The organism is Rhizobium quercicola, from assembly GCF_021168455.1.
GTDB classification, from domain to species: domain Bacteria; phylum Pseudomonadota; class Alphaproteobacteria; order Rhizobiales; family Rhizobiaceae; genus Ferranicluibacter; species Ferranicluibacter quercicola.
In genome coordinates, this window is sequence record NZ_JAJOZR010000004.1 from 1 (window position 1) to 114,886 (window position 114,886).

At 63.9% G+C, this 114,886-nt stretch carries 103 protein-coding genes, 2 tRNA genes and 1 pseudogene (1 of these 106 cut by a window edge); 35 read left to right on the forward strand and 71 right to left on the reverse strand.

Annotated elements, in window-relative coordinates:
• Nucleotides 1-89: 89 nt before the first annotated feature.
• Genes LRX75_RS06860 through LRX75_RS06880 form a run of 5 tightly spaced genes read right to left on the reverse strand, consistent with a single transcriptional unit; the run spans nt 90 to nt 4,532 of the window.
• Entirely contained in the window at nt 90-872 is a 783-nt protein-coding gene (locus tag LRX75_RS06860; RefSeq protein ID WP_231813017.1) for a hypothetical protein, read from the reverse strand.
• 6 nt (nt 873-878) lie between these two features.
• On the reverse strand, nt 879-1,229 hold the full coding sequence (locus tag LRX75_RS06865) for a phage tail assembly chaperone (RefSeq protein ID WP_231813019.1): 351 nt from the start codon (nt 1,227-1,229) through the stop codon (nt 879-881).
• Nucleotides 1,226-3,949, reverse strand: a complete 2,724-nt coding sequence (locus LRX75_RS06870) for a glycoside hydrolase family protein (protein WP_231813020.1) — start codon at nt 3,947-3,949, stop codon at nt 1,226-1,228. The genes LRX75_RS06865 and LRX75_RS06870 overlap by 4 nt, the downstream gene beginning before the upstream one ends.
• Nucleotides 3,946-4,197, reverse strand: a complete 252-nt coding sequence (locus tag LRX75_RS06875) for a hypothetical protein (RefSeq protein WP_231813022.1) — start codon at nt 4,195-4,197, stop codon at nt 3,946-3,948. Before LRX75_RS06875 ends, LRX75_RS06870 begins: the two co-directional genes overlap by 4 nt.
• A complete protein-coding gene (locus LRX75_RS06880) occupies nt 4,194-4,532 on the reverse strand; it encodes an HK97-gp10 family putative phage morphogenesis protein (protein ID WP_231813024.1) in 339 nt (112 codons plus the stop codon). Before LRX75_RS06880 ends, LRX75_RS06875 begins: the two co-directional genes overlap by 4 nt.
• Between LRX75_RS06880 and LRX75_RS06885 the strand changes: the two genes are divergently transcribed.
• The gene (locus LRX75_RS06885) at nt 4,516-5,001 is read left to right on the forward strand and encodes a hypothetical protein (RefSeq protein WP_231813026.1); all 486 of its coding nucleotides are present in this window, start codon (nt 4,516-4,518) and stop codon (nt 4,999-5,001) included. The genes LRX75_RS06880 and LRX75_RS06885 overlap by 17 nt on opposite strands.
• Before the next feature lie 54 nt (nt 5,002-5,055).
• On the opposite strand, the gene LRX75_RS06890 is transcribed toward LRX75_RS06885, so the two are convergent.
• Nucleotides 5,056-5,523, reverse strand: a complete 468-nt coding sequence (locus LRX75_RS06890; protein ID WP_231813028.1) for a hypothetical protein — start codon at nt 5,521-5,523, stop codon at nt 5,056-5,058.
• Nucleotides 5,524-6,096: 573 nt separating this feature from the next.
• On the opposite strand from LRX75_RS06890, the gene LRX75_RS06895 reads away from it, so the two are divergent.
• The 3 genes from LRX75_RS06895 (at nt 6,097) to LRX75_RS06905 (ending at nt 8,593) form a co-directional block, all read left to right on the forward strand.
• The gene (locus LRX75_RS06895) at nt 6,097-6,960 is read left to right on the forward strand and encodes an SDR family oxidoreductase (RefSeq protein ID WP_231813030.1); all 864 of its coding nucleotides are present in this window, start codon (nt 6,097-6,099) and stop codon (nt 6,958-6,960) included.
• Nucleotides 6,961-7,244: 284 nt separating this feature from the next.
• On the forward strand, nt 7,245-8,018 hold the full coding sequence (locus tag LRX75_RS06900) for an NAD kinase (RefSeq protein ID WP_231813032.1): 774 nt from the start codon (nt 7,245-7,247) through the stop codon (nt 8,016-8,018).
• Between the two features lie 71 nt (nt 8,019-8,089).
• A complete protein-coding gene (locus LRX75_RS06905; RefSeq protein WP_420851162.1) occupies nt 8,090-8,593 on the forward strand; it encodes a hypothetical protein in 504 nt (167 codons plus the stop codon).
• A 53-nt stretch (nt 8,594-8,646) separates the two neighbouring features.
• On the opposite strand, the gene prfB is transcribed toward LRX75_RS06905, so the two are convergent.
• The 3 genes from prfB to LRX75_RS06920 form a co-directional block, all read right to left on the reverse strand.
• Nucleotides 8,647-9,778 (reverse strand): peptide chain release factor 2 gene (prfB, locus tag LRX75_RS06910; protein WP_162742958.1). Its coding sequence is split into 2 segments (ribosomal slippage): nt 8,647-9,708 and nt 9,710-9,778, totalling 1,131 coding nucleotides; the frame shifts between segments, so codons are not numbered across the junction.
• A 97-nt stretch (nt 9,779-9,875) separates the two neighbouring features.
• Nucleotides 9,876-12,329, reverse strand: coding sequence for a penicillin-binding protein 1A (locus tag LRX75_RS06915; protein ID WP_231813034.1), 2,454 nt, complete (start codon nt 12,327-12,329; stop codon nt 9,876-9,878).
• 451 nt (nt 12,330-12,780) lie between these two features.
• Nucleotides 12,781-14,034: an N-acetylmuramoyl-L-alanine amidase gene (locus LRX75_RS06920; protein WP_420851170.1), complete on the reverse strand. Its 1,254-nt coding sequence runs from the start codon at nt 14,032-14,034 to the stop codon at nt 12,781-12,783.
• A 768-nt stretch (nt 14,035-14,802) separates the two neighbouring features.
• Between LRX75_RS06920 and LRX75_RS06925 the strand changes: the two genes are divergently transcribed.
• Nucleotides 14,803-17,946 (forward strand): Rne/Rng family ribonuclease, encoded by a 3,144-nt coding sequence (locus LRX75_RS06925; protein WP_231813037.1) that lies wholly within the window; start codon nt 14,803-14,805, stop codon nt 17,944-17,946.
• Between the two features lie 225 nt (nt 17,947-18,171).
• Here the strand turns inward: LRX75_RS06925 and LRX75_RS06930 are convergent, their stop codons facing one another.
• Nucleotides 18,172-19,332 carry a pyridoxal phosphate-dependent aminotransferase gene (locus LRX75_RS06930; RefSeq protein ID WP_231813039.1) on the reverse strand — a complete coding sequence of 387 codons (1,161 nt, stop codon included), beginning with the start codon at nt 19,330-19,332 and terminating at the stop codon, nt 18,172-18,174.
• 218 nt (nt 19,333-19,550) lie between these two features.
• Between LRX75_RS06930 and LRX75_RS06935 the strand changes: the two genes are divergently transcribed.
• The 5 genes from LRX75_RS06935 (at nt 19,551) to aat (ending at nt 23,455) form a co-directional block, all read left to right on the forward strand.
• Entirely contained in the window at nt 19,551-20,318 is a 768-nt protein-coding gene (locus LRX75_RS06935; protein ID WP_231813041.1) for a DsbA family protein, read from the forward strand.
• A 129-nt stretch (nt 20,319-20,447) separates the two neighbouring features.
• Complete coding sequence (gene aroQ, locus LRX75_RS06940) at nt 20,448-20,891, forward strand: type II 3-dehydroquinate dehydratase (protein WP_113150438.1); 444 nt, start codon at nt 20,448-20,450, stop codon at nt 20,889-20,891.
• A gap of 18 nt (nt 20,892-20,909) precedes the next feature.
• Complete coding sequence (accB, locus tag LRX75_RS06945) at nt 20,910-21,365, forward strand: acetyl-CoA carboxylase biotin carboxyl carrier protein (RefSeq protein ID WP_113150437.1); 456 nt, start codon at nt 20,910-20,912, stop codon at nt 21,363-21,365.
• A 4-nt stretch (nt 21,366-21,369) separates the two neighbouring features.
• Nucleotides 21,370-22,719, forward strand: a complete 1,350-nt coding sequence (gene accC / locus LRX75_RS06950; RefSeq protein ID WP_231813043.1) for an acetyl-CoA carboxylase biotin carboxylase subunit — start codon at nt 21,370-21,372, stop codon at nt 22,717-22,719.
• A gap of 121 nt (nt 22,720-22,840) precedes the next feature.
• A complete protein-coding gene (aat, locus tag LRX75_RS06955) occupies nt 22,841-23,455 on the forward strand; it encodes a leucyl/phenylalanyl-tRNA--protein transferase (protein ID WP_231813045.1) in 615 nt (204 codons plus the stop codon).
• A 73-nt stretch (nt 23,456-23,528) separates the two neighbouring features.
• On the opposite strand, the gene LRX75_RS06960 is transcribed toward aat, so the two are convergent.
• From LRX75_RS06960 to LRX75_RS06995, 8 genes are all read right to left on the reverse strand, one after another.
• Nucleotides 23,529-23,981 (reverse strand): DUF2155 domain-containing protein, encoded by a 453-nt coding sequence (locus LRX75_RS06960; protein WP_231813047.1) that lies wholly within the window; start codon nt 23,979-23,981, stop codon nt 23,529-23,531.
• A gap of 273 nt (nt 23,982-24,254) precedes the next feature.
• The gene (locus LRX75_RS06965) at nt 24,255-24,650 is read right to left on the reverse strand and encodes an NADH:ubiquinone oxidoreductase subunit NDUFA12 (protein ID WP_113150433.1); all 396 of its coding nucleotides are present in this window, start codon (nt 24,648-24,650) and stop codon (nt 24,255-24,257) included.
• A gap of 136 nt (nt 24,651-24,786) precedes the next feature.
• Entirely contained in the window at nt 24,787-25,281 is a 495-nt protein-coding gene (locus LRX75_RS06970; protein WP_231813049.1) for a GNAT family N-acetyltransferase, read from the reverse strand.
• Between the two features lie 2 nt (nt 25,282-25,283).
• Nucleotides 25,284-26,786: an Asp-tRNA(Asn)/Glu-tRNA(Gln) amidotransferase subunit GatB gene (gatB, locus tag LRX75_RS06975; RefSeq protein WP_231813051.1), complete on the reverse strand. Its 1,503-nt coding sequence runs from the start codon at nt 26,784-26,786 to the stop codon at nt 25,284-25,286.
• A gap of 119 nt (nt 26,787-26,905) precedes the next feature.
• On the reverse strand, nt 26,906-27,406 hold the full coding sequence (locus tag LRX75_RS06980) for a GNAT family N-acetyltransferase (RefSeq protein ID WP_231813053.1): 501 nt from the start codon (nt 27,404-27,406) through the stop codon (nt 26,906-26,908).
• A gap of 39 nt (nt 27,407-27,445) precedes the next feature.
• Complete coding sequence (gene gatA, locus LRX75_RS06985) at nt 27,446-28,927, reverse strand: Asp-tRNA(Asn)/Glu-tRNA(Gln) amidotransferase subunit GatA (RefSeq protein ID WP_231813054.1); 1,482 nt, start codon at nt 28,925-28,927, stop codon at nt 27,446-27,448.
• Between the two features lie 67 nt (nt 28,928-28,994).
• Entirely contained in the window at nt 28,995-29,282 is a 288-nt protein-coding gene (gene gatC / locus LRX75_RS06990) for an Asp-tRNA(Asn)/Glu-tRNA(Gln) amidotransferase subunit GatC (RefSeq protein WP_231813056.1), read from the reverse strand.
• Between the two features lie 98 nt (nt 29,283-29,380).
• Nucleotides 29,381-30,085: a metal-dependent hydrolase gene (locus LRX75_RS06995; RefSeq protein WP_231813058.1), complete on the reverse strand. Its 705-nt coding sequence runs from the start codon at nt 30,083-30,085 to the stop codon at nt 29,381-29,383.
• A gap of 132 nt (nt 30,086-30,217) precedes the next feature.
• Here LRX75_RS06995 and ruvX point away from each other — a divergent pair, with 132 nt between their 5' ends.
• On the forward strand, nt 30,218-30,709 hold the full coding sequence (gene ruvX, locus LRX75_RS07000; RefSeq protein ID WP_231813059.1) for a Holliday junction resolvase RuvX: 492 nt from the start codon (nt 30,218-30,220) through the stop codon (nt 30,707-30,709).
• On the opposite strand, the gene LRX75_RS07005 is transcribed toward ruvX, so the two are convergent.
• The 3 genes from LRX75_RS07005 to LRX75_RS07015 all read right to left on the reverse strand — a co-directional run bounded on the left by LRX75_RS07005 (nt 30,649) and on the right by LRX75_RS07015 (nt 32,927).
• On the reverse strand, nt 30,649-30,984 hold the full coding sequence (locus LRX75_RS07005; protein WP_231813061.1) for a DUF6105 family protein: 336 nt from the start codon (nt 30,982-30,984) through the stop codon (nt 30,649-30,651). The two genes, ruvX and LRX75_RS07005, sit on opposite strands and share 61 nt — an antisense overlap.
• Entirely contained in the window at nt 30,981-31,154 is a 174-nt protein-coding gene (locus tag LRX75_RS07010) for a hypothetical protein (protein WP_231813063.1), read from the reverse strand. The genes LRX75_RS07005 and LRX75_RS07010 overlap by 4 nt, the downstream gene beginning before the upstream one ends.
• Nucleotides 31,155-31,277: 123 nt before the next feature.
• Entirely contained in the window at nt 31,278-32,927 is a 1,650-nt protein-coding gene (locus LRX75_RS07015; protein ID WP_231813065.1) for an acyl-CoA dehydrogenase family protein, read from the reverse strand.
• Between the two features lie 208 nt (nt 32,928-33,135).
• Here LRX75_RS07015 and LRX75_RS07020 point away from each other — a divergent pair, with 208 nt between their 5' ends.
• Genes LRX75_RS07020 through dprA form a run of 4 tightly spaced genes read left to right on the forward strand, consistent with a single transcriptional unit; the run spans nt 33,136 to nt 37,195 of the window.
• Nucleotides 33,136-34,095 carry an aspartate carbamoyltransferase catalytic subunit gene (locus LRX75_RS07020; protein WP_113150423.1) on the forward strand — a complete coding sequence of 320 codons (960 nt, stop codon included), beginning with the start codon at nt 33,136-33,138 and terminating at the stop codon, nt 34,093-34,095.
• Complete coding sequence (locus LRX75_RS07025; RefSeq protein ID WP_231813067.1) at nt 34,092-35,378, forward strand: dihydroorotase; 1,287 nt, start codon at nt 34,092-34,094, stop codon at nt 35,376-35,378. The genes LRX75_RS07020 and LRX75_RS07025 overlap by 4 nt, the downstream gene beginning before the upstream one ends.
• Nucleotides 35,379-35,401: 23 nt before the next feature.
• A complete protein-coding gene (gene plsY / locus LRX75_RS07030; RefSeq protein WP_231813069.1) occupies nt 35,402-36,016 on the forward strand; it encodes a glycerol-3-phosphate 1-O-acyltransferase PlsY in 615 nt (204 codons plus the stop codon).
• Nucleotides 36,017-36,022: 6 nt separating this feature from the next.
• Nucleotides 36,023-37,195 carry a DNA-processing protein DprA gene (gene dprA, locus LRX75_RS07035; protein WP_231813070.1) on the forward strand — a complete coding sequence of 391 codons (1,173 nt, stop codon included), beginning with the start codon at nt 36,023-36,025 and terminating at the stop codon, nt 37,193-37,195.
• Here dprA and LRX75_RS07040 read toward each other — a convergent pair.
• Complete coding sequence (locus LRX75_RS07040; RefSeq protein WP_231813072.1) at nt 37,124-37,381, reverse strand: hypothetical protein; 258 nt, start codon at nt 37,379-37,381, stop codon at nt 37,124-37,126. The genes dprA and LRX75_RS07040 overlap by 72 nt on opposite strands.
• 410 nt (nt 37,382-37,791) lie before the next feature.
• Between LRX75_RS07040 and topA the strand changes: the two genes are divergently transcribed.
• The 6 genes from topA to rpmG all read left to right on the forward strand — a co-directional run bounded on the left by topA (nt 37,792) and on the right by rpmG (nt 45,512).
• The gene (gene topA, locus LRX75_RS07045; protein WP_231813446.1) at nt 37,792-40,497 is read left to right on the forward strand and encodes a type I DNA topoisomerase; all 2,706 of its coding nucleotides are present in this window, start codon (nt 37,792-37,794) and stop codon (nt 40,495-40,497) included.
• Between the two features lie 3 nt (nt 40,498-40,500).
• Nucleotides 40,501-42,873: a ribonuclease R gene (gene rnr / locus LRX75_RS07050; RefSeq protein ID WP_420851163.1), complete on the forward strand. Its 2,373-nt coding sequence runs from the start codon at nt 40,501-40,503 to the stop codon at nt 42,871-42,873.
• A gap of 20 nt (nt 42,874-42,893) precedes the next feature.
• Nucleotides 42,894-43,358: a DUF983 domain-containing protein gene (locus tag LRX75_RS07055; RefSeq protein ID WP_231813074.1), complete on the forward strand. Its 465-nt coding sequence runs from the start codon at nt 42,894-42,896 to the stop codon at nt 43,356-43,358.
• Entirely contained in the window at nt 43,358-44,062 is a 705-nt protein-coding gene (locus LRX75_RS07060; RefSeq protein ID WP_231813076.1) for an NUDIX hydrolase, read from the forward strand. Before LRX75_RS07055 ends, LRX75_RS07060 begins: the two co-directional genes overlap by 1 nt.
• A gap of 9 nt (nt 44,063-44,071) precedes the next feature.
• A complete protein-coding gene (locus LRX75_RS07065) occupies nt 44,072-45,256 on the forward strand; it encodes an MFS transporter (protein ID WP_231813078.1) in 1,185 nt (394 codons plus the stop codon).
• Between the two features lie 88 nt (nt 45,257-45,344).
• Entirely contained in the window at nt 45,345-45,512 is a 168-nt protein-coding gene (gene rpmG, locus LRX75_RS07070) for a 50S ribosomal protein L33 (RefSeq protein WP_062468365.1), read from the forward strand.
• 543 nt (nt 45,513-46,055) lie between these two features.
• Here rpmG and LRX75_RS07075 read toward each other — a convergent pair.
• On the reverse strand, nt 46,056-47,423 hold the full coding sequence (locus LRX75_RS07075; RefSeq protein ID WP_231813080.1) for a PleD family two-component system response regulator: 1,368 nt from the start codon (nt 47,421-47,423) through the stop codon (nt 46,056-46,058).
• A 121-nt stretch (nt 47,424-47,544) separates the two neighbouring features.
• Complete coding sequence (locus LRX75_RS07080; RefSeq protein ID WP_062468369.1) at nt 47,545-47,916, reverse strand: response regulator; 372 nt, start codon at nt 47,914-47,916, stop codon at nt 47,545-47,547.
• Between the two features lie 159 nt (nt 47,917-48,075).
• On the opposite strand from LRX75_RS07080, the gene LRX75_RS07085 reads away from it, so the two are divergent.
• From LRX75_RS07085 to LRX75_RS07095, 3 genes are all read left to right on the forward strand, one after another.
• Nucleotides 48,076-48,351, forward strand: coding sequence for a DUF3572 family protein (locus LRX75_RS07085; protein ID WP_113150414.1), 276 nt, complete (start codon nt 48,076-48,078; stop codon nt 48,349-48,351).
• A complete protein-coding gene (locus LRX75_RS07090; RefSeq protein ID WP_231813082.1) occupies nt 48,348-49,013 on the forward strand; it encodes a hypothetical protein in 666 nt (221 codons plus the stop codon). The genes LRX75_RS07085 and LRX75_RS07090 overlap by 4 nt, the downstream gene beginning before the upstream one ends.
• A 181-nt stretch (nt 49,014-49,194) precedes the next feature.
• A complete protein-coding gene (locus LRX75_RS07095; protein ID WP_420851171.1) occupies nt 49,195-50,430 on the forward strand; it encodes a L,D-transpeptidase family protein in 1,236 nt (411 codons plus the stop codon).
• Between the two features lie 79 nt (nt 50,431-50,509).
• Here LRX75_RS07095 and dnaE read toward each other — a convergent pair whose 3' ends face one another.
• Nucleotides 50,510-54,019, reverse strand: coding sequence for a DNA polymerase III subunit alpha (dnaE, locus tag LRX75_RS07100; RefSeq protein WP_231813086.1), 3,510 nt, complete (start codon nt 54,017-54,019; stop codon nt 50,510-50,512).
• A gap of 328 nt (nt 54,020-54,347) precedes the next feature.
• Between dnaE and LRX75_RS07105 the strand changes: the two genes are divergently transcribed.
• Entirely contained in the window at nt 54,348-54,734 is a 387-nt protein-coding gene (locus tag LRX75_RS07105; RefSeq protein ID WP_231813088.1) for a VOC family protein, read from the forward strand.
• 16 nt (nt 54,735-54,750) lie between these two features.
• Here the strand turns inward: LRX75_RS07105 and LRX75_RS07110 are convergent, their stop codons facing one another.
• The 24 genes and pseudogenes from LRX75_RS07110 to LRX75_RS07225 all read right to left on the reverse strand — a co-directional run bounded on the left by LRX75_RS07110 (nt 54,751) and on the right by LRX75_RS07225 (nt 78,871).
• Nucleotides 54,751-55,437: an ABC transporter ATP-binding protein gene (locus tag LRX75_RS07110; RefSeq protein ID WP_113150488.1), complete on the reverse strand. Its 687-nt coding sequence runs from the start codon at nt 55,435-55,437 to the stop codon at nt 54,751-54,753.
• 138 nt (nt 55,438-55,575) lie between these two features.
• The gene (locus tag LRX75_RS07115) at nt 55,576-56,964 is read right to left on the reverse strand and encodes a lipoprotein-releasing ABC transporter permease subunit (protein WP_231813090.1); all 1,389 of its coding nucleotides are present in this window, start codon (nt 56,962-56,964) and stop codon (nt 55,576-55,578) included.
• Between the two features lie 9 nt (nt 56,965-56,973).
• A complete protein-coding gene (proS, locus tag LRX75_RS07120; protein WP_231813092.1) occupies nt 56,974-58,302 on the reverse strand; it encodes a proline--tRNA ligase in 1,329 nt (442 codons plus the stop codon).
• A 701-nt stretch (nt 58,303-59,003) separates the two neighbouring features.
• Nucleotides 59,004-59,273: a DUF1467 family protein gene (locus tag LRX75_RS07125; protein WP_231813094.1), complete on the reverse strand. Its 270-nt coding sequence runs from the start codon at nt 59,271-59,273 to the stop codon at nt 59,004-59,006.
• A 134-nt stretch (nt 59,274-59,407) separates the two neighbouring features.
• Nucleotides 59,408-61,078, reverse strand: coding sequence for a ribonuclease J (locus LRX75_RS07130; RefSeq protein ID WP_231813096.1), 1,671 nt, complete (start codon nt 61,076-61,078; stop codon nt 59,408-59,410).
• A gap of 19 nt (nt 61,079-61,097) precedes the next feature.
• Nucleotides 61,098-61,865 (reverse strand): biotin--[acetyl-CoA-carboxylase] ligase, encoded by a 768-nt coding sequence (locus LRX75_RS07135; protein ID WP_231813098.1) that lies wholly within the window; start codon nt 61,863-61,865, stop codon nt 61,098-61,100.
• Nucleotides 61,862-63,301, reverse strand: coding sequence for an NADH-quinone oxidoreductase subunit NuoN (gene nuoN, locus LRX75_RS07140; protein WP_113150407.1), 1,440 nt, complete (start codon nt 63,299-63,301; stop codon nt 61,862-61,864). The genes LRX75_RS07135 and nuoN overlap by 4 nt, the downstream gene beginning before the upstream one ends.
• 18 nt (nt 63,302-63,319) lie before the next feature.
• Nucleotides 63,320-64,831: an NADH-quinone oxidoreductase subunit M gene (locus tag LRX75_RS07145; RefSeq protein WP_113150406.1), complete on the reverse strand. Its 1,512-nt coding sequence runs from the start codon at nt 64,829-64,831 to the stop codon at nt 63,320-63,322.
• The gene (gene nuoL, locus LRX75_RS07150; protein ID WP_231813100.1) at nt 64,831-66,828 is read right to left on the reverse strand and encodes an NADH-quinone oxidoreductase subunit L; all 1,998 of its coding nucleotides are present in this window, start codon (nt 66,826-66,828) and stop codon (nt 64,831-64,833) included. Before nuoL ends, LRX75_RS07145 begins: the two co-directional genes overlap by 1 nt.
• A gap of 6 nt (nt 66,829-66,834) precedes the next feature.
• A complete protein-coding gene (nuoK, locus tag LRX75_RS07155) occupies nt 66,835-67,143 on the reverse strand; it encodes an NADH-quinone oxidoreductase subunit NuoK (RefSeq protein ID WP_062468393.1) in 309 nt (102 codons plus the stop codon).
• A gap of 30 nt (nt 67,144-67,173) precedes the next feature.
• The gene (locus tag LRX75_RS07160; RefSeq protein ID WP_062596635.1) at nt 67,174-67,788 is read right to left on the reverse strand and encodes an NADH-quinone oxidoreductase subunit J; all 615 of its coding nucleotides are present in this window, start codon (nt 67,786-67,788) and stop codon (nt 67,174-67,176) included.
• A 144-nt stretch (nt 67,789-67,932) separates the two neighbouring features.
• A complete protein-coding gene (nuoI, locus tag LRX75_RS07165) occupies nt 67,933-68,424 on the reverse strand; it encodes an NADH-quinone oxidoreductase subunit NuoI (protein ID WP_092933287.1) in 492 nt (163 codons plus the stop codon).
• 64 nt (nt 68,425-68,488) lie between these two features.
• Nucleotides 68,489-69,532, reverse strand: a complete 1,044-nt coding sequence (gene nuoH, locus LRX75_RS07170; RefSeq protein ID WP_062596636.1) for an NADH-quinone oxidoreductase subunit NuoH — start codon at nt 69,530-69,532, stop codon at nt 68,489-68,491.
• Nucleotides 69,533-69,552: 20 nt separating this feature from the next.
• Nucleotides 69,553-71,634 carry an NADH-quinone oxidoreductase subunit NuoG gene (nuoG, locus tag LRX75_RS07175; protein ID WP_231813102.1) on the reverse strand — a complete coding sequence of 694 codons (2,082 nt, stop codon included), beginning with the start codon at nt 71,632-71,634 and terminating at the stop codon, nt 69,553-69,555.
• A gap of 194 nt (nt 71,635-71,828) precedes the next feature.
• Complete coding sequence (locus tag LRX75_RS07180) at nt 71,829-72,605, reverse strand: NADH:ubiquinone oxidoreductase (protein ID WP_231813104.1); 777 nt, start codon at nt 72,603-72,605, stop codon at nt 71,829-71,831.
• Nucleotides 72,550-73,854 (reverse strand): NADH-quinone oxidoreductase subunit NuoF, encoded by a 1,305-nt coding sequence (gene nuoF / locus LRX75_RS07185; RefSeq protein ID WP_231813106.1) that lies wholly within the window; start codon nt 73,852-73,854, stop codon nt 72,550-72,552. Before nuoF ends, LRX75_RS07180 begins: the two co-directional genes overlap by 56 nt.
• Nucleotides 73,855-74,092: 238 nt before the next feature.
• Nucleotides 74,093-74,942: pseudogene (gene nuoE, locus LRX75_RS07190) on the reverse strand (NADH-quinone oxidoreductase subunit NuoE).
• A 17-nt stretch (nt 74,943-74,959) separates the two neighbouring features.
• Nucleotides 74,960-75,130, reverse strand: coding sequence for a hypothetical protein (locus tag LRX75_RS07195; RefSeq protein ID WP_162742955.1), 171 nt, complete (start codon nt 75,128-75,130; stop codon nt 74,960-74,962).
• Nucleotides 75,130-76,320: an NADH-quinone oxidoreductase subunit D gene (locus LRX75_RS07200; RefSeq protein WP_231813107.1), complete on the reverse strand. Its 1,191-nt coding sequence runs from the start codon at nt 76,318-76,320 to the stop codon at nt 75,130-75,132. The genes LRX75_RS07195 and LRX75_RS07200 overlap by 1 nt, the downstream gene beginning before the upstream one ends.
• A 64-nt stretch (nt 76,321-76,384) precedes the next feature.
• Nucleotides 76,385-76,768: a four helix bundle protein gene (locus LRX75_RS07205; RefSeq protein ID WP_420851164.1), complete on the reverse strand. Its 384-nt coding sequence runs from the start codon at nt 76,766-76,768 to the stop codon at nt 76,385-76,387.
• 72 nt (nt 76,769-76,840) lie between these two features.
• Entirely contained in the window at nt 76,841-77,440 is a 600-nt protein-coding gene (locus LRX75_RS07210; protein WP_231813108.1) for an NADH-quinone oxidoreductase subunit C, read from the reverse strand.
• Nucleotides 77,441-77,516: 76 nt separating this feature from the next.
• Complete coding sequence (locus LRX75_RS07215; RefSeq protein WP_113150397.1) at nt 77,517-78,095, reverse strand: NuoB/complex I 20 kDa subunit family protein; 579 nt, start codon at nt 78,093-78,095, stop codon at nt 77,517-77,519.
• Nucleotides 78,086-78,451, reverse strand: a complete 366-nt coding sequence (locus LRX75_RS07220; protein WP_062468417.1) for an NADH-quinone oxidoreductase subunit A — start codon at nt 78,449-78,451, stop codon at nt 78,086-78,088. The genes LRX75_RS07215 and LRX75_RS07220 overlap by 10 nt, the downstream gene beginning before the upstream one ends.
• Before the next feature lie 343 nt (nt 78,452-78,794).
• Nucleotides 78,795-78,871, reverse strand: a tRNA-Asp gene (locus tag LRX75_RS07225).
• Between the two features lie 444 nt (nt 78,872-79,315).
• Here LRX75_RS07225 and LRX75_RS07230 point away from each other — a divergent pair.
• Nucleotides 79,316-79,391 (forward strand) — tRNA-Val (locus LRX75_RS07230).
• Between the two features lie 145 nt (nt 79,392-79,536).
• Here the strand turns inward: LRX75_RS07230 and LRX75_RS07235 are convergent.
• The 7 genes from LRX75_RS07235 to LRX75_RS07265 all read right to left on the reverse strand — a co-directional run bounded on the left by LRX75_RS07235 (nt 79,537) and on the right by LRX75_RS07265 (nt 86,361).
• Entirely contained in the window at nt 79,537-81,141 is a 1,605-nt protein-coding gene (locus tag LRX75_RS07235; RefSeq protein ID WP_231813110.1) for an ABC transporter ATP-binding protein, read from the reverse strand.
• Nucleotide 81,142: 1 nt separating this feature from the next.
• Nucleotides 81,143-82,273, reverse strand: a complete 1,131-nt coding sequence (locus LRX75_RS07240; protein ID WP_231813112.1) for an ABC transporter permease — start codon at nt 82,271-82,273, stop codon at nt 81,143-81,145.
• Entirely contained in the window at nt 82,266-83,189 is a 924-nt protein-coding gene (gene oppB / locus LRX75_RS07245) for an oligopeptide ABC transporter permease OppB (RefSeq protein WP_231813114.1), read from the reverse strand. Before oppB ends, LRX75_RS07240 begins: the two co-directional genes overlap by 8 nt.
• Before the next feature lie 209 nt (nt 83,190-83,398).
• Complete coding sequence (locus LRX75_RS07250) at nt 83,399-85,009, reverse strand: peptide ABC transporter substrate-binding protein (protein ID WP_420851165.1); 1,611 nt, start codon at nt 85,007-85,009, stop codon at nt 83,399-83,401.
• A gap of 428 nt (nt 85,010-85,437) precedes the next feature.
• Entirely contained in the window at nt 85,438-85,596 is a 159-nt protein-coding gene (locus LRX75_RS07255; RefSeq protein WP_231813116.1) for a hypothetical protein, read from the reverse strand.
• Nucleotides 85,597-85,638: 42 nt separating this feature from the next.
• On the reverse strand, nt 85,639-86,058 hold the full coding sequence (locus tag LRX75_RS07260; RefSeq protein ID WP_231813118.1) for a DUF4174 domain-containing protein: 420 nt from the start codon (nt 86,056-86,058) through the stop codon (nt 85,639-85,641).
• A 24-nt stretch (nt 86,059-86,082) separates the two neighbouring features.
• Nucleotides 86,083-86,361, reverse strand: a complete 279-nt coding sequence (locus LRX75_RS07265; protein WP_231813120.1) for a hypothetical protein — start codon at nt 86,359-86,361, stop codon at nt 86,083-86,085.
• Nucleotides 86,362-86,800: 439 nt separating this feature from the next.
• On the opposite strand from LRX75_RS07265, the gene LRX75_RS07270 reads away from it, so the two are divergent.
• Nucleotides 86,801-87,031, forward strand: coding sequence for a hypothetical protein (locus LRX75_RS07270; RefSeq protein WP_231813122.1), 231 nt, complete (start codon nt 86,801-86,803; stop codon nt 87,029-87,031).
• A 92-nt stretch (nt 87,032-87,123) separates the two neighbouring features.
• Here LRX75_RS07270 and LRX75_RS07275 read toward each other — a convergent pair whose 3' ends face one another.
• The 3 genes from LRX75_RS07275 to LRX75_RS07285 form a co-directional block, all read right to left on the reverse strand.
• Complete coding sequence (locus LRX75_RS07275; RefSeq protein ID WP_113150390.1) at nt 87,124-87,504, reverse strand: CAP-Gly domain protein; 381 nt, start codon at nt 87,502-87,504, stop codon at nt 87,124-87,126.
• Nucleotides 87,505-87,731: 227 nt separating this feature from the next.
• Nucleotides 87,732-91,205, reverse strand: coding sequence for an AAA family ATPase (locus LRX75_RS07280; RefSeq protein WP_231813124.1), 3,474 nt, complete (start codon nt 91,203-91,205; stop codon nt 87,732-87,734).
• The gene (locus tag LRX75_RS07285; protein WP_231813126.1) at nt 91,205-92,479 is read right to left on the reverse strand and encodes a metallophosphoesterase family protein; all 1,275 of its coding nucleotides are present in this window, start codon (nt 92,477-92,479) and stop codon (nt 91,205-91,207) included. Before LRX75_RS07285 ends, LRX75_RS07280 begins: the two co-directional genes overlap by 1 nt.
• Before the next feature lie 237 nt (nt 92,480-92,716).
• Between LRX75_RS07285 and LRX75_RS07290 the strand changes: the two genes are divergently transcribed.
• Entirely contained in the window at nt 92,717-93,196 is a 480-nt protein-coding gene (locus tag LRX75_RS07290) for a MarR family winged helix-turn-helix transcriptional regulator (RefSeq protein ID WP_231813450.1), read from the forward strand.
• 120 nt (nt 93,197-93,316) lie between these two features.
• Here the strand turns inward: LRX75_RS07290 and LRX75_RS07295 are convergent, their stop codons facing one another.
• From LRX75_RS07295 to lon, 3 genes are all read right to left on the reverse strand, one after another.
• Nucleotides 93,317-95,509 carry an esterase-like activity of phytase family protein gene (locus LRX75_RS07295; protein ID WP_231813128.1) on the reverse strand — a complete coding sequence of 731 codons (2,193 nt, stop codon included), beginning with the start codon at nt 95,507-95,509 and terminating at the stop codon, nt 93,317-93,319.
• Nucleotides 95,510-95,817: 308 nt separating this feature from the next.
• On the reverse strand, nt 95,818-96,093 hold the full coding sequence (gene hupB, locus LRX75_RS07300; RefSeq protein ID WP_062468444.1) for a DNA-binding protein HupB: 276 nt from the start codon (nt 96,091-96,093) through the stop codon (nt 95,818-95,820).
• A 276-nt stretch (nt 96,094-96,369) separates the two neighbouring features.
• A complete protein-coding gene (gene lon, locus LRX75_RS07305; protein WP_231813130.1) occupies nt 96,370-98,790 on the reverse strand; it encodes an endopeptidase La in 2,421 nt (806 codons plus the stop codon).
• 441 nt (nt 98,791-99,231) lie between these two features.
• Here lon and LRX75_RS07310 point away from each other — a divergent pair, with 441 nt between their 5' ends.
• Nucleotides 99,232-100,050 (forward strand): helix-turn-helix transcriptional regulator, encoded by an 819-nt coding sequence (locus LRX75_RS07310; RefSeq protein ID WP_231813132.1) that lies wholly within the window; start codon nt 99,232-99,234, stop codon nt 100,048-100,050.
• 99 nt (nt 100,051-100,149) lie between these two features.
• On the forward strand, nt 100,150-100,713 hold the full coding sequence (locus tag LRX75_RS07315; protein ID WP_231813134.1) for a YbhB/YbcL family Raf kinase inhibitor-like protein: 564 nt from the start codon (nt 100,150-100,152) through the stop codon (nt 100,711-100,713).
• A 78-nt stretch (nt 100,714-100,791) separates the two neighbouring features.
• Here LRX75_RS07315 and clpX read toward each other — a convergent pair whose 3' ends face one another.
• From clpX to LRX75_RS07335, 4 genes are all read right to left on the reverse strand, one after another.
• Nucleotides 100,792-102,069 (reverse strand): ATP-dependent Clp protease ATP-binding subunit ClpX, encoded by a 1,278-nt coding sequence (gene clpX / locus LRX75_RS07320; RefSeq protein ID WP_110726354.1) that lies wholly within the window; start codon nt 102,067-102,069, stop codon nt 100,792-100,794.
• A gap of 294 nt (nt 102,070-102,363) precedes the next feature.
• Nucleotides 102,364-102,996, reverse strand: coding sequence for an ATP-dependent Clp protease proteolytic subunit (locus LRX75_RS07325; RefSeq protein ID WP_113150385.1), 633 nt, complete (start codon nt 102,994-102,996; stop codon nt 102,364-102,366).
• Nucleotides 102,997-103,145: 149 nt separating this feature from the next.
• Nucleotides 103,146-104,702 carry a phospholipase D family protein gene (locus LRX75_RS07330; protein WP_231813136.1) on the reverse strand — a complete coding sequence of 519 codons (1,557 nt, stop codon included), beginning with the start codon at nt 104,700-104,702 and terminating at the stop codon, nt 103,146-103,148.
• Between the two features lie 52 nt (nt 104,703-104,754).
• Entirely contained in the window at nt 104,755-105,669 is a 915-nt protein-coding gene (locus LRX75_RS07335) for an endonuclease/exonuclease/phosphatase family protein (protein ID WP_231813138.1), read from the reverse strand.
• 364 nt (nt 105,670-106,033) lie between these two features.
• Between LRX75_RS07335 and LRX75_RS07340 the strand changes: the two genes are divergently transcribed.
• Complete coding sequence (locus tag LRX75_RS07340) at nt 106,034-107,299, forward strand: cytochrome P450 (protein ID WP_420851166.1); 1,266 nt, start codon at nt 106,034-106,036, stop codon at nt 107,297-107,299.
• Nucleotides 107,300-107,305: 6 nt separating this feature from the next.
• On the opposite strand, the gene LRX75_RS07345 is transcribed toward LRX75_RS07340, so the two are convergent.
• From LRX75_RS07345 to LRX75_RS07360, 4 genes are all read right to left on the reverse strand, one after another.
• Nucleotides 107,306-107,650: a cupin domain-containing protein gene (locus LRX75_RS07345; protein WP_231813140.1), complete on the reverse strand. Its 345-nt coding sequence runs from the start codon at nt 107,648-107,650 to the stop codon at nt 107,306-107,308.
• Between the two features lie 5 nt (nt 107,651-107,655).
• Nucleotides 107,656-108,936: an O-acetylhomoserine aminocarboxypropyltransferase gene (locus LRX75_RS07350; RefSeq protein ID WP_231813142.1), complete on the reverse strand. Its 1,281-nt coding sequence runs from the start codon at nt 108,934-108,936 to the stop codon at nt 107,656-107,658.
• A gap of 283 nt (nt 108,937-109,219) precedes the next feature.
• Nucleotides 109,220-110,107 carry a sensor domain-containing diguanylate cyclase gene (locus LRX75_RS07355; protein ID WP_231813452.1) on the reverse strand — a complete coding sequence of 296 codons (888 nt, stop codon included), beginning with the start codon at nt 110,105-110,107 and terminating at the stop codon, nt 109,220-109,222.
• A 269-nt stretch (nt 110,108-110,376) separates the two neighbouring features.
• The gene (locus LRX75_RS07360) at nt 110,377-110,805 is read right to left on the reverse strand and encodes a CoA-binding protein (RefSeq protein ID WP_231813144.1); all 429 of its coding nucleotides are present in this window, start codon (nt 110,803-110,805) and stop codon (nt 110,377-110,379) included.
• 240 nt (nt 110,806-111,045) lie between these two features.
• On the opposite strand from LRX75_RS07360, the gene LRX75_RS07365 reads away from it, so the two are divergent.
• Nucleotides 111,046-111,882: an EamA family transporter gene (locus LRX75_RS07365; RefSeq protein WP_231813145.1), complete on the forward strand. Its 837-nt coding sequence runs from the start codon at nt 111,046-111,048 to the stop codon at nt 111,880-111,882.
• A gap of 6 nt (nt 111,883-111,888) precedes the next feature.
• On the opposite strand, the gene LRX75_RS07370 is transcribed toward LRX75_RS07365, so the two are convergent.
• Nucleotides 111,889-112,710 (reverse strand): enoyl-CoA hydratase-related protein, encoded by an 822-nt coding sequence (locus tag LRX75_RS07370; protein WP_231813146.1) that lies wholly within the window; start codon nt 112,708-112,710, stop codon nt 111,889-111,891.
• Nucleotides 112,711-113,073: 363 nt separating this feature from the next.
• On the opposite strand from LRX75_RS07370, the gene rplM reads away from it, so the two are divergent.
• The 3 genes from rplM to speB all read left to right on the forward strand — a co-directional run.
• Nucleotides 113,074-113,538: a 50S ribosomal protein L13 gene (gene rplM / locus LRX75_RS07375; protein ID WP_062596672.1), complete on the forward strand. Its 465-nt coding sequence runs from the start codon at nt 113,074-113,076 to the stop codon at nt 113,536-113,538.
• A 2-nt stretch (nt 113,539-113,540) separates the two neighbouring features.
• A complete protein-coding gene (rpsI, locus tag LRX75_RS07380) occupies nt 113,541-114,014 on the forward strand; it encodes a 30S ribosomal protein S9 (protein WP_113150377.1) in 474 nt (157 codons plus the stop codon).
• Nucleotides 114,015-114,166: 152 nt separating this feature from the next.
• Nucleotides 114,167-114,886, forward strand: partial view of an agmatinase gene (speB, locus tag LRX75_RS07385; RefSeq protein ID WP_231813147.1) — the 5' portion only. The gene runs 234 nt beyond the window's last position; only the first 720 of its 954 coding nucleotides appear in the window; its start codon is at nt 114,167-114,169; its stop codon lies off the right edge, out of view.

Here is a 114,886-nt window from a genome sequence, read left to right on the forward strand (position 1 = left end):
GCGAACGCAGGTTCATCATATCGTCGGTCATCGGTGGTGTCCTTCAGGTTGGTTCTAAGCAACCCGACCCTACCGGAAATTACCGATGGCTACGAAATCCAGCTACACCACTCGCTGGGACACGATCTTTTTGTCTTTTTGTGTTTGGCGAGGAACGATGTCGAGCAGATGCAGCAGGAGTATTCCTCCGCCTTCCAGTCGGCCTTTCGGCACTCCACGCTGCAATAGCGCTGCGGGCGGCTCCCCAACTGCTTCTGCCTGAAACCCGTGCCGCAATGCTGGCACTCCCGATGTCTGGCAGGATCCCGTTGGGCCGCGTGCGAGCAATCGTATGAGCAATATTTCTGCTCTGCAAACGAGCTATGGTATTCCGTCGAGCAAAACGAGCACGATCGCGCCGGCGCCTTCTTCTGGAGGGCGACGTACCATGACCGCGCGTAGACCTTGCGGTTGATGGCGCCTTCGAGGCCTTCGCGGTAGAGCCTTGCCGAGTCCCGGCATAGGTCCGAGCAAAACCGGTCCCGTGCGGTGATCGTGTCCTGATCGAGCAGTATGCCGCAACGAATGCAGTTCTCCGTCGCCTCCGTGAACTCGCGCTGGCCTTCGAGCCAAGACGACCGCTTGGCCCCCATCTTCGTGAAGGCGGCCGACAGCAGCGCGGCCGCCTCGCTGTCCGACGGTTGCCAGCCGTTGCCTGAGAGGCAAAGAGCCGACCGCACGCCGGCGCGAATGGCACCTTCGTTCTCGAACTTCGACAATCTGAAATCGTCCAGGATATCGATGATCTTGGAAATGACGGACTTGCGCCTCTCGCCGCGTAAGATCTGCTTCGACTGGGGCTTGGTGTGCGAGAATTGAGCGAGGTAGACCATCTTTCATCACCCGAACACTGCGTCGAAGGCATCGGCCGACAGGGCGCCCGATGGCTTCTTTGGTTTCGTCTTCCCGTCCCCGCGGCTCGCGTACGCTACATCGAGCCACGCCGCGTCCAGAGCGCGCAGGAGGCGGATGTGGTGTGCCTGAAGCGTCCAACCGGACAACCGCGCCCATGCCTCGATTTCGGCAAAGCTGACGGCATTCGGTCCGGCAGGATGGTACGTGCGGGTCGAGGATAATTCGATGAACCACGACCAGACCAGTCGGCCCGGCTCCGGCACCACCGTGGGCCGGCCGGCCATGCTGGAGCGCAGCGCAGCGACCAAGAGCTTTTCGAGTTGGTCTAGCCTCATGGCCGGTTCCTCGGGTTGCGGTTGATGTGCGCGACGGACTCCGGCAGCTGCTTGTGAATCTTCTTGGCCATCTGCGCGGAGGACTTCTGGGCCGACTTCTCGGAGATTTCCGTGACGAACGGCAGTAGATTGCCGCTCGAGTCGACATCGACGCCAACCTTAAGACTCGTCTCGACATCGACTTTTGTGGACTGGACGGACGAGACATCGCGGGCTTGCGGCATCGGGGCGGCCGGCGCTGGCATTGCAGCGGATCGCGGTGCGGCTCCGATCTGATCATTCGGCGTGATCGTGCCAGATTGCCCCGGGTTGAAGATCTCCGGACCTCGTTCGCCGACGACGTAGCTCTTGCCGCTGGAAACCGGGCCGCCTTCGGCACGGAAGCCGCCGAAGAATGCGCCGATAAGCTGACCGAAGATACCCCCGCCGCCGCCCGCGCCGCCGCCGAACAAGCCGTCGAGCGCCATGGACAGAAGCTTGTCCGCAATCTGGCCCAAGGCATTTTTGAATGCGTCGGCCGCGGATTTGCCGTTGATCAGGTCGGTCACAAAGCCCTTTGCGACCGTCGATCCTAGCTGTCCAAACTCGGACATGGTGCGCTGGAGATCCTCTTGGCTCTGCACCAGGCCTCGAGTCTTTTCCTCGGCAGCTGCCATTTGTTCGGCGAGAGCTTGCAGGTGAGTGAGTTCGTCCGGATTAAGATCGATGCCGGCCTGTTTGGCCTGGTTCAATAGTTCCTGCTCGTAACGCAGGGCGGCGGCCGCCTCCTTTGTCATGCCGACGGCCGTGGCCTCTGTTCCCTGCGTGGCGATGAAGGCCTGCGCCTGCGTCACGAGATCGGCATATTCCTTTGCCCGATCCTCAAGATCGGCCACACGGTCCTGCACGCCCTGAGGCGCATCCGACAGATAGAGCTCGGACTCTTGCTTGCGCCGGCCACTGTTCACGCCGCCATTGTCGGAACCAAGCCCGCCGATGGCTTGGCTGACGGTGCCGGCGTCACCGGACTTGATGGCCGCAACGATCCGGTCCGGCAGGCTGCCGTAGTTGTAGGCGATCGAGGTCAGGGCGGCCTGCTGGTTTTCGGTCATAGCCCGGAAGGTATCGGCGCCGATCTGCCCCTCGATACCTTTCTGAAACTCACCGATGCGGCGCGTGAGGTCGCGGTTCGCGTCGGCAACGGAAACCGAGATGCCAGCGGTTACGCGCTGGACAGAGTTGTCCGACAGCGTGACGGTATCCGACCCGTAGCCGGCACGTAGCGCGTTGACGTCCCAATAGGGCTTGGCGCTGAAACCTTCGAACTGCTTGATCAGCGCCGTGGCGGAATCAACGGATGCTGTCGTAGCCGCTGTCGCGTTCTCTGCCGCGACCTCGCTCGATGCCTGGATGGTGGCTGCCGCCTTCGTCAGCGACACACCCACCTTCTCCGCCGCCGCGAGGATCACCTCCGCACGCGCTTCGATGTCCTTTTGCAGTTCGCTTCGGGCCGCTTCGGCCGTCCGTTGCGTGAGGAAGTTCTGTGTCATCGCCGCGTCGCGCTGTGCGATGCGATCAACCTGGTCCGCCGCCGGCGTGATTGTGCGCGACGTCGTAGCAAGCCCCTTGGGGCGCACGACAGCCGGCACAGCTTTGACCCGCTTGTTTAGCTCCTCGACGATCATCCTCTCTTCGGCGGCGATCTCTGCCAGCTGCACCTCCAGCTTCCGACGCGTCATCGGCTCGGCATCACCAATGGTGAGGATCTGCGTCTCAAGATCGAGACGCTTCATGCCCAGATCGGCCTGCCGGTTCTCCAGCGTCTTGGACTTCTGGTTTTCGAATTCCTTATAGCTGTCCAGGAATTCGAACCACGCCGAACACGCCTCGACGATGGCTGACTTCAAATGCGTGCCAATGGTGTTGGCGATGATATTGAACTGCTGGTCGACCTCTTCGGCCTTCGCAATCAGCTGATCATCCATGACAATGCCGAGATCGTTCGCCGCCTTGATCTGCGCGCGAATGCCGGCCTCGCCCTTCGTGAGCAGCTGCACGAACTGCTCGCCACCGGTGCCGCCGAAGAGCTCGTCCGAAATGCGGATCTGCGCGGCCTTGTCGAGGCGCTGAAGCTTGCCGATGATTTCGAGGAAAAGCTGGTCGGGATCCTGAAGCTTGCGCGCCAGTTCGGAAGCGTTGTAGCCGAGCCGCTTGAACGACTCTGCAGCCGAGCCGGCGCCGGTTTTGATGAACTCATCGGCGCGAAGGGACATTTCCTTCAGGCCATCGGTCAGGCTGTCGATACCGATGCGGTTCTGTTCCGCGACGAACTTCAGTTCCTGGAATGCCTTGAAGGAAACGCCGGCGCGCTTCGCTTGGTCGGACATTTCCAGCACAGACTTCGTGCTGTCGATCACTGCCTGCCGGATGCCCTCCAGGGCGCCGATCGCAGCGCCGGCCGCCAGACCGGTGACGAAGGCCTTCCCGCACGTGCCGATGCGCGTCGAGGTCTGAGCAAGCGCCTGATTGACGCGCGTCGTGGTGCGGACCATGCGCATCCGGACTCGAGCGAGCGTGTCCCCCTCGTCGACGCTCTGCCCTTCGCCCAGGATGATGCTGGGTTTTGGGTTCGGTCGGTCGTTGCGCTCGCGGATGTTGTCAGCCGGGACCAGCGCGACGACGCCGGGAGTGGCAACGAGGCGGGCTCGGATGGCTTCTTGTAGGGCGATTTCCGGTGTCATGCCGCGGCGCGCTTCGTGACGACGACGGCGCCATAGGCCGTGTTGACGTAGGCATGCTCCTCGGCTGTAAGGTAGATTTCGCCCGCCTCGTTTAGCCGGCAGAATTCAACGGTGCCTTCTTCCTCGTCGGCCATGACGGCCGCCGCGACCGGTGCGCCATTCAAAGTGACGTCGAAAGTGAAACCCGTCTGCCGTGCTGCCTCGACAGCGGCATATCCGCGGTCATATTCAAAGCTCGAAATCCTCATTTTTTCGTCTCCTTTATGGCCTTGCTGATTGACCGCTTGATGCGGGTGAGTGCGCGCTTGCGCTCCAAGCGAAACCCGGGCCAGAAGAACGCCTGAGCCGGCGCCTTCGTGGTGCCGTGTTCGACTAAATGGGCATATCTGACGGCGCTGTTTCCAGCGGTCACGATCGCCTCGAGTTCTCCCGCGACGCGTGCGCCTCCGGGCTGGGAGTACGGCGGCGTACTCTGTCGCGGCCGCGTGACCTCGATGCTGTCGCGGAGATCGCCGTCATCGACTGGCGCCAGACGGCGCTGCGTGTCCGCGATTTCGTCCGCGCCCTTGACCAATGCAGGCACGACTGCTTTGCGCGACAAAACTGTACCGGGTGTGGCGGAAAAAGTGATCGAAGCAGTAAAGCGGCGAAATCCTGCTGCGATCAATCTTATGATACAGACTGTGCAGTCAAATTTTCTAGGTGGCGAGCTTTACACCGTCGCCTTCGATATGCCCGATGGAGAGATCGGTCCTATTCCAGCGTACAACAATCGTGTTTACGTCACGAAGAAAACCATTGAGGTTTACGGGAACGATATCTTTCTTCTTGAGGTTCTCGGCGCAAAACATAGCAAGAGTCTTTTCGAATTTCTAGCAAACGGCGATATTGTTTCCGGCATCATTGCTCTGGCTGTTACAGTTCTTATCGTTCCCAGCTTTTTATTATCACATATAACCAGCAGTCAGATCTCTGTCCCAGATTGGATCACCAGCGGGTGGCTTCTCATACTTGGTTTCTATTTTGGCAAAGCATCGGGAAGAGGTGAGTAAGGAGCGGCGTAGGGGGGCCTTGCCATTCTCATCAAAGCTGCGGACACCGACAGCTCACGCTCCCGAAATATCCGGCCGCTGATCCCGTTCGTGGTAGCGCATCTTCCAGTGGATGATGTCGCTGTTCTGGTGGAGGGCGACGAGAAACCAGGAGATGGAGACCGCGCCGACGGTGACGGAAACCACGGTGGCGGCGATATCGTTGAACTCCTTGACCAGGCATTTGGCCTCGGCCTCATAGTCCGCGCTGCCATCCACCTCGTAGGCGAAGAATTCGTGTTCCGGCGTGGCGATGGCGAGAAGGGCGCGGCTGAGCTGATCGCCACCCACGAGACGGGTCGCGCGCTTTTCGGACTGGCCATAGGCCTGGACCTGTTGAAAGCTCCAGCCATAGGTGTCGATCGCACCGCCCGCCTTCGGCTCCCTGCGCGAATAGGTGCGGAGCGTCACGGCTGCTGTTCCCTTCGCGATATCGCCGACCACGGCAACGGCTTTCGCCCATTCCACTGTGCGCAGGAACATGCCTTCTCCATCTTTGAACGGTGCACCGAAAGACGTCTTGCGGCATCGATGGTCAAGGTAACGCACGCACGGTGAAATCATAGGTGTTTTCCCGTTGTCCTTTCGCACGCGTCACGACCGAGTGTGTTTGAACATCCCATCTCCGCGTCCACACACAAGCTTCGCTTCAGCGTGAGCGGGTAAGCTCCTACTGACAATCAGGAGAGACCTGTGGTTTCAGACGATATCTTGCGGACGGCATGGGCCATTGTCGCCGAGCACATGACGCGGGGCGAAAGCGACCCGACGAAGATGGTCGCCGAAGGCATTCGCCGCGAACGCGACAGCTGGCATCGCGACAGACAAAATACGGTCGCAATTTGCGTCGAGGACACGCGGCATGAAGAATGCCTCGTTGATCGCAACCGCCTTGGTGGCAACTGCCGCAATTAGTTATGTCGTCTTTCGCTTCGCGTCGGCGCTCGCCTAGAGCATTTTCAGCCGATGCGTCGCGCCGCGTCGGCAGCGGGCCATATCGTCGGGAACGTTGTAAGGATGATCTCGTTAGCGTCGGAACGCTAGAAGGAGACATCCATGTCCGACGCCCGCAGACCGACGCCGCCCCATCCCGAACAGCAGCAGACCCCGCCCGGGCTGACCCGGCTGATGGATCCTCTACCGGATCATGGCGAGACGACCTACAAGGGCAATCACCTTCTGGACGGCAAGGTCGCCCTGATCACCGGCGGCGATTCGGGCATCGGTCGGGCCGTGGCCATCGCCTATGCGCGCGAAGGTGCCGACATCGTCATATCGTATCTGAGCGAAGACGAGGATGCGGAAGAGACGGCAAAGTGGGTTCGTGACGCCGGCCGGACCTGCATTCTGGTGTCCGGCGACATCCAGTCCGAAGATCACTGCATTTCGCTGGTCGAAAAGACCGTCGGCGAACTCGGGCACATCGATATTCTGGTCAACAATGCCGCCTTCCAGCGGACCTATGAGGATATCGCCGACATCACCGCGGCCGAGTGGGACACCACCTTCCGGACCAACATCTATGCGTCGTTCTTCCTCTCGAAGGCCGCCGCGCCGCACATGAAGCCGGGCAGCGCGATCGTCAACACGACGTCGATCCAGTCGCGGCAGCCCTCGCCGCAGCTTCTGGCCTATGCGTCCACCAAAGGTGCGATCTCCAATTTTACGGCGGGTCTCGCCGAGATGCTGGCCGAGAAGGGCATTCGCGTGAACGCAGTGGCGCCCGGGCCGATCTGGACGCCGCTCATCCCCTCGACCATGCCTGCGGAAAAAGCGGCACAGTTCGGCAAGCAGACGCTACTCGGCCGCGCCGGCCAGCCGGCCGAACTGGCGGGCGCCTATGTGCTGCTCGCCTCCGATCTGGGCAGCTACATGACCGGTGCCGTGGTGCCGGTCACCGGCGGCGAGATCATGATCTAGGACGCAGCCGGCACGTGGACTGCTCCGGACGACAAGACCGGACAGACGGCGGCGCCGGCGGGCCGATCGGAAAACACCGCATGCCCGGAAAGCCTGCGGCGTTTTCGTTTATCGACGCCGGAAGAGAGCGATTCGCCCTGCATCGGCCTTGCGGACATGCTTCGGATACCGTCCTTTCTTTTCGCTATCCCTTTCATACTGCGGGATTTTATGCATGATGGCGCTCGGCCGGCATCGGCCCCTGCCGCCCTCGGCGGCGTGTCCAGGCAATGGCAAGGCACCTCATGCTACGCACCTTCGAGACGATCGCCTTTGCTCCATCGCAGGCGGAGGAAGCGCAGAAAGCGGCAGCGGAACTGACGGCCATTTACGGCAATGCCGATCCCGACGCGGCCGACGTCATCGTCGCGCTCGGCGGCGACGGCTTCATGCTGCAGACGCTCCACAAGACGATGAACACCGGCAAGCTGGTCTACGGCATGAACCGCGGCTCGGTCGGGTTCCTGATGAACCGCTACAGCACCGAGAACCTGCGGGAACGGCTGGAAAATGCCGTGGAGAACGCCTTCCGTCCGTTGGAGATGCAGACGCGCGACAGCGAGGGGCAGACCTTCAGCGCGCTCGCCATCAACGAGGTCTACCTCTTCCGGCAATCCTATCAGGCGGCAAAGCTGAAGATCACGGTCGACGGGCGTGTGCGGCTGGAAGAGCTGATCTGCGACGGCATCCTCCTCTCCACCCCCGCCGGATCGACCGCCTACAATCTCTCCGCCCACGGCCCCATCCTGCCGCTCGAAGCGCCGCTTCTCGCCCTGACGCCCGTCAGCCCCTTCCGCCCTCGCCGCTGGCGCGGCGCGCTCCTTCCCAACAAGGTGACAGTGGAAATCGAGATTCTCGAGACGGACAAGCGGCCGGTCAATGCGGTGGCCGACCATGTCGAGGTAAAATCCGTCGTCTCCGTGCGCATCGCAGAATCCGAGGAGATGACGGCGCGAATCCTGTCCGATCCCGATTATTCCTGGTCGGATCGCATTCTGGCGGAGCAGTTTTCCAACTGATTCGATTCGAGATGAATTCTATGGCAGGCTTACCCAACCGAGTGGAATCGCCTGCGGGACGGGGTTGCCTGATGATGCGTATGATGTGGATCGCCATGCTTGCCGGGACGGCCGCGGTCTGTCCGGCCGCCGTCCAGGCGGAGGACGTGCTGCCCGCCAACGTCACCTTCGTGACGAGCTCCGGCTTCTGGGAGGATAGCGGCGACCCCTCGGCCGTTCTCGATCCCCGGGGCAAGGCTCCCTCTGCCGCCCCGCCTGCGAGCGCCGCGCAGAAGGGCTATTACAAGCTGATTGCCCTGCGCCAGCAAGACGGTACGGCGCATATCGTGCTGCAACAGATTGCGCTCGACCCGGCCGGGCCGAAGATCGTATCGTCCGCCGAGCTGGACGAGTTCTCGAAGATGAAGGCGTTCGTGACCGACATCCGGCCGGAGACGTCCGACGGGGTGACGCAGCAGCCGGGATTGTTTGCAACCGTCTATCTGCGCACGGACCCTGCCGCGACGGATGTGGAGACCTGGACGGTGCTGATCGACGAGCTGGGCGACATCCGCATCGAGCGCGAATCGAACTAGGTCGCGTTAGAGTCGGCAGACGAGCGGCCGCGCTGTCACGCGGCCGCCGGGTGTCAGTTCAGATCGTCGACCGCGGCGTCGGCGCCGCCATTGACGCGGTGCGCGAGCGCCGCTTCCATGAAGTCGTTCAGCGCACCATCGAGAACGTCCGAGGGAGCCGTGCTTTCGACGCCGGTGCGAAGATCCTTCACCAGCTGATAGGGCTGCAGGACGTAGGAGCGGATCTGGTGGCCCCAGCCGATCTCGGTCTTGGAGGCAGCCTCCGCATTGGCGGCTTCCTCGCGCTTCTTCAGTTCGGACTCGTAGAGACGGGCGCGCAGCATGTCCCAGGCCTTGGCCTTGTTCTTATGCTGCGAGCGCTCCTGCTGGCACTGAACCACAATGCCCGACGGCATGTGGGTGATGCGGACGGCCGAGTCGGTGGTGTTGACGTGCTGTCCGCCAGCGCCGGACGACCGGTAGGTGTCGATACGGCAGTCGCTTTCGTTGATGTCGATCTGGATCGAATCATCCACCACCGGATAGACCCAGACGGAGGAGAACGAGGTGTGGCGGCGGGCATTGCTGTCATAGGGCGAGATGCGCACCAGGCGGTGAACGCCCGATTCGGTCTTCATCCAGCCATAGGCATTGTGACCCTTGACGAGAAGCGTCGCGGACTTGATGCCGGCTTCTTCCCCATCATGGATTTCCATGAGTTCGACCTTGTAGCCCTGACGCTCCGCCCAGCGCGTGTACATGCGCAAAAGCATGTTCGCCCAGTCCTGGCTCTCGGTGCCGCCCGCGCCGGAGTGGACTTCGAGATAGGTGTCGTTGCTGTCGGCTTCGCCGGAAAGCATCGCTTCGACCTGGCGTCGGGCGGCCTCGGTGCGCAGAACCTTCAGCGTGTCCTCGGCATCGCGGATGATGTCGGCATCACCCTCTTCCTCGCCAAGCTCGATGAGTTCGATGCAGTCCTTGAGTTGCTGCTCGAAAGCACGCACGCTGTTGATGCCCTCGTCCAGGCTCTGGCGTTCGCGCATCAGCTTCTGTGCTTCTGCGGCATCGTTCCACAAGGCCGGGTCTTCCGCCTTGTTGTTCAGCCAGTCCAGTCGTCTTACCGCCTGATCCCAGTCAAAGATGCCTCCTCAGCAGGCTTACGGCCTGCTTGATCTCGTCGACGATATTCTCGATTTCGTTGCGCATTGTCTCTTTTTCTTGATCGTGCCGGATACGGTGCCCGTGAGATAGCGACGCCCGCCGCCGATGTAAAGGCAGCGGGCGCATCGCGATCGGGTGATGGCTAGAACAGGCCGTTGGAGCCCGAGGTGACCGCCTGATTGGCCTGGGGCGACGTGCGCAGGATCTCCTCCGGCGGTACATAGGCATCGGCGCCGCCGATGACCGAGAAGGTGTCCGCAGGTCCGGTACCCGGCTTGAACGCCTCGATGATCGTATCCGGATCGCCTTCGGCGGCCGCCATGCCGGTCTTGCGGTTGACGGGCACGAGGCTCATGCCTTCCGGCGAAACGAACTTGGTCGGGCGGGTTCCGGCAAGGGCTGCCTGCATGAACTCGTTGAAGACAGGGGCTGCGAGACTGCCGCCGGTGCCGCCACGCCCCAGGGGGGCCGGGTTGTCGAAGCCGAGATAGAGGCCAGCCACGAGATCCGGGGTATAGCCGACGAACCAGGCGTCCTTCTCGTCGTTGGTCGTTCCGGTCTTGCCGGCCACCGGGCGATCGAGCGTGACCTTGCCGGCCGCGGTGCCCCGCTGCACGACGCCTTCCATCATGGACGTGATCTGGTAGGCCGTCATCGGGTCGAGCACCTGCTCGCGATTGTCGGTCAATGTCGGCTCGTCCTGTTCCTGCCAGTCGGGGGCGTTGCAGGTCTCGCAGGTCCGCTCCTCATGGCGGAAGATGGTCTTGCCGTACCGGTCCTGAATACGGTCGATCAGAGAGGGCTTGATCTGCTTGCCGCCATTGGCAATAACCGAATAGGCCGAAACCATGCGCATGACGGTGGTCTCGCCGGAGCCGAGCGACATGGCGAGAACCGGCAGCATCTTGTCGTAGATGCCGAACCGCTCGGCATATTCGGCGACAAGGTTCATGCCCATGTCATTCGCCAGCCGCACCGTCATCAGATTGCGCGACTTTTCGATGCCGAGACGCAGCGTGGAGGGGCCGGCCGAACCGCCGCCGTAGTTTTCCGGGCGCCAGACCTGACCACCGGTCACGAGTTCGAACGGCGCATCGAGAATGACGGATGCCGGGGTGTAGCCGTTGTCGAGCGCGGCCGCATAGATGAAGGGCTTGAAGGAGGAGCCCGGCTGGCGCATGGCCTGCGTCGCACGGTTGAACTCGGACTGCCCGTAGGAGAAGCCGCCGACCATGGCGAGCACACGGCCCGTCTGCGGGTCCATGGCCACGAGACCGCCCTGAACCTTCGGCGGCTGGCGCAGGCGATAGTCGCCATCCGACTCCAGCGGCTCGACATAGATGACGTCGCCGGGACCGACCACGCCTTCCGGCGAGCGCGCCGTGCGGCGATTGCCTTCGGACGAGCGGTACGCCCACTGCATGTTCTTTGCCGAGATCCGGCCGGTCACGCGGTCGGGGCCGACCTTGCCGGCACCATCCTTGGACGGCTGGACACCGATCTCGGCACCCTTTTCATCCACCGCAAGCACGACGGCGAGCTTCCATTCCGGCACGTCGGAGAGCGCGTCGAGCTTGCCGAGGGCGACACCCCAATCGCCGCCGATCTCGATGCTCTTCAGCGGACCATGGAAACCGCGGCGCTCGTCGTAGTTGACGAGCCCGTCCTGCAGGGCCCTGCGGGCTTCGACCTGGATCTTCGGATCGAGCGAGGTGCGAACGGAGAGACCGCCTTCGTAGAGCGCATTGTCGCCGTAACGCTGGATGATCTGGCGACGGACCTCTTCGGCGAAATAATCGGACGCAAAGAGGTGCGAACCACCGCGGCGCACGGACACGCCGAGCGGCTGGGTCTTCGCCTCGTCGCCGTCGGCCCGCGTCACATAACCGTTCTCCACCATGCGGTCGATGACCCAGTTGCGGCGCTCGAGCGCTGCAGCCTCGTGCCGGAAGGGGTGATAGTTGGACGGGCCCTTCGGCAGGGCTGCGAGATAGGCCGTTTCGGCGATGGTGAGCTCGGTCACCGACTTGTCGAAATAGGTCAGCGCCGCGCCGGCAATGCCGTAGGAGTTCAGGCCGAAGAAGATCTCGTTGAGATACAGCTCGAGAATGCGGTCCTTCGAATAGGCCTGCTCGATGCGGAAGGAAAGGATCGCTTCCTTGATCTTGCGGTCGATCGTCTGGTCGGCGGAGAGAAGGAAGTTCTTGGCAACCTGCTGCGTGATGGTCGAGGCGCCGACCGGGCGGCGGCCGGAGCCCATGTTCTGCACGTTGACGAGGATCGCGCGGCCGAGACCCATGAGATCGACGCCGGGATGCTGGTAGAAGTTCTTGTCTTCCGCGGAGATGAAGGCCGCCTTGACGCGGTCGGGAATGGCCTGGATCGGCAGGTAGAGGCGACGCTCGCGGGCGTACTCGGCCATGAGCTCGCCATTGCCGGCGTGGACGCGCGTGGTGACCGGAGGCGCATAGCTGGCCAGCACCTCGTAATCCGGCAGGTCCTTGTTGAGGTTGCCGAGATAGAGTGCCGCCGCCGCCGCCGCGATGAGGACGAGGAAGGCGCCGGCGCCGAAGAAGTATCCAATCAGTCTGATCATCGGTTGGCTACCGGTCCCTTCGTCGTCGCTATCAAAGGAAAGGCAGCGATCCCGCCGCATCTTTCCGCATGTCGTCACTCACGGCGTCGCGCCCCACGGGCCGCGATGTCATCGCCGAAGACGTCGAGGTCGCCCCATCCTTCCGGACGAGAGGTACCTGAACGCTCGATCCGGATCGACATCCTGTCGATGCCGCCCGTTCCGGTCCGCCGGCCATCGCCCCGAGCCATTGATACCCGTATGGCGATTCCCGGGCCGTCGATTTCGGCTTGAGGGATAGCGACGGGAATGTGAGGAAAATAGGGCTCTTGGCCCAGTTTAGCCCGTTCAGCCCGCGGAAGCCACAGCGGCTGTGGCCCGGGCGACACGAAATAACGTAAGTCGTCGTGAATTTTTACGTCCACTCCCGGTCGTATCTCCGGCTCCCGAGGACGGCTGCCGCTCTCAGCGATCAGCCACCGTCGGCCAGGGCGCCGCCCCGGTAGCGGCGGACAGCGGCTGCGATGCGCTCGGACACCTTCTTGCGCCACGCCGGATCGACCAGAAGCTTCTCGTCCTCCTTGTTGGACATGAAGCCGAGTTCGAGCAGAATGGAGGGGACGTCCGCTGCCCGCAGCACCTGAAACCCGGCAAAGCGGTGGGGATTGTTGATCAGGTTGATCTGCCCCTCGAAGGACGCGATGATCGAGCGCGCGAGATTGACCGAGAAGGCCTGCGTCTCGCGCCGCGTGAGATCGATCAGGATGTCGGCGACCTCGGCCGGCTCGTCGGCCAGCGGCACACCGGCCAGCTGATCGGACAGGTTTTCGCGCTCCGCCAGGCTCGCCGCCAGATGGTCGGACGCCTTGTCCGAGATCGTGTAGACGGTGGCGCCGCGAATATCGTGCTGCTTCAGCGTGTCGGCATGCAGCGAGATGAAGAGTTTCGCCTGCTTCTGCCGGGCGATGAGCACGCGCTCGGACAGAGACAGGAATTCGTCGTCGTCGCGCGTCAGAACGGCCTTGATGCCCGGCTCGCGGTTCAGCGTCTCCGCCAGTTCCTTGGCAAACGCCAGCGTGACGGCCTTCTCTTCCATCTTGGTATCGACGCCGATCGCACCGGTATCGATGCCGCCGTGACCGGCATCGACGGCGATGATGAAGTCGCTGGACGCGGGCGCCGGCTCATCGACGCGCGGCGCCTTCGTCAGCGCGACGCTGCCGGTCCAGGTCTGTTCGGTCAGAAGTTCGGCAAAACGTTTCTTCTCGACCCGCTCGGCATCCAGCACGAGGCGGTAGCTCTTGCCGCCATCGTCGGTCTTCACGTCCGCCACCGTGATCTCGACCGGCTTCGTCGCCGTGAGCACGAGGCGGGCGCTGCTTGCGCCCATGGCGCCGAAGCGGATGTCCTTGAAGAGCCCCCTCGCCTGCGCGTCCTCCGGTTTCACGCCGAAGGACGTTTCGGGAAGATCGACGATGACGCGGGGTGGATTATCGACATAGTGGACGAAGATGTCGGGCTTCCGGTCGAAATCGACCACGACGCGCGTGCGGGCATCGTCGCCGGCGATGCGCATGCCGTAAGCGAGCAGCGGCCCCTGCCCGGAGACCGGTTCCGCCTGCAGCGCACCGGCCGTTCCCAGCGCGATGACCACGCCCGCAAGACATGCCGACAGGGATGGGAAGCGCCAACGCGGCCCGCAATGCGGCGAGGCCTGCATCGCCATCCGCTGTCCATCCGTGTCCTGCCCCGTCTTCCGCTGCAACAGTCTCTCCTCGCAAGGGCTTCGGCCGACCTGGCGGAACGATACACATCGTCCGACGCGCAGCCCTGCCAGCCGTCGGATCCGCATCCTTGCCGCATCGAGGTTAATCGAGTCTTACCGCCAGGTTTCGGCCGGTCCGGCATCCCCCTCGGGGCACGATGCCGCTGCGCCAAAACGAGACAAGCAATTCCATCAATATTAAGGCGCAAAGGCTTTTCTCTTGCCATTGTGACATGAAAACCATAAACGTAGCAGAGGTAAAAAGTGTTGACGGGATAGATTCCACGACCGGGCAGCCAAGGGGCAAAACCCTGGCGCCAGAGCATGATCGGGAAGCGGACTACGCGCTTCCGGCCGTCATGTCCTCGCAGCAAGCGTGTTTCATCCGCCGTCGCTTCACTTTTCATCGCATTCCGAATCGAGAACAATCCGGCGGTGGCCGGAAGATACGGTGTCTGACACCACGCCCCGCAAAGGGCACACTCATCGGGCCACAAGGCCTATGACTTTGGCATTCCTTGTTTGGTATCTCATGTTGACGCAGCAGGATCGGTCAGAAGCGGAAAGCGCCGGAAACGGAACGCTTGCCTCTGCCGTCCGGCTGTTTGCCCATGACCGGTATCCTTCGGGAATTTATCTATCCGGCGAACGCCGTGACCTGCGTGGGGAACCGCCTCCGGGACGTCCTTTTCCTGCCCTGTCACGCTCACGCCGAGGAGCACAACCTACATGGCAGAGAAAATGCTTATCGATGCGTCTCACGCTGAGGAGACGCGGGTCGTTGTCGTACGTGGCAACCGCATAGAAGAATTCGACTTCGAGTCGGAACACAAGAAACAGATTCGCGGCAATATCTACCTGGCGAAGGTAACGCGCGTCGAACCTTCGCTTCAGGCCGCGTTCGTCGATTACGGCGGCAACCGTCACGGCTTCCTCGCCTTCGCCGAAATCCACCCCGACTATTACCAGATCCCGCTGGCCGACCGTCAGGCACTGCTGCGCGCCGAGGCTGAAGAGGCCCGTCGCGACGACGACATCGAGCATGTCGAGACCGGCACGGATCTCGACTCCGATGACGATGCCTCGGAAGACGACGCCGAAGAGGTTTCGCCCGCCGCTGCCGTCGAGGCTTCGCCCGTCGAAGCTGCCGCGCAGGACGAAGCGGAAGCACCGGCTGAAACAGCGGCTGCCGACCTTGCCGTTTCCGACGTCGCCGATGGCGCTGCCGCCGATGCCGTCGAAGGTGTCGTCAAGCACGAAGCCCCGGCCGAAGCGATCGCAGTCGAGCCCGCCGCCGTCGAGGACGCGCCGAAGGCTAAGCCGAAGCGCGCCCGCCGCTCCAAGAAGGCCATCGCTGCGGAAGCCGCCGAGGCCGAAGCGGCTGCCGAAGGCGTTTCGACGGCCGATGCTACGGATGGCGACGAGACCGACGAAGGCCGTGGCCCGAACGGCGAAATGGCCGCGATGGTCGATGCCGATACGATTTCCGAAGCGCCGAGCCGCCGTCGCGGCCATGACGACGATGATGACGATGGTCATCACGAGGAAAAGGAAGTCATCGAATCGGTTGGCGCCGAAGATGCGATGGAAGAAGTGCCGGACCGGAAGGAACGACGCCCGCGCAAGCAGTACCGCATCCAGGAAGTCATCAAGCGTCGCCAGATCCTGCTCGTTCAGGTCGCCAAGGAAGAACGCGGCAACAAGGGCGCGGCCCTCACCACCTATCTGTCGCTCGCCGGCCGATATTCCGTTCTGATGCCGAACACGGCGCGTGGCGGCGGTATTTCCCGCAAGATCACCAACCTGCCGGACCGCAAGCGCCTGAAGGAAATCGCCCGCGCGCTCGACGTTCCCCAGGGCATGGGCGTCATCCTGCGCACCGCCGGTGCCAACCGCACCAAGGTCGAGGTCAAGCGCGACTTCGAATATCTGATGCGCCTCTGGGAAAACGTCCGCACGCTGACGCTCGCCTCCACGGCGCCGTGCCTCGTGTATGAAGAGGGATCGCTGATCAAGCGCTCGATCCGCGACCTCTACAACAAGGATATCAGCGAGATCGTCGTGTCCGGCGAGGAAGGCTATCGCGAAGCGAAGGCCTTCATGAAGATGCTGATGCCGAGCCACGCCAAGGTGGTTCAGCCGTATCGCGACGTGCATCCGATCTTCTCGCGCTCCGGCATCGAGGCGCAGCTCGACCGCATGCTGCAGCCGCAGGTGACGCTGAAGTCCGGTGGCTACATCATCATCAACCAGACCGAGGCCCTGGTCGCGATCGACGTCAACTCCGGCCGTTCGACCCGCGAACATTCGATCGAGGACACGGCGCTCCAGACCAATCTGGAAGCGGCCGAAGAGGTCGCCCGCCAGCTTCGCTTGCGCGACCTTGCCGGCCTCGTCGTCGTCGACTTCATCGACATGGAAGAGAAGCGCAACAACCGTTCGGTCGAAAAGCGCCTCAAGGACCATCTGAAGAACGATCGCGCCCGCATTCAGGTCGGCCGCATCTCGCACTTCGGCCTTCTGGAAATGTCGCGCCAGCGCATCCGCGCCTCGGTTCTCGAATCGACCACGCAGGTCTGCGCGCATTGTGCGGGTACCGGTGTCGTGCGGTCGCAGTCCTCCGTTGCCCTGCATGTCCTGCGCGGCGTCGAGGAATATCTCCTCAAGAACACGACGCATGACATCACCGTGCGTGCCACGCCGGAGATCGCGCTCTACCTGCTGAACTACAAGCGCTCCACGATCACCGATTACGAGGCCCGTTTCGGCGTCGCCATCGTGGTCGAGGCGGATGCGCATGTCGGCGCGCTGCACTTCGCGATCGATCGCGGCGAAGCCGTCGAGAACCCGGTCAAGATCGAGCAGCTGCTCCAGTTCGAAGCGCCTGTCGAGGACGAGGATGACGATATCGTCATCGAGGACGAGATCGAGGACGACGAAGAGCTGCTGATCGAGGCGAAGCCCGAAAAGGCCGAGCGTCCGGATCGGGCCGAGCGCGAGAATGGCGACGACCAGAACGGTCGCAAGCGCAAGCGCCGTCGTCGCCGTCGTGGCGGCCGTGATGGCGAAGCCGAAACGTCTGCCGACGCAACCGGCTCCGACGTCGCGTCCGACGAAGACGCCGACGAGGGTGACGACGAGGACGAGGCAGATGATGCCGTGGCCGCGGAACAGACCGAAGGCGGCAACGGCGAAGATCGCCAGAAGCGCAAGCGTCGCCGTCGCGGCAAGCGTGGCGGTCGCCGCAACAAGGATGGCGAGATCGAAGCCGGTTCGGACGAAGCGGCAACGGCGGATGCCGGTGACGCCGGCGCCCGCACCGACGCCCTGTCGCTTGCCGATGTCGTCGATGACGCTGGAGACTCGGAAGAGGATGCGGTCGAGGATCAGGCGACCGCTGCGGAAGCAGACGGCCTGGCCGACGATGCGGTTGCCGAAACCGACGACAGCGGTGAAGCACCCGTTGCGCGCAAGCGGAGCCGCCGCCGTCGTTCGCCGCAGGATCTGGTAACGGATGTCGTTGCCCAGCCGGCAGCAGACGCCGACGCGGGTTCGACGGACGAGGCCGCCCAGGCTGCCGTCGAAGCCACGCCGGACGCCGTTGCAAGCGAAACGGCACCCGCCTCCGAGGAAGCCCGCACCGAAGAGGCATCCGCCTCTCTGGGCGAAAGCGACGAGGCCCATGTGGCGGTCGAGACGCCGGTCGAAAGCCCTGCCGACGCTTCGGACGACAAGCCGGTACGCAACAACCGGAACATCGAGACGATCGCCAGCGAACCACTGGTCCGCTCCTCGGCGGCAACCGGCGATGACGCGGCCGAAGAGGTCAAGCCCAAGAAGGGCGGCTGGTGGCAGAAGCGCGGCTTCCTGTAGGCCGCTCATGTCGACCGAATGAACACAAATGCCAGCCGGAGCGATCCGGCTGGCCTTTTTCGGTCTACATTCTCGGACTGCGTGAGACGGTTGAGAGGGACATGCGCCTGTTGCTCAACGGTTCCCGTCGAGCAAGACCGTCCCGGACGCCTGCCGCGAACCTCAGGCTTTGAATCAAGTGGCTCGCGATCTGAGTCCGCCGTTCCGTCGAACCCTTTGGCGCCGCTATGGTTTCAGCCAGGCCGCCATGCGCTCGATGGCGATTTCGATCTCCGCCGGCGCGCCGGCATAGGAGAACCGCATGGCGCGGTGGCCTTCGACCGGATCGAAGTCGCGTCCGGGTGTGGCCGCCACATTGATCTCGGCGAGCATGCGATGGGCGAAGGCCATGCTGTCGTTCGTGAAGCGGCCGGCATCGACATAGGCGTAGAACGCGCCGTCCATCGGCGAGGCGATGGTGAAGCCGAGTTCCGGCAAACGCTTGAGAAGTCGTGCGCGGTTGACGGCGTAGCTTTCCTTGTAGACTTCGAGCTCGGCCGATGCGCCCAATGCCGCTTCGGCCGCGATCTGCGACAGTTCCGGCGGCGAGATGTAGAGGCTCTGCGCGATCCGCTCGAAGCCGCGCACCTTGTCCTCCGGCAGCACCATCCAGCCGATCCGCCAGCCGGTCATGCAATAGTATTTGGAGAAGGAATTGATGACCACGGCGGCGTCCGTCACGGCGAGTGCCGTCGTCTCCTCGCCGACGAAGGTGAGCCCGTGATAGATTTCATCCGAGATGAAGGTGATATTCCGTGCGGCGCAATAGTCCGCCAGCGCCTGCAATTGCGCCCGTCCGGTCACGGTTCCCGTCGGGTTCGCCGGACTTGCCAGGAGCACACCGCGGATCGGTCCGCCCTCACGCGCTTCCGCGTCCGCCAGTCCCTGAGGCGTCAGCGTGAAGCCGTTCGAGGCATCGGCATCGACCTCCACGACCTTCAGTCCTAACGCCGCGAGGATGTTGCGATAGGCGGGATAGCCCGGCCGCGCGATCGCGACGCGGTCGCCGGGATCAAACAGCGCGAGGAAGGCAAGGTTGAAACCGGCCGAAGAGCCGGTCGTCACCGCGATGCGCCGGGGATCGACCGAAATGCCATAGTGCTGCTGGTAGTGAAGCGATATCGCCGTGCGCAGCGACAGCGTGCCGAGCGCATCCGTATAGCCGAGCCGTCCATGCTCCAGCGCCGCCCGGGCCGCATCGAGTGCGGCCCTGGGCGCGGGATGGCTCGGCTGCCCCACGGCCATGGAGATCACCGGGAAGCCGGCATCGCGGCGGCGCGTCGCCTCCGCCAGCACATCCATGGCGTGGAAGGGCTCCACGGCGCTGCGGTGGGAAAGCGTGGTCATGGCGGCATCCTCGTTTCGTTGGCCGGACAGGACGCGTGACGTCCCTTCCGGCAGGCCGCCATGGATTGCCCCAAGCACGCGGGCTTCACAAGAGCCGCGCGCGACAAGGCGCCTGCTCTCGACGTTTTGTTGTCCCGGTGCGTTTGCATGTGCTATCGCACGGAGACCGCGCGCCGGCATTCTCTCCGCGTCGGCAGCGCCATATCAGCGAGGACCGCATGACCTTCCCCGTACGCCGACTGATCGCCGCATCGCTGCTGCTCGTCTCCACCACCTGCGTCTTCATCACGCCCGCACGGGCCCTGGACGACAGCCAGAAGGCCGAGTTCGGCGCCTTCATCCGCGAATATCTGATTGCCAATCCCGAGGTCATGCTCGATGTGCAGGAGGCGCTGAAGGCAAAGCAGGCCGCGGCGCAGCAGCAGGTCGCCGAATCGGCGATCAGCGCCAACAAGGACGCGATCTTCAACTCGAAATACGACGTCTCGCTCGGCAATCTCAAAGGCGACGTGACGGTCGTCGAGTTCTACGACTACAATTGCGGCTACTGCAAACGTGCGCTTCCGGACATGGAGGCCATTCTCGAAGCCGACAAGAACGTTCGCTTCGTCCTGAAGGAGCTGCCGATTCTCGGCCAGGAATCGCTCGATGCCCACCGGGTCAGCTCCGCCTTCCGCAAGCTCGCGCCCGAAAAATACGGCGATTTCCACCGCGCGCTTCTCGGCGGCGAGGATCGTGCGACGGAGGAAACGGCGATGGCCGTCGCGACACGTCTCGGCGTGAAGGAAGCGGATATCCGCGCCAGGATGGTCGATCCGAGCCACGACGACGAGGTTCGCGAATCCTACACGCTTGCCAATGCGCTTGGTGTGACCGGCACGCCGTCCTACATCATCGGCAACGAGGCCGTTTTCGGCGCCGTCGGTGCGGACGAACTGGTGGAAAAGATCGCCAACATGCGCCGCTGCGGCAAGACGGCCTGCTGACATCACGGCTACCTGCCTTGTGGACAAGGCCTGCGCCGGGCGCTTGCAGCCATGCGACGGGCCCAAAAGGCTTTTTTTCAACGGGCCAACCGTCTATAGCTGGCGGTACGACGAGAGGATGCTTCCGAAATGCCAACGATTTTCGTCCTGAACGGTCCGAACCTCAACATGCTGGGCAAGCGCGAGCCCGGCATCTATGGCGGCCAGACCCTCGCCGACATCGAGGCGATGTGCGTTGCGGAGGGCGAAAAGCTCGGCCTGACGATCGACTTCCGCCAGACCAACCATGAAGGCGTGCTGGTCGACTGGTTTCACGAAGCCAGCGAACGTGCCGCCGGCATTGCCGTCAACGCCGGCGCCTACACCCATACATCGGTCGCCCTGCATGACGCGACCCGCGCCATCGGCATCCCCGTGGTCGAACTTCATCTGTCGAATGTTCACGCGCGCGAGGAATTTCGCCACAAATCCATGCTTGCCCCAGCGGCGAAAGGCGTCATCTGCGGCTTTGGCGCGCAGAGTTACATTCTCGCGCTCAATGCGCTAAACACACTCCTTCAAACACAGAAATAAAAAGAACAAGAGGCTCTCATGGCTGACAAGAAGACCGGCATCGATCAGGCACTGATCCGCGATCTCGCCAATATCCTGAACGAGACCGATCTGACCGAGATCGAGATCGAGCAGGAAGACCTGCGTATTCGCGTCTCGCGCGCCGGCACGCCGCAATACGTCTCCGCACCGGTTCCGGCGGCTGCCCCCGTGGCCGTCGCGGCGGCTGCCGCCGCACCGGAGGCTGCGGCCCGCACGTCGAAGAACGCGCTGACGGCCCCCATGGTCGGCACGGCCTATCTGTCGCCCGCTCCCGGCTCGCGTCCGTTCGTCGAAGTCGGCGCCACGGTGAAGGAAGGCCAGACCGTTCTCATCATCGAAGCCATGAAGACGATGAACCAGATTCCGGCGCCGCGCTCCGGCAAGGTCGTCGAGATCCTCGTGGAAGACGGCGCACCGGTCGAGTACGGCGAAGCGCTCGTGGTCATCGAGTAAGCCCATGCCCCTCATCTCAAAGGTTCTCATTGCCAATCGCGGCGAAATCGCGCTTCGTGTCCTTCGCGCCTGCAAGGAACTCGGCATCGCCACCGTTGCCGTGCACTCCACGGCCGACGCCGACGCCATGCATGTGCGCCTGGCGGATGAAAGCGTCTGCATCGGCCCGCCACCCTCGCGCGACAGCTACCTGAACATTCACCAGATTGTCGCGGCCTGCGAGATCACCGGTGCCGATGCCGTGCATCCCGGTTACGGCTTCCTGTCGGAGAACGCGAAGTTCGCCGATATCCTCGACGCGCACGGCATCACCTTCATCGGACCGACCGCCGACCATATCCGCATCATGGGCGACAAGATCACCGCGAAGGAAACGGCCAAGGCGCTCGGCATTCCCGTCGTGCCCGGTTCGACCGGCGAGGTACGCCCCGAGAACGCGCTCGAAATCGCCCGCGAGATCGGCTTTCCCGTGCTGATCAAGGCAACGGCCGGCGGCGGCGGTCGCGGCATGAAGGTTGCGCGCAACGAGGACGAGGTCGAGGAAGCCGTTTCCACGGCCCGCTCGGAGGCTGCAGCCGCATTCGGCAACGATGCCGTCTACATGGAAAAATACCTCGGCAAACCGCGCCACATAGAGATCCAGGTGGTCGGCGACGGCGAAGGCAATGCCATCCATCTCGGCGAGCGCGACTGCTCGCTGCAGCGGCGCCACCAGAAGGTCTGGGAAGAAGCCAACTCCCCGGCGCTCAACGTCGAGCAGCGGATGAAGATCGGCGAGATCTGCGCCGATGCCATGCGCAAGCTGAAATATCGCGGCGCCGGCACGGTCGAGTTTCTCTACGAGAACGGCGAGTTCTACTTCATCGAGATGAACACGCGCCTGCAGGTGGAGCATCCGATCACCGAGGCGATCACCGGTATCGACCTCGTCCACGAGCAGATCCGCGTCGCCTCCGGCGCGGGCCTGTCGGTCACACAGGACGAGATCGTGTTTCAGGGTCATGCGATCGAGTGCCGGATCAACGCCGAGGACCCGCGCACCTTCGTGCCCTCGCCCGGCACGATCACGCATTTCCACGCTCCGGGCGGTCTCGGCGTTCGCGTCGATTCGGGTGCCTATCAGGGCTACAAGATCCCGCCCTACTACGACAGCCTGATCGGCAAGCTGATCGTGCACGGCCGCACCCGCGTCGAGTGCATGATGCGGCTGCGCCGGGTTCTCGACGAATTCGTCATCGACGGGATCAAGACCACCTTGCCGCTGTTCCAGGACCTGATCAACAATCAGGACATCGCGAACGGCGACTATGACATTCACTGGCTGGAAAACTACCTCGCCCAGCCGGCGGACTAAGGCTCCGCCGGAGCGCTGCCAGCCTCCTTCGGGCGGCAGCGCTCCGGCTTTCCAAACGCGCCGCTCGACCCCTTTCGCCCTTGACCGGCGCACGGCCCGAGCGAGCAACCAGAGGCCCAGCATGAGAGGCAGCCGCCGCAAGCAACCGGACATCACACCCGACCTGCTGCTGCGCGCCTATTCGATCGGTCTCTTTCCCATGGCGGACTCGGCCGACGATCCGGAAATCTTCTGGGTCGAGCCCGAGATCCGCGGCGTCATTCCATTGAATGACTTCCATATCTCCCGCAGCCTTGCCAAGACGATCCGGCGTTCGCCTTTCACCCTCCGGCGCAACACGGCGTTCGAAGCCGTCATGGACGGATGCGCCGCTCCCGCGCCGGACCGGCCGACCACCTGGATCAACGGGACCATCCGCGGCCTTTATACGGCCCTGCACATGATGGGTCACGCCCACTCGGTCGAGGCCTGGGACGGCGACGATCTGGTCGGCGGGCTTTATGGCGTCTCGCTGGGCGCCGCCTTCTTCGGCGAAAGCATGTTTTCCCGCCGCACCGATGCTTCCAAGATGTGTCTTGTTCACCTCGTCGAACATCTGCGCGACCGCGGCTTCGTTCTGCTCGATACGCAGTTCACCACGGATCATCTGAAGACGTTCGGCGCGATCGATGTGCCCAAGGCCGCCTATGCCGGCATGCTCGCGGATGCCATTGCCCGGCCGCACGCGCTGTTCTGACGCACATACGGATTTCCACGATGGAACGGGTTCGGCGCGAAACGCGGGCGCGGTCCGACGACAGGCCTGCGTCTTACTGGCTGTTGGAAGCACTGTCCGGGGGCGGAAGATCGGACTTGGCTTTGCAGCTCTGCAGCCAGACGTCGTAGACCGGATGCTCGACGGCGTTGAGACCCGGGCTGTCGGCAAACATCCAGCCGGTGAAGATCCGGCGGATCTTGCGATCCAGGGTGATTTCCTCGACCTCCACGAACGACGTGGTCTTCTGGGCTTCCGTATCGTCACGGCTGTAGCAGACGCGGGGCGTGACCTGAAGCGCGCCGAACTGGACGGTTTCACCGATATAGACGTCGAAGGTGGTGATGCGGCCGGTGATCTTGTCGATGCCGGAGAAGACGGCGACGGGATTGGCCAGGCGCGCAGCCTGCGTCGTCGGCGCGGTCACCGACAGCGTGGAGACGGCAGCAAGCAACAACAGGGCGGCATGGCGGGCGGACTTGCGGCAGATCGCGACTTTGCGGTTCATCGACACGTTCCGGATCTTCCTGTTCACTGCCATTGCCATCCCCTGCCCGCCTCGGAATCCCGTGGCGACAGCCGACGAGACGGGTGCAATCCCTGCCTCCGTCAGCCAATCCGAAAACCTCGGTCTCCGGTTGCATCGAACAGGCGTGTTCCGACAGCGTCGGGCCGTCTGGGTCGAGCCTGTCCGGGGCTCGGTCTCGCGGATGGATGTAGATGCCAATCATGGCCGCGAGATGATGGTTCCGGCCGATCGGCCGGAAACCCACGATGCCGCTTAAGAGCGGGGGGTCCACGCATCGTAGTCGCCGGTGACCCGCGGGCGTTCGCCGGGCTTCGCCAGCGAGCCCGGCGGACGGTAGGCCTGTGCCGTGCCGGTCATGTTGAGGCGGTGCGCCTTCTGCCAGTCGCGGGCGGCATAAGTCTCGTCGGCCGGCGAAACGTCCGTGCGGTGATGCATCCAGCCGTGCCAGCCCGGCGGGATCGCCGATGCCTCGGCATAGCCGTTATACATGACCCAGCGGCGCGTGCGGCCTTCAGAGTCCTTGCCACCTTCGTAGTAGGTATTGCCGAGCTCGTCCTGCCCGACCTTCTTGCCGAAGCGCCAGGTGTGGAACCGCGTCCCGATCGTCGAGCCGTTCCACCAGGTGAAAATCTGCAGAAAAGTCTTCATCGAACCGTCCTTGGACCGGCGCACGAAAGCCGCGCGCGGATGCCTTATGATTGCTTCTGCTTATGGCCTGCCGGACCGGTCTTGTCCAGCCTGCCGCGTTTGTCGCAGCGCGTTTGCACCGGCTTGGAAGGCGCTCTCAGCGGGCGTCGTCCAGAACCTTCTCCATCTCCACCGTCGGCATGCCCCAGGCCTCCGAGCCCGGGCCGATCTCGGCGAAACCATGTGCCGCGTAGAAGGCGATGGCCGGCGCGTTGTCGCTCACGACCTCGACCCGCATGTGTCCCGCATAGGGAAAGCAGGTTTCGAGTTCGGCGAAGAGATCGCGGGCGATCCCCTGCCGCTGGAGCGCGGGCAGGACGTAGAGCTGGTGCAGAACGGCCGTCTCGTGCAGCGTCTGCGACATGGACGCGTAAGCCATGCCACCGAGGCGCTTGCCATCGTCGGCCACCACGAACTCGCTGTTCTTGCGCTGCAGGTTCGCCTTGAGCGCCGCCACCGAGTGCCACTTGGCCGTCATCTCCGCGACCTTGTCGGCACCATAGGTGGCGTCGTAGGTCGCGTGTGCCGTCTCGCCCAGAAGCGCGCTGATGGCGGCGAGATCGCGTTCCGTGGCGGTGCGGACGAAGAACATGGCTAGTCCTCGAGCCCAAGCTTCGCCTTGACCAGCGCCTGTACGGCCTGCGGGTTGGCCTTGCCGCCCGTGGACTTCATCACCTGTCCGACGAACCAGCCGGCGAGCGACGGCTTGGCCTTGACCTTCTCGACCTGATCCGGATTGGCGGCGATGATCTCGTCCACGGCCTTTTCGATGGCGCCCGTATCCGTCACCTGCTTCATGCCGCGGGCTTCCACGATGTCGGCCGGGTCGCCGCCCTCGTTGAAGACGATCTCGAACAGGTCCTTGGCGAGCTTGCCGGAGATGACCTCCGACTTGATGAGGTCGAGGATGCCGCCGAGCTGAGCGGGGGAAACCGGAGTCTCTTCAATCCCTTTGCCGGCTTTGTTCAAGGCGCCCAGCAGATCGTTGATGACCCAGTTCGCTGCCGCCTTGCCATCGCGGCCGGCAGCGACGGCCTCGAAATAATCGGCGATCGCCTTTTCCGAGACCAGCACGGAGGCGTCATAGGTGGACAGGCCGAGGTCGCGCACGAAGCGCTCCTTCTTGTCGTCCGGCAGTTCCGGCAGATCGACCCTCAGCGCCTCGACGAAGGCCTCGTCGAATTCGAGCGGCAGGAGATCCGGATCGGGGAAGTAGCGATAATCATGCGCATCTTCCTTGGAGCGCATGGAGCGCGTCTCGCCCTTGTTCGGGTCGAAAAGGCGCGTCTCCTGATCGATCTTTCCGCCGTCCTCCAGGATCGCGATCTGGCGGCGGGCTTCATACTCGATGGCCTGGCCGATGAAGCGGATGGAGTTGACGTTCTTGATCTCGCAACGTGTGCCGAAGTCCGCGCCGGGGCGGCGGACGGACACGTTGACGTCGGCGCGCATGGAGCCCTCGTCCATGTTCCCGTCGCAGGTGCCGAGATAGCGCACGATGGAACGCAGCTTCGTCATATAGGCCTTGGCCTCGTCGGACGAGCGCATGTCGGGCTTCGACACGATTTCCATCAGGGCGACGCCCGATCGGTTGAGATCGACATAGGACATGGTCGGATGCTGGTCGTGCATCGACTTGCCGGCGTCCTGCTCGAGGTGCAGCCGCTCGATGCCGATTTCGATATCCTCGAAATGACCCTGGCGATCGGGGCCGAGCGAGATGACGATCTTGCCTTCGCCGACGATCGGGTCCTTGAACTGCGAGATCTGGTAGCCCTGCGGCAGGTCCGGATAGAAGTAGTTCTTCCGGTCGAAGATCGAACGATGGTTGATCTGCGCCTTGAGGCCGAGCCCGGTGCGCACCGCCTGGCGAACGCATTCCTCGTTGATGACGGGCAGCATGCCGGGCATGGCGGCATCGACCAGCGAGACGTTGGCGTTGGCCGCATTGCCGAAGGTGGTGGATGCGCCCGAAAACAGCTTCGATTGGCTCGTGACCTGCGCGTGCACCTCCATGCCGACGATCACTTCCCAGTCGCCGGTGGCGCCGGGGATGAAGCGTTTCGGATCGGGCGTGCGAACGTCGACAAGGGTCATGGAAGGCTCTTCCTGCAGGCTTCTTTTGGGTAGGTCCGGGTTAGAACAAATGCTGAAGGGGTGCAAGACGCGCGCGAATGTCCGGCACCGGTTTCCGGCTGGTCAGGCGCTCGGCCGCATCAGATCTCGCCGTCGCTTTCGACGTCGCGGAGCGTCCGGGCGAGCCCGACCTGTTCCACATCCCGATCCAGCCGGGCAAGGTAGGCGGTCGAGAACCAGGCGATGCGAAAGCCGTGATGGCGGAAGAACGCGATGGCCGGCGCGTTGCCCGCATGGGTCCGCGCCGTCATTTCCGGCAGGCCGGTTCCCTCCATGTCGCCGCGCAGCGCCTCGATCAGCGCGCTGCCCAGTCCGTGACGCTGGTGGTCGGGCATCACCCAGAGGTCGCTGACCTCGACATCGCCGTTCTCCCGCGCGGCCCAGCCGACGCTCGCACCACCCGCTTCCACCACGAGGGTGCGGGGCCAGCCTTCGCGCAGGAACGAGCCGAAAGAGTATTCGGCCGTGGCGCGCATCTTGGCGACATCGGCAAAGCCGACCACCGCCTGCTCCCAGGCGGCAAGGCCGATCTTTACCAGCCGGGGCACCTCATCCTCGCGTGCACCGCGTACCAGAACCATGGCCTCTCCAAGCCCCCATCGGCGCGAAGACCGCTCGGCCTACCACCACTTGGGCGGCGTGAAGCGTCCGGCAGCCTGCTCGATGACATGGGCGGTCTTGAACAGCGTCTCCTCCTCGAACGGCCTGCCGATCAGCTGCAGGCCGAGGGGAAGGCCCTTGGCGTCGAGGCCGGCGGGAACGGCGATGCCCGGCAGGCCGGCCATGTTCACCGTTACCGTGAAAATGTCGTTCAGATACATCTTCACCGGATCGGCCGCGAGCTCCTGATCGGCGATGCCGAAGGCGGAGGACGGCGTGGCGGGCGTGAGGATCGCGTCGACGCCAGCGTGGAAAGCCGTTTCGAAGTCGCGCTTGATCAGCGTGCGGACCTTCTGGGCGCGCAGGTAATAGGCATCGTAATAGCCGGCCGACAGCACATAGGTGCCGATCATGATGCGGCGCTTGACCTCCTGGCCGAAGCCGGCGGCGCGCGTCTGCTCGTACATGTCGGCAATGTCCTTGCCATCCACACGCAGGCCATAGCGCACGCCGTCATAGCGCGCGAGGTTCGAGGACGCCTCGGCCGGTGCGACGATGTAGTAGGCCGGCAGGGCGTATTTCGTGTGCGGCAGGGAGATATCGACGATTTCGGCACCGGCGTCCTTCAGCCAGGCGATGCCCTGGCGCCAGAGCGCCTCGATCTCTTCCGGCATGCCTTCGACGCGGTATTCCGCGGGAATGCCAATCTTCATGCCCTTCAGCGAGCCACCCAGAGCCGTTTCGTAATCCGGCACCGGCAGGTCGACCGAGGTCGTGTCCTTCGCGTCGACGCTCGCCATGGACTTCAGGAGGATCGCCGCATCGCGCACGTCGCGGGCGATCGGACCTGCCTGATCGAGCGACGAGGCAAACGCGACGATGCCCCAGCGCGAGCAGCGGCCATAGGTCGGCTTGATGCCGACCGTACCCGTGAAGGCCGCGGGCTGGCGGATGGAGCCGCCCGTGTCGGTCGCGGTGGCGCCGGCGCAGAGAAAGGCCGCGACGGCCGCCGCCGATCCGCCCGACGAGCCGCCGGGCACCAGATCGGCATTGGAGCCCGTGGCGCGCCAGGGGTTCTTCACCGGGCCGAAGTAGGAGCTTTCGTTGGAGGAGCCCATGGCGAACTCGTCCATGTTCAGCTTGCCGAGCATGACGGCACCGTCGTTCCAAAGATTCTGCGTCACGGTCGATTCGTACCGCGGCGCGAAGCCGTCGAGGATGTGGCTGCAGGCCTGCGTGTGCACGCCTTCGGTGCCGAACAGATCCTTGATCCCGAGCGGGATGCCTTCCAGCGCACCGGCCTTGCCGTCCGTCAGACGCGCGTCGGAGGCCTTGGCCATGTCGCGCGCCTTCTCCGGCGTCACGGTGACGTAGGCGTTCAGGGCACCGTTCGCCGCGTCGATGGCGGAGATATAGGCGTCCGTCAGTTCGACGGCTGTGATGTCGCGGGCGGCCAGCCGGTCGCGGGCTTCGGCGATGGTAAGGTGGGTGAGCTCGGTCATGGCGAACGGGACTTTCGTAAACGGCAGGCGGGCGAAACGGTCTTCGAGGCGTGAGCGGTCGGTCTCTTTATTCGACGACCTTCGGCACGAGGAAGAAGTTCCGGTCGGAATTCGGCGCATTGGCGACGATATCGTCCGCCTTGCCGCCGTCGGTCACGAGATCCTCGCGCTTCTTCATGGCCATCGGCGTCACCGACGTCATGGGCTCGACACCGGTGACATCGACTTCGCCGAGCTGTTCGACGAAGCCGAGGATCGCGTTCAACTCGCCCGTCATGCGGTTGGCGTCGTCTTCGCTGACGGCGATGCGGGCGAGATGCGCGACGCGCTTGACGGTGGCGAGATCGACGGACATGGCGGACTCCGGGCCTAACGGGAAATGATCCCCCGCTATACTGACCACGACGGGAGCGCGCAACGGGGGATTCAGGCGAGACCGCGTTCGCGCGGTGATCAGACCGTCACGACGCCGCCCACGGCGGGGACTTCCACCTTGGTGCTCGCCGGCTCCATGGCGGCGAGGAAGAGATCCGGGGTCTGGTCCACGATCGGGAAGGAACCGTAGTGGCAGGGCAGCACGGTGGTGAACCTGAAGTAGCGCTGGCAGGCGAGCGCGGCCACGGCACCGCCCATGGTGAAGCGGTCGCCGATCGGAACGAGGCCGATATCGGGCTGGTGAAGCTCCTGGATCAGCGCCATGTCCGAGAAGATGTCGGTGTCGCCCATATGGTAGAGCGTCGGCGCGTCGTCGAAATGCAGGACGAGGCCGTTGGCGCTGCCGAGCGAGTGCGAAACGCCGTCCTCGGTGATCTGCGCGGAGGAATGCAGGGCGTTGACGAAGGTCGAGGAAAAGCCCTTGAGGTGGATCGTGCCGCCGGTATTGCCCATTTCGAGCGCGGAGACGCCCCGCGACGCGAGCCATGCCGCGAGATCGGCATTGGCGACGACGGTCGCGCCGGTTTCTTTCGCCAGTGCGACGGTATCGCCCACATGGTCGCCATGGCCGTGGGTGAGCAGGATATAGTCGAGGCCGGCGGCCGCGTCCTTGCGGGTCGATTCGTCGAAGGACGGGTTGCCCGAGAAGAACGGGTCGATCAGGATCTTCGCTTTGGCTGTCTCGATGTGAAAGGCGGAATGGCCGAGCCATTTGATCTTCATGACATATCTCCTGTCATCTGTAGCGGGCGCGCCTTAAACCCGACCGGGCGAAACGCGCGCTGGTGAAATCGGTGCCCGCGGAGCATATGGAACATCGACAGGCAAAGACAAAGGCCGACGGAGAGGTTTAGCATGAGCGTGATGACCATCGAGGATCTGGCGGGCACCCTGCTGCCGCGTCAGGCGATTGCCGGGCTCGACCTGGGCACCAAGACGATCGGTCTGTCCGTATCCGACCTCGGCCGTGGGCTCGCCACGCCGCGAACGGTGATCAAGCGCATGAAATTCACAGTCGACGCGCAGGCACTGCTGGCCTTTGCCGAGAAGGAACGGATCGCGGCCTTCGTGATCGGCCTGCCGGTGAACATGGACGGGTCGCACGGGCCGCGGGCGCAGGCGACCCGGGCCTTCGTGCGCAACATGGAACAGAAGACCGCCCTGCCCTTCGTCTACTGGGACGAGCGGCTCTCGACGGTGGCGGCTGAGCGGACCCTGATCGAGATGGACGTGTCCCGCGCCAAGCGCGCGGAGCGCATCGATTCGGCCGCGGCCTCCTTCATTCTTCAGGGCGCGCTGGACAGGCTGGCCTCGCTGGCACGCGCTGCGGCCTCCACCGACGATTGATCGCTCCGGCGACGGTACCAGGCGACGATCGCCTCGCGTTTGCGCAGCGCGATGAGGCCGAAGACGATGAAGCTGTCGAAGATCATCGCGCGCGCGACGAGCGGCGGAATCGTTTCGGGCGCGATGCCGAGCACATTGCCGTACATCTGGAACACGAGATCGTTCGCCTCGCGCGACAGCATGAAGATGCCGAAGCTGATGTCGTTGTAGGACAGCGTGTACCAGCTCGTCAGAAACAGGACCGGCCCGCCCCACAGGATCAGAAGCCACTTCATGCCCGGTCTCCTCTCATGGTCGCCATGCCGCGCGCTCCCCAGGCTGCGACCGAAGCCGCCACGCCGGTGGAAACGACGCAGACCAGAAGAACGAGGGCCGGCACCGCCACGTCCAGCGCGACGACCGCGAAGATCGACATGGGAATGAACGTCAGGACTGCGCGCATCATGCGGGCTCCGTGCGGTTGCGATCCACAACACATGGAACGTTAACCTTGACGAGGCAACGTCAACCTTTCGTTAAGGTTAACGGCCGTCCCGAGCCGCGTGCGGATATCGCGAACGAGACGCGCTCAGCTGGATGCGGGATACAGGAGATCGACGATCATTGCGCTGTCGAAGCGCGAATCGAGCATGCCGTAGGTGGAGCGCCAGCCAGCGGCAAGGCGAGATTCCATGAAGGCATCGGCGATGCGTCCGGCACCGAGCCGGTAAAGTTCGGCGGCGGCGGCGGCCAACGCGAGCTGCTCGACCAGCAGGCGTGCCGCCCCCTCGTCGCGCTCGCAAAGCGAAATGGCGGCGCGCAGCACGTCGATGGTCTTGCGCGCGGCGGGACCGAGATCCCGACCGATGATGTCGAACAGAGCCTCGAACAGCTCCCGGCCGCGCTTCAGCACCCTGAGCACGTCGAGCGCCATCACATTGCCGGACCCTTCCCAGATCGCATTCACCGGCGCCTCGCGGTAGTGCCGGGCGATCGGCCGCTCCTCGACATATCCATTGCCGCCCAGGCACTCCATCGCCTCGGCGATGAGCGTGGGTGCGGTCTTGCAGACCCAGTATTTGACGACCGGCGTCATGATGCGGGCATAGGCCGCCTCCTCCGCACTGTCGCGGGCGCGGTCGAAGGCATCGGCGAGCCGCAGGGAGAGCGCGCTCGCGGCGGCGACGTCCAGCGCCATATCGGCCAGCACGCGCGTCATCATCGGCTGCGCGACCAGCGGGCGTCCGAGAACGGCGCGTCCGCGGGTGTAGTGGACCGCTTCGGCAAGGCTCGCGCGCATCATGCCGGCCGAGGACAGGGCACAATCGAGCCGCGTCAGGGTGACCATGTCGAGAATCGTGGTGATGCCGGCATCCGGGGCGCCGAGGATGAAGCCGAAGGTTTCGGAAAACTCGACTTCGGAGGAGGCATTCGAGCGGTTGCCGAGCTTGTCCTTCAGCCGCTGGAACCGCAGGCCGTTCGCCGATCCGTCCTCCAGCAGCCGGGGAACGAGGAAGCAGCCGAGCCCCTCGCGCGTCTGCGCCAGCATGACGAAGGCGTCGCTCATCGGCGCGGACATGAACCATTTATGGCCGGAAAGCCGGTAGATCCCCTCGCCCACCCGCTCGGCGGTGGAGACGTTCGCGCGAACATCCGTGCCGCCCTGCTTCTCCGTCATACCCATGCCGATGGTCACGGCGGATTTCTGCAGGAAGGGGCGGTTCGAGGCGTCGTATTTCCGCGACAGAACCTTCGGCGCCCATTCCTTCTGCACCATCGGCGTCGCGGCCATGGCGGCCAGCGAGGCGCTGGTCATCGTCAGCGGGCAGAGATGGCCGCTTTCAAGCTGCGCGGTGAGATAGAAGCGGATGGCCCGGCTCTTATGGGCATAGCCGCGCTCGTCGGCCACGTTTTCCCAGACGGAGGAATGCAGGCCCGCCGTCATGGAGCGGCGCATCAGCGCATGCCAGGCCGGATGGAAATCGACCACGTCGAGCCGCTCTCCGCGCGGCCCGTGCGTGCGCAGCTGCGGCACGCCCTGGTTGGCCATGCGCGCGAGGTCCTGCGCCTCCGGGGAGGTGACATAGCGGCCGAGCCCGTCGAAATCGTCGCGCAACACCTTGGGCAACCCGCTTGCGACGTCGGTCAGCAGCGGATCGGAACGATAGGCGTTGATGCCCGACCAGGGTTTCGGCTGGTTGAGGTCGTCAAGGGTCTGGTCGGGTCGAGTCACGGTCATGAACCGGTTCTAGCCGAAGTGCGGAACGTTAGGAACAGCACTGGCTGCGCCCTCCCGCAAAATCGATACGGCCATCGGCCAAGCCTCTGCAGCCCGATGCGTCGGCGCCCGCGGGCTTTGTCCTCAGCTGTTCGCACGCCCTGCCTTGCCGCCCACCCGCACAGGCTCTATAGAGCGCGGCAACGCGACCATTTGAGGCGGGCTTCCCATGGATTTCTTTCCGCATCGCCATCTTCTCGGCATCAAGGGCCTGAACGAGCGCGATATCACCGGACTTCTCGATCTTGCCGACGAGGCGGTCAAAATTTCCCGTCAGCGCGAGAAGAAAACCTCGACGCTGCGAGGCCTCACCCAGATCAACCTCTTCTTCGAAGCCTCCACCCGGACCCAGTCCTCCTTCGAGCTTGCCGGAAAGCGGCTCGGGGCCGACGTCATGAACATGTCGGTCGGCAACTCCTCGGTGAAGAAGGGCGAAACGCTGATCGACACCGCGATGACGCTCAACGCCATGCACCCCGACGTGCTGGTCGTGCGCCACTCCTCTGCCGGTGCTGCCGCCCTTCTCGCGCAGAAGGTTTCCTGCTCGGTCATCAATGCCGGCGACGGTCAGCACGAGCACCCGACACAGGCGCTGCTCGATGCGCTGACGATCCGGCGGGCCAAGGGCAAGCTGTCGCGCATCATCGTGGCCATCTGCGGCGACGTGCTGCATTCGCGCGTGGCGCGTTCTAATATCCTGCTTCTCAACCAGATGGGCGCCCGCGTGCGCGTCGTCGCCCCGGCAACACTGCTGCCGTCCGGCATCGCCGACATGGGTGCCGAGGTCTACCACTCGATGGAAGAAGGCCTGAAGGATGCGGACGTCGTGATGATGCTGCGGCTGCAGCGCGAGCGCATGGCCGGCGCCTTCGTGCCATCGGTGCGCGAATATTTCCGCTATTACGGCCTCGACGCGGAGAAACTGAAGGCGGCGAAGGAGGATGCGCTTGTCATGCATCCCGGCCCCATGAACCGCGGCGTCGAAATCGCCTCGGAGATTGCCGACGGACCGCAGAGCGTCATCGAGCAGCAGGTCGAAATGGGCGTTGCAGTGCGCATGGCCGTGATGGAAGCGCTGCTCGTCTCGCAACATCAGGGCGGTCTCAACAATCAGGGTACGCGCGCATGACCGATCTCGTCCTCACCAATCTGCGCATCCTCGACCCGTCGCGCAACCTCGACGAAACGGGTACGATCCTCATTCGGGACGGCGTGATCCTGGCGGCCGGCAGCGACGCGGCCCATCAGGGCGTGCCCGAAGGCGCAACCGTTCAGGATTGCCGCGGCCTGATCGCCGTTCCCGGCCTCGTCGATGCCCGCGTGTTCGTCGGCGAACCCGGTGCCGAGCACCGCGAAACGATCGCGTCCGCCGCTCAGGCGGCCGCCGTCGGCGGCATCACGTCGTTCATCGCCATGCCGGATACGGATCCCGTCATCGACGATATCGCGCTGGTCGAGTTCGTGATGAAGACGGCGCGCGACAAGGCGGTCGTCAACGTCTACCCGGCCGCAGCGCTCACCAAGGGGCTGCGCGGCACGGAGATGACCGAGTTCGGCCTTCTCAGCGAGGCCGGCGCCGTCTGCTTCACGAACGGGCGCGAGGCCCTGCACGATACGCTCGTGCTCCGCCGGGCCATGACCTACGCCCGCGAGTTCGGCATGGTGATCGCGCTGGAATCGCGCGACAAATATCTGGGCGCCGGCGGCGTCATGAACGAGGGGCTGCTCGCGAGCTGGCTGGGCCTGTCCGGCGTGCCGCGCGAGGCGGAGATCATTCCGCTGGAGCGCGACCTGCGCGTTGCCGGCCTTACCCGCGCCGCCTACCACGCCGCCAAGATCTCGCTGCCGGAATCGGTCGATGCCATCTCGCTGGCGAAGTCGCGCGGCGTCAACGTCACCTCGGGCATCTCGATCAACCATCTGTCGCTGAACGAGAACGACATCGGGGAATACCGGACCTTCTTCAAGCTGACGCCGCCGCTGCGCGGAGAGGACGACCGCACGGCCATGGTGCGAGCGCTGGCCGAGGGCCGGATCGACATCATCGTTTCCTCGCACGATCCGCAGGACGTCGACACCAAGCGCCTGCCCTTCGCCGACGCGGCCGATGGCGCGATCGGTCTGGAGACGATGCTGGCCGCCGCCCTCCGCCTCTATCACAGCGGCGAAGTGCCGCTGATGCGCCTGATCGACGCCCTCTCCACCCGGCCGGCGCAGATCTTCGGGCTCGACGCGGGAACGCTGAAGCCCGGCGCGCAGGCGGACATCACGCTGATCGATCTCGACGAGCCCTGGATCGTCTCCAAGGAGGCCATCGTCTCGCGCTCGAAAAACACGCCGTTCGAAAATGCCCGCTTTACGGGTCGCGCGGTTCGCACCTATGTTGCGGGAAAGTGCGTGCACAGCCTGTAAGAGGCTGACGCGAGGGGGCATTCATGGACGTGTTCATCTGGCCGCTGGCGGCTCTGCCGACGCTCGGCTTCCTTCTTTTCGGCTATCTGCTCGGCTCGATCCCGTTCGGCCTGATCCTGACGCGGGCGGCCGGGCTTGGCGATGTTCGCAAGATCGGCTCCGGCAATATCGGCGCCACCAACGTGCTGCGCACCGGCAACAAGAAGCTCGCGGCAGCGACCCTGCTGCTGGACGCGCTGAAGGGCACGCTGGCCGCCGCCGTCGGTTATCATGTCCTCGGCCCGGAGGCCGGTATCGCCGCAGGTTTCGGTGCCTTTCTCGGGCATCTCTTTCCGGTCTGGCTCGGCTTCAAGGGCGGCAAGGGAATCGCGACCTATATCGGCGTGCTGCTCGGGCTTGCGCCTCTCGTGGTTCTGGTCTTTGCCGCCTGCTGGCTGATCGTCGCCAAGGTCACGCGCTATTCCTCGCTGTCGGCGCTCGTCGCCACCATCGTGGTGCCGGCCGTGCTGCTGTTTGCGGGGTATGGCCGCATCGGTGTTCTGTTCGTGGTCCTGAGCGTCATCACCTGGATCAAGCACCGCGCCAACATCGCGCGCCTGATCGCGGGAACGGAAAGCCGGATCGGCCAGAAAGGATAAACGTCGATGAGCGACAGCGCGAAGGGGCCGAATGGGAAAGGCATCGCGCTGACGGATCGTCAAAGAATCGCCTGGCTGCGCCTCATCCGGTCCGACAATGTCGGCCCCGTCACCTTCCGCGATCTCATCAACCATGTCGGATCCGCTGAAACGGCGCTGGAGATGCTGCCGGAGCTCTCCCGCCGCGGCGGCTCCACGCGGGCGATCCGCATCGCCACGGTCGCCGAAGCCGAGCGGGAGCTCGCGATCGCCGCCCGCTGCGGCGCGCGATTCGTCGGCATTGGCGAACCGGACTATCCCGCAGCGCTTCGCCAGATCGACGGTGCGCCGCCGCTTCTGGCCGTCAAGGGCCGTGCATCCACCGGCACCGCGCCGGCGCTCGGCATCGTCGGCGCGCGCAACGCCTCCATCAGCGGCGCCAAGTTCGCCGCCATGATCGCCCGCGACGTCGGCAGGGCCGGCTATACGATCATCTCCGGTCTTGCCCGCGGCATCGACACCGCGGCCCATTGCGCGAGCCTCGACACCGGCACGATCGCCGTTCTCGCCGGTGGCATCGACAAGCCCTACCCGCCCGAGAACGTGCCGCTGCTCGACGAGATCACCGCGGGACACGGCCTTGCCATTACCGAAATGCCCTTCGGATGGGAGCCGCGGGCGCGCGACTTCCCGCGCCGCAACCGGCTGATTGCCGGCGTGGCGCTCGGACTTGCCGTCGTGGAGGCCGCAAGCCGCTCCGGATCGCTGATCACGGCGCGCTACGCCGCCGATTTCGGACGTCTGGTCTTTGCCGTGCCGGGTTCGCCGCTCGACCCGCGGTGCCACGGCACCAATGGTCTGCTCAAGGACGGCGCGGTGGTGACGACGGAAGCGCGCGACATCCTCGAAGCGCTGGCACCGCTCAGCCGCATCGACCTCTTCGACCAACCGCTCGCGCGCGAGACGGAGAGCGAGATGGACATCGGCATGGCGCGGCGGCCGGTCGCGGAGCTACCCGGCGACCGGGAGCGCGACGCGATCATCGATGCGCTGGGCCCGACGCCGGTCGAGACCGACGACATTATCCGCCATACGGGATGTCCCGCCTCGGCGGTCTATCTCGTGCTGCTAGAGCTTGATCTTGCCGGCCGGCTTCACCGCCACCCCGGCGGCCTCGTTTCTCTTGAGCCCCTTGGGTGAGAGGGCGCGCCGGCCGGACATGAGGTCGCCCGCCTCGACATAGGCCATCTCCAGGAGGTAGCAGAGCATGTCCGCGCCCTTTTCGTCGGCGACGCCGCGCAGTTCACCGAGCATCTGACGAATATAGGCAAGGCTCTCGTCGTCAGGCGTCGCGGGAACAGAAGCGTCATTATATACGGGCACCATGAAAACGTCCTGTTGGGCTTTGCCTTTATCCCGAGCGGGCAGCCGGCAGCACACGCGGCGACAACCTGTAAGGCTATCACCACCGCCTGTCCCTCGGTGCACTCGCTCTTCTCCGGCAGACGATAACGCAAATATTCCTAATTGCAATCACAACATTATCCCTCCAAGGTTGTGGTGCGTTGTATTCCGGGCCAACGGGCCGTCTGGCGCAGCGCTTGGTCGGAGGAAGCATCAAATGCCTGTAAATGAAGAGGTTGCGGGCCGATCGATCCTCCATGCAAACTGGCTAATTTCATGGTCGCCACTTGACCGCGACGAAATCCCCCTCCATGTCGGGGCTTCAAAAGTTCCCGGCGTGACGGCTGAGGGAAGTCCGTCACCCCTCTCTATGGTTGCTGAATCCTATGACCATGAATGTCGTCGTCGTTGAATCGCCGGCCAAAGCAAAGACCATCAACAAGTATCTCGGCCCCGGCTACACGGTCCTGGCCTCGTTCGGTCACGTCCGCGACCTTCCGGCCAAGGACGGCTCGGTCAAGCCCGACGAAGACTTCGCCATGTTGTGGGAGGTGGACAGCGCGTCCGCCAAGCGGATGAACGATATCGGCGCGGCGCTCAAGAACGCCGACGGCCTCATTCTCGCGACCGACCCGGATCGCGAAGGTGAAGCGATCTCCTGGCATGTGCTCGATCTCCTGCGCAAGAAGAAGCTGATCGGCGACAAGCCGGTGAGCCGCGTCGTCTTCAACGCCATCACCAAGAAGGCCGTGCTCGACGCGATGGCCAATCCGCGCGACATCGACGTGCCGCTGGTGGACGCCTATCTGGCACGCCGCGCGCTGGACTATCTCGTCGGCTTCAACCTGTCGCCGGTGCTGTGGCGCAAGCTGCCCGGCGCCCGGTCGGCCGGCCGCGTGCAATCCGTCGCGCTGCGCCTCGTCTGCGACCGCGAGTCGGAGATCGAGCGGTTCGTCTCCGAAGAATACTGGAACCTCTCCGCCATTCTGAAGACGCCGCGCGGCGACGACTTCGAGGCCCGCCTCGTGGCCGCCGACGGCAAGCGCCTGCAGGCGCGCTCGGTCGGCAATGGCGAGCAGGCGAACGACCTGAAGGCGCTGCTCGAAGGCGCGTCCTACGTCGTGGATACCGTCGAGGCGAAGCCGGTCAAGCGCAACCCCTCGCCGCCCTTCACCACATCGACGCTGCAGCAGGCGGCATCCTCCAAGCTCGGCTTCTCCGCCTCGCGCACCATGCAGGTCGCCCAGCGTCTCTACGAAGGTCTCGACCTCGGCGGTGAGACGGTCGGTCTCATCACCTATATGCGTACCGATGGCGTCCAGATGGCCTCGGAGGCGATCGACGCCGCCCGCAGCGCCATCGGCGATCAGTTCGGCGCGCGCTACGTGCCCGAGAAAGCCCGGCTCTATTCGACCAAGGCGAAGAACGCCCAGGAAGCCCACGAGGCGATCCGCCCGACGGACTTCACCCGCACGCCGGACCAGCTGCGCCGCTTCCTCGATGCCGACCAGCTGCGCCTCTACGACCTGATCTGGAAGCGCGGCATCGCCAGCCAGATGGCCTCGGCCGAGATCGAACGGACGACAGTGGAGATTCTTGCCGAGAACGGCGACCGCAAGGCCGGCCTGCGCGCCGTGGGCTCCGTCATCCGCTTCGACGGCTTCATCGCCGCCTATACGGACCAGAAGGAAGACGGCGAGCAGAGCGACGACGGCGAGGACGAAGGCCGCCTGCCGGAGATCAAGGCGCGCGAAACCGTCGCCAAGCAGAAGATCAATGCGAGCCAGCATTTCACCGAGCCACCGCCGCGCTATTCGGAAGCAAGCCTGATCAAGCGCATGGAAGAGCTCGGCATCGGCCGTCCCTCGACCTACGCCTCGACGCTCGCTACCCTGCGCGACCGCGAATATGTCGTCATCGACAAGCGCAAGCTGATCCCGGAAGCCAAGGGACGCCTCGTGACGGCGTTCCTCGAAAGCTTCTTCCATCGCTATGTCGAGTACGACTTCACGGCCTCGCTCGAAGAGAAGCTCGACCGGATTTCCGCCGGCGAACTCAACTGGAAGGACGTGCTTCGCGACTTCTGGAAGGATTTCTTCGCGCAGATCGAAGACACCAAGGAACTGCGGGTCACCAATGTCCTCGATGCGCTGAACGAGGAACTCGCACCGCTCGTCTTCCCCAAGCGCGAGGATGGCAGCGATCCTCGGATCTGTCAGGTCTGCGGCACCGGAAAGCTGTCGCTGAAGCTCGGCAAATACGGCGCGTTCGTCGGCTGCTCGAACTATCCGGATTGCAACTTCACCCGCCAGCTGTCGTCGGATGGCGATGCGGAAGCGCAGGCCTCGAACGAGCCGCAGGCGCTGGGCAAGGACCCGCATACGGACGAGGAGATCACCCTGCGCAATGGCCGTTTCGGCCCGTATGTCCAGCGCGGCGAAGGCAAGGAGGCCAAGCGCTCCAGCCTGCCCAAGGGCTGGACGCCCGCGAGCATCGACCATGAGAAGGCGCTCGCGCTCCTGTCGCTGCCGCGCGACATCGGCCAGCACCCGGAATCCGGCAAGATGATCTCGTCCGGCCTCGGCCGCTATGGGCCGTTCATCCTGCATGACGGGAAATATGCGAATGTCGAGACCATCGAGGACGTGTTCTCGATCGGCCTCAACCGCGCCGTCTCGGTGCTGGCGGACAAGGCATCCAAGGGTCCGGCCGGGCGCGGCGCGGCCGTGGCCGCGCTAAAGGACCTCGGGGAACATCCCGATGGCGGCGCGATTACCGTTCGCGATGGGCGTTACGGACCCTATGTCAACTGGGGCAAGGTGAACGCCACCCTGCCCAAGGGCAAGGATCCGACATCGGTGACGCTCGAAGAGGCATTGCCGCTGCTGGCCGAACGGGCCGGCAAGGCGAAACCCGTGAAGGCCAAGACGGTAAAGGCGAAGGCTGCAAAACCAGCGAAGGCGGCAGCGGATGGCGAGGAAAAGGCCGCCAAGCCCCGCGCCGCCGCCAAGGCCAAGCCCGCGGCGAAGACGACGACAAAGACGAAGGCTGCCGCAAAACCCAAGACCGCGGCGGCCGCCAAGGCACAGAAGGGATAGACCGTGAGCAAATCGCCCCGCATCGGCATGAGACGGACCGCAAAGCCCTCGGTCCGGCTGGCCCGTGCGGGCACGGTGCTGCCGCCGGCCGATGATGCACCCATCATCCACGGCGCCGTACCGCCGCGCGACGTGCTCATGCGCTTCATCGCCGAGAACCCCGACAAGGCCTCCAAGCGCGAGATTTCCCGGGCGTTCGGCCTCAAGGGTGAAGCGCGCATCGAGCTGAAGGCGGCTCTGCGGGATCTCGAGGACGACGGCCTCGTGGAGAAGAAGCGCAAGTCGCTCGTCCGGCTGGGCGCCCTGCCCCCGGTGACCGTTCTCGACATCACCACGCGCGACAAGGACGGCGAACTCGTCGCCCGTCCGGCCGAGTGGCCCGACGATGCCGGCGTCGCACCCGCCGTCCTCATCCGCCAGTCGAGCGTTGCCAAGGCCAAGGGCAAGATGCCCGTCGGCGGCATCGGCGACCGGGTGCTGGCCAAGATCTTCCCCTCCAAGGAACCGACAGGCCCCGCCTATACGGCCCGCATCGTCAAGGTGCTCGACCGGCGCCGCAGCGCCAATGCAGCCCTTGGCGTCTTCCGCGAAATGCCGGCCGGCACCGGCCGCATCATGCCGATCGACAAGCGCGGCGAGGAAATGGACGTCGAGGCGAGCGGCGTCGGCGAGGCCAAGGACGGGGATCTGGTCGAGGTCGAGATCGTCCGCTCCGGCCGGTTCGGGCTTGCCAGGGCCGAAGTGAAGTCGATCATCGGTTCGGTCTCCTCGGAAAAGGCGATCTCGATGATCGCCATTCACGCACACGGCATTCCCTATATCTTCCCCGACAGCGTCACGCGCGAAGCCGATGCTGCCGGCCCCGCGACCATGTCGCATCGGGAGGACTGGCGCTCCCTGCCGCTGGTCACCATCGACCCCGCGGACGCCAAGGACCATGACGACGCGGTGCATGCGGAACCCGACACATCGCCGGAGAACGAGGGCGGCGTGATCGTCACCGTTGCGATTGCCGACGTCTCCTGGTACGTCCGCCCGAAATCCGCACTCGACAACGAGGCGCTGAAGCGCGGCAACTCGGTCTACTTCCCGGACCGGGTTGTGCCCATGCTGCCCGAGCGCATTTCCAACGAGCTGTGCTCCCTCAAGGAAGCGGTGGACCGGCCGGCGCTGGCGGTGCGCATGCGCTTTACCCGCGAAGGCCGGAAGATCGGGCACACCTTCCATCGCATCATGATGAAGAGCGCCGCCAAGCTCTCCTACAACCAGGCCCAGGCCGCGATCGACGGCGCGCCGGACGACAAGACCGGCCCGCTGCTGGAGCCCATCCTCAAGCCGCTTTGGGACGCCTATCGCATCCTCACCATCGGGCGGAACCGGCGCCAGCCGCTCGAACTCAACATGCCGGAGCGCAAGATCCTCCTGAAGCCGGACGGCACGGTCGATCGCGTCTTCGTGCCGGACCGGCTCGATGCGCACAAGCTGATCGAGGAGATGATGATTCAGGCGAACGTGGCGGCCGCCGAAACACTGGAGATCAAGCGCCAGCCGCTCGTCTACCGCGTCCACGATGCGCCCTCGCTCGCCAAGCAGGAGACGCTGCGCGAGTTTCTCGCGACGCTCGACCTGACGCTGGTCAAGGGTGGCAACATGCGCGCCAACCACTTCAACGGCATCCTCGCGAAAGCCGAGGAGCAGCCCTATGAGACCATCGTCAACCAGATGGTGCTGCGCTCGCAAAGTCAGGCGGTCTACAGCCCCGAGAATATCGGCCATTTCGGCCTGAACCTGATGAAGTACGCCCACTTCACCTCGCCCATCCGGCGCTATGCCGACTTGATCGTGCACCGGGCGCTGGTCGGATCGCTCGGGCTCGGCGAAGGCGCGATCACGCCCGCCGAGGAAGGGGCGCTGGAAGACATCACCGCGGAGATCTCGACCTTCGAGCGGCGTGCGATGGCGGCGGAGCGCGACACGATCGACCGGCTGATCGCCCACCACCTGAGCGGCCGCGTCAACGAAGAATTCGACGGCCGCGTGTCCGGCGTCACCAAGTCGGGCCTGTTCATCTCCCTGCCGCAGTATGGCGCCGACGGGTTCGTGCCGATCTCGACGCTCGGGCGGGATTATTTCATCTTCGACGAGGCGCATATGGCGCTGGTCGGCGACAAGACCGGTCTCGGCTACCGTCTGGGCGACGAGGTGCGGGTGAAGCTGGTCGATGCCGTGCCGCTGGCCGGCGCCCTGCGATTCGAGATGCTGGACGAGGGGCGCAAGATGGTGACGGCGACGCGGTCCTTCCACAAGGCGGGGCGCCGCGACAAGGCCGGCGCGCGCAAGGCGCCCGGCACTCGCCCGCCGCGTGGACGGCGCTAACCCCGATGGCGAGCGGTGACATGCGAGACAGCGACATCGGGCCCGGAGCAGCGACACTGCATCTGGGCGACGCTCCGATCAGCGAACGCCCGGTCGGGCGCTCGATCCGGCGCGGGCTTCTCAACCGCTGCCCCAATTGCGGCCAGGGGCGCCTGTTTGGCCGATTCCTCAAGGTCAACGACACCTGCGCTGTCTGTGGAGAAGCGCTTCATCATCATCGCGCCGACGACTTTCCGCCGTATATCGTCGTCACGATCGTCGGCCATCTGGTGCTCGGAGGCTTCATGATGACGGAAATGCTGGTGACGCTGTCGAACTGGCAGCACCTCGCCATCTGGGTGCCGATCACGATCGCCGGCTCGATCGCCCTCATGCAGCCGGTCAAGGGCGGCGTCGTCGGCCTGCAATGGGCTTTGCGGATGCATGGCTTCGGCGGGCACGAGGATCGGCCGGAAGACGACTTGCCGCCGCAGGGCCGCAGCTGATGCGCAGCGATGATGCCGCGACCGGCGGCACATCCGAAACGGTGCCCGCACCGGCAAGGGCGCTGCGCCCGCGGCTCGCGGCCTCCATCCTCCTTCTCGACCGGCGCAACAGCGAGGTGCGCGTGCTCGTCGGCCGGCGCAGCAAGAAACATGCCTTTATGCCCGACGTGCACGTCTTCCCCGGCGGGCGACGGGATGCGGGCGATCACAGGATCGCCTTTGCGAGCGACCTCCCGGCGCCGCTGATCGACCGGCTGGTCGGCATCTATCGGGGACGCCTGTCCGTTTCGGCCGTGCGCGCGCTTGCGCTGGCCGCCATGCGGGAGCTGCATGAGGAGACGAGCCTCGTGGTGGGGCCGTCCTGTTCCGGCCAACTCCCCTTCCGCCCCGACCTCGCATGCCTGCGCTACGTCGCCCGCGCGCTGACACCGCCCGGCCACGTACGGCGATTCGACACCCATTTCTTCGCGCTCTTCACCGACGAAGTCGAACTCGACCTCGGCGGACTGCAGGACAGCCGGGAGCTCAAGGACTTGCGCTGGGTGCCCGTCGGCGACCCTTCGGAGGTTTCCATCCCCGATATCACCGCGCGCATTCTCAAAGCCTTGCACACGAGGCTTGACGCCGACCCTCTGCTCGGCTTTGACGGCACCGTGCCGTTTTTCCACGTCCGGAATGGACGACCCATCCGCGATCTTCTGTGAGGACACCGAATGTCTCAGACGACCCCTGGCTCGTCTCGGCCGGTTGAGGATATCCATTGGCTGTCGCTGATCGCGGCGCTTGCCGCCGTGACCACGGTCGGCATCGCCATCGGCCTCGGCGTGCCTCTGCTCAGCTTCATCATGGAACGGCGCGGCGTCTCCTCGACGCTGATCGGCCTCAACTCCACCGTGGCAGGCCTCGCCTCCATGGTCGCCGCCTCCTTCACGACGCGACTCGCCCACCGGTTCGGCGTGGCGCAGGTCATGGTGGCCGCCGTGGTGCTGGCGGCGGCGCCCGCGCTCGGCTTCTATTTCGTCGAGAATTTCTGGCTGTGGTTCCCGCTGCGAATCGTCTTCCAGAGCGGCATCACCATTCTCTTCGTTCTCTCCGAGTTCTGGATCAACGCTACGGCGCCCTCGCATCGTCGTGGGCTCGTGTTCGGCATCTACGGCACCGTGCTGTCGCTCGGGTTCGCCGCCGGCCCCCTGCTCTTCTCCCTGCTCGGCAGCGAGGGCATCCTGCCGTTCGCGGTCGGCGCTGGCATCATCCTCCTGGGTGCGATCCCGATCATCATCGCCCGCAAGGAAAGCCCTGACATCGACGAGATGCCGGAGATGCACTTCCTGCGGTATGTCTACATGGTGCCGATGGCGACAGCCGCCGTCTTCGTGTTCGGCGCCGTGGAATATGGCGGCCTCTCCCTCTTCCCGGTCTACGGCACCCGCGTCGGTTTCTCCGAATCGCAGGCGGCGCTGCTTCTCACCATCATGGGCGTGGGAAACCTTATCTTCCAGATTCCGCTCGGTCTTCTGTCCGATCGCATGAAGGACCGCCGCAAGCTGCTCGTGGCCCTCACCGTAATCGGCTTTGCCGGTGCGCTCAGCCTGCCCGTCCTGTCGACCAACTGGTACGCGCTGGCGGTGATCCTGCTGCTCTGGGGCGGCATCATCTCCGGGCTCTATACGATCGGGCTCAGCCATCTCGGTTCGCGGCTCCACGGGCCGGAGCTGGCCGCTGCCAATGCCGCCTTCGTGTTCTGCTACGCGCTGGGGACCGTGGCCGGGCCGCAGGTCATCGGCGCCTCCATGGATGTGTTCGGCAATGACGGGTTTGCGTGGTCGATCGCCGGATTCTTCGGCCTCTACATCGTGCTTTCCCTGGTTCGCCTGGTTTATAAACCGAAACAGGGTTGACTTTTCGGGCGCGATTTGTAGTTTCGCGCCAAGCTCGCCGGGACCTTCTTCGAAGTCCGGCTTTGTTATTTCAGAAGGCAGGACGACCATGGCGAAAGCTGCAAAAATCAAGATCAAGCTGCTGTCGACGGCCGACACGGGTTTCTTCTACGTGACCTCGAAGAACAGCCGCACCAAGACAGACAAGTTCAGCATGACGAAGTACGACCCGGTCGTGCGCAAGCATGTCGAATTCAAGGAAACCAAGATCAAGTAAGATCCGGTTTTCTCGGTTTAAAAAGGGCGCCGACGGCTACGTCAGGCGCCTTTTTTGCGTCTGCAGACGTCAGCAGCGGCGCGCGCTCGGCAGACGCTACATAAAGGGTCCAAAACGAAAAACGCCGCCCCTGAAAACAGAAGCGGCGCTGGATGGATGCCGGCCGGCACGCAGAGCGGCACGAGGAACCGCTGATACGTACCGGCCGACGACCCCACGACCCAGGAGATGCGGCGGACCTGACATCATGGGGTAACTGATCGGCTTGGGAGACTGGACCTCCCCTGCATAAGAACATCGGCGAGATGCCGAAGAAAATCAATGAAATCTTAAAGCTTGGTTCGCTTTGGTACAGTCATGGTTAACAAGTTCCATGACGTGCAGCCCGATTCGGGAGAAATTGCGGCGGTGTTCCACCCCAGGTCGCCAGACCTTGCCGTTGCGCCGCACAACTGCGTGATATCTCGCTGACGCATCCTTGCAGACCTCGATGTCAGTTGCGCGACGAAAGCCACTTTCCCGCCGATTCGCTGCACTATTGGCTCAGGCTGCAGCGCCGACGACCTGATTCCGGCCGTTGCGCTTGGCCTGGTAGAGCGCCGTATCCGCCCGTTTGAGGAAGCTGTCGGGTGTCTCGCCGGCCGGGTCGAGCACCGCGATACCCATGGACGCCGTGATCGTCAGCTCCTTGCTGCGATTCTGCACGAGGAAGGGTGCCGTCTCGATGGTCACGCGAAGGCGCTCGGCAATGGTGCTGGCCGTGGCCGCATCCGTATCCGGCATGACGAGTACGAACTCCTCGCCGCCGAATCGGCAGGCGAGATCGGCGCCGCGGACGGTGCTGCGAAGGCGACGGGCGAATTCGCGCAGCACCTCGTCTCCCGCATCATGGCCGTGCGTATCGTTCACGATCTTGAAGCGATCGATATCCGTGACGCAGATCGACAGGCTGCGGCCGCGCTTCATGGCGCGTTCGATCAGAAGCTTGAGGTGGTTGTCGAGGTAGCGCCGGTTATGCAGCCCGGTCAGCCCGTCGGTGATGGCCAATTCGATGGTCTGGTGGACGCTGAGGCGCAGCCGATCGTTGCACTGCTTGCGGCGGATCTGCGTGAGCGAGCGTGCGATCAGTTCGTTCGGATCGATCGGCCGCATGATGTAGTCGGTGACGCCGAGGTCGAGCGCACGCACGACGAGATCCTCCGCCCCCTGCTCGGCCACCAGAAGGATCGGGATGTAGCGCGTCCGTTCCAGCGAGCGCAGCTGCGAGCAGAGCCGCAGCGGGTCGTAGTCGTCGAAATTGGCATTGACGATGACAAGGTCGAAAGGCTGCTCCGCCGCTTCGAACAGAGCCGCCTGCGGGTCGCTCATGATCGTCAGGCCGGCCACCGGCTTCAGCGCCCGGGCGATGCGGTCCTGCGAGCTGGCACGGGCGTCCACCAGCAGGATATTGCCCGGCTCGTCCGGTCGCTCGGCATTCGAAAGGTCCTCGAAGCCGACGCTCTTGGCGGTTTCGGCACGCAGGCGCAGCTCGTCGCTGACATTCTTCAGGCGCACGAGGCTTTTGACGCGCGACATCAGCTGCAGGTCGTTGACGGGCTTGGTCAGGAAATCGTCGGCGCCGGCCTTGAGGCCGCGCACCCTGTCGGACGGCTGGTCCAGCGCGGTGACCATGACGACCGGAATGTGCGCGGTCTTCGGGTTAGCCTTCAGCCGCTCGCAGACCTCGAATCCGTCGATGCCGGGCATCATGATGTCGAGGAGGATGATGTCGACCGGGCGGCTGTCGCAGATGGCGAGCGCCTGATAGCCGTCGGAGGCCGTGAGGACGTCGAAATATTCTGCCACAAGCCTCGCTTCCAGCAGTTTGACGTTTGCCGGTATGTCGTCGACGACGAGAATGCGTGCGGTCATACGGTCCGTCCTGTCCTATCGCCCCTTGGCCTGTTGTGCCCGAATCGGCTGGTGCGAGGGGTTCCATGATCACTCGAGGGCGCCATCATGGCGGCTCCGTCGCGGCCAATGCAGATGTCGCTCAACCGTCGCCGAGATAGGTCTTGATGGTCTCGATGAATTTCGGCACGGAGATCGGCTTGGAGACATAGGCCTCGCAACCGCCCTGGCGGATCCGCTCCTCGTCGCCTTTCATGGCGAAGGCCGTGACGGCGATGACGGGGATGACATGCAGTTCGTCGTCTTCCTTCAGCCACTTGGTCACCTCGAGGCCGGAGACTTCCGGCAGCTGGATGTCCATGAGGATCAGGTCGGGCCGATGCTTGCGCGCAAGATCCAGAGCCTCCAGTCCGTTTCGGGTCTGGATGGTCGTGTAGCCCGATGCCTCGATCAGGTCGCGGAAGAGCTTCATGTTCAGCTCGTTGTCCTCGACGATCATTACCTGTTTCGGCATATCAGAACCTTCCCGCGTGTACGGCCGTGGCCGGGGGTCATTCCGCCAGCTGCAAGACGAGCATTCGCGCATGACTGGTGAAGAGTTAGGCCTATTTGGTTGAAAAAAAGGTAATCATGGGCCAGAAAAGCCGACGTGTTGCGGAATAGGGTGAAAACAGTGACGACAGCCGATGAGACCGCCATTGCCGTGCTCGGCTGGCTTGCAGGCGAGCCAGAGCTTCTCGGCCGCTTCCTGGCGCTGACGGGCACCGACCCGACTGCTCTGCGCGGCGCCGTCGGAGACCCCGGCTTCATGGCCGGGCTGCTCGATTTCGTCATGGATCACGAGCCGACGCTGCTGCAATTCTGCGAGGCCACGGGCACGAAGCCGGAAACGGTGGCGCGGGCGCATGCGGCCCTCTCCGGCTTTCGCGGCGATACGGGCAGCGCATGACCAGCGAGACCTTCGATCCGCACGCCCCCCTCTGCTTCGACCACATCGCTCTCACCGACCGGCCGCTGATCGTCTGCGATATCGACGAGGTGGTTCTTGAGTTCGTCACGCCGTTTCAGAATTTTCTGAGATCCGGCGGACGGGAGCTTTTGCCGCGCTCGTTCCGCCTGCACGGCAACATCGTGCAGCAGGACACCGGCGAGCCCGTGCCGGACGCGATGGTGCCTGTGCTGCTGGAGGAGTTCTTCCTGACGCAGGATACGTGGCAGACGCCCGCGTCGAAGGTCGCCGAAACGCTCGCCGATCTCTCCGGCGAGGCCGATATCGTTTTCCTGACGGCCATGCCGCCTCGCCACACCGAGGTTCGCCGGCGGCTGCTCGACCGGCACGGGCTGTCGGCCTATCCGCTGCTGGCGACCGAGGCGCCGAAAGGCCCCGTCGTCAAGCGGCTCCATGACGCGCGCGATGTGCCGGTGGCCTTCATCGACGACATTCTGCGCAATCTCGAATCCGTGCGCGAGCACGCGCCCGATTGCCTTCTGATCCGCCTGATGGCCAATGCGGAATTTCTGGCGATGGCACCGACGCCCGGCAACGGCATCGAGAGTGCCGACAGCTGGGACGCCGCCGCCCGGATCATCCGGCAGCATTTCCTGCGCTGACGGAGATCCATAGGGCTGAGCCACGCCTTCTGCGTGATTGCAGCCTGTTTTCCACAGGATCACGTTTTGGTGATCGGATATCCGTCTGCCGCGTGCCGTTCCGCGCCAGCCGGCAAAGTTTCCTTAAATGTCTTTCCGTAGCCTTCACCCTGTTCGAATGATCCGGATGGTGTCGATGGTTTTGCGTTCTACTCTCGGGCTCGGGCTCCTGTTGCTCGCCCTCGCCAGCACGACGGCGCATGCGGCGGATGGAACGTCGCCGCTGCAGATCGTGGTGTCGAAGGACAAGCAGTCCCTGGTCGTCTATGACGGCGATACCGTGGTCGCGACCTCGAAGGTCTCCTCCGGCAAGCGCGGCCACGAGACGCCGACCGGCATCTTCTCCATTCTCGAGAAGCGGCGCTATCACGAATCGAACATCTACTCGAATGCGCCGATGCCGTTCATGCAGCGGCTGACATGGTCCGGCATCGCACTTCATGCGTCCAACAGCGTGCCCTCCTACCCCGCATCGCATGGCTGCGTCAGGCTGCCGAACGCCTTTGCGAAGTCGCTCTACAAGATGACGGAGCGGGGGTTGCACGTCGTGATTTCCGACCGCCAGATCGCGCCGCAGCCCGTGTCGCACAGCGTCCTCTTCCAGCCCTCGGCACCCGAACCGCAGCTGCTCTCGGACGCGACGCTGCGTCCCGCCATGTCGCAGATCCCCGGCGGCAATGTGGAAGTGGCGATGAGCGAGCCGGCCGCCGCCGACCCCGCGGCACCCGTGGCCCGCGCCGAGGATCACCGCGCGCCGATCCGCATCCTGATCACCCGACGTGGTGCGCGCGAGCTCAACCTCGATGTGCAGGCGGCGCTCAACGGTCTCGGCTTCGATGCCGGCGTGCCGGACGGCGCGCTGGGCAGCCGATCGATTGCCGCCATCCGCGCCTTCGAAAGCGCGGAAGGCCGCGAGCCCAAGGGCCGGGTCACGCCGGAGCTGGTGGATGCGCTCTTCAAAAAAGCCAACCTGCCGCCGCCCGCCAACGGGCAGCTTCTGGTGCGCCGCGATTTCACGCCGCTCTTCGAAGCGCCGGTGACGATCACCGAGCCGGAGATCGCGCTCGGCGCGCATTTCTACCAGTTCCAGGATATCGATGCGAGGACGGGAAAGGGCAACTGGTTCGCGCTGTCGCTCGACAACGTCATTCCCAAGTCCATGAAAGCGCGTCTCGGCATCACGCTGGACGACGATGCGCTCGCATACAATGCAGCAACGCGCGTGCTCGATCGCATCCAGATGACGGCGGAGCTTCGCGAGCAGGTCGAGGACGTCCTGGCGCCCGGCTCCTCCCTCACCGTCTCCGACATGGGCCTCGGCCCGGAAACCGGCCGCGGCACGGATTTCGTGACGATCACACATCCGGCCAAGGGCTGAGGCGCACGTATCCTGCCGATGCCCGACAGGACACCGGCAGACCTGCTGTCCCTCACCGAATCGTCAGATCAACTAGACCTTAAGAGATCAACTCGACGTCGATGACGCCAGGTGCCGTCTTCAGGGCGGCGGCGATCTCGGCGGAGATGCGGTATTTGTCGCTCAGTTCCACCTCGATCTCGCGCTGGCCATTGTCCTTGACGATGATGAAGGACACCTGCCCGTCGCCCTTGGTGTTGAGATGCGTGGCGACGGAGCGGAGCGGGCCGCTGTCGCGGACGTAGACGCGCAGCGCCTTCTGCATCTGGAACGAGCGTTCCTCCAGCGACTGCAGCGTCTGGATCCGCAGGCCGATGCCCTCCGGCCGCTCCTCCGCCTGAACGGTCAACACCAGCGATTTCCCGGGCTCCAGCAGATCGCGATATTGCTGCAGCATCTCCGAAAACAGAACGGCTTCGAACTGGCCGGACGAATCGGAAAAAGTGACGATGCCCATCTTGTTGCCGGTGCGCGTCTTGCGCTCCTGCTTGGAGGTGACGGTGCCGGCGAGCCGTCCGGCGGTATTGCCCTTCTTCACCGACATGGCAAAGTCGGCAAAGGTCTGGCACCGGATCTTCGCCAGCAGGTCGTTATAGGTGTCGAGCGGATGGGCCGAGAGGTAGAAACCGAGCACCTGAAACTCGCGCTGCAGCTTTTCGGACGCCAGCCACGGGGTGAAATCCGGCAGGCCGATCTTTTCGGGTCCTGTCGCGGCGCCTGCGCCGAACATGTCGTGCTGTCCCTTGAGCCTGTTCTCGTTGGCGAACTGGGCAAAGCCGAGGATGCGGTCCAGACCGGCGACCAGCGCCGCCCGGTCATAGCCAAAACCATCGAAGGCGCCAGCGCAGATCAGGCTTTCGAACACGCGGCGGTTCAACAGCTTCGGATCGATGCGCAGGCAGAAATCCTCGAGGCTCGCAAAGGGCGTCTCGCCCCGCACCGCCACGATATGCTCGACGGCCGCCTCGCCGACGCCTTTCAGCGCCGAGAGCGAATAGAAGATGCGATTGTCGCCCGTCTCGAAGCGGCGGAAGGAGGTCTGCACCGAAGGGGGAACCACGGTGATGCCGAGCCGGCCGGCGTCCTGGCGGAAATCGACCAGCTTTTCGGTGTTCGCCATGTCGAGCGTCATCGACGCTGCGAGGAACTCGACCGGATAATGCGCCTTGAGATAGGCCGTCTGGTAGGAAACGATGGCATAGGCGGCCGCGTGGCTCTTGTTGAAGCCGTAATTGGCGAACTTGGCCAGAAGGTCGAAGATCATGTCGGCCTGCGGCTTCGACACGCCGTTCTTCACGGCGCCGTCCACGAAACGGGCCCGCTGCATGTCCATCTCCGCCTTGATCTTCTTGCCCATGGCGCGGCGCAGAAGATCGGCCTCGCCGAGCGAGTAGCCGGAGAGGACCTGGGCGATCTGCATCACCTGCTCCTGGTAGACGATGACGCCCTGCGTCTCCTTCAAGAGATAGTCGATGGTCGGGTGGATCGACTCGATCTCTTCCTCGCCATGCTTTCGCGCGTTGTAGACCGGGATGTTCTCCATCGGGCCCGGACGATAGAGCGCGACGAGGGCGATGATGTCCTCGATGCAGTCGGGCCGCATGCCGATCAGCGCCTTGCGCATGCCGGCGCTTTCCACCTGGAACACGCCGACCGTGTCGCCCTTCGACAGCATCTCGTAGGTCTTGGCATCGTCCAGCGGCAGGGCTTCCAGCGCGACGTGGATGCCGCGCTTGGCGATGAAGTCCACCGCCGTCTTGAGCACGGTCAGTGTCTTCAGGCCGAGAAAGTCGAATTTCACGAGGCCGGCCTGCTCGACCCATTTCATGTTAAACTGCGTCACCGGCATGTCGGAGCGCGGATCGCGATACATGGGCACCAGCTTCGACAGCGGCCGGTCGCCGATGACGATGCCGGCGGCGTGAGTCGATGCGTGGCGGTACAGCCCCTCGATCTTCTGGGCGATATCGAGCAGGCGGCCGATCACCGGCTCCTTGTCGACCTCCTCCTGAAAGCGCGGCTCGTCCTCGATCGCCTTGGCGAGCGTCACCGGATTGGCCGGGTTGTTCGGCACCATCTTGCAGATCTTGTCGACCTGGCCGTAGGGCATTTCCAGCACGCGACCGACGTCGCGAAGGGCGGCGCGGGCCTGCAGCGATCCGAAGGTGATGATCTGCGCCACCTGTTCGCGGCCATACTTGGCCTGCACGTAGCGGATGACCTCTTCGCGCCTGTCCTGGCAGAAGTCGATATCGAAGTCGGGCATCGACACGCGTTCCGGGTTGAGGAAGCGTTCGAACAGCAGCGAGAAGCGCAAGGGATCGACGTCGGTGATCGTCAGCGCATAGGCGACCAGCGAGCCCGCGCCCGAGCCGCGGCCGGGGCCGACCGGAATATCCTGCAGCTTCGCCCATTTGATGAAGTCGGCAACGATGAGGAAGTAGCCCGGAAACTTCATGCGTTCGATGACGCCGAGTTCGAAATCCAGCCGCTCGCGATAGTCCGTCTCGCTATAGCCTGGAGACAGGCCGAGCTTCTGCATCCGCTCGTCCAGCCCTTCGATGGCCTGACGGCGCAGCTCAAGCGATTCCGCGCGCTCGGCCTCGGCCGGATCGTCGGAGGCGCCGGTGAAGCGCGGAAGGATCGGCGCCCGCGTCTTCAGGACGAAGGTGCAGCGCCGCGCGACCTCGATCGTGTTGTCGAGCGCTTCCGGCAGATCGGCGAAGAGCTTGGCCATCTCCTGCCGGCTCTTGAGATAGTGGTCGGGCGTAAGCCGAAAACGGGTGTCATCGGAGACCATGGCGTTGTGCGCTACCGCCATCAGCGCGTCATGCGCATCGTAGTCGCCGGGCGTTGGAAAGAAGGGTTCGTTGGTCGCGACCAGGGGCAGTTCGAGCCGGTAGGCGAGATCGATCATCCGGTTTTCGTGGCGCTTGTCGTAGCGCCCGTGGCGCTGCAGCTCGACATAGAGCCGATCGCCGAAAAGCTCCATCAGGCAACGCGCGCGCGCCTCGGCAAGCGCCGCATGGCCCGAACGGACCGCGATGTCGATCGGGCCGCCGGACGCGCCGGTCAGCGCGATCAGCCCGTCGGTCCCGATCTCCTTCAACCACGACAGGCAGATGCGAACGCTCTGGTTGCCCTCCCCGCCGAGATAGGCGCGGCTGACGAGATCGACGAGATTGACGTAGCCGGCATCCGTCGCGGCGATCAGCACGATGGCCGGAAGCTTGGCGAGGTGCTGGGCATGCCCACGCTTCTCGCCCTCGACCTCATCCTCCATGTCGAGCGACAGCTGGCAGCCGATCAGCGGCTGGATGCCGTCGTCCATGCATTTCAACGAGAATTCCAGCGCCGCGAACAGATTGTTCGTGTCGGCGATGCCGATGGCCGGCTGGGCGTCGGACACGGCTTTGCCGATGATCTTCTTGATCGGCAAAGCGCCTTCGAGGAGCGAGAATGCCGAATGGGTTCTCAGATGGACGAACTGCGGCGCCGGCTTGTCGCCATTGCCCGTCCCGCCCGCAAAGCTTGCGCCCGCATCCGCCATAGCTCACTCCGACTCCTGCATGAGAGGACAGCATACGCGCTTCGGACCTGCGAAGCGACAACGGCATCGCGTTTCTCCCCCGGAACTTGCCCGATCGGAAACCGGCGCCGCCTCAGAGACCGAGGAGAAGAATGGAGAAGCTGGCAACGAACATGGCAACGGAGGTCAGTGCGGCGAGATCACGAAGGAAGTCGGACATGGCGTTCTCCTTTAGGTTATGTTCTTTTTATGTACTCTTTTTGTTCCTTGATCAAGAGGGCGTTTCGGGCGATGGTTAAGAAACTCTCATCGATTCGACACGGCAGTCCAACCCCGCAAGGAGACCATCATGCTCGACCATATCGGCCTTCCTGTTCGTGATTTTGCGCGCGCCTCGGCCTTCTACGACGCCGCACTGGCGCCGCTCGGCATTGCACGACAGCTGGAGGTGACCGCCGAGATGAGCGGGAACGAGGCGCATCTGGGCTATGGGACGCCCGGCAGTCCGTTCTTCTGGATCAGTAGCGGAGAGGCGATCTCCGGCAGGCTGCATGTCGCCTTTGCGGCGCCGGATCGCGACCGTGTGGATGCCTTTTACGCCGCGGCGATTGCTGCCGGCGGGCGCGACAATGGCGCGCCGGGTCTGCGGCCACATTATCATGCGGATTATTATGGCGCGTTCGTGCTCGATCCAGATGGGCACAACATCGAGGCCGTGTGCCACGCGGCGGCATAGGGCCGCGCGCCGCGCCTCATTCCAGTTCGACGACCTTTCCGTCCTGCAGCGTGATGCGGCGATCCATCTTGGATGCAAGGTCGTAATTGTGGGTGGCGATCATCGCGGCGAGGCCGGATTGCTTGACCAGAGCCTTCAGCGCTTCGAAGACATAGCCGGCCGTCTCGGGGTCGAGATTGCCGGTGGGCTCGTCGGCGAGAAGCACGAAGGGTGCGTTGGCCACGGCGCGGGCGATGGCCACGCGCTGCTGCTCGCCGCCCGACAGTTCGGAGGGGCGATGGTCGGCGCGGTGGCCGATCCGCATGTAGTCGAGCAAGGCGGAGGCGCGTTCGCGCGCTTCCTTCTTGGAGAGACCGGCGATCAGCTGCGGCATCATGATGTTTTCGACAGCCGTGAATTCCGGCAGCAGATGGTGGAACTGGTAGACGAAGCCGATCTCGTTGCGGCGGATGGCCGTGCGCTCGGGATCGCCGAGCGAGCCGCAGGCCCGGCCATTGATCGAGACTTCGCCGGCATCGGGCCGCTCCAGCAGGCCGGCCAGGTGCAGCAGCGTCGATTTGCCGGTCCCGGACGGTGCGACCAGCGCGACCGTCTGGCCGCCGAGCAGCCGGAAGTCCGCCCCCTTCAGGATCGACAGCGCCTGCTCGCCCTGGCTGTAATGGCGCTCGACGCCGGAAAGCTCTAGTGCCACACGAGGGGCCATCATATCGTTCCTGTCAGACGGTTCCCGGCTGAGCGCATGGCGCGAACCGGAAACAAGAACCATCGAACATCTCTGGCCGGAGGACCGGATGTTCGATGGAAGGAAGACGGATTTCGGCCGGACCGACCGAAATCCGGATCACTCGTAACGCAGCGCCTGGACGGGATCCAGACGCGAGGCCCGCCAGGCGGGGAAGATCGTTGCCAGGAACGACAGCCCGATGGCCATGCCGACGACCGCGACGGTTTCGCCGAGGTTCATGTCGGCCGGCAGCTGGCTGAGGAAGTAGAGCTCCGGATTGAAGATCGTCGTGCCGGAAATCCACGAGAAGAACTGGCGGATGGATTCGATATTGAGGCACACGACGACGCCGAGCGCCACGCCGGCCAGCGTGCCGACAATGCCGATGGCCGCGCCGGTCATGAAGAAGATGCGCATGACGGCGCCCGAGGATGCACCCATGGTGCGCAGGATGGCGATATCGCTACCCTTGTCCTTCACCAGCATGATGAGACCCGAGACGATGTTGAGCGCCGCCACCAGCACGATCAGGGTGAGGATCATGAACATGACGTTGCGCTCGACCTGCAGCGCGGAGAAGAAGGTCTTGTTGCGGTCGCGCCAGTCGCTGATCAGCACCTGCCGCTGGGCGGCCTCTTCCACCGGCTGGCGCAGGCTGTCGACGAGATCGGGTTTCTCCACGAAAAGCTCGATCGACTGAGCGATGCCTTCGGCGTTGAAATAGAGCTGGGCTTCCTCGAGCGGCATGAAGATGATCGACGCGTCGTATTCCGACATGCCGATCTCGAAGATGGCAGACACGGTATAGGACTTCACGCGCGGATTGACGCCCATCGGCGTCACGTCGCCTTCCGGCGCGACGAGGGTGATGGTGCTGCCGGCCTGCAGGCCGAGCTGGTCCGCCATGCGGGAGCCGATCGCCACGCCGCCGCCGGCCGCATAGCCGGTGAGATCGCCGGATTTCAGGTGATCGGAGATGGATTTCATCTTCAGAAGATCATCGGCCCGCACGCCGCGCACCAGCGCACCCGTGCCCGCGCCGCCGGGACCGGAGGCCAGCGTCTGGCCCTCGATCATCGGGATCGCCATGGTGACGCCCTTGATGCCGGAAAAGCGTGTCGCAAGATCGGCATAGTTGTCGAGCGGGCCATCCAGCGGCTGCACGATCATGTGGCCGTTGATGCCGAGAATGCGGGAGATGAGCTCTGTGCGGAACCCGTTCATCACCGCCATGACGATGATGAGCGTGGCGACGCCCAGCATGATGCCGATGAAGGAGAAGCCGGCGATGACGGAGATGAACGCTTCCTTGCGCCGCGAGCGCAGATAGCGCCACGCGACCAGCCGCTCGAAGGTCGAGAACGCGCGGCTGGATGCGGATTTCGCCGGCTTGTCGCCTGACGGCGTTTCCTTCGGCGGCGCGCCCTTCGAGGCTGTCTTCAGTCCGGCTTTGGGCGGCGTTGCCGATGCCTTTGCCGGTTTCGGGTCCGTGGAAGCGGCGCTCATGCCTGGTCCTTATTTCGCAGCGGTCAGCTTGTTGATCGCAGCTTCGATGGTCATGGTCTCGCGCGCACCGGTCTTGCGGTCCTTCAGCTCGACCTCGCCCGCCACAACCGCCCGCGGCCCGGCGATGATCTGCGTGGGCACGCCGATGAGATCGGCCGTCGCGAACTTGGTGCCCGCGCGGTCGTCGGTGTCGTCGTAGAGCGTGTCGATGCCAGCCTTGGAAAGGGCTGCGTAGATCATCTCGCAAGCCGCGTCGCAAGGACCATCGCCGGCCTTCATGTTGATGATCACGGCATCGAACGGCGCGACGGATGCCGGCCAGATGATGCCGTTCTCGTCATGCGAGGCCTCGATGATCGCCGGCACGAGGCGCGTCGGCCCGATACCGTAGGAGCCCATGTGGACGAGGTGTTCCTTGCCGTCGGGACCCTGAACCTTGGCGCCCATGGGTTCGGAATATTTGGTACCAAAGTAGAAGATGTGCCCGACCTCGATCCCGCGAGCGGACAGACGCTCGTTTTCCGGGATCGCGTCGAACGCGGCCGCGTCGTGCATTTCCGACGTCGCGGCATAGACCGACGTCCACTGGTCGAAGATGGCCTGCAGCGCCGCGACATCGTCGAAATCCGTCGTTTCCGCGGGGATATCGAAGTTCACGAAATTGCGGTGGCTGAACACTTCGGACTCGCCGGTCTCCGCCAGGATGATGAACTCGTGGCTGAGATCGCCGCCGATCGGCCCTGTATCCGCCCGCATCGGAATGGCGCGCAGGCCAAGCCGCGAGAACGTGCGCAGATAGGCGGTGAACATCTTGCGATAGGAATGCTCGGCGCCTTCCTTCGTCAGGTCGAAGGAATAGGCGTCCTTCATGACGAATTCGCGCGAGCGCATGGTACCGAAGCGCGGGCGGATCTCGTCGCGGAACTTCAGCTGGATATGGTAGAGATTGAGCGGCAGGTTCTTGTAGGACTTGACCGACGACCGGAAGATATCGGTGATCATCTCCTCGTTGGTCGGGCCGTAGAGCATCGGACGCTCCTGGCGGTCCTTGATGCGCAGCATCTCCTTGCCGTAATCGTCGTAGCGTCCACTTTCCTGCCAGAGCTCGGCCGACTGCAGGGTCGGCATGGAGAGCTCGATGGCGCCGGCGCGGTTCTGCTCCTGCCGGATGATGCCGTTGACCTTGTCGAGCACACGTTTGCCGAGCGGCAGCCAGGAATAGATGCCCTGGCTCTGCTGGCGGATCATGCCGGCGCGCAGCATCAGGCGATGCGAGACGATCTCCGCTTCCTTGGGGTTTTCCTTCAGGATCGGCATGAAATAGCGGGACAGACGCATGAACGGGTTCCGGAGTGGCGCCTTCCGTTTAAGCACGGATTCGGGCGAAATGAGGTTTGCTTACGGCCTGTGCCTTGCGCGGAGCCGTATGGACGAACGCGGGACGATGCGATCCGATCGCTCGAATCCGCTAGCATCCACGCCGGAGGTCTTAAACGCTTCGCGGCGGGAAGAAAACCCGTGTGGCGACGCGTGGCGCGCAGAGCCTGCGGCATAAGCCCCCTGCCCGCTTTCTGCGACAGATCGAAGCAGGAAAAGGGAGCGCGAGTAACGGCAAATGACCTCTTCGTGTCAATGAATATTTTTTGCTGGACTGTAGCATAAATACAAAAAAACCTGATGACACCCGCAGCGATTTGGGTTAGTTTCAGCACACAAAACAGGCAGGAAGATTAAATTCTTGTCGACGTCGCGGAAAAAGTCTTGGGAGGATCAGATCTTAGGCGCGGTCATACGCAGCCACCGGCAACGGTTACGGGTCACGCGATTGCTTATAAAACAAGGCTTTTAGCCTTGTTTTTTTTTGGCTTTTCGCTGGTCCTGATGCCCGCAGGTGGCATACCGGCATCGGCTGCGAGACGAGACCGGCGCCCTTCCCCTCTGATCTTGCAAGCTTATGCCAAACTATTGAGCAAATGCTTGTCTTCTAAAACTATAGTTTGTCTTGCGCCCGCTGACTTCACCGCCGTTCGGTTGCGTCCTCAGTAGAACTTCGGCGCAAACTGCGGGATGGCGTCGATGCCATAGCCGTAGCGAACGGACAGCATGTACCAGGCCATATGGATCACGGCGGCGAGGATCGTCGTCAGGCCGAAGATGCGCAATGCCCGAAACCGGGCGGGCGCGCTTTCCACGCTCCCCGGCACCACGTCGTGCTCCTCCGCCTGGGTACGCAGGCCGATCGGCAGAACGATGAAGAGCGTCATCCACCAGATGATGAAGTAGATGGCGAAGACGGAAAAGATCGGCATGATGACATCCCGGTTGAGAAGCTGATCACTCTTATACGCCGTGCCATGACGCGCCGGAAGCCGAACGCACACGAAAAGGCCTCCGGCGCTGTCACACCGAAGGCCTTCCTTCCTCTGCGGGAATCAGCGTGGCGTCAGGACATGCGGTTGATAAAGACGGTCACGACCGGCTTCTTGCCCCAGACATCGTTGGCCGTGCCGCGAATGGCACGACGCACGGCTTCCTGCACCATGGCGAGATCCTTGCGGCGCGCGCGCGGAATGCTTTCGACCGCACCGAGCACGGCATCATACAGCGTGTCGTTCATGTCCTCGCCCTCGTCGTCGAACTCCGGCAGGCCGATCGGCACGACGATCGGGTCGGAGGCGAAGTCGTAGCGCGCATCCAGCACGACATTGACGGAGACGTGGCCGGCGAAGGACAGCTTGCGGCGGTCGCCGATGCCCATTTCCTGGAAGTCGCCGATCAGACTGCCATCCTTGAAGATGCGGCCATGCGGAGCTTCGCCGATCACCTGTGCCATGCCGGGCGCGAGCCGCAGAATGTCGCCGTTGCGCACACGCGGCACGTTCGGAATACCGGACTGGAGACCGAGCTCCATCTGCCCGACCAGATGCGCCGCTTCGCCATGGACCGGCACCAGCAGCTTCGGACGGATCCATTGGTACATCTGCTTCAGTTCGTTGCGGCGGGGGTGGCCCGACACATGTACCAGAGCGTCGCTATCGGTGACGATCAGGATGCCCTGCTCGATCAGGCCGTTCTTGATCTCGTTGATCGCCTTCTCGTTGCCGGGAATGGCGCGCGAGGAGAACACGACGGTATCGCCGGAGGAGAAGGCGACATTGCGCATCTCGTCGCGGGCGATCTTTGCCAGCGCCGCGCGGGGCTCGCCCTGGCTCCCGGTGAGAATGACCACGACGCGATCGCGCGGAATGAAGCCGAATTCGTCTTCGCTGATGAACGGCGGAATGCCTTCCATCAGCCCGACATCGCGGGCGACCTGCACCACACGCTTCATGGACGAGCCCATCAGCAGCACTTCGCGTCCGGCACCTGCGGCCGCCTTGGCGATCGAGCGGATACGGCCGACATTCGAGGAGAAAGTGGTGATGGCGACACGGCCTTCCGCAGAGCGGATGACCTTTTCGAGGCTGGCGGAGACTTCTTCCTCGGAGGGCGAGACGCCATCGCGCAGCGCGTTGGTGGAGTCGCACATGAGCGCCAGCACGCCTTCGTCGCCGACGGCGGTGAAGCGCTCGCCATCGGTCAGCGGCCCGAGCGACGGTGCATGGTCGATCTTCCAGTCGCCGGTGTGGACGAGATTGCCGAGCGGCGTGCGGATGACGAGCGACATCGGCTCGGGGATGGAATGGTTGACGCCGACGGCCTCGACCTCGAACGGGCCGATCTGCACGCGGTCGCCCTGCTTGAAGATGGTGATCGGCACCTCGTTGCGGCTGCGCTCGTACTGGCGCTTGGCCTCCAGCATGCCCGCCGTGAAGGGCGAGGCATAGACGGGAACGTTGAGCCCCGGCCACAGGTCGGACAGCGCGCCGTAGTGATCCTCATGCGCATGCGTGATCACGATGCCCTTGAGGCTCTTGAGCTTGTCCGCGAGGAAGCGGATATCGGGGAGCACGAGGTCCACGCCCGGCAGGTCCGGCCCCGGGAAGGTCACGCCGCAATCGACCATGATCCACTCGCGGTTGGCGGCGGGGCCGTAACCATAGAGCGCGAGGTTCATGCCGATTTCGCCTACGCCGCCGAGCGGCAGGAAAACCAGTTCGTTTTTCTCAGTCATCAGAGAATTGTGCCTTGTTTCATCCGAAAAAGACATCGCCGGCGGCTATGTGCCGGCGCATGCCGTTTTCATCCGTGAGAATTAATTGGCCGGAGCCGTCGATATCGTCAAAACGTCCTTGGATGGACCGATCGGGAAGATTGACCGTGATGGGGCGACCGATGCCCACGGCATGCTGCCGCCAGAGCGCGATGATGTCGCCGATCCCGAGCCCACCGTTCCAGATGCCGAGCGTTTCGGTCATGTTCATGAAGAGGTGCGCGAAGAGTTCCTCGGCGGATGCCGACGATCCCTCGCTGCGCAGATTTGTGAGCGGATAGAGACCGTGGTCCGGCGCGCTGACAACGTTGACGCCGCAGCCGATCACCAGGGCATAGCGCCCATCCGCCAGTCGCTCGCCCTCGAGCAGGATGCCGCAGGTCTTCTGTCCACCGATGAGGATGTCGTTCGGCCATTTGATTTCCGCCGCGCGTGCGCCTGCGGGCAGGACGGCCTGCATGGCATCGCGAACCGCGACGGCCACGGCCAGCGGCAGCGACTGGATCATCTCCAGCGGCGCGGGATCGATCAGCAACAGCGAGGAGTAGAGATTGCCGGGTTCCGAACTCCAGGCACGACCACGCCGGCCGCGACCATCGGTCTGCCGGCCGGCTGTGATCCAGAGATTTCCCGGATCGCCCGCGCGCGCGCGCGCAAGGCACTCTGTGTTGGTGGAGCCCACCGCGTCCAGGGCGACGTGGCGGAAGTCGTCGATGGACGTTCGGGTGAGCCGGCCCGGGCCGTTCAAAAGAATGTCCGGGCCGCGGCTTCGGCCGCCGCACCGATCGGGCCGCCGACGATGACATAGCCGACGATGAAGAGGCCGGAGAGGCCGTAGACCAGCTTCAGCGAGCCGGAGGGGCGCGCGAACTCGCCGGCCGGCTCATCGAACCACATCAGCTTGATGACGCGCAGGTAGTAATAGGCACCGACGACGGAGGCGAGGACGCCGATGACGGCAAGCGCATAGAGCTTGGCCTCGATCGCCGCCATGAACACGAAGTACTTGGCGAAGAACCCTGCCAGCGGCGGAATGCCGGCCAGCGAGAACATGAGGATCGTCAACACCACGGCCATGAAGGGATTGGTCTGCGACAGGCCGGCGAGATCGTCCACCTGTTCGACGTGATGGCCTTCCTTGCGGCGCATGGCGAGGATGCATGCAAAGGTGCCGAGCGTCATGACCATGTAGATCAGCATGTAGAGAACGACGCCGCGCACGCCCGCCATGGAGCCAGCGGAGAGACCGACCAGCGCATAGCCCATGTGACCGATGGAGGAATAGGCCATCAGGCGCTTCAGGTTCTTCTGGCCGATGGCGGCAAACGAGCCGAGCACCATGGAGGCGATCGAGATGAAGACGATGATCTGCTGCCAGTCGAGCTGAATGGGCTCAAAGGCGGTGACGACCACGCGGACGAGCATGGCGATGGCGGCGATCTTCGGGGCACCGGCGAAGAACGCCGTGACCGGGGTCGGCGCGCCTTCGTAGACGTCCGGCGTCCACATATGGAACGGCACGGCCGAGATCTTGAAGGCGACGCCGGCGAGCACGAACACAAGGCCGAAGACGAGACCGAGCGAACGGCCTTCCGCCGTGAGGGCGGCGGCGATTTCCACGAAGCCGGTATGGCCGGTGAAGCCGTAGACCAGCGACATGCCGTAGAGCAGCATGCCGGAGGAGAGCGCGCCGAGCACGAAATACTTCAGGCCGGCTTCCGTCGAGCGCAGATCGTCGCGATTCATGGCGGCGACGACATAGGCGGCGAGCGACTGCAGCTCTAGCGCCATATAGAGCGACATCATGTCGTTGGCGGAGATCATCAGGAGCATGCCCAGCGTCGCCAGAACGACGAGCACGGGATACTCGAACCGGTCGAGACCGAAGATCTTCGCCTGACCTGCGGACAGGAACAGCGCGACGATCGATGCGAACAAGGTCAGCATCTTCATGAAGCGGGCGAAGGGATCGGCGACGAAGGCGCCGTTGTAGGCAACGCCGTCGCCCGTGTTCGCCAGCAGAACGCCGGCAACGACCAGCACCGCGATCGCCAGCCAGGTCACGAGGCCGGAAGACCGTTCGCCCGTGAAGACGCCGATCATCAGAAGCGCGAGCGCCCCGATGGCCAGCGTCACTTCGGGAAGCGACAGATGAAGACTAGCGACCAGAATATCAGCGTTCATGTTTCTCTCGCCCCGTCGTCAGTTCGCCGAGAGCGCAAGGGACTGCGCTGCCTGAACGGCGGTCGTGTAGTTATGGACCAGCACATCGACGGAAGCCGCCGTGGCATCGAAGACCGGCGCCGGATAGACGCCGAAGAAGATGGTGAGCACCGCGAGCGGATAGAGGATCACCTTTTCACGCGGCGACAGGTCGAGCAGAGCCTTCAGCTTCTCCTTCTCCAGCGCGCCGAACATCACGCGGCGATAGAGCCAGAGGGCGTAGCAGGCGGACAGGATGACGCCGGTCGTGGCGAAGAAGGCGACCCAGGTGTTGGCCTGGAAGGCACCGAGCAGGGTCGTGATTTCCCCGACGAAGCCGGAGGTGCCGGGAAGGCCGACATTCGCCATGGTGAAGATCATGAAGATCACGGCGTATTTCGGCATGTTGTTGACGAGGCCGCCATAGGCCGAGATCTCGCGGGTGTGCAGACGATCGTAGACGACGCCGACGCAGAGGAAGAGCGCCGAGGAGACGATGCCATGCGACAGCATCTGGAAGATCGCACCCTGCACGCCCTGCACATTCGCCGCGAAGATCCCCATGGTCACGTAGCCCATATGAGCCACGGAGGAGTATGCGATCAGCTTCTTGATGTCCTGCTGCATCATCGCGACCAGCGAGGTGTAGATGATCGCGACGACGGACAGCGTGAAGACCAGCGGCGCGAACTGCTCGGAGGCCAGCGGGAACATGCCGAGCGAGATGCGGACCATGCCGTAGCCGCCGAGTTTCAGCATGACGCCGGCAAGGATGACGGAGCCGGCGGTCGGTGCCTGAACGTGCGCATCCGGCAGCCAGGTGTGGACGGGCCACATCGGCATCTTCACGGCGAAGGCTGCGAAGCACGCGAGCCAGAGCCAGGTCTGCATGCCCGCGGGGAAGCCGGCCTTCAGGAGCTCGACCATGTCGGTCGTGCCGGTCTGCCAGTACATCGCCATGATGGCGAGCATCATCAGGACCGAGCCGAACAGCGTGTAGAGAAAGAACTTGTAGCTCGCATAGACGCGCTCCTTGCCGCCCCAAACGCCGATGATGACGAACATCGGGATCAGGGTCGCTTCGAAGAAGACGTAGAAGAGCACGATATCGAGCGAAACGAACACACCCGTCATGACGACCTGCAGAAGCAGGAAGGCGATCATGTAGGACTTGATGCGCTTTTCGACCGAGTGCCAGCTGGCCAGCACGCAGAAGGGCATGAGGAACGTCGTCAGGATGACGAACAGCATGGAAATGCCGTCCACGCCCAGATGATAGGAGATGCCGGTGCCGAGCCAGGCATGACGCTCGACCATCTGGAAGCCCGGGTTCGCATTGTCGAACCCGGCCCAGATGAAGAGCGAGAGCAGGAAAGTGACGACCGTCGTTGCGAGCGAGATGTTGAGCACGTTGCGGCGACCGGCCGCGCTGTCGTCACGCATCAGAAGCAGGAGCACAACGCCGACCAGCGGCAGGAAGGTGACCGCCGAGAGAATGGGCCAATCGGTCATCAGAAGGAGCTCCCGAGCATCATCCAGGTAACGAGGGCCGCGATGCCGATCAGCATCACGAACGCATAGTGATAGAGGTAACCGGTCTGCAGGCGCACGACGCCGCGCGTGACGTCCATGACCCGGGCGGCGACGCCGTTCGGACCGAAGCCGTCGATGACCCGACCGTCACCCTCCTTCCACAGGAAGGTGCCGAGACGCTTGGCGGGACGCACGAACAGGAAATCGTAGAGCTCGTCGAAGTACCACTTGTTCAGGAGGAACTGGTAGAGGCCGCGATGCTGGCGGGCCAGTGCCTTCGGCGTTTCCGGCGACTTGATGTAGAAATACCAGGCCGTGACAAAGCCGAGCACCATGGCAATGAACGGGCTGAGCGCGACCAGGGCCGGAACGTGGTGGAATTCTTCCAGCAGTTCGTTTTCCGCCGAGGTGAACAGCGCACCCTGCCAGAACTCGGCATATTCGTGGCCGTAGAAGTAGCCCTCGCCGAGGAAGCCCGCGACGACCGCGCCGAAGCCGAGCACGAAGAGCGGCAGCAGCATGACCATCGGCGATTCATGCACGTGATGCATGACCTCGTGGCTCGCGCGCGGCTTGCCGAAGAAGGTCAGGAACATCAGGCGCCAGGAATAGAAGCTCGTGAACAGCGCGGCGATGACCAGCAGCGTGAAGGCGAAGCCCGAGAGCGGCGAGTGCGAGGCATAGGTCGCCTCGATGATCACGTCCTTGGAGAAGAAGCCGGCGAAGCCGACCGGGGTGAAGGGAATGCCGACACCCGTGATGGCGAGCGTTCCGATCAGCATCATCGCGAAGGTGATCTTGATGTGCGGACGCAGGCCGCCCATGTGGCGCATGTCCTGCTCGCCATCGACGGCATGGATGACCGAACCGGCGCACAGGAACAGGAGCGCCTTGAAGAAGGCATGCGTGAAGAGGTGGAACACGGCCGCACCATAGGCCCCGACGCCGAGCGCGACGAACATATAGCCGAGCTGCGAGCAGGTCGAATAGGCGATGACGCGCTTGATGTCGTTCTGCACGAGACCGACGGTGGCCGCGAAGAAGGCGGTGATCGCACCGATCAGCGTGACCACGGTCAGGGCCGTCGGCGACAGCTCGAACACCGGCGACATGCGGGCGACGAGGAAGACCCCGGCGGTGACCATGGTCGCAGCGTGAATGAGCGCAGAGACCGGGGTCGGGCCTTCCATGGCGTCCGGCAGCCAGGTGTGCAGCAGGAACTGCGCCGACTTGCCCATCGCGCCCATGAAGAGCAGCAGTGCGACGCCGGTCACGGCATCGGCACGATCGAGATGCATGCCGAACAGCGTGATGACCGGTTCGGCGGCGTTCGCCGCACCTTCGGCCGGCAGATAGGTCGCGGCCGTCGCGAAGATCGTCTCGAACGAGATCGAACCGAACAGGACGAAGACGCCGAAGATGCCGAGCGCGAAGCCGAAGTCGCCGACGCGGTTGACGATGAAAGCCTTCATGGCTGCGGCACTTGCCGAGGGCTTCTTATACCAGAAGCCGATGAGCAGGTAGGATGCGAGACCCACACCTTCCCAGCCGAAGAACATCTGCAGCAGGTTGTCCGAGGTCACCAGCATCAGCATGGCGAAGGTGAACAGCGAGAGATAGGCGAAGAACCGCGGGCGGTGCGGGTCGTGGTGCATGTAGCCGATCGAATAGAGGTGCACCAGGAACGACACGGTGTTGACGACGACGAACATGACCGCCGTCAGCGTGTCCACACGGAAGGCCCATTCGGTGTCGAAGCTGCCGGTCTGGATCCAGCGCATGACGAAGACCTTGATCATCTCCGTCTCGCCAAGGCCCACATGGACGAACACGACCCAGGACAGGACGGCAACGACGGCCATGAGGCCGGTGGTCACGTATTCCGAGGCCTTGGCGCCGATCTTCAAGCCGAAAAGGCCAGCGATCAGGAAGCCGATGAGCGGCAGGAAGACGACCGCTTTGATGATGGTATCCATGGCCGATCAGCCCTTCATCATGTTGACGTCTTCGACCGCGATGGAGCCGCGGTTGCGATAGAAGACGACGAGAATTGCAAGACCGATGGCGGCTTCCGCCGCGGCCACCGTCAGAATGAACAGCGCGAACACCTGGCCGGTGATGTCATTGAGGAACGACGAGAAGGCGACCATGTTGATGTTCACCGCGAGCAGAATGAGCTCCACCGACATCAGGATGACGATGATGTTCTTGCGGTTGAGGAAGATGCCGAAGACGCCCAGCGTGAACAGGATGGCGCTGACGGTCAGATAGTGGGAAATACCGATTTCCATGATGTCGTGTCCTTGACCTTCAGTACCGGCTCAGAGCCCCTGCCCCGGCTTGACCTTCACCACCTCGACGGCGGTGGCGGGCACGCGGGCGACCTGCTCGGAAATGTTCTGGCGCTTGATGTTGGGGCGATGGCGCAGCGTGAGCACGATCGCGCCGATCATGGCGACGAACAGCACGAGGCCGGCGATCTGGAAGTAGTAGATGTAGTGGGTGTAGATGACGTCGCCGAGGGCGGCGGTGTTCGTGCGGTCGGTGACGGCCGGGATCGGCATCGACACGGTCTTGGCGATCTCCGGCGAGAAGGTGCTGCCGGCCACGACGATGATCAGCTCGGCCGCGAGGATCAGCCCGACGAGCGCGCCGACCGGCGCATAATCGAGCACGCCCGAGCGCAGCTGGTTGAAGTCGATGTCGAGCATCATCACGACGAAGAGGAAGAGAACCGCGACGGCGCCGATATAGACGACCAGCAGGATCATCGCGAGAAACTCGGCCCCCGTCAGCAGGAAGAGGCCCGCCGAATTGAAGAAGCACAGGATGAGGAACAGGACCGAATAGACCGGGTTCCTGGCCGAAATCACCATGAACGCCGATGCGACGGCGATGAAGGCGAAGAGATAGAAAAATAGAGTCTGCAGACCCATGACCGGTGCCTTTTTCGTCTTCCCCGGAACGATCTGCCTTTGCGCAAGTCGTTCCTGGCCGACCGGAGAGGTCCGGTCGACACCCAAATTTCCAGTGTATCGCCGCCCGGGCGGGCGGCGCTGCGCCGAGATGGCGCCGTCGTCTTAACGGTACGGCGAGTCCATGCCGATGTTGCGGGCGATCTCGCGCTCCCAACGGTCGCCGTTCGAAAGAAGGCGGTCCTTGTCGTAATACAGCTCTTCGCGCGTCTCGGTGGCGAATTCGAAGTTCGGCCCTTCGACGATGGCGTCGACCGGGCAGGCTTCCTGGCAGAAGCCGCAATAGATGCACTTCACCATATCGATGTCGTAACGCACCGTGCGGCGCGTGCCATCATTGCGGCGCGGGCCGGCTTCGATGGTGATGGCCTGGGCGGGACAGATCGCTTCGCACAGCTTGCAGGCGATGCAGCGTTCTTCACCGTTGGGATAACGACGAAGCGCATGCTCGCCGCGGAACCGCGGGCTGATCGGACCTTTTTCGAACGGATAGTTCAGCGTCGCCTTGGGCGCGAAGAAATAGCGCATCGACAGGAAGAACGCGCCGACGAACTCCTTGAGGAACAGCGATCTGACGGCTTGCGAAATGGCGGCCATCATTTACCTCCGAATGAGCTGGCCTGCGAGACGCCAGCGACTGTCGCGAAGCTGTGGACGGGCATCAGGCCCATCCGCCGAGCTTCAGCGTGATTGCAACGATAAAGACCATGACGAGCGACAGGGGAAGGAAGACCTTCCAGCCGAGACGCATCAGCTGGTCGTAGCGGTAGCGCGGCACGAACGCCTTGACCATCGCGAACATGAAGAACACCAGCGAGGCCTTCAGCACGAACCAGATGATGCCGGGAACCCAGTTGAGGAACCAGACGTCCACCGGAGGCAGCCAGCCGCCGAGGAACAGGATCGTGGTGAGCGCGCACATCAGGCAGATGGCAGCGTACTCGCCGAGCATGAACATCATGTAGGGGGTCGAGCCGTACTCGACCATGAATCCCGCGACGAGTTCGGACTCGGCTTCCACCAGGTCGAAGGGCGGCCGGTTCGTTTCAGCCAGCGCCGAAATGAAGAACACGATAAACATCGGGAACAGCGGCAGCCAGTACCAGTCGAGGAAGGAGCCCGGCAGGCCCATCATCGTACCGAGACCGTCGCGCTGCGAATTGACGATGTCCGTCAGGTTCAGCGAGCCGACGCAAAGCAGCACGGTGACGATGACGAAGCCGATCGAGACTTCGTAGGATACCATCTGCGCTGCGGACCGAAGAGCCGACAGGAAGGGGTATTTGGAGTTCGAAGCCCAGCCGCCCATGATGACGCCGTAGACTTCAAGCGACGAGATGGCGAGAACGTAGAGGATGCCGACATTGATGTTCGCCATCACCCAGTTGTCGTTCAAGGGAACGACGGCCCAGGCGGCGAGCGCCAGCGTCACCGACACCAGCGGCGCGAGCAGGAAGAGAACCTTGTTGGCACCGGCGGGAATCACCGGCTCCTTGACGACGAACTTCAAAAGATCGGCGAAGGACTGGAAAAGACCGAAAGGACCCACCACGTTGGGTCCACGGCGCAGCTGCACCGCTGCCCAGATCTTGCGGTCGGCCAGCAGGATGTAGGCGATGAAGATCAGGAGAGCGACCAGCAGCAGAAGCGACTGGCCGATCATGATGGCCGCCGGCCAGACGTAGGTCGAAAGAAAACCGTCCATGGTGCCTTATTCTCCCGCGCTCATTCCGCTGCCGCTTTGAAATTGTTGCGAGCCAGCGCCGAGCATTCGGCCATGACCGCGGAAGCGCGCGCTATCGGGTTCGTCAAATAGAAGTCTTTCACCGGAGACGCAAACGCGGATTTGGTCATCTCACCGGCTTTTTGTGCAAGTGCGGCAATTTCGCCGTCAACGGCCTCGGCGATCGTGTCGACCTCACCGAAATGCGGGAATTCCGCGACCAGTTTTCGACGCAGCTCGGTGAGCGAATCGAAGGGCAGCTTCTTGCCCAGCACGTCGGACAGAGCCCGCAGGATCGCCCAGTCTTCACGGGCCTCGCCCGGCGCGAAGCCAGCACGATTGCCCATCTGAACGCGGCCTTCGGTATTGACCCAGATGCCGGATTTCTCGGTATAGGTCGCGCCGGGAAGGATGACATCAGCGCCATGGGCACCGTTGTCGCCATGCGAGCCGATATAGACCGTGAAGCCACTCTTGCGGGCGTCGAGATCGATCTCATCGGCGCCGAGAAGGAAGAGCACGTCCGTGCCCGTCACCATCTCTTGCGCCGTCTTGCCGTTCGCGCCCGGTACGAAGCCGAGATCGAGACCGCCGACGCGGGCTGCCGCCGTGTGAAGCACAGCAAAGCCGTTCCAGCCTTCGGAGATCGCGCCGATCGCACCGGCCAGCTTTGCCGCAGATGCCAGAACCGACGCGCCGCCGTCACCGATGAGGGCGCCCTGCCCGATGATGATCATCGGACGCTCGGCCTTCGTCAGCACCTCAAAGAAGCTGCCGCGACCGGCGAGCAGTTCGCCGAGCGTATCCGTGCCGGCGCCGAGATAGTCGTAGGAATAGCGCAGTTCGGCGGCATCGCCGATCACACCGATCGGGAACTTGCCCATGCGGAAGCGCTTGCGGATGCGGGCGTTCAGCACCGAGGCCTCAAAGCGCGGATTGGCGCCGATGATCAGGAGCGCGTCAGCATTTTCAATGCCCTGAATGGTGGGGTTGAAGAGATAGCTTGAACGGCCGAATGACGGATCGAGCGCTGCACCGTCCTGGCGGCAGTCGATGCTCGTGGAGCCGAGCGCCGTCATCAGGCCCTTCAGCGCGTACATTTCCTCGACGGAGGCAAGGTCGCCCGCGATCGCGCCGATCCGGTCGCCGCTGGTCTTGGCCACGGCCGCCTTGATGGCGGCGAAGGCCTCGCCCCAGCTCGCGGGCTGCAGGCGTCCGTCCTTCTTCACATAGGGGCGATCCAGACGCTGCGTCTTCAGGCCGTCCCAGATGAAGCGGGTCTTGTCGGAGATCCACTCCTCGTTGATCTCTTCATTGATGCGGGGCATGACGCGCATGACTTCGCGGCCGCGCGTATCGACACGGATGGCCGATCCCACGGCGTCCATAACGTCGATCGATTCGGTCTTGCCGAGTTCCCACGGGCGGGCGTTGAATGCGTAGGGCTTGGAGGTCAGCGCACCGACGGGGCAGAGATCGACGACGTTGCCCTGAAGCTCCGAGGTCATCGCCTGCTCGAGATAGGTCGTGATCTCGGCGTCTTCGCCACGGCCGATGAGACCGAGTTCAGCGATGCCGGCGACTTCGGTGGTGAAGCGGACGCAGCGCGTGCAGTGAATGCAACGGTTCATGACCGTCTTGACCAGCGGGCCGATATATTTGTCCTCGACGGCGCGCTTGTTCTCGTTGTAGCGGGTCGAGTCGACACCGAAGGCCATCGCCTGGTCCTGCAGGTCGCACTCGCCGCCCTGGTCGCAGATCGGGCAGTCCAGCGGATGGTTGATCAGCAGAAATTCCATCACGCCTTCGCGGGCCTTCTTGACCATCGGCGTGGTCGTGAAGACTTCGGGCGCTTCACCGTTCGGACCGGGGCGCAGGTCGCGCACGCCCATGGCGCAGGAGGCCGCCGGCTTCGGCGGGCCACCCTTCACCTCGATCAGACACATGCGACAATTGCCGGCAACCGACAGCCGCTCGTGGAAACAGAAGCGCGGAACCTCGGCGCCGGCTTCCTCGCATGCCTGAAGCAGCGTGAAATGATCCGGGACTTCGATCTCTTTTCCGTCGACTTTCAGCTTTGCCATCTTCGCACTCAATCCTGTCCTGTTCCGCCGGTCTTCAAGCGACGGATCGATCGTCAAGGGGCCTTAGCGGCCCAATCTGTCCCGAGGCCGTCGGCCTCGATCGTCCATGTGGGCCGAGGCCCCAGAAGCGCGGTCAGTGGAGGCGGAAGCACGTCGCTCCTGCCGTCGGACCGCTGTCGTTCCGGCCCCGGCGCTCAGCTCTTCGCGAGCACCTTGGCCTGTTCGACCCAACGATCCCTCACGATGCGACCGCTGACGCTCAGTTCCCGGTCGAACCGGGCAATATCGTTCTCGTCCCACGCCGCAATCTCGCTGAACCGCGTGACGTCGAGACTTTTCAGGACCTGCTCCAGCTTCGGGCCGATGCCCGAAATCTTCTTCAGGTCGTCCGCAGCCTTGCTGCGGCGGGAACGGACAGGCTTGTCGGCCGGGCTCGCTCCCTTCGTGGTCCGTGGCGAAGCCTCCGCGACGGCTGCGGTGGCCCGCGCCACCACTTCGGCCGTTGCCTGTGCAGCCTCAGCCACGACATCGCCGACCGCGACATCCGCCTCCGGTGTGTCCGCTGTCGCCGCTTCATCGGGCGCCGAGGTTTCGGCGGCATCTGGTTTTGCAGCCGATGCTGCCCCCTGCCCTGCCTGACGCTCTGCCTCGGCCGTGGCTGCCGCCTTCTGCGCGGCCTCCATGAAGCCCTGCATGGCGCCAAGCATGAAGCCGGCGAAGTGGCTGGCCATTCCGAAGCCCATCGCCGCAGCTGCCGCGACCGACGCCGTGGGATGCTGCATCAGCGGTGGCAGAGGCGGCCCGCCCTCTTTCGTCCAGCCGGCAAAGCCCGCGGGATCGCTCTTTGACGACGACGAACCCTGCTCTCCTGCGGGACCGGCCTGCTCATCGTCAAACGGCGATGTTGTCATTCTTTTACTCCGCGGCTTGCAGAACGGCCCCATGCGACGAGGCGTTCCGGGTGTATTCATCGATCCGCGCTTCCATCTCGGGACGGAAGTTGCGGATCAGGCCCTGGATCGGCCAGGCGGCGGCGTCGCCCAGCGCACAGATGGTATGACCTTCGACCTGCTTCGTCACGTCAAACAGCATGTCGATCTCGCGCTTCTGGGCACGGCCCTGAACCATACGCTCCATGACGCGCATCATCCAGCCGGTGCCTTCGCGGCACGGCGTGCACTGGCCGCAGCTCTCGTGCTTGTAGAACGCGGCCAGACGCCAGATTGCCTTGATGATGTCGGTGGAGCGATCCATGACGATGATGGCGGCCGTGCCGAAGGACGACTTGACGTCGCGCATGCCGTCGAAATCCATCGGCGCGTCGATGATATGCTCCGCCTTGACCACGGGACAGGACGAGCCGCCCGGAATGACGGCGAGAAGATTGTCCCAGCCCCCGCGCACGCCGCCGCAATGGCGCTCGATCATCTCGCGGAAGGACGTGCCCATTGCGTCTTCGAAGGTGCAGGGCTTGTTCACATGGCCGGAGACCATGAACAGCTTGGTCCCGACATTGTTCGGGCGGCCGATGCCCGAGAACCAGCCGGCACCACGACGCAGGATGGTCGGGGCAACCGCGATCGATTCGACGTTGTTGACGGTGGTCGGGCAACCATAGAGGCCCATATTGGCCGGGAACGGCGGCTTCAGGCGCGGCTGGCCCTTCTTGCCTTCCAGGCTTTCGAGCAGTGCCGTTTCCTCGCCGCAGATATAGGCGCCGGCGCCATGGTGAACGAAGATCTCCATGTCCCAGCCGAGCTTGTTGTTCGGGCCGAGCAGACCCGCGTCATAGCACTCGTCGATGGCCGCCTGCAGCGCTTCGCGCTCGCGCATGTACTCGCCGCGCACATAGATATAGGCGGCATGGGCGCCCATGGCGAAGCTGGCGATGACGCAGCCTTCGATCAGCGTGTGCGGATCGTGGCGCATGATGTCCCGGTCCTTGCAGGTGCCGGGCTCCGATTCGTCGGCATTGACGACGAGGTAGTGCGGGCGTCCGTCGCTTTCCTTCGGCATGAAGGACCACTTCAGACCCGTCGGGAAGCCGGCGCCGCCGCGACCGCGCAGACCGGAGGCCTTCATCTCGTTGATGATCCAGTCGCGACCTTTTTCCAGGATCTGCTTGGTGCCGTCCCAGTGGCCGCGCGACATCGCGCCCTTCAGCGACTTATCGTGAAGGCCGTAGAGATTGGTGAAGATGCGATCTTTATCGTCAAGCATGGCTCAGTCCGCCGATTCTTCGAGAATGTGGATCCGCCGTCAAAGCGGGTCAGTCCTTGCGTCCATTCTTGGGCCTGCCGTGCTCCGCCTCGTGGCACCAGGCGTCGGCGGCTGCCGATCCCTCCGGTGTACAAGGCTTCGCAGCCCGTGGCCAGAGCCACCGTGCGCCGAAGCCGGCGCGACGGTGCCCCGCCGTCCGATCATTTCGCCTCGGGCGCCGGCTTGCCGGCCCCTGCGGTCAGATCGGTCTTTTCACCGCCCTCGGGCGTGTCGACGGAGGCCGCATCCTTGGTCTCGCCGCCTTCCTTCTTCGAATTGGCGGCCGACTCGCTCTTGGCGGTGGCCGGCGTCTTCATCGTCGGATTGGTTTCGGCGTCGGTGCTCTTCGGGCGGCCCGCTTCCGACGGGGGAACCGATGTGCCCTCCTGCGGTGCCGCCGGTGCCGGCGGCTCGGTCACCTGATTGCGCTGCGGCGTCGGCTCTTCCGTCAGCGTCGTCAGGCCGTCGATCGGGGCGGAGAAGATGCGGTCGATCTGCGGGCCCGGTGCGATCTCGGCGCCACGGCCGGCATCGAAGGCATCGATGATCTCTTCCAGACGCTCGACCGTCAGGTCTTCGTAACTGTCCTTGAAGATCATCACCATCGGCGCGTTGACGCAGGCGCCCTGACACTCGACCTCTTCCCAGGAGAGCGTGCCGCTCTCGTTCTGGGTCAGCGGCTGGCCGTGGATCTTGCGCTTGCACAGCGCGATCAGCTCTTCCGAGCCGCGGAGCATGCAGGGCGTCGTGCCGCAGACCTGGATATGCGCCCGGGTGCCGATCGGCTTCAGCTGGAACTGGGTGTAGAAGGTCGCGACTTCGAGGACGCGGATATAGGGCATGTCGAGCATGTCGGCGACGCTCTCGATCGCGGCCTTGGTCACCCAGCCGTCCTGTTCCTGCGCCCGCATCAGCAGCGGGATGACAGCGGATTGCTGGCGGCCTTCCGGATATTTCCGGATCGTGGTCTGGGCCCATGCAGCATTGGCATCGCTGAACGCGAACTGCTGCGGCTGGACGGCTTCATCGGCTAGTCGACGAACGGACATGGTTACCGCACCCTATTTCAGTTTCTCGTTCCGGCGAACATGCTGTTGAACAGCGGCTCGGACCCGGAGGAATTTTGTTCGCGGCGTTCGGCCGCAGCGGAAGACTGCCCGTTCGCGGCCGATTGGGCCAGGAGTCGGTCGAGCGTCTGGATGACGAAGCGGCGGGCGGCGACGGAGCGGTCCAGCATCAGCGATCGACCTCCCCGAACACGATATCGAGCGAGCCGAGAATGGCCGAGACGTCGGCTAGCTGGTGGCCACGACAGATATAGTCCATCGCTTGAAGATGCGCGTAACCCGGAGCCCGGATCTTGCAGCGATACGGCTTGTTGGTGCCGTCCGACACGAGATAGACGCCGAACTCGCCCTTCGGGGCCTCGACCGAAGCGTAAACTTCGCCGGCCGGCACGTGATAGCCCTCGGTGTAGAGCTTGAAGTGGTGGATGAGCGCTTCCATGGAGCGCTTCATTTCGCCGCGCTTGGGCGGAACCACCTTGCCGTCGAGCGAGGAGACCGGGCCGACCTTGGCGTCGCCGAGCAGGCGATCCACGCACTGGCGCATGATCTTGGCCGATTCGCGCATCTCGATCATGCGGATGAGATAGCGATCGTAGCAGTCGCCGTTCTTGCCGATCGGAATGTCGAAATCCATGTCGGCATAGCACTCGTAGGGCTGCGACTTGCGCAGGTCCCAGGCGGCGCCCGACCCGCGAACCATGACGCCCGAGAAGCCCCAGGCCCAGCAATCCTCGAGGCTGACGACGCCGATATCGACGTTGCGCTGCTTGAAGATGCGGTTGCCGGTCAGCAGCTCGTCGATATCGTCGACCGTCTTCAGGAACGGATCGATCCACTTGCCGATGTCTTCGACCAGCTCGTGCGGCAGATCCTGATGAACGCCGCCCGGACGGATAAAGGCGGCATGCATGCGCGAGCCGGAGGCGCGCTCGTAGAACACCATCAGCTTCTCACGCTCTTCGAAGCCCCAGAGCGGCGGCGTCAGCGCACCAACGTCCATGGCCTGCGTGGTCACGTTGAGCAGATGCGAGAGGATGCGGCCGATTTCGGAGTAGAGCACACGGATCAGCTGTCCGCGGATCGGCACCTCTGTGCCGGTCAGCTTTTCCACGGCCAGCGAGAAACCGTGTTCCTGGTTCATCGGCGCAACATAGTCGAGGCGGTCGAAATACGGCAGCGCCTGCAGATAGGTCTTCGCCTCGATCAGCTTTTCGGTGCCACGATGCAGCAGACCGATATGCGGATCGACCCGCTCGACGATTTCCCCGTCCAGCTCCAGCACCAAGCGCAAAACGCCATGCGCCGCCGGGTGCTGCGGCCCGAAGTTGATGTTGAAGTTGCGGATGTTGTGTTCGTTCATGTGCGTGCTCCGCAGTGATCAGTAAGCCGTAAGTCGTGAGCAGAAAAGTGCCGTTTCATCGAAATCACTGCTCGTTCTCCCTGCGCTGAACCGCGCGAATGAGACCACTGATCATTTTACCATTCTCTTCGCACCGTTTCAGCATCTGCTCCGAAGCAACGGCATCCAATAATCCAACGCGTTCGCAGATGATCAGATGCGTCTCTAGCTCCTTGAGCGATCCTTGTGCAATTTTTAGAAATTGAACAAAAGCACCGCGGCTGTTTCTGCCATAGCCTTCTGCGATATTTGCCGCCACCGAGACCGATGACCGCCTTATCTGGCTGGTCATGCCGTAGATCTCCGACTTCGGAAAATCCCTGGTCAGCCTGTAACATTCGACACTGAGATCGATAGCGCCCTGCCAAACCCTGAGATCACGGTACGATCTGATCTCCCGGCTATCCACGGCAGCTGCTCACCCTCGTATCACAAGACCCTGCTCACAGCTTACGACTTACGGCTTACGGCTCACCCGACCTCACTTCGCCTTCTCATCCCCCGGCAACACATAATCCGTCCCCTCCCAGGGCGACAGAAAGTCGAAATTGCGGAATTCCTGTTTCAATTCCACCGGCTCATAGACCACGCGCTTGGCTTCGTCGTTGTAGCGCACCTCGACATAGCCCGTCAGCGGGAAATCCTTGCGCAGCGGGTAGCCCTCGAAACCGTAGTCGGTGAGGATGCGGCGCAGGTCCGGGTGGCCGGTGAAGAGGATTCCGTACATGTCGTAGGCTTCGCGCTCGAACCAGTCGGCACCCGGGAAGACGCCGCAGATCGAGGGGACGGGCTCTTCTTCCGAGGTTGCGACCTTGACGCGGATGCGCAGGTTCTGCTTCGGCGAGAGGAGGTGGTAGACCACGTCGAAACGCTCGGCGCGCGCAGGGTAATCCACGCCGCAGACGTCGATGATGTTGACGAAGCCGCAGCGGGCATCGTCGCGCAGGAAGGTCAGAAGTGCGACGATGTTTTCGCCCGTCGTCGTCAGCGTCAGATCGCCGAAAGCGATCGTCGCTTCGGCGAACAGGGCGCCCTTCGTTTCCCGAAGGTAGGTCGCGAGGCTGTTCAGAGCTTCACTCATTGCGTGTCCTTATCCGGATGACCATCGGGCCCTGGCCGCATGCGGCCCTGAACCTTCCGATCGAGACCCCGAGGGCCTAGCGTTCGATCGTGCCCGTGCGGCGGATCTTCTTCTGCAGCAGGAGCACGCCGTAAAGCAGTGCTTCTGCCGTGGGAGGACAGCCCGGCACGTAGATATCGACGGGCACGACGCGATCGCATCCGCGCACCACCGAGTAGGAATAATGATAGTATCCGCCGCCATTGGCGCAGGAGCCCATCGAGATGACGTAACGCGGCTCCGGCATCTGGTCATAAACCTTGCGGAGCGCCGGCGCCATCTTGTTCGTCAGCGTTCCCGCAACGATCATCACGTCCGACTGGCGCGGCGAGGCGCGCGGCGCAAAGCCGAAGCGCTCGGCGTCGTAGCGCGGCATCGACATCTGCATCATTTCGACGGCGCAACAGGCCAGACCGAACGTCATCCACATCAGCGAGCCGGTGCGGGCCCAGTTGATCAGCTCGTCGGTCGAGGTGACGAGAAAACCTTTGTCGGCAAGTTCGTTGTTGATTTCGCCGAAGAACGGATCGTTTGCGCCGACCGGCTTGCCGGTCGAGGGATCGATGATGCCCTTGGGGGCCTCGGCCACCAGGGTGTTCGTGGTTGCTACTCCCATTCGAGTGCTCCCTTCTTCCATTCGTAGATGAAGCCGATGGTCAGCACGCCGAGGAAGGCCATCATGGACCAGAAACCGAACCAGCCCATGCCCTTGAACGCGACGGCCCAGGGAAAAAGGAAGGCGACTTCGAGGTCGAAGATGATGAACAGGATCGACACGAGATAGAAACGAATGTCGAACTTCATGCGCGCATCGTCGAACGCGTTGAAGCCACACTCGTAAGCCGACAGCTTTTCGTCGTCCGGCGCCTTGAAGGCGACCGCGAACGGCGCGGCAAGAAGCGCCAGGCCGATGACCAGCGAGATGCCGATGAAGATGGCGATCGGGATGTAAGAACCGAGAAGGTCTGTCATTGTTTTGTCCCTGCCCGCGGCCACGCCGGTGAGGCGCGATTGGCGTCTGCCTGCAGGCCGAAAAATGTTGCAACGCCAAAGTCGTTAGCGCAGCCCGCGCCATGGCGCAAGCCTCGCATCCTGTTTTCATCCGCTCGTCCAAGCGAATGAAGAGTCGGCATATTCGGTGGTTCCACCCCAGCTCTCCGGATCACATCCGAAGCCACACTAGGTCGTCACTTACATAGCCGTTTCGGCGGAGATTACCAGTCTTGGGGAACCCTGGAAGGGCGGAAGGGCAAAATGTCGCGGTCCTCTTTCGAGGACCGCTGATCGACATTTTCATTTTACTGTGAAAGTAAAATGGCGCGAGTGACGGGGCTCGAACCCGCGACCTCCGGCGTGACAGGCCGGCACTCTAACCAACTGAGCTACACCCGCGCATTGTTTGGAAAACCGTTCTTTTCAGTCCGTCTTCCGTGACCGTTCAGCGTTGCGCCGTTCGATGAGCGGCTGTTTACGGGGGGTTTCGGGGAGTGTCAAGCGCGTTCAAATACAAAATCATGACAAACTGAAATTTCTTGTCGCCCGCCTCCTGGCACAGGCCCGTCCGCCGCTCTCCAAACCCTTGCAAATCAGGGCGTGGCGGCGAAAAACGTCCCGTTTTCCGCGCCTTAGAAAAAGATCCTGCTTTTCCACAGGACGCGTCTCTCTCCATTGTGACCTGCCGAAAGACGCGAAAACGGGCGTTTAGACAGGACGAAAATTCCCGGAATCCCTTGGAATACAGCCGTCAGGGCCGAGCCCGCAAAAAAGTTTGAAAAACCGCCGCTGCGGCCTTGCGGTTTCCAGCAGTTCCGAATACATCACGCCCACCAACACGGCGGGCGATTAGCTCAGTTGGTAGAGCGCCTCGTTTACACCGAGGATGTCGGCGGTTCGAGTCCGTCATCGCCCACCATTTTCTCCCCGCCTCGAATTCATCCCGGTTTGTCATCGCGACATGCGCTTCACCGGCGCATCGGTTTCGAACGCGTATGCCGCACGCCCTGCCCGTCTCCGATGGAAACGACCGACGCGCGTCTGCGCGCGCCGGTCTTGTCGTGTCATGCTGCCGTGTAGGCGGCGCTGAGCAGCGTTTGCGTATAGGCCTGACGCGGGGCTGCAAACAGCGCCTCGGTGTCGCCTTCTTCCACGATCTGCCCGTCCTTCATGACGATGACGTAGTCGGCCATGGCCTTGATGACGGCGAGGTCATGGCTGATGAAGACGTAGGACAGTCCATGGGCATCCTGCAGGTGGCGCAGGAGGTCGATGATCTGTCCCTGCACCGAGCGATCGAGCGCCGACGTCGGCTCGTCGAGGATGACGAGGCGAGGTTTGAGAATCATCGCCCGCGCTATGGCGATACGCTGCCGCTGGCCGCCGGAGAACTCGTGCGGATAGCGGTTGCGCGCCTGGGGATCGAGACCGACCTCCTTCAGCGCCGCGATGGCGCGCTTGTCGCGATCGGCACGGGTGAGCGTCGGCTCGTGGACATAGAGACCTTCGGTGATGATCTCGCCGACCGTCTGGCGGGGCGAGAGCGAGCCGAACGGATCCTGAAACACCAGCTGCATCTCCCGCCGGAGCGGGCGCATCGCCTTCCTGTCGAAGCCGGAAATATCCTGTCCGTCGAAGCGGATGATGCCTGTGGCGGGCACGAGCTGCAGCAGCGCGCGCCCGAGCGTCGACTTTCCCGAGCCCGATTCGCCGACGACACCGATGGTCTGCCCTTCCCGCAGCCGGATGCTCACTTTGTCCACGGCACGGAAGGTGCCGGAGCGTTTGGCGAAGAGGCCGCCACCCGTCGCGTAATCGACGGAGACGCGCTGTCCGTCGAGCAGAATCGGGGCGGAGGTCGGGACTGGCGGCTTCTCGCCGCGCGGCTCGGCATCCAGCAGCATCTTCGTGTAGTCGGCCTGCGGGCGCTCGAAGATGTCCGCCGTCAGCCCCTGCTCCACCACCTCGCCCCGCCGCATCACGACCACACGGTCGGCGACGTGGCGCACCACGCCGAGATCATGGGTGATGAGAACAACGGCCATGCCGAATCGCGTCTGTAGCGACTGGAGGAGATCGAGGATCTGAGCCTGGATCGTCACGTCGAGAGCGGTCGTCGGCTCGTCGGCGATCAGGATGTCGGGATCGTTGGCGAGCGCCATGGCGATCATGACGCGCTGGCGCTGGCCACCGGAGAGTTCGTGCGGGTAGCTGTCGATGCGCCGCTTGGGGTCGGGAATGCCGACGAGATCCAGGAGTTCGAGCACGCGCGCCCGCGCCTGCCGGAAGCTGCCGCCACGGTGGTGCACGATCGGCTCGGAAATCTGCCGGCCGATGGTGTAGAGCGGATCGAGCGAGCTCATCGGTTCCTGGAAGATCATCGTGATCTTCGCACCCCGCACCGCGTTCAGCGCCTTGACCGGCAGGCCGATCAGGTCCTGCCCGCGATAGGCCGCCCGGCCCGTCACGCGGCCGTTCGCCGCCAAGAGCCCCATGATGCCCATCATCGTCTGGCTCTTGCCGGAGCCGCTCTCGCCGACGACGGCGAGCGTTTCGCCGGCGCGCACGTCGAGATCGATGCCCTTGACCGCCTCGACCGGCCCGTCCGGCGTCTCGAATGTCACCTTGAGATCGCGAACGTCGAGAATGATGTCTTTTGGTTCCGGCATGTCAGCGGTCCCTCGGATCGAGTGCATCGCGCAACCCGTCGCCCACGAAATTCAGCGAGAACAGCGTGAGGACGAAGAAGATGGCGGGAAAGATGAGAAGCCAGGGCGCCGACTGGATGTTGTTCGCCCCTTCCGAGATCAGCGCGCCCCAGCTCGTCAGCGGCGCCTGCACGCCGAGGCCGAGGAAGGAAAGGAAGCTTTCGAGCAGGATGACCTTGGGAACCACGACGGTGACGAAGACGACCACCGGGCCGATGGTGTTGGGCACGACGTGGCGGCGGATGATCTGCCAGTCGGTCAACCCCAGCGCCTGGGCGGCAGCCACGAACTCCCGGCGCTTCAGCGCCAGCGTCTGGCCACGCACGATTCGCGCCATATCCAGCCATTCCACCGCGCCGATGACGAGGAAGATGAGAATGAAGGAGCGGCCGAAGAAGACCACGAGCACCACGACGAGAAAGACGAAGGGCAGCGAATAGAGAATCTCGACGAACCGCATCATGACGTTGTCGACCCGGCCGCCGAGATAGCCCGACGTCGCGCCGTAGAGCACGCCGATGCCGAGCGAGACGAGGCTGGCAAGCAGGCCGACGGCGAGCGAGATCTGGCCGCCCAGCATGACGCGCGCGACAAGGTCGCGGCCGTTCGAATCCGTGCCGAACAGGAAGTACTCGCGCGACACGCGCCCCTCGATCACGATCGTCCGGCCGTCATCGCGCGTTTCCGTGACCTTGGTGTCGTCGAATTCGTTGGCGCGGTCGATATAGCGGGTCGTGCGCGGATCGATCGCCGCGTCGGAGGTAAGGGTCGCGGTGAAGGTCTGCCCCTCGACCTCGAAGGCCTGAAGCGTGACACGGGCCCGCGCCGCTGCCGCGGAGATCGCGCCCTGCAGGCTGTCGGCACCGGGTCGGGGCTCGAGGCTCGGCGGCACCGAGACATAGGAGGGAAAGACCTGATCGTAGCTGTGGCTGATGAACAGCGGCCCGAGAAACGAGAACAGGGCGACCAGAATCAGCACGACGCTGCCGGCCATGGCCGCGCGGTTGCGCCGGAAGCGCGTTGCGGCAAGCTGGAACAGGCTGCGGCTGGCCGCTTCCGGCAGAACCGCCGGCATTTGGGCAAGATCACTCATGGCGAACCCTCGGATCGAGCAGGCCGTAGAGAATATCGACCACAAGGTTGAAGACGATGACGAAGACCGCGATCAGCACCACCGTGCCCATGACCAGCGTGTAATCGCGGTTGATGGCGCCGAGCACGAAGAAGCGGCCGACACCGGGAATGGTGAAGAGCGTTTCTATGACGGCCGATCCCGTGAGAAGAGCTGCGGCGCAGGGCGCAAGGTAGGAGACGACCGGCAGCATGGCGGCCCGCATGGCATGCGTTACCACCACGGTCCGCGCCGGCAGGCCGTAGGCGCGCGCGGTGCGGATATGGTCGGTGTGCAGCGCCTCGATCATCGCGCCACGCGTCAGGCGCGCAAAGACCGCCAGCTGGGGAAGCGCGAGCGCGATCATCGGCAGGATCAGAAATCGCAGCGAACCATCGCCCCAGCCGCCGGCCGGCAGCCAGGACAGGGTGACGGCGAAGACCAGCGTCAGCACCGGGCCGACGACGAAGTTCGGCACCGTGACGCCAACCGTCGACAGGGTCATGATGGCGACGTCGAGAAAGCTGTTCTGCCGCAGGGCGGCGAAGGTGCCCGCGGCAACGCCGCCCACCAGCGCCACGCCCAGCGCCCAGAGGCCGAGCTCGATCGAATAGGGCAGTCCCATGCCGATCAGCTGATCGACCGTGTTGTCGCGGTAGATGTAGCTCGGGCCGAAATCGCCGCGAACGACGTTGCCGAGATAGCGCAGATATTGCTGCCACAGCGGCAGATCCAGCCCATAGGCCTTGTTGATATTGGCCATGGTCTGGGGCGAGAGCGGACGTTCGAGATTGAACGGACCGCCAGGGGCAAACCGCATCAGGAAGAACGAGATCGTGACGACGATGAAGAGGGTCGGCACGGCGCTCGCCAGGCGGCGAAGAACGAAGGATAACATGGCCGTCTCCATGGGAGGGCGGGAGGCACGATGGATTTTGCGGGGAACGATGAGGCCAGCGGTCTTGCGATGGCTGCCCTATCCGTAACCGTCGGTGGCGGGCAAACAGGGGGACGCGCGATGCCGGGCATCTCATGGCCAGGCCATCGTCATTCCGCGGATGGGGAGCCGTCGCCCCGCGGGCGGGCGGCTCCCAAGACCTGCAACGCTTACTCGGCGAGGCTCAGGAATCGGCTCGGGTGTTCGTTGTTGGCGTTGTCGATCCAGCCCTTGACCTTCTTGGACACGAGCCACAGCTCGTTCTGGTAGAGCAGCGGCGCCACGGGCTGCTCCTTCATCAGGATCGTCTCGGCTTCGTGCAGCAGCTTTGCGCGGGCTGCGAGGTCCGTCTCGTCGTTCGACTTCGCCATGAGCGCGTCGTAATCGGCATTGCTCCACTTGGCATAGTTGAAGGTGACGTTGCTGGTCGTGTTCATGGCGAGGAAGTTTTCCGGATCGCCGTAGTCCGCCGTCCATCCGGCGCGGGCGACGGAGAATTTGCCGCCTTCCTGCAGGTAGGCGTAGTGCGAGGAAACGTCGAGATTGACCATGGTCACCTTGGCGTTGAACGCGGTCTTCCACATATCGGCGACGGCCGTCGCGACCCGCTCGTGATTGGGGTTGGTGTTGTAGCGGATCTCGATCTCGAGCGGCTTGCCGCCCTCGCCGTATCCGGCCTCCTTCAGGAGCGCCAGGGCGTCGTCCTCGCGGTCGAGCTGGCTCTTGGTCGCGAAATCGGCCGCGGACGGTGTGCCATAGCCCGGCAGACCCGGGGGAACGAAGGCATAGGCCGGCTGCTGCGAGCCGCTGTAGATTTCCTTGGCGAGGAAGTCGCGGTCGATGCCCATGGAGAGCGCACGGCGCACGCGGACGTCGTCCATCGGCGCGGTGCGCGTGTCGAACACATAGTAGTAGGTCGCGAGCGCCGGCGAGATATGCACCTCGTCACCGACCTGCGCCTTCAGCCGCGCGATCTGGTCGGCGGAGAAATTGTAGTTCACGTGCAGCTCGCCCGCCTCGTAGCGGCGTACGGCCGCGGCCTGATCCTCGAGCGGATAGAAGACCACCTTGTCGAGCTTGATGTTGGCGGCGTCCCAGTGCTGCTCGTTCTTGCTCAGCGTCAGGTGATCGTTGGCGACGTGCTCGGTCAGCTTGAACCCGCCGTTTGACACCATGATGCCCGGCTTGACGAAATCCGTGCCGTTCTTCTCGAAGCTCGCCTTGGAAACCGGCAGCGCCGTCTGGTGGGCAAGGAGCTCGAGGAAGTAGGGTGTCGGCCGTTCGAGCGTGATCTCCAGCGTCTTCGCGTCGATCGCCTTCACGCCCAATTCGTCGAGGGGCGCGCCGCTCTTGTTGATCTTTTCGGCATTCTTGATCGGGTAGAGAATGTTGGCATAGCCGGCCGCCGTCTTCGGATCCTCGATGCGCTTCAGCGAGAAGACGAAGTCCTCCGCCGTCACCGGTGATCCGTCCGACCAATTGCCGTTTTCGCGCAGCTTGAAGGTATAGACCTTGCCGTCGTCCGAAACGGTCCAGCTTTCGGCCGCGCCCGGCACGATCTCGCCCTTGGCGTCATGGATCGTCAGGCCCTCGTAGAGATCCTTGAGAATGAAGGCTTCGATATTGATCGACGTATGGGCCTGATCGAGCGTCTGCGGTTCGCCGGCATTGCCACGGTTCAGCACGGCCTCGGCCAGCGCCGGGCTGGCGCAAAGCAGCAGCGAGCCGATCAGGGCGGCGCGGCGCAGGTTTTGTGTCACAGCAGTCAGGGGTGCGGTCATCGTTGATCTCCTTGCCTGTTTGCGCCATTGCGGTGGCGCTAAAGCGTCAACAGAGGTGAAAACGCGGGCAAAGGCAACCCTGATCCGGCGGTCGATCCACATGCACGAAGCAAGGGAAATCTCCTGGTTACCGTTCTGACGGTTGCAGGATTCCGTTGCATGAGAGATGTCTTTCTTATCGTCCTGCCTCGCTCCGACGCCGATATTCAGGTCCAAAGATACGCTCGCACCTTACGTCAAAGGTAATCTGCCGCGATTACGAGGGCGCATTGCTAATTGTGCACCTTCACCGAACAGAAAGATGCGACAGCCGGTGGTTGCTGCCGCATCGTTTGAGACCGTCGTTCGTCCCATGGATGTCACGACACCGAATTCGTCCCATGGATGTCACGACACCGAAGCTGTGGGCAAGTGCCGATCGCGGGCGCTCACACGGAGAGCGGTGGCGCGTCGTTCTCGTCGGGATTGGGATTCGGCGTTTCGTCGGGCAGACGATCCGGTTCCGGTTCGGTGATCGGCGGCATGGGTGTGGGGATCGGCGGATTACCGGGAACCGGCGTCGGAATGGGATCGGGCACGTTGGACATGATATCTCCTCTCGGTATGGATCTGCCAGGCTATTCGCGGGCCTATCGGTGAATCTCGGCCTGCCGCATCGGCATGCTGTCGATCTCGGCGAAAATCACATCGGGATCGACCACGTCGTCGTACCGGCTCTTTACGTGGCCATCCTTGCCGACCAGCACCAGGGCGAAGGCGCCGGGTGCGCAGCCCAGGTCCTTGCGCAGCGTATGGGCCTGGGGCACGAAGTCCGAGCCGAAGGCGGGACGTACCTCGTTGTTATCGACCGTGAAGATGGCAAGGTCACGCTGTCGAAGTGCGTCCGTATCCGCCCGCAAGGCACCAAGCTGGGCATCGGACTTGAGGCGGGCGGGGTCGGAGAAGATCACGATCACGCGTTTCTCCCACTGCAGATCATGCAGGTTTCCGGACGTTTCCTCCGGATGCGGGCCAACGCCGAAAATTTCGGTCATCAGGGATTTCAGCATGATCGTCTCCTGTCGTGTGCATCGTCAGTCGAAGGACGCGCCGCTGGCACCGAGCCGTTCGCGCGCCAATTGGCGGATTGCCGCCTCCGCCACATCGCGGTCCCAGCCGGAGGACTCCGCCTGCTTGATCAGTTCCTGCAATTCTCGCGGAAGTTCGGCGCCGGCGGCAGAGCCCACGCTCACCTCGCCACTCGCGTTTATCGCTTCGAAGGCCTCGTTCAGCGCGACTTGGCACGCATCGACGTCCTTGCTGCCCTCCATCGTTCCATGCCCGAACGTCCTTGGTTCGACATTGCTGCTCATGGTGTCCATCCTCCCGTGCGCATGGGCACATCGCATGATCCTGCGCTACCCTCAACACCCGGATCGGCAGGATGTTCCGTATGACGCCAGGCGTCGCCACTCTTCGCCTCCGAAAGCGGCGACGGCGTCGCGAAGAGATGAGGCTCTGCCGTCTGGCGCCTGTTTCTGCAAAAGTCGTTCGATGTCGGCAATGAAAGGCATCTGCTCGCGGACGTCTCCGATCCGCGCTTTCGTACACGCAGTTGCCGGCACGCTTGAATGTCACGAAACGGTCATTTCCGCGTCATTGGCCGGGCGTAGTATCCTGTCAGGCGTAGTATCTTTCATGACGCTTTGAAAAATTCAGCCCGTCTACGATGATTGATAGGTCAGATCTCGGAGTCGCCAGTTCCGATCCGTCCTGTACACTCACATGCCGGGCAAACCCGGGGAGATCTTCATGCCCACAAGGGATTTCGGTCTTGAGACCGACAGACGCCCGGACGTTCGGCATGCCCTTCGCGGCGGCCACGCGCTGGAGCGCGTCTTCGAGGACCATTGCACCGCCGGCGCCGAAACGGGTGATGTGGCAGCGGCGCGCAGGATCCACGTCTTCCAGTGCGGCATGATCAGTGAAGCCGCGCTGCAGGATCTCCTGCAGGACAGCAACCGCCGAAGAAACGATCGCTGAGGCACGAGCCGTCTGGCAGACCGCCAGTGACGGCCAAAGCCTCGTTGGTAATGTGACAAACGGCCCGGCGCGAAGCGCGGACCGCGCCCGCCTCAGATATCGACCTTTTCCTTTTCCCGCTTCGGCGCGGCGCGCTTCGGCTCTTCGGGCGCCGGCGGCGCATAGGGCGTTTCGCCCTTCGGCGTGGGAGCCAGAAGGTTCTTCAAGGTCGACAGGCGATCCTTGAGCAGGGGGCGGAACCGTGTTGCGCGGTAGGGCATGTCGGCGGCGCCGTACCCTTCCGGGCCGTCATCATTGCCGCGGTGGATTTCCTCCAGCTTCACGCCGATGAACTCGCCGTCGATGTAATGGCTGTACGGGCCGACCCAACGGATCGTGTAGATCTCGCCTTTGCGGATCAGCTGGTCAATCGAGACGTTCTTGAACTTGTCGTCGATGCAGACGACCTTTTGGCCGACATGGAAATTGTTCATCGCTGCCTCCGGCCCGACGGGCCACGCTCGAATGTGAAAAGCCCGCCACGCTTACGCGCTCCGGCTTTCCCTTGCCGTCTGCCTCTCGTCGCCGGCGTCGCGGCGCGAAGCGTTTCCAGCGACCGTCATCGTGATGGAAGCCGGCATGGTGCACCCCTATAGGGCCTATTGGCGTCCGCCCGCAAGTCCGCAGCAGGACGGGCGGTGCCGCCGGAGTCTGCACCGCCTCAAAGCCGGTGCAGCACGACATCCGGGCAGGCCTTGCGGGCGATGTCGCAGAGGTGTTCGTGATGGGTCAGGTAAATGACCTGGCCGACCCCCGCCATATCCGCCATCAGGCGGAAGGCATGGAAGGCGCGGGCATCGTCGAAGGTCTCCATGATGTCGTCGGCAATGAAGGGCAAGGCCTCCCGCTGGGCACTGATCTCGTGGAAGCCGGCCATGCGGAGCGCGAGGTAGAGCTGAAAGCGCGTGCCTTTCGACAGGTCCCTGGCAAGCTTGGTCGCGCCGGAGGCCGAGCGGACCAGCAGGAACTCCGCCCCCTTCTCCATCTCGGTCGAAAGGCCTTCATATTCCCCGCCGCTGATGGTGGCGAAGGCGGTGGAAGCCCGCTGCATCATCGCACTGCGATGCCGCTCGCGATACAGGCGCAACGCCATATCGGCCGCCAGCAGGCCGGACCGCAGCCGGAGATAGGCGAGCGCCTGCTCCTCGATATCGGCAAGCACCGTACGCCGGCGTTCCTCGATATAGGCGGCCGCGTCGTCGCCCGCGGCTTTTTCCAGCCCGCGCTCCGCATCGCGCAGTTCGGCATGGCGGTCCTGCACCATCCGGTCGGCCGCGTCGTGGCGCGCGGCCAGCTCGGCGGCCTCGCGGCGCAGGCCTTCCTCGTCCAGCGCGACAAGCACCATCTCGGCCTCCTCCGCCGTGCCGACGCGCAGACGCGCGGCCAGATCGGCCTCGGTTTCCGCAATGCGCTCCCGCAGCCGCGTCCGGGTCTTGGCCGTTTCGAGGTGGGCGGCAACATCGGCAAGGTCCGTGCAGCCGAAGAAGGCGAGCATGTCGCGCTTGCCGGCCTCGTGCCGCTCCCGAGCTTCGGCCAGTGACAGCGCCTCGCGCTCGCGCTCATCGAGCTCCTGCGACAGACGGTGGAACAGGGCCTCCACCTGCTCAGCGCTTGCGACCCGCTGCTGCAGCATGGTGAACACCGCGAGCGGATCGTCGCCGGCCGGCACATCCAGCGCCTTGCAGCAGCCGGAGATGACGCTCGCGAACGCGGTCTGGTCGCGGCCCATGGCCTGAATGCGATGGTCGAAATCGCTGCGGCGCTGAACCAGACGCTCGATCTCGGCCAGCACCGCCAGCGTCGGCATCACTTCGGCCGGGCCCGGCAACGCGTTTTCGGGCGCCAGCCAAAGGCCGGCGAGGCATTCGCCCCAGGCATCCGACCATGCCGCCATCGCCGTCTCCGCCGCATCCGCGTCGACACGCCGCGAGGCGAGCGCCGCTTCCGTCCGCTTCAGGTCTTCCCGCAGCGTGCGCCCCTCGGCGGCCTCGGCCTGCGCCGCCGCGAGCACGCGCTCGCCGAAGGCCAGCGCCGTCTCGAAATCCTGTGGCAGCGCGGTCCCGAACGCCGCGGCCAGCCGGGTCATCGCCCGCTCTTCGTCAGCATCCGCCTGCGCGAGCTTCTGGCGCATGGCGCGCAAGGCGGCACGTGTTTCCAGCGCCGTCAGCCGGCGTTGCAGCCAGTCTTCCAGTCGCGCCAGAGACAGGTCGGCCGGGAGACCGCAGGCTGCCGCCGCCGCCGCAATGGCGGCATCGAGCGTGCTGCGCTCCCCGAGCAGCGCGTTGCGCTGCTGATCGTGCGCCATCTGCCGCGCATCGAGGTCGGCGATCGTCACCGCCAGCGCGCGGCTGCGGGCGATATGCTCGGTCTGGGTCAGCCGCAGGGCGCTTGCCCGGTCGTCCCTGTCGAGCGCGCTTGCGAAATGGTCGGCCGTGTCCGGCGTCAGCGTGTCGCGATGCGCGTGCCAGGCCGCATCGCGCGCGTGGCGCAGCGCGGCAACCCGCTCGTCATCGGCAAACTCCGCCTGCACCAGCAGCGTATCGCGCTCGGCTTGCGCGGTGGCCCGCTGCAGGGCGATCTCCGCACGGCGCTCATCGAGCCGGCGCAGGCGCTCGCTCGAAGTTTCGGTCTTGAACGACCAGTCGGCCAGATCGCCTTCCACCGGCACCGGCGCGAGCGCCAGGCTGTCGGCATCGTGCCGGCCCGGCAGGGCTGCCAGCTGGTCGGCCAGGAGATCCTCCAGCCGCGCCAGCTCCTCGCGCGCCGCCTTCTGCCGCAGCGGAAAATCCTCGCGCCGCAAGGCGCGCAGCAGATCGGACAGCGCCTGCGGGTCGCCCGTCGTCGGCGTCGCGGAGACCTGCGGCACCGTCCTGTCGCCAACCGCCTCGGCCCGTTGCAGCGCCTCGCGGTGGGCGGCCTCGGCCGATGCGCGTTCCCGCCGGGCCGCATCCTGCCGTTCGGTCAGGCGCGCATGCGTTTCGGCAAGCGCCCGCAACTTGCCGATGGTCGCGGCCGGAATGAGCAGCGCCGCCGGGTCTTCGTCTGTCGTTCGGCCGAGTTGCAGCAGCCGCGCGGCCAGATCGGCGGAAACCGCTGCTCGCTCCTGCGTGCGGGACGGCATGTCCTGCGCTGCCGTGCGGTAGCGGGCTTCCAGCCCCGAGCTTTCCAGATGGAGGAGGTCGCCGCGCAGGGCGAGCACGGCCTCGTCGCGCGCAAGCAGGTCGCGCTCCTGCGTGCGGCGGGCGATGTCGGCTGCGACCTGCGTCAGCCGCGTGCCTATCTCGGTCTCCGCCCGCATCAGGTCCGGCAGCATCTGGTGCCAGACGGCGGGCGGGTCCGGCAGGTCGCTGAGCGTGGCCAGCTCGCCGCGCACGGCCCGCAGCCGCAGGAGGAGCGGCAGGCCGTCGAGCTTCGCCTGCACGCCGTCCCATTGAACGCGGAGCCCGGCGCGGGCCGCAAGCGCCGCCGCGTGCCGCTCCGTTGCCAGATCCCGCGTCTTGCGGAGCGCCGTATATTCGCGCTGGCTGACATCGATGGCCGCACGCTCGTCCTTCAGCGCATCCAGCTCGGCTTTCAGTTCCGCCAGCCGGTGCTTGCGCGCCTGCGGGCGATAGAAGGCGTCCGTGCGTCCCTTGAGGTCGGCCATGACGCCGGTCAGGTCCGGCAGGCCGGAGCTTGCGGAAAACAGCAGAGATCCCAGCTCGCCTTCGCTGCGAAGAATGCTCTCCCCGCCCTTCTCGATGCTGTCGTCGTCGAGCGAGAACATCAGCTGATAGGTCGCACGGTCCACCGTGCCGAAGGCGTTGGCGAGCAGCTCTTCCGGCAACGGCTGGTCGTTGGCGTCGATCAGCGTGTTCTGCTGGCGCTTGACGCGGAACAGGGACTGGCTGCGACCGCCCGTCTCCACCGTCGCGCCGATGCGCATGGCCGGGTACGGATGCAGGAAGTTGTAGGTGCTGCGGCCCTCGATGCCGAAGAACAGGTCGAGCACGGCCGAAAACAGCGTGGACTTGCCGGCCTCGTTCGGGCCGTAGATCAGATGCAGGTCGGGCTTGCCCGGTTGCGCGGGGCCGAAATCCAGCAGCTTTCCGGTAAACTTGCCATAGCGGACGAGATCGAGAGCGGAAAGACGCATCAGTGACCGCCCTCGCCGGCTCGCACATGCGCCAGCACCTCGTCGCTGCCGTCGCGCGCGATCTCGGCCAGGAGCGCCTCGACCGTCGCCTCGTCCGTTCCGAAGGTCTCCCGCAGCTCGCGGGGCAGCTGGCCGAGAAGTTCGGCCATGAGGTCGGCCGCCTGCTGGCGGAACCCGTGGGAGGCAAGCACGTCGCCATGGATCAGCGCTGACAGCTCGGCGGCGGGATCGAGACCCGCATCCCCTCCGGCGGCCCTCTCCGGCGCATGACAGTCGATCTCGATCTTCTCCACCCAGCAGCCCGGCACGGCGTTGGCGAGGCCCGTCACCTCGTCCATCAGGAAGGCGGGGTCGCGTTTCAGGCGAAAGGCGAGCGGTGTGGCGCCCGTCAGGTGAAGGCGAAGGATGAGGTGCTCGGCACCGGCTGCCGCCACGCGGCGCGCGAGGTCGTCAGCGATGCGGGCCAGAAGCTCGCGCCATTCCGCGATGCCGGTGAGGTCGATCGTCGCCCGCTCGAAGACGGCGCCGCCGATGCGTCGCTCATCATGGCGGATCGCACCGCCGGCCTCGACCGTCACCAGCGTCACGCTTTTCGCGCCCGCCTCGTTGATATCCCGGCCCTGCGGCATGCCCGGCATGACGATCAGCGGCGTCTCGCTGTGCACGAGGCGATGGTGGACATGGCCGAGCGCCCAGTAGTCGAAACCGTGCGCGGCCAGCTCCGCGACGCTGCAGGGCGCGTAGAGATCGTGTCCCGGCGCCCCGGCTAGGCTCGTATGCAGCATGCCGATGTTGACGCTGTCTGCCTGCGGTCCGGGAAAGGACGGCAGCAGGCTGTCCGGCGCGTGCGGCTGATCGAAGCCGATGCCGTGGATATAGACCGCGCGCCCATCCGGCAGCGTCGCGGCCTTCACCGATTTGGTGCGGTTGGAAAAGACATGCACATTGTCGGGAAAGGTCAGCTCGCGGCGGATGGCGGACTGGTTGTCGTGATTGCCACGAATGACGAAAACGCGCACCCCGGCCGCCTCCAGCCGACGCATCTCGGCCATGAGGAACAGCGCCGTGTTCATCGAGGTTTGCGAGCCGTCATAGAGATCGCCTGCGATCAGAAGCGCATCGACCGCCTCCGCGATGCAGAGATCAACGATGGCCGTCAACGCGGCCCGCGTCGCGCCGCGGACACGCTCGGCCAGCTCGCCATTGCGAAGGGCCAGACTGCGCAGCGGAGAATCGAGGTGAAGATCTGCGGTGTGAACGAAGCGGAAAGCCATGCCCGACCATGGGCCCGGCGATGCGGGAAGGTCAATCGTTTCGGCTTGCGCAGCTGCGTCTTTCCACCGGCCCCTGCGACGCGAGCGTTCGGGGCATCGTCACAGCTCAAGCGGGAGAGCGCGCCTCGTCGTCACCTCTGTGGCGCGTCCGACACCGCCGCCGGGTTTCCGGCGACCGGCCCTGACATCCCTGTGAAGGGATTTGACATGGGCCCTCATAACGTCCATCTCCAATCTATGAAAACGACCTTCGACGTCTCCGACAAGCTGTTCGAGCTGTATCACCGCGTTCACCGGCTCATCAACCAGTCGATGACGGAAGAAGGCGTTTCGCTGGCCCGCAGCAAATTCCTGTTCTTCCTGAACAAGCTCGGTCCCTGCCGCTCGACGGATATCGCCTGCGCGCTGAACTTTGCACCGCGTACCGTGACGGAGGCGATCGACGGGCTGGAACGCGACAAGCTGGTGGTTCGCCAGCCGGATCCGGAGGATCGGCGCGCGAAGATCGTTTCGATCACCGATGTCGGTCGGATCGCGCTCGAGGCGGCCGAACATCCGCGCAAGCAGCTGATCGAGGAAATCTTCTCCGCTCTTGACGACGAGCAGCTCGACCAGCTGTACGAGATTGTCAGCAAGCTCGTCCGCCGCACCGACGAGATTCGCGAGCGGCGCGAACAGGACGAGGCCATCCCGCCGGCGACGGCGGCAGAGGTCTGAGGGCAACCAGCCGAGACCCGATCTCACCCGCCGCGCATCCGAAGACCGTCACCGCAGCGCCGGACCTGCTGAACGCAGGCCCGGCCTCGCAGACCCCGGCATTTCCGAGGCGACCTCTCGCTACATCGCGTCGATCTTGCCGATGCTCCAGAACATGGTTTCACCCGAGCTGTCGTCCACGCCGTCATTGTCGGTGACGACGAAGCCGGTGCCGGTCTCATCGACCGCGAAACCTTCGACCTTGTCGAGAACATAGCCGTTCAGCGTCTTCAGGTCGGGCAGCAGATCGCGGAACTCCTCCTTGGCGACGACCGGCAGCGGGCCGCCGAGCTTGGCAGGCTTCAGCGCAGCCAGCGCCACGCGATAGATCTTCTTCAGCTTCGCCGCCTGGCCGACGAGGTTGTCGCGTTCGATGACATAGGCATAATCACCGTGAATGGTGATCTCGGACAGGCCGACCCAGCCCTCGCCCTTCTTGTCCAACGGATAGCGCACGGCGCCCCATTCCTCGGACTTCGGCTTGTAGGAGACGAGCTTGACGAAGCCCTTCTCGTCGTCCTTCCATTCGCGCTGCACGGCCATCCACAGCGTCGTGTCGTCGCCCTCGCCCGTCACTGTGATGCCCTCGAAGCCGAAGCGGGTCTCGCCCGCCCGCAGGGCTTCCGGCAGGGCGATCTCCTTCTTGATCTGGCCTTTCGCGTTCACCTGATACAGCGCATGCGGCACCAGCTTGTCGGAATTGCCCTCGGAGGCGAGCCAGAAGCCGTCGCCTGTCGCAACGATGCCCTCGATGTCGAGCTTCTGCGCCGGAGCGCCGTCGCGGGTGATCGTCAGGGCGTCTGTGATCTCAGCGGGGCTCCTGGTCGTGTCGATGGTGAAGATGCGCGGCTCGGCACCGTAGACCGAGTCGCTGACCGCGTAGAGCTTGCCGGGCTCGCCCGGGACAGCCGACAGACCCGACAGGGCACCGAAACCGATCGGCACGCCGTCCTTCTCCACGGAGCGGATCTGCGGATAGGCCGGCTTGCCCTCCTTGCGCTCGTAGATCATGACATGCGAGCGCGCGGCGCCGTCCTCGACGAGATCGGCCTCGTTGGCGGTCACCAGCAGGTTGCGGCCGGGAATGGCGACACCGCCTTCCGGCGAGATGCCCGAGGGCAGAAGCTGCAGCAGTTCGGGCGCGGCACCGGTATCCTTGTAAACGCCGACGAGCGAGGCGCGCTCGGCCAGCACGAAGAACAGCCGATCCTCGCCGAATGTCGCGGCCTCAAGGCCCTCCGGCTCGATACCCTTGGCGGCGGAGCGCTTTTCGGGATAGTGCCCGATGGCCGCGGCCGCATGCTCGAAGCTCGCACCGGCCTCGTAGAGCACCTTGCCGCTGGTGTCGAAGATGGTGAAGCTGCGCGAGCCGCCCTTCCAGTCGCCCTCGTTCGCCACCACCAGCCTGTCGTCATCGAGCCACTTCACGGCGTCCGGCTCCCGGGCCACGCCGTTGAGCGATCCGGTGAAGGAAAGCTTGCCGTCGCGCTTGGTGTCGATCGTGTCGAGATCCACCGTGCCGGCCGAGAAATGCGAGACGATCGCGCCCGAGCGACCGTCGAGAATGACGATATGGTTGTTTTCCTGCAGCGTCAGCGCGATCTGGTCGCGGCCGTTGAAGGACACGAACTCCGGCTCGGGATCGTCGCCGCCGACAGCGGCAAGACCGGTGAGCGACACGTGGCGGATCGTGGCGCAATCCGGCGTGCCGTCGTTCAGCTTCACGATGACGAGGTCGCCGGCCGGCATCTGCGGCAGCGCGCCGTCGTTGACCTTCTCGTCGCGCTCGTTCTCGATGGCGACGGCGGCGAGCGTCCGATCCTTGTTGACCGCGACCGAGTCGGGCTGGCCGCCAAGTTCGCAGCTCGACGTCACCTTACGGCCGGCAATATCGACGGCGGCGAGCATGCCCGACGGGTTGGCGCGGTCGGGGCTCGTGTTGACGGCGACCAGCGCCCTGGTGCCGGCAACCGTCACCGAGGTCGGCTCGCCATCGAAGGCGACGATGCCGCCGGCCTTGGGCGCCGCGGCATCCGTGATGTCGATGAAGCCGATGGCCTTCAGCGGACTGTCGGAATAGATCAGCGTCTTGCCGTCATCCGTCGCGGTCACGATTTCCGCCGAGGTCACGGTCTTGCGGTCGGTTGCAGCCGGCAGATTGTCCGCGACGGCGAAGGACGAGATGCGGTTGAAGACGGGCTCGGCGCAGGCCATCCCGGCAACCGAGGTCGCAAGCAGGGCCGCGAGTGCGGCGGTGACGGATACGGTTTTCATGAGACATCCCCTCGGCGTTCAGACGGCGGTTCGCGCCGCGTGCCGCTTGCATCGTCGCGCCCGGCACAATCCCGGGATTTGTGAAGCGCCCGCATGACAGAGGAATGACAGGGACGAAAAAGGCCCGGGAAAACCCGGGCCTGAAGGTGAGGAGCGCGGCATGGGCCGTCTCCTCCTGCGCAGCAGCGCTTTATGATGATCGAGCAGCCAGTCGGCATCCGCTTGGGGGGATGCGCGGCGCTCGGCCGTGAACCTTGCAAAAAAGCAGGATCCCGGGGCGGAAGCGCACCGCTCCGCCCGGATCTGCCTTAGGAGTTCACGGCGTCCTTGAGGCCCTTGCCGGCCGCAAACTTCGGAACGTTGCGTGCAGGGATATCGACTTCCGCACCGGTGGAGGGGTTGCGGCCCTTGGAGGCTTCGCGGCGGCTCACGGTGAAGTTGCCGAAGCCGACGAGGCGAACGTCGCCGCCGTTCTTCAGTTCACCCTGGATCACGTCGAACAGTGCTTCGACAGAAGCAGCTGCCTCTTTGTTCGTGATGCCGGCCTTTTCGGCAACAGCCGATACGAGCTCATTCTTGTTCATGTTTCCACCCTTTCAACTTGGTCCGAAACGACTTGTTTTCGGGCGGCCGCGCCATCGTCGCAGCGGTCGCCTTGGCAACCCAATCGCGCCGAATGCCCGGAAATGCAAGGCTTTGCGGCGCATTTTACGAAAAAAGACCGGCGCAGAGGCCGGTCTTCCACTGTTTAAGCGATGAATAACGGTGCAAGGGCACCTTCATCCCGCCGGAGAATCAGTCACGCCGCCCGTCCGGGCGTGTCCGGAAAAGCCGCATTGCGGCCTCCCCGGGATGCGTCGTCAGTGGGCGAAACCGGTCGTGGTTTCGTCCGTATCGGCCGCGACCTTGACCGGCGCGACATGCTTTGCCGGATCCCATTCGATGGCTTCCGGCATGCGGACCAGAGCGTGCTTCAGAACGTCACCGATCATCGACACCGGGATGATCTCCATGTTGTTCTTCACATTGTCCGGAATCTCCGCCAGATCCTTGGCGTTTTCTTCCGGAATGAGCACCTTCTTGATCCCGCCGCGCAGCGCCGCGAGCAGCTTTTCCTTCAGGCCGCCGATGGGCAGAACCCGGCCGCGCAGGGTGATTTCACCCGTCATGGCCACGTTCTTGTCGACCGGAATGCCCGTCATGATCGACACGATGGCGGTTGCCATCGCGACGCCGGCCGAGGGACCGTCCTTCGGGGTCGCCCCTTCGGGAACGTGGACGTGGATGTCGCTCGTGTCGAAACGCGGCGGCTCGATGCCGAAATCGATGGCGCGCGAGCGGACATAGGAGGCCGCCGCCGAGATCGATTCCTTCATCACGTCCTTCAGGTTGCCCGTCACCGTCATGCGGCCCTTGCCAGGCATCATCACGCCTTCGATCGTCAGCAGTTCGCCGCCGACCTCGGTCCAGGCCAGACCCGTAACCACGCCCACCTGATCGGTGCGCTCGGCCTCGCCATGGCGGAAGCGCGGAACGCCCAGATAGTCATGAATGTTCTCGGCCGTCACCTGGATGCTGGTGGCCTTGCCCTTGAGGATTTCGGTCACCGCCTTGCGGGCGAGCTTCATCAGCTCGCGCTCGAAGGAGCGCACGCCCGCCTCGCGGGTGTAGGTCTGGATCACCGCCATCAACGCGCCATCCGTCACCGAGAATTCGGCGGGCTTCAGGGCGTGGTCGGCGATGGCCTTCGGCAGGAGGTGCCGCTTGGCGATCTCCAGCTTTTCCTCTTCCGTGTAGCCGGCGATGCGGATCACTTCCATGCGGTCCATCAGGGGCGCGGGAATGTTCAGCGTGTTCGCCGTGGTGATGAACATCACGTTCGAAAGGTCGTACTCGACCTCCAGATAGTGGTCCATGAACGTTGCGTTCTGTTCCGGATCGAGCACCTCGAGCAGGGCCGACGACGGATCGCCACGGAAATCCTGGCCCATCTTGTCGATTTCATCGAGCAGGAAGAGCGGGTTGGACTTCTTCGCCTTCTTCATCGACTGGATGACCTTGCCGGGCATCGAGCCGATATAGGTGCGGCGGTGACCGCGGATCTCGGCCTCGTCGCGCACGCCGCCGAGCGCCATGCGGATATATTCGCGGCCGGTGGCCTTGGCGATCGAGCGGGCGAGCGAGGTCTTGCCGACGCCCGGAGGACCGACGAGGCACAGGATCGGACCCTTGATCTTCTGCGAACGCGCCTGCACGGCGAGATATTCGACGATGCGTTCCTTGACCTTGTCGAGGCCAAAGTGATCGAGCTCAAGCACCTTTTCGGCGGCATTGAGGTCGGTCTTGACCTTCGACTTCTTGTTCCACGGAATGCCCGTCAGCCAGTCCAGATAGTTGCGCACGACGGTGGCTTCCGCCGACATCGGGCTCATCTGGCGCAGCTTCTTCATCTCGGCGTCGGCTTTTTCCCGCGCTTCCTTGGAGAGCTTGGCCTTGTTGATCTTGTCTTCCAGTTCGGCCATCTCGTCGCGGCCTTCCTCGCCGTCGCCGAGCTCCTTCTGGATCGCCTTCATCTGCTCGTTCAGGTAATATTCGCGCTGGGTCTTCTCCATCTGGCGCTTGACGCGCGAGCGAATCCGCTTCTCAACCTGAAGAACAGAGATCTCGCCTTCCATGAAGCCGAGCGCCTTTTCCAGACGCCCCTTCACGCTCGTCGTCTCCAGCATTTCCTGCTTTTCGACGATCTTGATGGAGAGATGCGAGGCGACCGTATCGGCCAGCTTCGAGTAATCCTCGATCTGGCTGGCGGCACCGACGACCTCGGGCGAAATCTTCTTGTTGAGCTTCACATAGCTCTCGAACTCGGAGACGACGGAGCGCGACAGCGCCTCGATCTCGACAGGATCCTCGGCGGGCTCCGCCAGCGGATGCGCCATCGCCTCGTAGAATTCCTCGCGGCGGGTGTAGCCGTCGATTTCGGCGCGCGAGCGGCCTTCGACCAGCACCTTAACGGTGCCGTCGGGCAGCTTCAGCAGCTGCAGCACGTTGGCGATGGTGCCGATCTGGTAGATCGCGGAGGGCTCCGGATCGTCGTCGCCGGCGTTGATCTGGGTCGCAAGCATGATCTGCTTGTCGGTGCCCATGACCTCTTCCAGGGCACGGATCGACTTTTCGCGACCCACGAAGAGGGGCACGATCATATGGGGGAACACCACGATGTCACGCAGGGGAAGGACTGGGAAGGTCCCGCTCTCGGCTGCCGGAGACGTTTTGTTCGTCATGTCATTTCCTTTCCGTCCCGTTTCCGGGAGCGTTACCCGAAGCACGTCAAGGGTGCTTCCGGTCATCACTTTCTTCACTGTCAGAAGTGGAGGTTACGAGACCCGTTTTCAACCCTCCGACCGCCTGACCCGACGGCCATCGAAGCGTATCGCACAGTAGAGGCTACGTGACTGTCGCGGGCCTTGCCACGCAACCGCAAGCCTCATGATTCGAACCACCGCCCCAAGACACGAAACCGTCATATCATCGCGCTGCCCGGGTGATTTAGCAATGCTGTAATCATTGGCCGAAACGAAGGAACGGAAGAACGTACTGAATTACGAGAAGCGACGAAAGTCCCGCTGCCTTGCACCTCACGACCCAATCTGCGACCATATAGTGCCGCGACCTGATGGTCGGAAGCTTTTTCACGTTCATCAACGTCTTGATCCGGAGCGTGCGTGAACCTTCATTCCCGTCCCGTTGGAGAGTTCTTCGAGACAAGCAACGTTACCTTGCTGTCGATCAGCCAGGCAACGGCGGCAACCTTTTCAGACCTCTTCATCGGGCTCGCTTTCCTGTGCTTCATCGGCGTCGGCTCCAAGCGTGTTGCGTGTCCCGTCAACGGCGAGATCATCGGCTGTGAGGGAGACCTACTCGTCTTCCCGCCCGGCTCCATCGTGACGCTGGAGAATCGACCGGTGCTGAACGCGACCTACCGTGCCGAAGGTGTCTATTTCACCCAAGACCTTCTCAACTCGGTCTTTCCCGAGCAAAACCCTCGGTCGGCTCCACCCGGCATACAGATCATCCGGGCCGAACCGCAGCAGCCGGGCGTCATTCTCGACATCATACGGGACACACTGTTGGCGACGGACCTGCCGCCGGCCATCCGGCGTCACCGCCTCCTCGAACCTCTCATCTGGCTGCGGCATCTCGGCGTGCGCCTGCCAGCACAAGCGGATCATCAGCCTATGATCCGCTTGCGCCGTCTGCTGGAGACCGATCTGAGCCATCCGTGGCGGGCGTCCGAAGTTGCGGACCATTTCGCCATGAGCGAGGCGACTCTTCGCCGCTGGCTCGGACGATCGGAACAGGGATTTTCGAAGATCCTGCAGAACACGCGACTGGAGAAGGGCCTTTCGCTGCTGCAGACGACCGGACTTCCTGTCTCGCAAATCGCGCTCGAATGCGGTTTCAAAACGCAGTCCCACTTCTCCGACTCCTTCCGGAAGCGCTTCGGCATCCAGCCCCGCGCGATCCGCATCGCAGACGAATGAGCGTTTTTCGACAAACTTTGAAGGTTGGACGAAAGCAGCAGCCGGTGCGGAAGGATAGTCTGAAGGTGTGTTGAATCATCTTCAGAAAGGGACATAAGCATGTCTTCCGCATTTATAAACGTCCGGTCGATCCTCATCGGCCTTACTCTCCTCGGGAGTTCCGCCGCGCAGGCTGAGGCGCAGGAGTTTCGAGTGACGAGCACATCCATGAGCGAGGGCGGCCGGCTCTCTTCCGCTCAAATCTTCAAGGGGTTTGGCTGCGACGGGGGCAACACGTCTCCGCAATTGTCTTGGTCGGGTGCGCCGGCCGGCACCAAGAGCTTCGCCGTCACGGCCTATGACCCCGACGCGCCGACGGGATCGGGCTGGTGGCACTGGAATATCGTGAACATTCCGGTAGGAGAGACTAGGCTGGCCGCCAGCGCAAGTGGTACGGAGGCCCTTCCCAAAGGTGCCGTCGAATTGAAGAACGACTATGGTAGTGTCGGATTCGGAGGTGCCTGCCCGCCTTCCGGCGTCGTGCATCGCTACATCTTCTCAGTACACGCCCTCAATGTCGAGGCACTGGATCTACCGAAGGATGCCAGCAACGCCCTTGCCGGCTTCATGATCGGCAGCACGACGATCGCCACCGCCCGCCTTACCGCCGTCTATAACAGGTAGGCACCAACAGGCGGACCACACCACGAACGAAAAAGGGCCCGCATCGCTGCGAGCCCTTCCTTCATTCTCCAAATCACATCAGGCCGAAACGTTGGCCTTCTCGTCCGTGCGCTCCGAGTAGATGTAGAGCGGGCGGGCGGAGCCCTTGACGACTTCGTCGGAGATGACGACTTCGCGGACGCCTTCCAGCGTCGGCAGTTCGAACATCGTGTCGAGCAGGATCTTCTCCATGATCGAGCGAAGGCCGCGGGCGCCGGTCTTGCGGATGATGGCGCGCTTGGCGATTTCGCGCAGCGCGTCCTCGTGGAACGTCAGTTCCACGTCTTCCATCTCGAACAGGCGCTGATACTGCTTGATCAGGGCGTTCTTCGGCTCCGACAGGATCTGGATCAGCGCATATTCGTCGAGGTCCTCGAGCGTCGCCAGAACGGGCAGACGGCCGATGAATTCGGGAATGAGGCCGAACTTGACCAGATCTTCCGGCTCCAGCTCACGCAGGACTTCGCCGACACGGCGGTCTTCGGGAGACTTGACCGAGGCACCGAAGCCGATCGACGTCTTTTCGCCGCGGGCGGAGATGATCTTGTCGAGGCCGGCAAAGGCGCCGCCGCAGATGAACAGGATGTTGGTCGTGTCCACCTGCAGGAATTCCTGCTGGGGATGCTTGCGTCCACCCTGCGGCGGAACGGAAGCGACCGTGCCTTCCATGATCTTCAGAAGCGCCTGCTGCACGCCCTCGCCCGAAACGTCCCGGGTGATCGAGGGATTGTCGGACTTGCGCGAGATCTTGTCGACTTCGTCGATATAGACGATGCCGCGCTGGGCGCGTTCGACGTTGTAGTCGGCCGACTGAAGCAGCTTCAGGATGATGTTCTCGACGTCCTCGCCGACATAGCCGGCTTCGGTGAGTGTCGTCGCATCCGCCATGGTGAAGGGCACGTCGATGATGCGGGCCAGCGTCTGGGCGAGATAGGTCTTGCCGCAGCCGGTCGGGCCGACGAGCATGATGTTCGACTTGGCCAGCTCGATGTCGCTACCCTTGGCCGAATGCGCCAGGCGCTTGTAATGGTTGTGGACGGCGACAGACAGGATGCGCTTGGCCTGCTGCTGGCCGATCACGTATTCGTCGAGAACCTTGATGATTTCCTGCGGCGTGGGAACGCCATCGCGGGACTTCACCATCGAGGTCTTGTTCTCCTCGCGGATGATATCCATGCACAGTTCGACGCATTCATCGCAGATGAAGACGGTCGGTCCGGCAATCAGCTTCCGGACTTCGTGCTGGCTCTTGCCGCAGAAGGAACAATAGAGGGTATTCTTGGAGTCACCGCCGCTGCTGCCGCTGACTTTGCTCATTTCACTTTCCTTCCAGCACGCCGCGCGTCCCCTGCGGGACGCAACGAACCACTCAAACCGCTCCGCAGACTGGCGCGCCGTTCGGCGTCAATGTGCTTTGCTTCCGGGAGTACGAACCGGACGCGCTTTCGCGCGCGCCGGCGGCAACTTATCTCCCATCGAAAACCGGATGCTAGATTGCCAGAACTCAACATAGCATTAACGGTTGATAGTAACGGCTTTGGTCCAGGGATAAAGACCCTTGGAAGTTACAATTGTGTCACAAATGCATCATTCGCGACACAAAAGCCATGCTCAACTTTCGATGGCCGATTCCATGGCTTCGCGCGAGGTGATGACCTTGTCGATCACGCCCCAGGCGAGCGCCTCGTCAGAGGTCATAAAGTGGTCACGATCAAGCGTCTGTTCAACCTCTTCATAGGTCCGTCCGCAATGCTTGACGTAAACCTCGTTCAGGCGACGCTTCATTTTCAGGATGTCGCGGGCATGACGCTCGATGTCCGATGCCTGGCCCTGGAACCCGCCGGAGGGCTGGTGCACCATGATGCGGGCGTTCGGCGTGGAGAAGCGCATGTCCTTGTGGCCGGCGGCCAGAAGCAGCGAGCCCATGGAGGCGGCCTGGCCGACGCAGAGCGTCGAGACGGCCGGCTTGATGAACTGCATCGTATCGTAGATGGCCATGCCGGCCGTGACGACGCCGCCCGGCGAATTGATGTAGATTGCGATTTCCTTTTTCGGGTTTTCAGCCTCGAGGAAGAGGAGCTGGGCGCAGACCAGCGTCGCCATATGATCTTCCACAGGGCCGGTGAGGAAGATGATGCGCTCCTTCAGGAGGCGCGAGAAGATGTCGTAGGAGCGTTCGCCACGGTTGGTCTGCTCGACGACCATCGGCACGAGCGCCATAGCGGTATCAACGGGATTTGTCATGTCAGCCCTTCGTCTCAGGAATGCGCGAGCACTTCGCGTATCGGAATCATTCGAATATCTCTGCCCCTTTACATAGAGTGTCAGAGGTAGGCACTTCAAGTCGGCTGCCATCTATAACGTTAACGAGGACCGCTTGCCCGAAAGTGGCGTCAGAGCTGGGATTCGATGGGGAGGTAGCCGATGACGGCGGCCGTCACCCGCCGCCAGAAACCGGCATCCGGCTCACGGTCCAGCATGCGCGAGCAGTGTTGCGCCTCGTCGTTCCAGCAGAGTTTGCCGTCCTCGAGCGACAGACGGAAGCTCGTGCCCGGATGGGTCTCGAGCGCGAAGATCGCATCGACATCGGCCACCAGCGAGGGGCAGGTGAAGAGCACGCCCATCTCGGTGTTGAGCGACGCGGAACGCGGATCGAAGTTCATGGAGCCGACGAAGGCGCCCTTCCCGTCGATGGTGAAGGCCTTGGTGTGCAGGCTCGCTCCGCGCGATCCGAAGAGCGAGATGCGCTGCGTCTCCGTCGCCTCCTGCACCGCCTTCAGCTCGTAGAGCGCGACACCGCCCGCCACGAGCTTGCGGCGGTAGTTGGCATAGGCGCCGTGCACCGCGGCAACATCGGTGGCGGCGAGCGAATTGGTGAGGATCGCCACATCGACGCCCCGTGTCACCAGTCCGCACAGCTCCTTCACGCCGTCGGCACCGGGAATGAAATAGGGCGAGATGATCGTCACGCTCTGCCCCGCCGCGGTGATGTGCGGCAGCAACTCCTGCATCAGCCAGTTCTGGCGACGCTCAAGATGCGCCTTTTCCGGCGGATCGGCCTTGATGGTGATGTCGCCGGTGAACCGCAACTCGCCGCGGCCGTGAAAGAGTCCGGGCTCGGCCGCTGCCTGCTCCACATGGCCGAGATAATGCCGGCCGCCCTTGCCGCGTGCGAGCCGGGCGAGCTTGCGGCGCAGGCGCGGAAGATAGTGCCGATGCGGGGTGCGCAGCGAGCCGATCGGCAGCACCATGGAGCTGTTCCAGTAGTCGTCGAAAACGCTGGCCGCCTCGCGGGCGATGGGGCCGAGCATCCACATATCGAGGTCGCGGAAATTGGCCTGCTCGGCCGCATCGAAATAGGCATCGCCGATATTGCGTCCGCCGGCGATGACGACACGGCCATCGGCGATCCAGGTCTTGTTGTGCATGCGCCGCGTCGCCCGCAACGGCCGCAGCATCATTTCGAGCCCGCGGCGGAAGCGGTCGTTGCGGGCGCGGCTCGGATTGAACAGCCGGACCTGAATGTTCTCGTGCGCGTCGAGCGCCAGGCAGAAGCGGTCGTGCAGCCCGGCATTGATGTCGTCCAGCAGCAGGCGCACCTTGACGCCGCGATCGGCCGCCGCCAGCACCTCGCCGGCCAGAAGCCGCCCGGTCAGGTCGCGGCGCCAGTAGTAATATTGCAGATCGAGGCTGCGCCCCGCCTTGCGGGCCGAGATGGCGCGCACGGAGAAGGCGTCCATATTGTCGGAGACGAGGGTGACCGCGCTCTGTCCGTCCTTCTCGTCCAGCAGCGGCACGCTCTCCCGGTCGATCTCCGTCTGCCCCGCGACAGGCTCGATCGCCTTTGCCGGCTGGCCGTAGAGATGCCGGCCGAAGCGGCCATAGACATAGATGGTGCCGAGCGCCGCCAGCACGGCCAGGATTGCAAGGGAGATGATCAGCCATTTCATGGAGCGGACGCGGGCCTCCGGGTGGGTCTGGCAGTCGGGTTCGTCACAGGTGCTATCGCGCCTGCAGCGTCGTGTCCGTCGAAATCGTCTCGGCCCGGGCAGCGGCCCCCTCACCGAGCTCCCTCCGGGTCGACAATGCTGCCTGCAGATCGATATGCGCCTTCAGCGGCAGGTGGTCGGATGCGACGCGCGATAGGGCCGAGTTGTGCACCTCCACATGCGTCACCAGCGTGTGGGGGCTGCCCATCACCCGGTCGAGCGCCAGCAGCGGATAGCGCGAGGGAAAGCTCGGAACGGCCGAAATCGAATGGTCGAAGACGGGGCTGAGCAGCGACAGGGCCGAGCGCTTGCCGATCCGCCATTCGTTCAGATCGCCGATCAGCAGCGTCGGCCGCTGCTCGGCCTCCTCGATGGCGGCGAGAACGGCACGCGCCTGCTGGCTGCGCGAATGCCGCAGAAGGCCGAAATGCGCGGCGATGATGCGCAGCGGCCCGTGCTTCAGGTCGAGATCCACCATCAGTGCGCCGCGCGGCTCGACGCCCGGCAGCTTCATCTGGCTGACCTTGGCGACGGCCCCTTCGCGCACCAGCAGCAGGTTTCCGTGCCAGCCATGTCCCTTCGGCGAGAAGGCGGCGATCGGCACCGACAGGAGGTGACAATCGCGATGCAGCCGCTCGAGATCCAGCAGCCCCGCCCGTTCGCCGAAACGCTGATCGGCTTCCTGCAGCGCGATGATGTCGGCGTCGATCTCACAGATCACGTCCATGATGCGGCCGGGGTCGAAGCGCTTGTCGGTGCCCACGCATTTGTGAATGTTGTAGGACGCGACCACCGTATCGCCCCGCGCGCCGGCCGGGGCCTCGCGTCCCGGCAGGGCCACGCGCCGGGCCCGCAGAGCCGCCAGCAATCCACCGGCCGTCTTACCGGCATTCAGGAATCGGGCGGGCTTGGCTGGCTTTTGCGACATGGCGGGGCTCACCTTGGCTCTTGGATGCTTCGGGTCGGAATGGTCGTCTCCGTGGGTCTGGAGATAGCGAGCAGGCGCCGCAAGACAAGGCGCGAGCGGCACGCAGCGCGCAGCAAGCCTTATGTCGGCGACACCTGACGCAGGCGCCCGACGACCCAGCAGGCCAACCGAGAGGGAGCGGGACGTTGCCAGCGGCAAGGCCGATCTTGACAAGCCAGCGCTGCCGACCGCCTTCTGTCGCATGCACCGACGGCCGGACGATCGGGTTGCGCGCCCGGCGCCGCAGCCCGATCGTCCGATCACGGTCTCCTCGACCGCATCTAGGCCGCAAACATTCCGCGGTCCCGCCCAGACTGGACATGCCATGCCGACTGCCACGCCCTCCGCCCCATCCCCCGCCATGATCGACGCCGCCACACGTCACGTGCGGCTCGACATTCGCGATCCCGCCTTCTACCGCGATCCGCTGCCGACCTATGCGGCGCTCCACGCCGCCTGCCCTGCCTTCTACTGGGAAGAGCCCGGACAATGGTTCTTCACAGGCTACGATCAGGTGAATGCACTGCTGCGCGACCGCCGCTTCGGCCGCCAGATCCTGCATGTGGCGACGCGCGCGGAACTCGGTATGCCCGATCCGAAGCCGCATCTGGCCGATTTCGACCGGCTGGAGCATCATTCGCTGCTGGAGCTGGAGCCGCCGGCGCACACCCGCCTGCGCACGCTCGTCAACCGCGCCTTCGTCTCGCGGCATGTGGAGGCACTGCGACCGGAGATCGCCGCGCTGTGCCACCGGCTGATCGACGGCTTCGAGAAAGATGGCCGCGTCGAGCTTCTCAAGACCTATGCCGAGATCGTGCCCGTTACCGTCATTGCCCGCATGCTCGGCGTGCCGCTCGACATGGCCCCGAGCCTGCTCGACTGGTCGCACCGCATGGTGAAGATGTACGTCTTCAACCCCTCGGAGGAGACCGAGCACGATGCCAACCGCGCCTCGGCGGACTTCGACGCCTATCTCCGCAGCATCATCGCCTGGAAGCGCGACAATCCCGCCGACGACCTTCTGACCCATATGATCACCTCCGAGAAGGACGGCGAGCGGCTGACGGACGACGAGCTGGTCTCGACCGCCGTTCTCCTGCTGAATGCCGGCCACGAGGCGACCGTGCACCAGCTCGGCAATGCCGTCGCCACGATCCTGCAGACCGGTGCCGACCCTGCCACCCTGTTTGCCGAGGACACCACCACAGAGCGGACGGTGGAGGAGTGCATGCGCTACGCCGCACCGCTCCACATCTTCCAGCGCCATGCCCTGTCCGATATCGCGCTCGAAGAGGGAATCACCCTGAAGAAGGGCGACCGCATCGGTCTCATGCTGGCTGGCGCCAACGTCGATCCGCGCCGGTTCAGCGATCCCTCGACCTTTCGCCCGGACCGCAACGAAGGCCCCCACCTCTCCTTCGGCGCCGGCATCCACTTCTGCATCGGCGCGCCGCTTGCCCGGCTGGAACTCAAGCTGTCCCTGCCGATCCTCTTCGAACGACTGCCGACGCTGCGCCTTGCCGAGACGCCGGTCGTCAAGGACAGCTATCACTTCCACGGGCTGGAGCGGCTGGATCTGACGTGGGGATGACGCTTCTCAAACCCGGATCACGTAATCCTTGCGAGTCGTTTCAAGCACTTCCCAGGTTCCCTTGAAGCCGGGCCTGAGGATGAGGCTGTTTCCGGTCTTCAGGTCGAAGGTCTCGCCGTCGTCGCTAGTGACGATGGAGTGGCCGGAGAGGATGTGGAAATATTCCCATTCCTCGTAGACGATCCGCCATTTGCCGGGCGTCGCTTCCCAGATGCCGGCGTAGAGGCCGCCCGGGGCTTCCTCGATGTTCCAGGTGCGGAATTCCGGGTCGCCGGAGATCAGGCGATCCTCGGCCGGGGCGCCGATATCCGGCTGGATGCCGGAGATGTCGAAGGTGAGCGAAACGGCCATCGGCGTCAGACCTTTGCCAGAGATTGTTCGAGATCGGCGACGATATCGGCAGCGTCCTCGATGCCGATCGACAGGCGCACCACCTCGGGTCCCGCGCCAGCCGACACCAGCTGCTCGTCATTCAGCTGGCTGTGGGTGGTCGAGGCCGGGTGGATGACGAGCGAGCGCGTGTCGCCGATATTGGCGAGATGGGAGAGCATGGAGACGCCTTCCACGAAGGCCTTGCCGGCGGCATAGCCGCCCTTGAGGCCGAAGGTGAAGACGGCACCTGCCCCACGCGGCGCATAGCGCTGCTGCAGCGCGTGGTTCGGGTCGCCCGGGAGGCCGGCGTAATTCACCCAGGCCACCTTGTCGTGCTGGCTGAGATAGCGCGCGACGACCAGCGCATTGTCGCAATGGCGCTGCATGCGCAGCGGCAGCGTCTCGATGCCGGTCAGGAGCATGAAGGCGTTGAACGGGGAGATCGCGGGCCCGAGATCGCGCAGGCCGAGCACGCGGGCGGCGATCGCAAAGGCAATGTTGCCGAAGGTCGTGTGCAGCACCATGCCGTTATAGTCCGGCCGCGGCTTCGACAGCGCCGGATACTTGCCCGACGCCGACCAGTCGAAGGTGCCGCCATCCACCAGAATGCCGCCCATGGAATTGCCGTGGCCGCCCATGAACTTCGTCAGCGAGTGCACGACGATATCGGCACCGTGCTCGATCGGCCGCACGAGATAGGGCGTCGCCATCGTGTTGTCGACGATCAGCGGCAGGCCGTTGCGATGGGCGATCTCGGCAATGGCTTCGATATCGACGAAGGTGCCGCCGGGATTGGCCAGGCTCTCGATGAAGATCGCCTTTGTCCGCCCGTCGATCTCCGCCTCGAAGCTCTCGGGCGCCGCCGTATCGGCCCACCGTACCTGCCAGTCGAAGGATTTGAAGGCCTGTCCGAACTGGTTGATGGAACCGCCGTAAAGCCTGCGTGCAGCAATGAAATTGTCGCCCGGCGACATCAGCGCGTGAAACGCGATCAGCTGCGCGGCATGGCCCGACGCCACCGCCAGCGCCGCCGTCCCGCCCTCCAGCGCAGCGACGCGCTCCTCCAGCACGGCCTGCGTCGGGTTCATGATGCGGGTGTAGATATTGCCGAAGGACTGAAGCCCGAACAGCGACGCGGCGTGGTCGGCATCGTCGAAAACGAAGCTCGTCGTCTGGTAGATCGGCGTGGCCCGCGCGCCCGTCGTCGGGTCGGGCTGCGCACCGGCATGTACGGCCAGCGTGTTGAACCCCGGTGCGTTCGTCATCTCTCGTCCTCCCTGTGGCGAGCGCACTGTCGCGACGCCCGATCCCGCATCGTATCGCCGAGCCCGCAAACTGCGCTGCGTTCCCGGCCTCGACGTTTTTCGTTCGGCACACTATCCCAGACCGGACGTCTGACAGGAAGAGGCGAACGGCGTGTTCTTTCATAGGCGGGACGGGGGCGGGCGACGTTTAATGTCAAGGTCGGCGGGGTCAGGATACGGCCTTACGCGGAGATTGGCGCCGCATCACCCAACCTTTACAGTGAGTGGTTGCGCCGTCCGCAAGCTATAGAACCGAGACCCGGTCGCGACCCGCTCGTTTCGATAGATACAACCCCTCGTCAGCGCGTCTGAGGATGTCGCTGGACAAGCGATCCGGCCCACTGAAGTCGCTGACGCCGCCGCTGATCGTCGCGTCGCAGCGCAAATTCTCCCGAAGAACAATCGGAACATGCACGCGCAATCGCTCTGAAATTTCCAGCGCATCGCAACGATGCGTATCGGGCATGACAATCACGAATTCGTCGCCACCGAAACGGGCGATCACATCACTCTGCCGCAGATGCTGCCGGCACAGGCGGGCAATCTCGACCAAGGCGGCATCGCCTGCCTGATGTCCCATCTCGTCATTCAGCCGTTTGAAATTGTCGAGATCGAAAACGAGTACCGACGTTTGCGATTTTTCCCGTTTGAAGATCGCAAGGCGTTGATCCAGGGTCTCGATAAGCTTCCGCCGATTGTAGAGCCCTGTAAGGGCGTCCGTCTCGCTGAGTTGGCGCAGCTCTTGTTGAACCTCGTTCTTGTCCGTGATGTTGCTCGCCACCCAGACGACAGCAGCCTCGCCTTCCACCTGAAAATCGAGTGCCTGAACACGTCCTTCAAACCAGATGGAATGGCTGGGGCCGTCGCCGGCTCCGTTGACGTCACTGCCGCTGAGTTCATATTCGACGATATGGAGTACGCCGCTCTCCAATGCCTTTTCGATTTCGCCAGCAAACCACTGTGCCTTATCCTCTTTCAGCACATCAAAAATACTACGTCCGACAAGACCGCTGCCGTCATGATAATGCCGGAGATCCTTTCCCCCGAATATAGCTGCATACCTGCCGCTACGCGTTAGGATGAAAGCCGGGTCCGGAAGGGAGGAAAGAATGGACATCAGTTGCTGCTGCATAAACACGGAGTCACTTTCCACATCGGCCGACGAAACGACTCTGCTGAAGAAATACCCGTATGTACAAACGGCACGTATTTATCTGCAGGCCGGCCTTCCACGTCCTCCAGCTTGCCACAACGGCATTTCATTTTTCTAAATGCAGCAACACGAGCTAACCTGGTAAAGGCCTTTAGTGTGGACAGATTGACGTCCCGTCATTGTTGACGGTCCGGTGTTCGAATCGATACCGATCGGGCCGTTCACCGCTCAAGAAGGGCAACGCGTGATCACCCCACAAGCCGCGGATACTCGATCGCCGGGCAGCGGTCCATCACCACCTTGATGCCGCGCGCCTCTGCCTTTGCAGCCGCCGCATCGTCGCGGACGGAGAGTTGGCCCCAGATCACCTTTGGCAGGGGATCGAGGGTCAGGATTTCGTCCATCAGAGCCGGCAGGGCGTCGGCGGCGCGGAAGATGTCGATCATGTCGATCGGCTCGTCGATATCGGACAGACGTCCATAGACGGTGCGGCCCTGAAGCTGGGTGCCGGCAAGGCCCGGATTGACGGGGTGTACGGTGTAGCCCTTGCGCAGCAGGAAACCCATGACCCGGTAGCTCGGACGCTCCGGATTGACGGACGCGCCGACCAGCGCGATCGTCCGCGTCGAGCGCAGAATGTCCTTGATGTAGATGTCCGGGTACTGATCGTGATTCATGGTGCCTCCTGCATCTCTTTCTGGCGCGCATTCTCGCTCTTTCCAATGGAAAAGATGAGAGCGATCCGCGCTGTTCCCGAGAAAAAATATCTCATTCCGCCGGAAAGCCCGGTCCGGATCCGTGGAAAACGGCATTCCCGTCATAAAACCGTCATCCCGGCAGCTGCCGGAGCTTGCGGTCCCACGCCGGCCTTGCCACAACGAAGGGACGCTTTCGCCCGCTTTGCTCCCCGGTGTCCCGTGCCGCTCGACGTTCTTCTCTTCGTTCTCTTCGGCGCCCTGCTGCATGCCGGGTGGAATGCGATGGTGAAGGCGGGGACGGACAAGTCGCTGGATGCGGCGATGATCGCGCTCGGTGCCGCCGTCATCGCCCTGCCCTTTCTGCCCTTCATGCCGCTGCCGGATGGGCGGGCGGTGCCGTTTCTGCTCGCCTCGGCCGTGCTGCAGTTCGGTTACTTCCACCTCGTGGCCGCCGCCTACACGGCCGGCGATATCGGGCTCGTCTACCCCCTGATGCGCGGCGGCGCGCCGCTGCTGATCGCGGCGACCAGCAGCATGATCGTTGGGGAAAAGCTGACCCAGAGCGCCTCCCTCGGCATCTTGGCCATTTCCGCCGGCATCTTCACGCTCGCCTTCGAGGCGCGCCGCAGCGGCATGCGGGCCATCGTGCTCGCGCTCGTCAACGCGGTCTTCATCGCCGCCTATACCTATGTCGATGGCATCGGCGCGCGCCTTTCCGGCAATGCCATTTCCTACACTCTGTGGATGGCGCTGCTGCCGCCCGTGCTGCTCTTTGGCTGGGCGATCTCCCGGCGCGGCGCGGCTCCCGTGCTGCGTCACATCCGCCAGAACGGATGGCGCGGGCTCGTCGGCGGCGCCGGCTCCATCGGTTCCTACGGCATCGCGCTCTGGGCCATGACCAAGGCGCCGGTCGCAACGGTGGCTGCCCTGCGCGAGACCTCGATCCTTTTCGCGATCGTCATCTCCGTCACCGTGCTGAAGGAGCGGATCAGCCCCTTTCGCATCGCAGCCGCCGGCCTGATCGCGCTGGGTGCGCTGCTCCTGAAGCTCGCCTGACGGCTGCTATGCCTTCGGCCAGACAGGCTTTCGGTTCGACAGAAACGCCGCCATTCCCTCGACGGCATCCGGCGTCAGCGCACTGTCGGCTTCCGCGCCTGCGGCCTCGGCATAGGCCGCCGCGTACGCCATCGACGCCTGCCGGTCGAAGGCGGCCTTCACGCCGTGCTGCGCATCCTGGGACTTCGAGGCGATCACGGCGGCATATTTGTCCACCACCTGCCGGAGATATTGCTTCGGCACGATGCGGTTCACGAGGCCGAAATCCTTGGCGGTGGAGGCGTCGATCGTCTCGCCCGTCAGCAGCATTTCCATGGCCTGCTTGCGGCTCGCCGCGCGCGCCAGCGCCACGACCGCGCCCATCGGCGCGACGCCGATATTGACGCCCGGCGTGCAGAACGTCGCCGTGTCGGTGCAGATCGCCAGATCGCACGCCGCCACCAGCTCGCACCCTGCCGCCGTCGCCAGCCCGTCGATCTCGGCGATGATCGGCTGCGGCAGCGCGGAGATCGTCGTCATCAGTCTCGCCGAAAGCGCGAACGTCGCCTCAAACGCATCACGGCCGGCATCCGCCGCTTCCCGCTGCCGGGTGAGGTCGTCCAGATCAAGCCCCGCCGAGAACACCGCGCCGGTCGCCGCGATGATGACGACGCGCAGCGACCTATCGGCGGCCGCCGCATCGAGCTCCGCCAGCAGCGCCTCCATGACATCGCCCGACAGCGTATTGAGCGGCGGGTGGTTCAGCGTCAGGCGCAGAACGCTGCCCTCGCGTTCGCACAGCACGAGGTCGCGGGGCTCGGGACGACGGAGGGAAACGATATCGGCCATGTCGGCTCCTCTGTTGAAGGGGCGAAAACTGGACCCCCAGCTACGCCGCCGGGCGCCTGCTTTCAAGCCGGATGGTCGCAAATGGCCCGTCACGTGAGGTTCAAACGCAGAAAATCGGCCGGATTTCTTGTGGTATCATGAAACCACACCGCTAACGCATTGATATTGCTTGTCACACCTGAAAGGCTGACGGCCCGGACCTCTTGACGGGCGATCCGGCCTCGCCTTATAAGCCACCCTGTTCGCGGGCGGTCACGTCCGCGTTCGTTTTTGCAGGTCGTCCCCTCGGGGTGGATCGCGCAATTCAAGCAACAAAAAACGCCCGGCGGCAACGTATCGGGTCCCAAACGAAAGAGTTTCATCATGTCAACCTTCGTTCAGAAGCCTGCAGAGGTGGAGAAGAAGTGGATCCTCATCGACGCCGAAGGCCTCGTTGTGGGTCGCGTCGCGACCATCATCGCCAACATCCTGCGCGGCAAGCATAAGGTCACCTACACTCCGCATGTCGACGACGGCGACAACGTCATTGTCATCAATGCCGAGAAGGCCGTGCTCACCGGCAAGAAGTACACCGACAAGAAGTACTACTGGCACACCGGCTATCCCGGCGGCATCAAGGAGCGCACCGCGCGCCAGATCATCGAAGGCCGCTTCCCGGAGCGCGTTCTCGAGAAGGCTGTCGAGCGCATGGTTCCCCGCGGCCCCCTCGGCCGTCGCCAGATGAAGAACCTTCGCGTCTACGCAGGCACGAACCATCCGCATGAAGCGCAGCAGCCGACCGTCCTCGACGTCGCCAAGCTGAACACGAAGAACGTAAGGAGCGCCTGATCGTGGCCGACCTCTCCTCTCTGAAAGAACTTGGCACGGTCGCGGAAGCCAGCAACGCTGCTCCCGTTCATGTCAAGAAGATCGACGCCCAGGGCCGCTCCTACGCGACCGGCAAGCGCAAGAACGCCGTCGCCCGCGTCTGGGTCAAGCCGGGCTCCGGCAAGATCACCATCAACGGCAAGGCCTATCCCGAGTATTTCGCGCGTCCGGTTCTGCAGATGATTCTGCGCCAGCCGATCTTCGCAGCTGCTCGTGACGGCCAGTTCGACATCGACGCCACGGTTGCCGGCGGCGGTCTTTCCGGCCAGGCCGGTGCCGTTCGTCACGGCATCTCCAAGGCACTCACCTATTACGAGCCGGGCCTGCGCGCCGTGCTCAAGAAGGGTGGCTTCCTGACCCGCGACAGCCGCGTCGTCGAGCGCAAGAAGTACGGCAAGGCGAAGGCCCGTCGTTCGTTCCAGTTCTCCAAGCGTTAATCGCTTCGGATATTTTGGAATCGTCAAAGGCGGGGCTTCGGCTCCGCCTTTTTCGTTGGGGCCCGATGGCTTCCGTCAAGAGACGGCGACACCCCTCCCGGCCGAAGGCCGTCATGGGATATCGTCTCGCAGACAATACCTCCGGAGTTTCCATGGCCGCCAAATCGATCGATCACGCCATCACCGCCGACTCGCTGCGGAGCGCTGCCAGCGATCCGACCCATGCGGGCATCCTGTCCTTCATGCGCCGCCGCTACAGCAAGACGTTCACCGGCGTCGATGCGGTCGTGTGGGGCATTCCGTTCGATGCGGCGACGTCCAACCGGCCGGGCGCGCGCTTCGGGCCGCAGGCCATCCGGCGAGCGTCGGCCATCTTCGACAACGATCCGCAATATCCGTTCGGGCGCGACCTGTTTGCCGAGATGGCGGTGATCGACGCCGGCGATTGCCTGCTCGACTACGGGCATCACGAGCGGACGCCGGCGACGATCGCGCAGGAGGCGGCGCGGATCATCGCGTCCGTGCCCTACCTGCTGTCGCTGGGCGGCGACCATTTCGTCACGCTGCCGCTGCTGCGGGCGCACGCCGCCAAACATGGGCCGCTCGCCCTCGTCCAGTTCGATGCGCATCAGGATACCTGGCCCGACGCGGAAGGCCGGATCGATCACGGCTCGTTCGTCGGGCGCGCCGTGCGCGAGGGTCTGATCGATCCCGCACGCTCGATCCAGATCGGCATCCGGACGCATGCGCCGGAGGATTTCGGGATCCGCATTCTCTACGGCGATGCTGTGGAGGAGATGACCGCCTCCGCCATCGCCGACGACATCCTCGCTCACACCCAGGGTACTGCTGCCTATCTCACGGTCGATATC

Coding starts and splice junctions, on each gene's coding strand:
- LRX75_RS06860 (WP_231813017.1), bottom strand. CDS start 872: ATGGTCTACCTCGCTCAATTCTCGCACACCAAGCCCCAGTCGAAGCAG.
- LRX75_RS06865 (WP_231813019.1), bottom strand. CDS start 1,229: ATGAGGCTAGACCAACTCGAAAAGCTCTTGGTCGCTGCGCTGCGCTCC.
- LRX75_RS06870 (WP_231813020.1), bottom strand. CDS start 3,949: ATGACACCGGAAATCGCCCTACAAGAAGCCATCCGAGCCCGCCTCGTT.
- LRX75_RS06875 (WP_231813022.1), bottom strand. CDS start 4,197: ATGAGGATTTCGAGCTTTGAATATGACCGCGGATATGCCGCTGTCGAG.
- LRX75_RS06890 (WP_231813028.1), bottom strand. CDS start 5,523: ATGTTCCTGCGCACAGTGGAATGGGCGAAAGCCGTTGCCGTGGTCGGC.
- LRX75_RS06895 (WP_231813030.1), top strand. CDS start 6,097: ATGTCCGACGCCCGCAGACCGACGCCGCCCCATCCCGAACAGCAGCAG.
- LRX75_RS06900 (WP_231813032.1), top strand. CDS start 7,245: ATGCTACGCACCTTCGAGACGATCGCCTTTGCTCCATCGCAGGCGGAG.
- LRX75_RS06905 (WP_420851162.1), top strand. CDS start 8,090: ATGATGCGTATGATGTGGATCGCCATGCTTGCCGGGACGGCCGCGGTC.
- LRX75_RS06915 (WP_231813034.1), bottom strand. CDS start 12,329: ATGATCAGACTGATTGGATACTTCTTCGGCGCCGGCGCCTTCCTCGTC.
- LRX75_RS06920 (WP_420851170.1), bottom strand. CDS start 14,034: ATGGCGATGCAGGCCTCGCCGCATTGCGGGCCGCGTTGGCGCTTCCCA.
- LRX75_RS06925 (WP_231813037.1), top strand. CDS start 14,803: ATGGCAGAGAAAATGCTTATCGATGCGTCTCACGCTGAGGAGACGCGG.
- LRX75_RS06930 (WP_231813039.1), bottom strand. CDS start 19,332: ATGACCACGCTTTCCCACCGCAGCGCCGTGGAGCCCTTCCACGCCATG.
- LRX75_RS06935 (WP_231813041.1), top strand. CDS start 19,551: ATGACCTTCCCCGTACGCCGACTGATCGCCGCATCGCTGCTGCTCGTC.
- aroQ (WP_113150438.1), top strand. CDS start 20,448: ATGCCAACGATTTTCGTCCTGAACGGTCCGAACCTCAACATGCTGGGC.
- accB (WP_113150437.1), top strand. CDS start 20,910: ATGGCTGACAAGAAGACCGGCATCGATCAGGCACTGATCCGCGATCTC.
- accC (WP_231813043.1), top strand. CDS start 21,370: ATGCCCCTCATCTCAAAGGTTCTCATTGCCAATCGCGGCGAAATCGCG.
- aat (WP_231813045.1), top strand. CDS start 22,841: ATGAGAGGCAGCCGCCGCAAGCAACCGGACATCACACCCGACCTGCTG.
- LRX75_RS06960 (WP_231813047.1), bottom strand. CDS start 23,981: ATGAACCGCAAAGTCGCGATCTGCCGCAAGTCCGCCCGCCATGCCGCC.
- LRX75_RS06965 (WP_113150433.1), bottom strand. CDS start 24,650: ATGAAGACTTTTCTGCAGATTTTCACCTGGTGGAACGGCTCGACGATC.
- LRX75_RS06970 (WP_231813049.1), bottom strand. CDS start 25,281: ATGTTCTTCGTCCGCACCGCCACGGAACGCGATCTCGCCGCCATCAGC.
- gatB (WP_231813051.1), bottom strand. CDS start 26,786: ATGACCCTTGTCGACGTTCGCACGCCCGATCCGAAACGCTTCATCCCC.
- LRX75_RS06980 (WP_231813053.1), bottom strand. CDS start 27,406: ATGGTTCTGGTACGCGGTGCACGCGAGGATGAGGTGCCCCGGCTGGTA.
- gatA (WP_231813054.1), bottom strand. CDS start 28,927: ATGACCGAGCTCACCCACCTTACCATCGCCGAAGCCCGCGACCGGCTG.
- gatC (WP_231813056.1), bottom strand. CDS start 29,282: ATGTCCGTCGATCTCGCCACCGTCAAGCGCGTCGCGCATCTCGCCCGC.
- LRX75_RS06995 (WP_231813058.1), bottom strand. CDS start 30,085: ATGAAGATCAAATGGCTCGGCCATTCCGCCTTTCACATCGAGACAGCC.
- ruvX (WP_231813059.1), top strand. CDS start 30,218: ATGAGCGTGATGACCATCGAGGATCTGGCGGGCACCCTGCTGCCGCGT.
- LRX75_RS07005 (WP_231813061.1), bottom strand. CDS start 30,984: ATGAAGTGGCTTCTGATCCTGTGGGGCGGGCCGGTCCTGTTTCTGACG.
- LRX75_RS07010 (WP_231813063.1), bottom strand. CDS start 31,154: ATGATGCGCGCAGTCCTGACGTTCATTCCCATGTCGATCTTCGCGGTC.
- LRX75_RS07015 (WP_231813065.1), bottom strand. CDS start 32,927: ATGACCGTGACTCGACCCGACCAGACCCTTGACGACCTCAACCAGCCG.
- LRX75_RS07020 (WP_113150423.1), top strand. CDS start 33,136: ATGGATTTCTTTCCGCATCGCCATCTTCTCGGCATCAAGGGCCTGAAC.
- LRX75_RS07025 (WP_231813067.1), top strand. CDS start 34,092: ATGACCGATCTCGTCCTCACCAATCTGCGCATCCTCGACCCGTCGCGC.
- plsY (WP_231813069.1), top strand. CDS start 35,402: ATGGACGTGTTCATCTGGCCGCTGGCGGCTCTGCCGACGCTCGGCTTC.
- dprA (WP_231813070.1), top strand. CDS start 36,023: ATGAGCGACAGCGCGAAGGGGCCGAATGGGAAAGGCATCGCGCTGACG.
- LRX75_RS07040 (WP_231813072.1), bottom strand. CDS start 37,381: ATGGTGCCCGTATATAATGACGCTTCTGTTCCCGCGACGCCTGACGAC.
- topA (WP_231813446.1), top strand. CDS start 37,792: ATGAATGTCGTCGTCGTTGAATCGCCGGCCAAAGCAAAGACCATCAAC.
- LRX75_RS07055 (WP_231813074.1), top strand. CDS start 42,894: ATGCGAGACAGCGACATCGGGCCCGGAGCAGCGACACTGCATCTGGGC.
- LRX75_RS07060 (WP_231813076.1), top strand. CDS start 43,358: ATGCGCAGCGATGATGCCGCGACCGGCGGCACATCCGAAACGGTGCCC.
- LRX75_RS07065 (WP_231813078.1), top strand. CDS start 44,072: ATGTCTCAGACGACCCCTGGCTCGTCTCGGCCGGTTGAGGATATCCAT.
- rpmG (WP_062468365.1), top strand. CDS start 45,345: ATGGCGAAAGCTGCAAAAATCAAGATCAAGCTGCTGTCGACGGCCGAC.
- LRX75_RS07075 (WP_231813080.1), bottom strand. CDS start 47,423: ATGACCGCACGCATTCTCGTCGTCGACGACATACCGGCAAACGTCAAA.
- LRX75_RS07080 (WP_062468369.1), bottom strand. CDS start 47,916: ATGCCGAAACAGGTAATGATCGTCGAGGACAACGAGCTGAACATGAAG.
- LRX75_RS07090 (WP_231813082.1), top strand. CDS start 48,348: ATGACCAGCGAGACCTTCGATCCGCACGCCCCCCTCTGCTTCGACCAC.
- dnaE (WP_231813086.1), bottom strand. CDS start 54,019: ATGGCGGATGCGGGCGCAAGCTTTGCGGGCGGGACGGGCAATGGCGAC.
- LRX75_RS07105 (WP_231813088.1), top strand. CDS start 54,348: ATGCTCGACCATATCGGCCTTCCTGTTCGTGATTTTGCGCGCGCCTCG.
- LRX75_RS07110 (WP_113150488.1), bottom strand. CDS start 55,437: ATGGCCCCTCGTGTGGCACTAGAGCTTTCCGGCGTCGAGCGCCATTAC.
- LRX75_RS07115 (WP_231813090.1), bottom strand. CDS start 56,964: ATGAGCGCCGCTTCCACGGACCCGAAACCGGCAAAGGCATCGGCAACG.
- proS (WP_231813092.1), bottom strand. CDS start 58,302: ATGCGTCTGTCCCGCTATTTCATGCCGATCCTGAAGGAAAACCCCAAG.
- LRX75_RS07125 (WP_231813094.1), bottom strand. CDS start 59,273: ATGCCGATCTTTTCCGTCTTCGCCATCTACTTCATCATCTGGTGGATG.
- LRX75_RS07130 (WP_231813096.1), bottom strand. CDS start 61,078: ATGACTGAGAAAAACGAACTGGTTTTCCTGCCGCTCGGCGGCGTAGGC.
- nuoN (WP_113150407.1), bottom strand. CDS start 63,301: ATGAACGCTGATATTCTGGTCGCTAGTCTTCATCTGTCGCTTCCCGAA.
- LRX75_RS07145 (WP_113150406.1), bottom strand. CDS start 64,831: ATGACCGATTGGCCCATTCTCTCGGCGGTCACCTTCCTGCCGCTGGTC.
- nuoL (WP_231813100.1), bottom strand. CDS start 66,828: ATGGATACCATCATCAAAGCGGTCGTCTTCCTGCCGCTCATCGGCTTC.
- nuoK (WP_062468393.1), bottom strand. CDS start 67,143: ATGGAAATCGGTATTTCCCACTATCTGACCGTCAGCGCCATCCTGTTC.
- LRX75_RS07160 (WP_062596635.1), bottom strand. CDS start 67,788: ATGGGTCTGCAGACTCTATTTTTCTATCTCTTCGCCTTCATCGCCGTC.
- nuoI (WP_092933287.1), bottom strand. CDS start 68,424: ATGGCCGCCATTTCGCAAGCCGTCAGATCGCTGTTCCTCAAGGAGTTC.
- nuoH (WP_062596636.1), bottom strand. CDS start 69,532: ATGGACGGTTTTCTTTCGACCTACGTCTGGCCGGCGGCCATCATGATC.
- nuoG (WP_231813102.1), bottom strand. CDS start 71,634: ATGGCAAAGCTGAAAGTCGACGGAAAAGAGATCGAAGTCCCGGATCAT.
- LRX75_RS07180 (WP_231813104.1), bottom strand. CDS start 72,605: ATGAATACACCCGGAACGCCTCGTCGCATGGGGCCGTTCTGCAAGCCG.
- nuoF (WP_231813106.1), bottom strand. CDS start 73,854: ATGCTTGACGATAAAGATCGCATCTTCACCAATCTCTACGGCCTTCAC.
- LRX75_RS07195 (WP_162742955.1), bottom strand. CDS start 75,130: ATGCTGGACCGCTCCGTCGCCGCCCGCCGCTTCGTCATCCAGACGCTC.
- LRX75_RS07200 (WP_231813107.1), bottom strand. CDS start 76,320: ATGAACGAACACAACATCCGCAACTTCAACATCAACTTCGGGCCGCAG.
- LRX75_RS07210 (WP_231813108.1), bottom strand. CDS start 77,440: ATGAGTGAAGCTCTGAACAGCCTCGCGACCTACCTTCGGGAAACGAAG.
- LRX75_RS07215 (WP_113150397.1), bottom strand. CDS start 78,095: ATGGGAGTAGCAACCACGAACACCCTGGTGGCCGAGGCCCCCAAGGGC.
- LRX75_RS07220 (WP_062468417.1), bottom strand. CDS start 78,451: ATGACAGACCTTCTCGGTTCTTACATCCCGATCGCCATCTTCATCGGC.
- LRX75_RS07235 (WP_231813110.1), bottom strand. CDS start 81,141: ATGCCGGAACCAAAAGACATCATTCTCGACGTTCGCGATCTCAAGGTG.
- LRX75_RS07240 (WP_231813112.1), bottom strand. CDS start 82,273: ATGAGTGATCTTGCCCAAATGCCGGCGGTTCTGCCGGAAGCGGCCAGC.
- oppB (WP_231813114.1), bottom strand. CDS start 83,189: ATGTTATCCTTCGTTCTTCGCCGCCTGGCGAGCGCCGTGCCGACCCTC.
- LRX75_RS07250 (WP_420851165.1), bottom strand. CDS start 85,009: ATGACCGCACCCCTGACTGCTGTGACACAAAACCTGCGCCGCGCCGCC.
- LRX75_RS07255 (WP_231813116.1), bottom strand. CDS start 85,596: ATGTCCAACGTGCCCGATCCCATTCCGACGCCGGTTCCCGGTAATCCG.
- LRX75_RS07260 (WP_231813118.1), bottom strand. CDS start 86,058: ATGCTGAAATCCCTGATGACCGAAATTTTCGGCGTTGGCCCGCATCCG.
- LRX75_RS07265 (WP_231813120.1), bottom strand. CDS start 86,361: ATGAGCAGCAATGTCGAACCAAGGACGTTCGGGCATGGAACGATGGAG.
- LRX75_RS07270 (WP_231813122.1), top strand. CDS start 86,801: ATGCCCACAAGGGATTTCGGTCTTGAGACCGACAGACGCCCGGACGTT.
- LRX75_RS07275 (WP_113150390.1), bottom strand. CDS start 87,504: ATGAACAATTTCCATGTCGGCCAAAAGGTCGTCTGCATCGACGACAAG.
- LRX75_RS07280 (WP_231813124.1), bottom strand. CDS start 91,205: ATGCGTCTTTCCGCTCTCGATCTCGTCCGCTATGGCAAGTTTACCGGA.
- LRX75_RS07285 (WP_231813126.1), bottom strand. CDS start 92,479: ATGGCTTTCCGCTTCGTTCACACCGCAGATCTTCACCTCGATTCTCCG.
- LRX75_RS07290 (WP_231813450.1), top strand. CDS start 92,717: ATGAAAACGACCTTCGACGTCTCCGACAAGCTGTTCGAGCTGTATCAC.
- LRX75_RS07295 (WP_231813128.1), bottom strand. CDS start 95,509: ATGAAAACCGTATCCGTCACCGCCGCACTCGCGGCCCTGCTTGCGACC.
- hupB (WP_062468444.1), bottom strand. CDS start 96,093: ATGAACAAGAATGAGCTCGTATCGGCTGTTGCCGAAAAGGCCGGCATC.
- lon (WP_231813130.1), bottom strand. CDS start 98,790: ATGACGAACAAAACGTCTCCGGCAGCCGAGAGCGGGACCTTCCCAGTC.
- LRX75_RS07315 (WP_231813134.1), top strand. CDS start 100,150: ATGTCTTCCGCATTTATAAACGTCCGGTCGATCCTCATCGGCCTTACT.
- clpX (WP_110726354.1), bottom strand. CDS start 102,069: ATGAGCAAAGTCAGCGGCAGCAGCGGCGGTGACTCCAAGAATACCCTC.
- LRX75_RS07325 (WP_113150385.1), bottom strand. CDS start 102,996: ATGACAAATCCCGTTGATACCGCTATGGCGCTCGTGCCGATGGTCGTC.
- LRX75_RS07330 (WP_231813136.1), bottom strand. CDS start 104,702: ATGAAATGGCTGATCATCTCCCTTGCAATCCTGGCCGTGCTGGCGGCG.
- LRX75_RS07335 (WP_231813138.1), bottom strand. CDS start 105,669: ATGTCGCAAAAGCCAGCCAAGCCCGCCCGATTCCTGAATGCCGGTAAG.
- LRX75_RS07340 (WP_420851166.1), top strand. CDS start 106,034: ATGCCGACTGCCACGCCCTCCGCCCCATCCCCCGCCATGATCGACGCC.
- LRX75_RS07345 (WP_231813140.1), bottom strand. CDS start 107,650: ATGGCCGTTTCGCTCACCTTCGACATCTCCGGCATCCAGCCGGATATC.
- LRX75_RS07350 (WP_231813142.1), bottom strand. CDS start 108,936: ATGACGAACGCACCGGGGTTCAACACGCTGGCCGTACATGCCGGTGCG.
- LRX75_RS07355 (WP_231813452.1), bottom strand. CDS start 110,107: ATGCAGCAGCAACTGATGTCCATTCTTTCCTCCCTTCCGGACCCGGCT.
- LRX75_RS07360 (WP_231813144.1), bottom strand. CDS start 110,805: ATGAATCACGATCAGTACCCGGACATCTACATCAAGGACATTCTGCGC.
- LRX75_RS07370 (WP_231813146.1), bottom strand. CDS start 112,710: ATGGCCGATATCGTTTCCCTCCGTCGTCCCGAGCCCCGCGACCTCGTG.
- rplM (WP_062596672.1), top strand. CDS start 113,074: ATGTCAACCTTCGTTCAGAAGCCTGCAGAGGTGGAGAAGAAGTGGATC.